Source organism: Microbulbifer maximicatervae (SeqCode), from assembly GCF_052468155.1.
In genome coordinates this window covers 3752992-3868334 of sequence record NZ_CP174335.1, presented here as the reverse complement: position 1 = coordinate 3868334, position 115343 = coordinate 3752992, and the positions used below count along the sequence as shown (strand labels likewise).

Genomic DNA, 115343 nt, shown 5'->3' with positions numbered 1-115343 from the left:
CTCAGCAAGGAATTGCGCGGGACCCTAAAGGCAATACCTCAGCCATGGTTGTTAATGAGGAAAATGTGGTTGCCCAGCGATCTGTGCGGGTTAGTCGTACGATTGGCAATCGCTGGCTAGTGGAAGATGGGCTCGAGGCCGGGGACCGGGTCGTAGTCGCCGGGCTTCAGAAAATTCGCCCGGGAGCCCCGGTACAGGCCAGCGAGCGCGAAAATGAGCAGCTGCCGGCGGCTGAAGGTGATCAACAGGCTGGCGAAGCGCCTGCACAGCAGGGGTCTTAAGGGTAGGGGTTATGGCAAGTTTTTTTATCAATCGGCCCATCTTTGCCTGGGTGCTGGCAATTATCACGATGCTGGCAGGTGTACTATCCATCGGCAAGTTAGCAGTAGAGCGCTACCCGGATATTGCCCCTCCATCGGTGAATATTGAAGCAAATTATCCAGGGGCTTCAGCCAAGGTGGTTGAGGACTCGGTGACCCAAATTCTTGAGCGTAATATGAAGGGGCTGGATGGCCTCCTTTATATGTCTGCCACCAGTCAGTCTAATGGCGGTGTTTCCATTTCACTGACCTTCGAGAATGGAACTGATCCAGACACGGCCCAGGTCCAGGTGCAAAACAAAGTGCAACTGGCAATGCCGCTGTTACCCCAAGAAGTTCAGCTGCAAGGTGTGAATGTTAGTAAGTCTCGGGGCGGCTTCATGATGGTTGCCGGTTTTGTTTCTGAAGACGGCAGCATGAATCGCAATGACATTGCAGACTATATCAACTCGGCCATCGTTGACCCGATAAGTCGAGTACCGGGAGTCGGTAATGTTCGAGTGTTTGGCTCCAAGTACGCCATGCGGATTTGGCTTGATCCCAATAAGCTCAACACTTATGGCCTCGCGCCTAGTGATGTCGCTGACGCAGTACGAGCGCAAAATGCTCAGGTTACAGTGGGGAGCCTTGGCGCTGCGCCAGCAATCCCGGGACAGCAGTTGAATGCAGCGATTACTTCCCAGGGACGCTTGCAATCCCCTGAGCAGTTCAGAGATATTATCGTCCGAGCCAATGGGGACGGTTCTCTGCTTCGGCTTGGAGATATTGCCCGTGTTGAGCTGGGAGCTGAGAGCTATGAGTTCATTTCCCGCTATAACCGTCAGCCCGCTTCAGGTATCGCTATTAGCTTGGCGACTGGGGCTAATGCTTTAGAAACTGCGGATGCAGTAAAGTCCAAGCTGAAGGAGCTGGAAGTTTACTTCCCGCGTGGCCTCACTTCGGTAGTTCCATTTGATACGACGCCATTTGTCGAGGTCTCGATTAAGGGGGTTATCAGTACCTTGATTGAGGCGATCGTGTTGGTATTCCTGGTGATGTACTTATTCCTCCAGAATTTCCGCGCCACTTTAATCCCAACGATTGCAGTGCCAGTAGTGTTGATGGGCACTTTTGCCGTACTGGCTGCGCTGGGCTTTTCGGTGAATATGCTCACCATGTTTGCCATGGTGCTTGCGATCGGCCTCCTCGTAGATGACGCCATCGTAGTAGTGGAGAATGTCGAGCGCGTGATGCAGGAGGAAGGGCTATCACCGAAAGAGGCTACCAAGAAGTCGATGCGGCAGATTACTGCGGCTCTGATCGGAATTGGCGTGGTGCTATCGGCAGTGTTTGTACCTATGGCATTTATGGATGGTGCTACCGGTGTGATCTATCGTCAGTTCTCCGCCACCATTGTTGCAGCTATGACGCTGTCAGTGTTGGTGGCGATTATCTTGACACCAGCGCTGTGTGCAACCTTGCTCAAACCGATTTCTAAGGGTGAGAGTCACGGAGAAAAAGGATTTTTTGGTTGGTTCAACCGAAACTTTGAAAAGGGTAGTCAGCGTTACCAGACCGGGGTGCAAGGTATTCTTAAACGCAGCGGCCGATTTATGTTGTTGTTTGCAGTGCTCTCCGCCGCAATGGCCTTTCTGTTTCTGCGTCTACCGAGCTCTTTCCTGCCGGATGAGGACCAAGGCGTGCTCTTTTCTATGGTGCAGGCGCCGGTGGGCGCAACCCAGGAGCGTACTATGGGCTCCATAAAGAAAGTGGAAGACCAATTTCTGGATAACGAACAGGGCACCGTTAAGTCTGTATATTCCGTGCAAGGCTTTAGTTTTGCCGGTAGCGGACAGAATACCGGTATTGTTTTCGTCAATATGGAAGATTGGTCCCAGCGGGAAGAGGAAACGCAAAGCACCGTTTCGGTCGCTATGCGCGCGATGGGCGCCCTGATGCAAATTAAAGATGCGATGGCTTTCGCTTTTGCACCTCCGCCACTCCCTGAGTTGGGTTCTTCTGGTGGTTTCAACTTCTACCTTCAGGATAATGGCAGTTTGGGCCATGAGGCATTAACTGCAGCCAGGAACCAGTTTCTGGGAATGGCCGGACAAAGTGAACTTCTGGCGAATGTTCGCCCCAATGGCCAGGAGGATACTCCTCAATTTCGTGTGAAAATTGATAATGCGAAAGCAGCAGCGCTCGGTCTTTCTATTGATGATATCAATAGCGCTTTGAGTACGGCTTGGGGTGGCTCTTATATTGATGACTTTATCGATCGCGGACGAGTAAAGCGCGTGTATATGCAGGCTGATGCTCCTTTTAGAATGGTCCCGGAAGACTTCCAATTGTGGTCAGTGCGTAACGATCTAGGCGATATGGTACCGCTATCTTCCTTTGCAAGCTTTGGTTGGGAGTACGGCTCCCCCCGCTTGGAGCGCTATAACGGCGTTCCATCAATGCAGGTTAATGGGCAGGCTGCCCCCGGAGTCAGTTCTGGTGAGGCAATGGAAGAGGTTGAGCGCCTAGTAGCACAGCTGCCCGCTGGTATTGGCATAGAGTGGAGCGGTCTCTCATATCAAGAGCGCTCTGCTGGAGCACAAACCCCATTGCTGTATACCTTGTCCCTTTTGATCGTGTTCTTGTGTTTGGCTGCTCTCTATGAAAGTTGGACAGTACCGACAGCAGTACTATTGATGGCTCCTTTGGGAATCCTGGGTGCAGTACTGGCCAATAGCCTAAGGGGCATGGAGCGCGACATTTACTTCCAAGTGGCGATGCTGACTACAGTGGGGCTAACCAGTAAAAACGCCATCCTGATTGTGGAGTTTGCCAAACAGAATTTGGAAGACGGTATGGAGTTGGTGGATGCTACGATGCGAGCTGTACGGGACAGGTTGCGTCCGATCTTAATGACATCTCTCGCTTTTGGTTTGGGGGTGTTGCCCTTAGCCATAGCAACCGGAGCTGGCTCAGGTGCCCAAAGGGCAATCGGTACCGGTGTGTTCGGCGGCATGATTGTTGGAACTCTACTGGGAATCTTCTTTATCCCACTGTTCTTTGTTGTGGTGCAGCGGTTGTTTGGCAAGAGAGTGCATAAGCAGGAAGTGGAGCTGGCTAAACAAGACATTTCGTCAGAAAAAAATGAGAGAGCAGAAGCGGCCGAAGCGTTTTAACAGAGCTTTAACTATAAAGTAAATAAAGCCAGGTCAGGTTAATGGGCCTGGCTTTTTACTTTCTGGCCCCCCATAAGTCACAAGATCCCTGAATAGGGTGCTACTGCCAGTCTCAAGATACAAAGTGAACCTCTTTAGTTCCAGCTCAGCCAACATGTGATCGTTTTAAATTATTCGCTGAAGTAATGAAGCACTAGCAATGATTTAAATCAAGAAGCCGAATAGTGTTTGGAGTCAAAATGCTAATCCCAGGCAAGGTGAGTAGCTATCCATACATGATTGAGCCTCACTTCCAAGCTAGATAGAGTGCAGTATAGAAGCCTGATATGGACGTTCATAGATTATTACTTCTATGGGGCCACCGATATTGCATAAATGTTATTAGCAGATAATTCAAAGTGAAGAGTCGGGATGGATTTAAAAGTTAAAGAAGGTCAAGTGTGGAAATATGATAATCGAGAGGGCGAGGAGGATTCGCGGGTTATCATATTAAAAATTGAAGAGTCTAAGGACGATTCAATGGTGGTACATGCTCAGATTTCAGGCATTAAAATTTATAACCCTAATAGTGGAGAGGTCATTGAGGAAATTACTCATATGCCGTTTTCAATTGAGGCACTAGGGGCAAGCATATCTGAACTAATGGGGGAATGTGAGATACCTGATTATGAGGACGGCTACAATTCATGGAAACGAGAGTATATTAATGGCAATGCTGGCGTGTTCACTATTTCTATAGGAGAGGCAGTGAAGTATATGGATGATGCGGTGAATAGCTAACAATAGCCTTTTTACTACATTTCAAAAACAAATATCCTTTTATGTGATAACCGTCTCAAACTTATAGCCCCTAAATAGAGTTGCAGGGGCTCAACGCATTGAATTATATCGAGAAGGCAACTCTATTCGTTTAGTAAAAGCTCACTATTTCTGATAGTTCAGTTGGCAAAATGCAGTGCCTTGGTGGATTGCTTATACTTATCTATCAACCATATATTGTGGAATCAAGTTGCAGCTAAACAGGATTGGGGTCTCTGTAAGAAATACTTAACCTGAATAGAGCTGACTTGCCAAGGCCGTCAATATGCTTTGAGTTCCCCGAGGATGAAGTGGTACACCGGTACCCTATAAATATTCGTTTTGGAAAGACATTTCTTGATACAATCGTCTCGTATTCGTGGTGAAATGGAATTGCTTATTTCAAATGGCCTTAGATTTGGAGTGAGTGAGGTAGTAGCGGGAGAGTGTCGATGTTTATTGCTGACTCTGACAAAGAGTGGGAAAAGTTTGGCAAAGAAGATGCTTATTACGGTGTTCTAACCGAAGAAAAATTTAGGAAGGAAAACTTAACAGATAGAGCAAAGCAAGATTTCTTTAAAACGGGACAAAGCCATGTTCACAATATACTGACAAAAGTGAAACAACATGTAGATGATGGCTTTGTCGTCAAGAGGGCGCTTGATTTTGGCTGTGGAGTTGGAAGAGTAGCGATCCCTTTAGCGTATATTACTGAAGATGTTACAGGTGTTGACATATCTGATTCGATGCTTATGGAGGCTAAAAAAAATAGTCATGAGCAAGGCTTAAAGAATATTGAATTTGTGAAAGCTGATGAGAAGCTCTCTCTAGTTCAAGGGAAATTCAACTTCATCCACTCCTTTATAGTGTTTCAACATATCCCTGTTAAAAAAGGGCAAAGACTATTTAGTCTTCTGCTTGATAAGTTAGAATCGGGCGGGGTTTGCGTTGCCCATTTTTCATATGCCAAAACTTCAAAACTAAAAAGGTTGACTTCATTTTTGAGTAGTACTGTGCCTTTTTCAGGGAATATCCTTAACCTTCTTAAAGGCGAGCCTTTTATGGCTCCAAGAATGCAGATGAATAACTATGATTTAAATAAGTTGCTTTCCCAAATTCAAAGGGAGGCTATGTCACATTGCTATTTAGATTTTACAGATCATGGCGGTGCGTTTGGGGTAACACTCTATTTCAAAAAAGTGTAAAGAGGCGGTAGGCATTTTCACAGTTCGTATCTTCCTCCCAATAGACTTAGTTTAAAATTCTACGAATTAATACTTGTCGTGCTTGTAAGTTTATAATTGGTGGCAAAGCCATATAGATCCCTGGGCGCGACATGTATTTTCAATCCCCCTCATACTTTTAATCTAGCATAACCTGCGGCCTTGGAGGTCAAATTGTAATCCAGTGGTTGGCTTTGAGAAAAAGATATAGTATTTCTCGGGTGTTTTTTTGTTTGCTATTACAAATAGATCCTATTTGACAAATGGGTAGTGAAAATGGCGTTTTTGAAAAGATATTACTGGGCTTAGCGCTGAATTGATGAGGCCAGGTTTTAGTTGATGTTTCATTGGTGGTTGGAATGATAGTTTCTGTTTCGCAGAGAATATAGAAGAGTCAGCAATTGGCGTAATTAAAACACAAGTCTCAAATAAAAAGTGGCGGCTTGAAGATGATTTAAAAGGCTCGTTTTTGCGAGATAGGTCACAGAGGAATGCATTTAAGAGGGGGGCTGAGGTCATCGATGTCTAGTTTTTCTATGGTAATATCCTTGTAAGATTATGTTGGATAGTTTCAGGGATGAGTATTCATGAGTGGCTACAAGAACTTTATTTTTTTTCATCCAAAAACAACAGGGATGCAAGATGGTAGGGCTGTTTTTATCGACCCGAACTTACTCCCCAGGTTTATTGATTTAGTAGATATAGACTCTGCTGAAGGCAAAAGAACTGCAAGTAAGCTGATCGAGCTTAGAGGGGCCGCAGGGGGAATTACTGCTGACAGCAACCTAAAAACAGCAGGTGTACACCGCGAAGTAATGGGTGTTGTAGAGGTTCTTTACGAGGTGGTTCAGCAAGGGGGGCTGAGAACAGGGGGGCAGGGGTTTATATCAAAAAAATAAGGCGGGCCAATGGAAACTCGGGCTCAGCAGCTCTACCTGCGGGCTTTTACCAATCAGATTATAAGAGAACGGAATGGGCTTTGACACCGATTATGGACGAAGCTATTCCTACAGCAGTGGGGGCAATTGGAGCCGTCTTTGATGAAACCGCTTATGATGCTCTGTCTACTGCAAAGGAGTATGGTGAATATTTTCAGACTTCAGGAAAGGTAAGCCATAAACTGCTGAATAATAGTTTCTCACTTTACTATGCACCTAGCTTTGTAGTTGATGAGCTTGGAGGGTGGGAAACAAAATCCCAGAAGCTCTTAGGGCCTAATGCTGGGCCTGAAGAGCTGGCTCGTATTTTAAATAAAGCGGAGAGGTCCTGGGATGAGAGGGATCAAACCATAAAATACCACTGGTACGTGTTTAAAGAGGGGGCAAAAATACTCCATCGAGCCTTAAAAATATTTAAGCAGAAAGCGGGTGGAAAAAAGCTGCAGCAACACTGTTTCTACTTTGTTAACCCACGAGAAAATCTAGGCTTGTTGATGCAGGAAGTTGAAGCTATTGGCGCGCAGACGAAAAAGACTAGTTACGAACATGAGATGGTGGATGATATCGCTAGTAAGGTGCACCAAATAAAGGATAGTAGTTGTGCCGTGAGAGGCCTACAAAAAGTAGCAGATGCTCCTTGGACAAGGTTTGATACAGATTTGCAGAAGTGCAGTCGCTATTACCAGGATAAATTGATCGCTGGCGGTGATAGCAATCGCACCTTTGCGGACGCAGTTAACTATGTTAGAAGTGAATTTAAAAGTGGCTGGGGTGATTGATTGTGGCTTACGTGGATTCGCTGGACTTAAACTCCCCAATTATCGAGCAACTTGATGAGATTTACTGGTCGCCTTTTGATACGATGCCATTACACCAGTTTGACCTTGGTTTATGGCATCTTTCGTTTAACGGAAAGCTATTACAGCAAACCTATGGGGGCAGGAAGTATGCCCCATATGTCACGCCTATTGACAAAGAAGAAAGTTACCCTAGGTTCTATGGTGGACAGCCAATCTGGGATGATGAGAGCCCCTATATTTGGTTTACGTTTCACCCTATCAGGACGACATGTAGTGTCCATGTGGGGCCGGATGATACATGGATTGTGGGTGGTGGCTATTTCTCAATTCAGGTGATTCAGGTACAAGAAGCATCTAAATCTGGTGTCTTTGAACTCTCTGATTGCAGCCAATTAAAGCAGTTTATATTTAAAAAGCATAAAGATGACCTAGAATACTTACAAGAATTGGGACACGAAGATCGTTTTAGCGCTTGGACCCCAGATGAGATCCAAGAGTACAAAATTAAGGGCCGGGATTGGTATGAAATTGTTGACGGAACTCGAGCTTTAAACTGGTGCTTTAACTTATATACTCACTTATCCGATAAGCACCTGCTGTGTATCACTTATGAGCCCAGACAGTTCTGGCCGCCTTATCATGTGCCCAGTGAAAAAGCTTTGCTGGTCAGTAAATCCCCCATGTGGGATTTTATGGATAATTTAGAGCTTTCCAAAATGGAGGAGGGTAGCCAGGTGATTACTGGCACCTTGGAGCGAGAAGCCGATATTTCTGGAGAAGATGAATTTGATAGTAGCTGGTAAGCTAGCTTAGTAAGTCGGCGAGAGTAGCTATGGCTTGTGAGGACTTGCTACATAGCGGCCAGGTGTCCCCGGAAAATAAGACGAAATTTCCTCTAGCGTTGGATTTCTATTGAGGTTGCAAACACATTGCTATCAACTTTCAGAAGATCTAAATGAGAATTTACATAGCTAGAATAGGTCAAGTAATAATCATCTGAGTTTTATATTTAGAGGGGGGAGGCTTCCTCCCCCCTTCAAGTATTCACATATAGACTTTTTAGCTCTCTATTTTACATAAGCTCTGCAATACGCTTCTTTGCAGCTGCCAACGACTTCTCTTTTGCTTCTTCTCCCATTGCCAAGCCTTCAGCATAGACAAACTCCACATCAGTAATACCAATAAACCCCAAGAACTGTCGAAGGTAATTACTTTGGGGATGATCATCACCATAAACACCACCCCGTGAAATAAAAACGACGGCTTTTTTGTTCCTTAATAAGCCCTCAGGGCCGCTTTCGGTATATCGGAATGTTACCCCGGCACGTGCAATAAAGTCGAAGTAGGTGTGTAAATTAGACGGGACGTTGAAGTTATACATCGGGATACCTAGCACCAGCAGATCTGCCGATGATATCTCCTCTATCAGTTTGTCTGAAAGTTCTGCAATTTCACTTTGCTTGTTTGAACGGCTATCAGCTGGCGTATTGTGGGCTTGAAAGTGCTCCAGGCTCAGATGAGGTACAGGCTCGGATACCAAGTCACGATGGATGATTTCATCTTCCGGGTTCTTAGCCTTCCAGCTCGCTATAAAATTGTCCGTAAGTTGAGATGACTGGCCGTTCTCTTGAAAGAGGCTGGACTTGATGTTGAGTACCTTTGCCATGACTGCTTCCTCGTAACTAACTTTGTATGAAGCTATTGAAACATTCATTAAGTTGATTAAAAATTAGAATTTTCTGCTTAATTACATCGAAAAAATCGATCATGAAACAACGGTTGGCGCAATTATCAAACCCAAAGATCACTCTTGAGCAGTGGCGTTGCTTGATAGCGGTAGTTGAAGGGGGAGGGTATGCAAAGGCCGCCGAGCTACTGCACAAGAGTCAGTCGTCGGTAAGCTATTCGGTGCAGAAGTTGGAATCACTACTGGCTGTAGCGGTTTTCACCATTAGTGGACGCAAGGCGATTCTGACTCCCGCAGGTGAGATGCTCTACCGTCACGCAAAGCAATTACTGGAGGATGCTTCTGCATTGGAGCAGGCCGCCAGCCGGGCCTCGGCTGGATGGGAGTCCCAGATTGCGATTTCCGTGGAGGTGCTATTCCCAATTTGGTTGTTGTTGGACTGCCTAGCGCTTTTTGGCGAAGAGAGCCCTCAAACTCGTATTGAAGTGCATGAGATGGTGATTAGTGGAACTTTAGAAGCCTTGAATGAGGGGAGAGTTGATTTTGCAATCAGCCCCAGAATACCGCTGGGCTACAACGGTGAATTACTGCCATCTCCTGCACGTCTAATCCCGGTGGCCCATCCCAAGCACCCCCTGCATGAACTGGACCGCCCGCTAACTATGAATGATCTCCGCAATCATCGTCATCTGGTGGTTCGGGATACGAACCCCCAGAGTGGTAGTAAAACGCTCACGGTTGAAGTGGCTAAGCGGTGGACTCTAAGTAGCATGTCTTCTTTGATTGGCGCTGCTTGTAAAGGCTATGGTTTTTCATGGCTGCCAGAAGACAAAATTCTGAATGAGCTCACTGAGGGAAGCTTAAAACCCTTGCCCCTCCAAGGAGGAAGTAAAAGGGAGGTCCCTATGTACCTGATCTTCCCTAACCGGGACGATATTGGTCCCGGCGCACGGAGATTGGCGGATATTATCAGGGATCGTTTGCAGGATCTGACACCCCCGGAGGCTTCTTAGCTAGGCCATGAACTAGTTAGCAGGGGCAATTTGAATCTAATTCGCTTACTCATTGTTCAACAAGCCAATTTCATGAGCGGTCTCGACGATTGGCTGGTACATTGAGTTGTCTGCTTTGATAAACCCTTTGCGGGGAAATGCGGCAAGTAGTTTAGGGTCCCGCATATTCAAAATCGCCTGCTGGACTTTGTCTAAGAAGCCGTTGCCCCAGGTTTCATCGACATCCCCACGAATTGTCCAGTTGTAATCTGGATATCCTGGGGTTTTCCAGATCACTTGCACTTTGCTTTCATCCACTTTGCCGGCTTTCTTTTCATTTTCCCACACCTTGTGATTTAGGGCGCCAACCTGATACTTCCCAGATTGCACAAGATCCAGGGTATTGGAGTGGTCACCTCCAAAGCCCACACGGCTGAACACCTCGGCTGGGGGCTTGCCCAGTGCTTTTCGAATAAAATACTCGGGCATTAGCCGTCCAGAAGTGGAGTGCTCTGAACCAAAAGCAAAGGTCATACCCTCAATACCGCGGGGGAACTCTTTTGAAGGAGTGAGCCCAGTACTTTTATTTGCAATAAAATAGGAAGTGAAATTTTGATCTCCTTCTCCCTGGGCAATGGCCTTGGCGCCAGGCTCCGCAATACGGGCCTGTACCCCAGTAAATCCGCCGAACCACGCCAATTGAACTTTGTTATTTTTAAAGGCCTCAACCGTATCGCTATAGGATTTGACCGGTAGGTATTTAACTTCAACCCCAAGCGCGTCGGACAAATACTTTGCAACTTTGCCAAAGCGTTTTTGTAAGCGCTCCGGGTCCTGGTCTGGAATGGCAGTGAAAACAAAAGGTTTTGGGTTTTCTTGAGATAATACAAAGGGTACGCCGCACAGTATTACGAGGCTTAGAATAGACACGGTTAAACGCTTTAACATTCTTTTGGTCCTCTGCGGATCTGTAGTTCAAAATTTGTAGGATAAAACTAAAAATGTAACTATTGGCGTTATATATAGATCAGAAAGCCTGACTAAATTATATTTTCTTTCTTTGGGTTAACAAAAGCGAGATGGCCTTCTAAAATTTGTACGCTATATCTGATTTGTTAATATAGTTGGCAGGTATTTACTTGTTAAATACTCTTCAGATCTTGATTGTTACAGGGATTCCTTCTTTGTTGAATAGTTTTTGTACGAAATATACTTATTCTTCGAACTGCAAATAGTAGATTTACGCATTCATTAAGCTCGCCTAGCTCATGTAAAGGTATAAGTCAGAAAGGGCTTTCAATGCCCATTCTTAGTGTATTGAGGAGTGCTCCATAAACCTGCGATTTCCTGAAAGATAAGTCCCGCCTCAGCATGAATTGCTCCATAAGCCAGGGGAGCCACGAATTTGTTTAGCGGTTCCTCAGATGCTAGAGAGCCCCTTTGGTGTAATATAGGCAGTTTAAGCCGGTAATTGCGGAGCCGACACAGGAAATGAGTGAATATGACGATCAGTTTAATCTACGTAAGCGGCACCCATTTGGTAGACTCCATCTGTTAATTAATGAGCTACAAAGCTATCTTGCCACGCAATCCCTAAGAACCTCGCTGGATATCAGCTATGGAGATAGTTCCGGTGAGAAATTAGATATATTTCCTGCTAAATCTCCTAATGCACCGGTTTTTGTGTTCATCCACGGTGGGTATTTCCGGGCGCTAGATAAAAAGCAATACCGGTACATTGCCAAGCCCTTTGTAGAGGCCGGGTGTACAGTTGCTTTGGTCAACTATGATTTGGCGCCCGCCGTCAGTGTTAAAGAAATTATTGAGCAAAATATAAAGGCATTCTTATGGATATATAAGAATATTGATCGCTGGAATGGCAACCCCAATAATATAGTAATCTGTGGTCACTCTGTTGGGGCCTTCCTTGTTGCTAAAATTTTAGAATTTGAGTGGACACCTGAAATCCGTAGCTCAATTAGCGGCGCCATTATGTTAAGCGGGCTCTATGACTTAACAAAGATGAGGCAATCTTACCTCAATGAATCTCTGCGTTTATCAGAAGATGACGTTACTAATTTGAGTCCCATTTTTGGCGATATTAGATGTTTCACCAAAGCAATTGTTGCAGTAGGTGATGATGAGACTGCGGAATTTATTGATCAGTCAAAAAGATACTGTGGGAAGCTTCAGCAAACGAAAAGCCCGTGCGAATATATACTTTTGAAAAATAAAAACCACTTTACCGTATCGCGTATGTTAAGTAGTAGAAATAATGATCTAATGAATAGGATACTAGATATTTGCGGTGTGAATTGAGAGAGGGGGGATACGACTTAGCGATCAATATATATAATTTTGAACATAAGTTGGGATTACCAGCTTAAGATCAGGGAGCCTCTTAAGTCCTCTAGGGTATTATTGAATTATGCCGAGACTCCCTGACTATCAATTGGCTTTACTTTCTCCAGTAAGAGATTGTAGGTAGGAGCAGCAATAGCCAGCGAGGATGCCTAGAGCGGTCACTATTGTCAGCCCAATCACTCCAGAAAGAGCATTTCCTGAATGGGCTGCAAAGAAAGTGATTAACCCTAAAAACCAGGCAATGATATTACCTACAAGTGGCAGTCCTCTTAGCGATACCACCACAAATGCAACGGAGAAAACTGTAACTGCAAAGGCAATGCTGCCTACCACTGGCTGCAAAAGGGTATTGACTATAGCTGCTGTCATTCCCATCAATATTCCCAGAGCAATACAAATCCCGCTGGAGATTGCACTGAAGGCAGAATTTGGCTGGGTAAAGAAAGCAACCCATCCAACAAACATGGCCCAGGGAGGAAGTTCTAGCATATAGCAAGTAAATGCTGCTGCACTGGCAACGGTTGCAGCGATAAGGGTGTCCCTGATGTATTTACCCTATAGTACCGGTGATTGAGCGGTCATTGGCTTTTAGTCCTAAATCATCCCAGCTCGGATAACGCTTAGCTGGGGATAGTTAAATAGAAGGGCGATTGTTTGTGAGGCTAGACAAGTCCACCATTGGCTCGTATGACCTGTCCATTGATCCAGCCACCTTGCTCACTGACTAAAAAGGCAATGGTATTTGCAATATCTTCAGGCCTGCCCAAGCGCTCAAGTGGCGACATTTTGGCAAGAGTATTCACCATTTCACCGGTCTTCCCCGACAGGAATAGCTCGGTAGCGGTGGGCCCTGGGGCGACGGCATTCACAGTGATATCTCTCCCCCGCATTTCCTTGGCGACTACCTGGGTCAGAGCTTCAACAGCTGCTTTGGTCGCCGCATATACGCTGTAATTTGGCATACACAAGTCGACGACACTCGAGGATAAGTTGATAATGCGGCCGCCTTCTTGAAGCCTTGCGGTGGCTTCACGCATGACATTGAAGGTGCCCTTAAGGTTTACAGCTACCTGACGATCGAAATCATCTTCTTCACATTCTGCCAGAGGGGCTAGCTTCATAATGCCCGCATTATTGATGACACTATTGATTCCGCCAAAAGTGACTTCTGCCGAGTTGAATAGGCGCGAAACCGCCTGTTGATCACTGATATCGGCTTGGGCAGTAACCGCCTTGCCACCCTCGGTTTCAATGCGGTTTACCAACTTTTCGGCAGCTGAAATATTACTTTCAAAGTTCACCAGAATGGTAAAGCCATCCTTTGCCAGGCGAGAGGCGATCGCCGCGCCTACGCCACGGGAAGCTCCTGTTACCAGTGCCACTTTCTCCATAATGATCTCCGTAGTGATTACTGGAGCTGCCCTTGCAGCTCCCTGATTTGGCTGTATTCCCATACTATTCGTGTTATTCATGTAAATAATCCGGCTAAAATGGAATCCATTGTTCCAAATAAACAAACAATAGGGCGGTATGGATAAGCTTGATGCGATGCGCTTGTACGTGCGGATTGTGGAGCGGGGCAGTTTTACAGCCGCTTCTACTGATCTTGGGGTTCCGAGGTCGACATCGACTCAGGTCATCAACCGGCTGGAGAAGCGGCTGGGAGTCAGATTGTTGCAGCGATCGACTCGCAAGGTCAGGGCAACACTGGATGGGGAACTGTATTATCAGCGCTGTATTTCAATACTTGCGGACGTAGAGGAAGCAGAAGGGGCATTTACAGGTTTATTGCCAGGCGGTGAGGTGCGGGTAGATGTACAAGGGACTATTGCCCGTCATTTTGTTATGCCGCAACTCCCCCAATTTTTTGCCCAGTATCCTGACATTTCTTTGGTAATGAGTGAGGGGGATCGATGGGTGGACTTAGTCCAAGAAGGGGTCGACTGTGCTATTCGCTATGGACACTTGGCGGATAGTGAGCTGATTGCCAGGCGTTTAACCATGCTGGAACGGCTTACATGCGCATCGCCGCAATACCTGGAACACTACGGCCACCCAAGCTCTTTGGAACAACTGAATGGTCACCGTGTTGTAGCGCTTCGCTCTATAACGACTGGCAAGTCTGCGCCGCTCTCTTTTTGTCTTGCCGATAGGATAGAGACGTTGCAAGTTCCGGCGCAATTGACGGTAACTGGAACAGAGAGTTACTTGGATGGCGTTAAGCGGGGGCTCGGATTAGCTCAGTTTCCAAGGTTTCATGTAGAAAAAGAGTTGGATGCTGGATATTTAGTTGAAATATTGCCCAATTTTCGCCCGCCCAGCGAGCCGGTATCGGTTGTGTTCACCCAGAATCGCTTTTTATCCCCCAGGGTTAGGGCATTTATTGAGTGGTTAAGTAAAATATTTTCAGCTTCCATTTAAAAGATTGTGATTAAGCTTTCATTTGAATTTAATTTTCCAAAAAGTTATCTGCTCTTCAGATAGTAACTTGCCAAAAATTTGCGAAGTTAAATTATTGGTAGGCGTAAGAATATTTTTTTAGTTAAGAATCATATAGAGTAGCCGCGCACTGTGGATTTCAGTAAATATTTCTATTCAGTCTTTTGAAGGCTGCGTTAATAGATCTATTTTTATCTTTAGTGCGGATCTTTCTAAATTGATTTTCCGAGAAGCAGATACAGGGAGTATGTCTGTGAATAGCTTTAAAATTCTTGCGCCTTTCGTGTTGCTATTTTCTACATTTGGCGCTCATTCAGAAGAAAATGTGCATGTTGTTTTTGAATCTTCCATGAGTGAAAGTAGATCAAATATAATCTCACATAAAACTAAAAAAAGTTTAAATAATAAGATTTTTAGCTTGAAGCCCGGTAGTAGCCTTGAGGTTCCCAGTGAGCTCGGCAAGCAACGGTTTACCTTGCAAAATATTCGCTCAACAAAAAATAGGGCTTCACTATCTGCATTTTCTGAGGATGGAAAAGGGTTTATCACCTTAGCCGAGAACAACGGTAGAATTGTTGGCTCAATACAATCTGAAGGTAGGCTCTACAAAGTGAGACCTGCCGGAAACGGTGCGGTTACAATCGCTGAGGTTCCAGACAATTCACTTGTCGACCATGATAGTAACTACTTTGAAGAAATGGATTTTACTTCCAAGGTTGGTGCGCTAAACACAACCTCAGGAATTGCGACTACTGACTCTGGTGGAAAAATAACCGTTATAGTTGCTTATACCGATGCCTTTGAGGCAGACGCCGGTGATGTACCCGCCTACATGGACTTATTGGAAGAGGAAACCAATGTTTCATTTGCCAATAGTGAAGTCAATACCTCGGTAGAAATTGTTCACGCTTATAGAACCAGCTATGCAGAAAGCGGTAGCTTCTATGTGGACCGCGAGTACTTTTCGAATGACGCATATCCAGAAACTAAAGAACTATACGAACTTAGAGACTTGTATAGTGCAGATGTAATGATTGTTTTAACCGGCAATGATTTGTACAGCGGATCATGTGGACTGGCTAAGACGATCTATGCATCGGAATCAACAGCCTTTGCTTTCGCAAGGGAGGGGTGCGCAACGGGGTACTTCAGCGTTGCCCATGAAATTGGCCACCTGCTGGGAGCCCGACATATTATCTACAGTGATTCGAATATGGAGCCGTTTGAATATGGCCACGGCTACTGCAATACCACCCCTTCAACTTGGAGGAGTGTGATGGCCTACAATTGCCCATCGGATCGAGGCGGCCCCAGAATTCAGCAGTGGTCCAACCCGGATATCACAATAGATGGAGACCCTACAGGCACCTCCAACCTAGAGGATAATGCGCGGGTTATCCGTGAGCGCGCCTGGGAGGTTGCCAACTTCCGGGTCGATGGGGAAAGTTAACGGCAAATTCATACAATAGCCGCCAGCAATGCAGAACTGCTAGCGGCTTCAATCGCCGATACCCTTCAATACAACTGCGTTAAGCTTTGGACTCCACGTCCTTAGTTTTCTCGAACCAAAAGTTATAGAAGTCTTCAGTCACCAGCTGTTCGATATTGGTGGCTTCCTCTCGGGGGCAAAATACGGTTACCGTGGTTACATCGTGGCCGAGTTCATTCGTTGTGATACAGACTTTTGCATCAGGCCCTGACAGCTCAACGCCCATGCGATTCTCGATCAGGTTGCAGTAGCGTTCGGCAACTTCACGGAAGGACTCGCAGTGTTCTTTAAGTCGCTCAGAGATAAACTTCTTGGCTTCAAATGGATTCATTCCTTTGCTTTCCCGGGTAATCGAAAAGGTATGCTCGATATACCGGCGCATAAAGTTCAGGTTCTTTACCGGTTGGGTAAAGAAGGCATTGTTAGGGATATACAGAGTTGTTCCTGTATAGCCATTACCCAAACCGTGCGGATCGATTTCCAAAAGGGTGGTGCTTAGCCAGTCACTATCGGTGACTTCACCAAATTGATTGCCGACTTTAATCCAGTCTCCCACAGTAAACGAGCGCATGTTTGCCTGATACAGACCACCAACGAGGCACTGCACCCCCTCTCTCAGTGCCAATACAATTGCCACAGAGAAAGCGGCAATGGATAGGGCAAAGTCCCGGAGTTCGCTTACCCAAATTGCTATCAGGCCAACTACCAATAACAAGTTGCCAAGGTTATGTACGGTATTGATACGGCGGCGCTTATCCGCTTTTTGCCAACTACTTCGTGCTATTACTAGCGTGAGCAGGCCACGTAATAACATCACTACTGAGATCAGGCATATGGTGATGAATAATTTGCTATCCAGGATATGCGCTAAGAACTCTGGTTTCATTCGGGACAGGGACCTCACAGGAATTACTGGACCACCAATTCATATGGCAACGCCTAGCCCCTTTATGGAGAAAGGAGTGCTATGCCGGGCAGGTGGGTGTTAATGGGAGCAAAGAAGGCGGGAATTTATCCCTGGTGCTACATCTTGTAAATAGGATTTTGTAAATACGGATAGACTTGGCCAAACAGCAACAACTTTAGGCTGCTTAGCTCAGTAAAGTTAAAAATGCAGGATGTTTCTATCGATAATCAGGGTTAGGAAAGTCGGGCTTACAGCCGGCATCCCAGGCAGAGCGTTGGTTGCCGTGGGCGGGAATGCCCCCAGCATCTTTTATCATTCGCGCCATATGCATCAGGTTCCAGGTCATAAAGGTGGTGTTGCGATTGGTAAAGTCGTTTTGTGGACCACCGGAACCGGGGTCAAGATACGAGGGGCCGGGGCCAGCTTCTCCCACCCATGCCGCATCTGCCTGGGGAGGGATAACATAGCCAAGGTGTTGCAGAGAGTAGAGAATATTCATGGCGCAGTGCTTTGCGCCATCTTCGTTGCCGGTGATAAGGCAACCTCCAACCCGGCCATAGTATGCGTACTGGCCTTTGGAGTTCAGGTCAGCTGAGTTCGCATAGAGCCTTTCTATAGTTTGGGTGCAGATAGAGGATTTCTCTCCCAACCAGATCGGCGTGGTAATAACCAGGATATCTGCGTCTTCAACCCGGCGATAGAGCAGTGGCCACTCATCAGTGTTCCAGCCATGCTCAGTCATATCCGGGTAAACACCAAAAGCGATATCGTGATCAACAGGGCGTAAAACCTCAACTGAGACTTTGTTGCGCTCCATGATTTCCCTGGATATGCGAATTAGACCGTCTGTATGGGAGAGTTCAGGCGTAGGCTTTAGAGTGCAGTTGAGGAATAGCGCCTTGAGGTCGGAGAAGTCCGACGCACTAGACTTGCAGTCTTCAATTTGCTTTTGATTTAACGTCGTCATTTTGGGCCTCCTTGCCACCACTTAGATAATAGCCTGAGTTCTAATCCCGTGATTTCAAAGAGGATCCGTTGAACTTTACCCAAATAGATCTGCGACACGGTGTTAGTCCATATAACTTACGGGTATCAGGCTTCGACTTATCCATCCAGGGTCCGCTGGGGGTCATTACTATTGGCGTGATTCGGCTTGCCCCGGGATTATCTAACCGTAAAGCTGCGCCTATATTTGACTGACTACCACCTTGGAGGTCACCATGAAAATAATCAATCAGCTATTACTCCTGTTGTCCTCAGTACTTCTGACTCTTGTTGCCACTCACGCCAATGCCCAATCGGAAGCTAAAGATTCCTTGGAAGGAGTCTGGTGTGCAATTGAAGGTGAGTCGTTTATTTTTTATGAGCACAGTCCAGACGCCTTTACCTTAGAAAAGGAGCAGATTTGCCGAACTTTTAAAGTTCTCAAGCAAACAGGGGTGGGTGGTGGTGGTCGCTATCTTGAGGTAACGAAGAAGCCGGATGTTAAACACCAACTAACTGCAGTTGAAGAGAAGGTGAATGAGACCACTATAGCTAAGGATATCGGTATCTTTGCCTATATGAAGAGTGGCAATAGAATTCAAGTGGTAGCTGTTGATGTGTCCGATGAGAGCGTTACAAATTTGACCCTCGATGGCAGTGGCACTATGCGAGGTTTTATCGAGGAGGTTACTGCTGACAGCACCGCTAAGAAGGGTCATGAAGCTCATGTTGGGGTGTTGTTCTTTCGGAGGACTTCCTCGTCAATACCCGAGACCTTTGATCAGGACTGGGAATCAATCTTCAATGAGACCCATATCAAGCAATAAGTGCTTGGGCCTAATGATACTGCCGGGGATGCGATGTCATTACCACAACTAAACAATTCAGCAAATTAGCTAAAGATCGTAATTCTATTAAGGCGGTATCGTCGATACCTTTGCGAAAGGCGACCTAGTGCGATTTTTCATGCCTACTCTAGCCAACCATTAAAGACATTTATTAGGAGTGTTAAAAATATAGCTAAAACCCAAGGGCATAATTGATTCTATATTAATCTAAGGAACCTCTGAATAATTCCAAGCCAATATTGGTAATATTCACCTACCCATCAAGACTACGATGAATTATGCACCAAGTCACCTTTGCCGAAGCAGAATATAAGCTAAAGCGCCGTATAACTCGCCGAGAGAAGTTTCTTTCTCAAATGGAAGCCCTCATCCCATGGCAGCGACTAGAAGCTCAGATCACTCCTTGCTATCCACAAGGCAAACGTGGCCGACAGCCATATCCATTGAGTGTCATGCTCCGTATTCATTGCATGCAGCTATTTTATAATCTCAGTGATCCCGCTATGGAGGATGCACTGTATGAAATTGAATCCATGCGTAGTTTTGCTGGATTGACTTTGAGCGGCCCAATTCCCGATGAAACAACGATTCTTAACTTTCGCCACTTACTGGAGCTCAATCAGCTAGGTGCAGCTCTTTTTGATGAAATCAACAAGCATCTTGCTGAGAATGGCATGGTACTGCGTGAAGGTACGATTGTAGATGCCACTATTATCTCTGCGCCAACTTCAACCAAGAATAAAAAGAAAAAACGTGATCCAGAAATGCATCAAACAAAGAAAGGCAATCAGTGGCATTTTGGAATGAAAATGCATATCGGGGTTGATGATGTGCTCGGAGTAATACATAGCATAGATACAACAGCAGCGAATTCGCATGATGTCACAACTACAGAGCGAGTTCTCCACGGGGAGGAGAAAAGAATCTGGGGAGACTCTGGGTACATTGGTGCGGAGAAACGTGAAGAGTTGAAAGAGCGGGAGGCGGATTGGTATATAGCAATGAAGCCGAGCAAGCTAAAAACTCTTCCAGGGCGTGATGCACTTCGTAAAGCGGAAAAGATCAAGGCGCAGATAAGAGCGAAGGTCGAGCACCCCTTCCGCTACATCAAACGGGTATTTGGTTATGACAAGGTCCGCTATCGGGGACTGGTAAAAAATACTGAGAGGCTGTGCTTACTGGCAGGCTTTACCAACTTAATAATAGGGAGAAAATACTTGGCTGCCTAGGGGTGGTTCGCCTGAAATCCACCTATTGAGGGTTTCAGATGAAAAATTAGTGGACTATTACGCGCAAATTACGCGTTTGTGCGTAATAAAGTGAATTTTTCAAGCAGCTCAGCTTAATTCTGGAAAAATGCTTCGTTGATCAGAGGGTCCCTAACCTAGTATTATCAACGGCCCATCACTCTCAGCAAGAAATGAAGATATAGATTATGCAGGTTAATTCAATGGAGTTACCAAAATATTCCGAACTTAAGGCGGTGCTAAAAGATGTCGTAAAAGAACAGAATGGCGGTTTTAGCTTAAATATGTGGGCAACGGTAGTTGATAGAGATGGAATAGTTAGAGCTGTTGTATTTTCCGGCGAAGATAGAGGCGACCAATGGCCCGGTAGCCGCGTCATTTCAGCGCAAAAAGCAAATACAGCAAATGCTTTCAGTCTGCCAGGCCTACCCTTATCGACAGCAAACCTTTTTACAGCTGTTCAGCCTGGTGGAAGTTTGTATGGTTTACAGCATAGCAATCCAGTTGATACCAATGTTGCTTATAGCGGGCTACCCAATGATATTGGTACAGAACACGACCCAATGATTGGTAAGAAAATTGGAGGCGTTAATGTTTTTGGTGGTGGTTTAGCGCTGTACAAAGACGACGGCAAGCTTCTTGGAGCAGTTGGGGTAAGTGGTGATAGTTCATGTGCGGACCATAATATTGCGTGGAAAGTTCGTCATATGCTCAAGATGGACTACATACCTGGAGGGGTGAGTCCTAGCAAGGACGATAACATCGTCAATGACATTGTGGGTGGTGTTAGCGCTGGTGGTTGGGGGCACCCTGCCTGCTCGCCTGAAGCAAGTGACATTGCCAAAAAACTACCTAAGACACATCCGACTAGATCTAAAAACTAAATTACTTTAGAGCAATTCAGGTAATGAACTGACTTGGCTCTCCATATGTACTTAAGTTGATCGGCTAGTCGCCGATATCTACTAGTGTAAACTGATGAAAAAATCTAGCTGTAAGGGTGATAAATAGGCTACCGATCCAATCAATACTAATAAACAAGAGCCTCTTTTATTGCGGCTGTGAACGGGAGATAAGATGGTGGCGACGCCTATAGGCGTCGCAAACGGGTAGGGGGGTCTATTTATTAGTCGTACTATTAGTGAACTCCCGAAGCTGAATATGATTGCCTTCAGGGTCAGCTATATTGCAGGCTTTGAATATTGGATTTGACCACTCTCCGTCAAGGGATTTGCCACCTAACTCTATTGCTTGGTGCCGTGCCTTTGTAAGGCTTTGTACTGCTATAAATACTTTGACTGTATTAAAATTTTCCTCGGGAAGTTCAATAGGGGGAGTATGCACAACAATATTGAAACCCTCTCCGCCCAAACTAACCAGTTCGTTTGTTTTATGAAGTACAGACAAGCTGAACATATTTATATAGAATTTTGACAATTCATTGATATCATTTGCGTATACAACGACACCAAATTTTGCTGGTCCGCTCATATTTCCTCTTTACTCATACTTAAATTCTTCGTAGCGATAACTTCTATGTTAAGTTATCAATAGTTATTTTTAGCAACAACAAATTGGGTAAGGCTTTTCAGTGTGCCTTAGCGCAGAGCAGCTTGGTGCATATTATATTGATCTAGTGTCAATTAGTTGAGAGTTGTTAATCAAACAAGAAAGTTGAAACTGCGCTAGAGCGTTTGCCTTTCGTTCCACTGTATACGCGTTGAAGACTGCCAAGGCGTTTTGGATTTCTGGAGTTCGAGAATGAATGTAGTAGAAGGTGATTTGATCAAAATGGCACTTGAGGGCCATTTTGATGTAATTGTTCATGGGTGTAATTGCCAGTGCCAAATGGGAAAGGGGATAGCCTTAACTATCAAGAAGCTTTTCCCTGAAGCCTACGCAGCAGACTTGGGTACAGAAAAAGGCTCACGACTTAAACTGGGCACCTATTCAAGTGCTTACATATCACAGTTAGAGGCCAGCTTTACGGTCGTCAATGCTTACACTCAGTTTCACTGGAGAGGTAAGGGGGTAATGGCGGACTATGAGGCTATACGCAGTGTATTCACCAAAGTTAAGAAAGATTTTCCGGGGAAGAGGATTGGGTATCCTCTAATAGGTGCGGGGCTTGCCGGTGGAGATTGGGAGGTAATTTCCAGCATCATAGAAAATGAACTTGAAGGCGAAAATCACACACTTGTTAAGTTTGTGCAGTAACAAGCCCCCAGTAGCCAAGCTGATTACTTCCGCACATATACTGCCCGCCTGAAAGGCGGGGCTTGCCAGTAGGCCAATGGCAGCTTCTTAAGAGAGTAGTTCCGACATCTTCTTCATCAAGATAGCTGAGGCGTTGTCGGTAAACTGTTGCCCCTCCTCAATATACTCCCAGACAGTGGCGTCACTCTTCCAGCCACCTTGCTTCTTGATCAGCTCAAAGCCAACTTTTTCTCGCGCTGCGGAAGTAGACAGGCCTCGGCGAAAGCTGTGGCTGCTTAGTTCGGCAACAAAGTCAAAACCGCAGGCTTCCCCGAGATTTTTCAGTAGATCGTTGATAGCTGTGGGGTTTAGCTGTCGACTTTGCACCGTATCCCAGCGATTCACTGACCGAAATACTGGCCCAGTTCTAATGCCACTAACGTCTAGCCAGGACTTAAGTGCTCGTGCGGGGCAGATTTCAGGGGTGCCGTAGGGAAGGGCGCGCATCACTCCCTGACCACTTTGATCCGTTTTTGATTTGGGCAGGCGAATGATCAAACCTTCCTCCTCCCATATCAGGTCTTCAACCTGGATCGCCACTAACTCACTGCGCCGGAAGGCACCGAAGAATCCTACCAGCACCAATGCCAAGTCACGGGTCCTCTTCTTGGAGTCTGGTTGAGAGCGCAACTGTCGGGTGAGGGCCGCAATGTGTTCGAGGCTCAGCGCCTTGGCTTTTTGCTTGGGCTTTCCGTGGGTGCGGCGAATACCGCGCATGGTTTTCTGCACCAGCGGTTCAGCGACTGGGTTGGCAATGCCTTGATAAAGGTGCCACTGGCCTATGGCGGTTAAGTGCAAATCCAGGGTGCGCGGGTTCAATTGCTCGGCCCGACTCAATAGATAGCTAACCAGTGAATGGCTATCGGTGGGGAGTCGGCCTCCCCATTTCTCGAACTGGCGAATGGCAGACCGATAGGCTTTGCGAGTGCTGTCTGCAGTCGCTGCTCGCAGGTACTTCTGAATGTCATCCTCAGTCAGAAGTACTCCAGCCCCGCTAGATGTACTGCTGAGCGGGGATTGAGGTTGGATTTTAGTTGAGGTTAGAGGCTGTTTTCTCATGAATTCTGTGTCACCTGAAAACCACCATTTGTACTGAGGGTACGTTAAAAGGGGGCTTCCTTACTTTTATAACCTTCGATAAGAATCATTATCGAAGGTTAGTTAGGTTAATTCAAGAATTGGTTTATTTTTATATATTATGTATTATTACGTAATACGTAATTTGGTACAAAATAATCTGAGGGAAGGTTAATGGCGCGCACAGGGGTCACCTATCTGGACATTTTTGAAGCAGCAAAGGCGATTAAGGCCCGGGGCGAGGAGCCGACAGTTGATAGAGTGCGCGCTCATCTGGGGACTGGGAGTAAAAGTACAATTGCGCCGCTTCTAAAGCGGTGGAAAAGTGAGAGTTCCAGCAGCACTGATATCAGCGGCCTACCCAAAGATTTGGTGGAGGCGCTGAAAGGGCTTCATCAGCGTATCCAGGGGGATGCGGACCAGAGAGTGGAGCAGGTTCAGCAGGAATTTGAAGCGAAAGAGCTGGAGATAACAGATAGACTAAACGAAGCTCAAGAGACCAGTAGCAAGCAAGCCGCTTTGATTCGCGAGCTGGAGCAGAAGCTATCAGCTTCTGAAAGTGAGAAGCGCCGCCTCAAAGTTACCTTGGGTGAAGCTCAGTCAGAACTGGAAAAAAGTGAGTTTCAATTGGGGCAGGCCTCGGTTCGAATTGAGGAGCAGAAGGCCTCAATTGAAGAGATGAAGCAGGAGAGTCGCGATGTGCGCGAGCACTTTGAGCACTTCCAGCAACGAACGGCTACAGACCGGCAGCACGAGCGAGATCAGTTTCGATCTTCCAGTGAGCAACTTAAGGGGCAGGTGGCTTCATTGGCGGAGCAGCTCGGGCTGGCGGAACAGAAGCTTTCTGAGCAGGGCCTTCTGTATAAGCAGGGGCAGGCATTAATCACTGAACTCAACCGGGAGAAGCAAGAGTTACGCGAAAATATAGGTTCTGCCCAGACCGAAGCGGAGAACTATAGGCAGCAAGTTGAGGAGCAGGCAGCAAGCGCTGAACTCCAGTCCTCTGAGATTGGTCGACTTCAGGGTGAAGTCACTCGTCTCAAGAGCAATAGTGCCGCGCAGTCAAAGGAGATTCAGCTTCAACAGGTATCTCTGGAAAGGCTGGGGTCGGAACTGAGTTCCGCGAGAGATCGGGTAGACAGTTTGTCAGATGAAAATCGCACCCTTCTACAGGAGAAGGCAATACTACAAGGGCAGTTTGCCCAGCTGGAAAAGTCATTGAGTGAGCAGTAGCTCAAAGCCTGCAGGTTGGGGCCGTCTTCAGTTGATAGCCCCGTAACAATTTGCGTGAAACGCAATCGATGTGACGGCAGTAAAATTGAAATACGTTGACTAGCTGGTACTATTGGAGATAAGTAAAAGCAAATTTAGCTGTAGTTGACCTACCTATCCTTATATAAGCTCTATTCACTAACACCGCATAATAAAGTTCCTTATATAAAGTCCCCCTTGCTTTTATTTGCCGCGGTTCATAAGGCATTTGGGAGGCAAGTGTTGTCCAATCATTTCAGAGAAATCATCGATAAACCCACGTTTTTTGGTTCGCTGGCGCTGTTGTTGGCAGTGACAATTCCACTGGTGCTGTTCCCCGAAGTTGGTGCTGCCTGGGTTTTAGCCGCTAAAGGTTTCGTCACTGACAAGCTGGGGGTTTTCTATCTGGCACTGGGTGTCGGGGCAATTCTCTTTATGGTCTATATCGTGTTTAGTGATATCGGCCAGATCAAGCTGGGAACACCTGAAGAAAACCCTGAGTTCTCCACCATATCCTGGGCGTCAATGCTGTTTTGTGCCGGCATCGGCGCATCGATTCTCTATTGGTCTATGGTCGAGTGGATTTACTATTATCAAACCCCACCTTTCCAGGTTGAAGGAGGCACCCCCGAAGCTGCGCGCTGGGCAGTTGCCTACGGTATTTTTCACTGGGGCCCGCTGGCGTGGTCCATCTACCTGATTCCCGCTCTGCCAATTGCCTACTTCTACTACGTTAGAAATCACAGCGTGCTGAAAATTAGCGAGGCACTGATGCCCGTTTTGGGGGAGCAGCGCGCCCAGGGCGGACTCGGCAAGCTGATCGACGTGCTGTTTATCTTTGGTATGTTGGGCGGCGGTGCTACGACCTTGGGAATTGCTGCGCCGCTGATCACTCAGGGGGCTCATGAACTCTTGGGCGTGCCCACCGGGCTGGGAACCCAGGTTGTAGTGCTGATGATATGCACGGCAATCTTCGGCTATAGCGCTTTTGTTGGGCTTAAGAAGGGTATCCGCGCACTTTCCAACCTGAATATGTGGCTGTCTATTGTACTGCTTCTGTTTGTTTTCCTGGTTGGCCCCACCTTATTTATGTTGAACACCGGCTTGGATGCCCTGGGCCGTGTCTTGGATAACATCTTCCATATGGCCGCCTGGACTGAGCCATTTGCAGAGTTTGAGCAGTTCCCGGATACCCATTTTCCCCAAGACTGGACCATCTTCTATTGGGCGTGGTGGTTGGTTTTCGCTCCCAGTGTCGGCTTGTTTATTGCGCGTATCTCACGGGGGAGGACCATTAAGACCATGGTGGTTGGCTCCATTTTTTATGGCACCTTAGGCTGTTTCCTGTTTTTTATGGTGCTGGGGAATTACGGCGTCTACTTACAGTTTTCCGGTGAGCTGGATGTGGTGGGGATGCTAAATGAGCAGGGCGCAACCGCTGCAATTTTTGCCACACTCAAGACACTTCCCGGCAGTAAACTGGTGATTCTGGTATATACGGTGCTCGCCCTCATCTTTACTGCAACTACATTCGATTCCATCTCATACATTCTTGCCGCTGTTGTGCAGAAAGAGGTCGATGAAGAGCCAGCTAGATGGAACCGCCTGTTCTGGGCATTTGCGCTTTCACTGATGCCGATAACGCTGCTGTTTTTGGGCGGCCTGGATACGCTGCAAACTGCCAGCGTGATCGGTGGCGTGCCGCTTTTAGTTGTTGCTTTGCTGCTGTGCATATCGATTGTGAAAGCCGCTCACTATGACCTGCGCTACCAGCCGAGCTATGAAGAGAAGGAAATCTATATTGAAGAGTTTCCAGAGGATGATCCGTGGACAGAAGAGGGGAATTGGGAGGTTCCGGCCCAGACGGAGCACGGCGTATCCCACGATGACAAACCCCATATAGAGGGCGATCCGGGAAGCCATCCGTCTCGACTTTAATAGTTGGGCAGCAGGAGGAGGCCGTTTTCACTCCTGCTCTCCATCAAATTCTGATACCACTTTATCGACACAATGTTTTCTGAGGTGAGTAGCGCTTTTTATCGAGTTGCTCTCCTCAAAACAGAGATTCAATTGCTGTGTATATCGGTTAAATAGTTGTTTTGCACTCTCCTTTGGCAAAGTTACAAGGCGGTTAATGAATTGACGGGAACCAACCTGGAAGTGCATATAGTCAATCGGGACATTCCAGTCTCCACCCCAGACAACGAAGCCATGCCTGGCAAAGATTGTGGTTACATCTTCAGACATCCCCATGCGGGTTGGCTTTCCCGGGCGAAACTTTGCCCGGTTTAAATATCCCTCTGTTGCATGCTTAGGGATTACTTTGGCCCGGGTGTGTTTATCAATATACAGGTAAGGGTTTTGTAGGGGGTTAATATCAATAGCAACACCATAAGCGTGCTCAGACCATCTGCTCCCACCTGTAATGGGACGCGAATCAAAGGCCAGCGTGTTGTTTCGATCATCTGCCATTCGCTCTTGCAGAGTAAAATATTCGACAGGAATGGCTGACTGTATTGGAAAACGAGATCGGGAGATCTCACCAAATAAAGACAGGACGTTCTCGGCAACGATATCAAGCACAACAACGGCGCCTCTGCGGTCTAGATCAGCTCCGATGCCAACATTATCCTGAGCAGGCGGATCTAAGAGAGGCGTATAGTTGAAGACGACTCTCTTCAGCCTTTCACAGCCAATAGGGGAGTTGTTCCGAAGAACCTGCCGGAGCTTCATCAGCTCACAGTCTTCTTGGGAAATGTCGTAAATCCCTGTCTTTGCTTCAGGTTCAAAATCATTAACATCGATATTCCTATCCTGGTCCTTGGTGCATGCAAATAGCGCCAGGCCCGCAATGGCGGCGAAAGCCTTCCTATATATATCGCTTCTCTGTATTCCTTTGGGAAAGCCCCGTTTCAAATAGTATTTGAGTATGCACATCCTGTTCACACTTGAATTGCATTTGGCCTGTTAAATCAGTACTCAAAAGGATGCTAATCACGTCATGCCAGCGGTTGGTAAATGGCAGTGCAGTGCTCGCCTTAAAGATTGGCGTCTTTAGTTTCAGCAACTTTGTTCCGGCTGGTCAAAAAATAGCCAGACTGTAGTTAATTTAGCTCCCAACTCCTTCCCGTTTTGTAAGAACATCTTTTCAGAAGGAACCCTTGTTGAATAAGGGAACAAAGGATCTCATAGACAAGCCCACCTTTTGGGGCTCTTTTGCATTGCTACTAGTGGCGACAGTGCCCTTAATCCTCTTTCCCGAGGCGGGTTCTTTATGGTTATTGGCAGCTAAAGATCTGGTGACAGAGAAGTTGGGGGTCTTTTATCTCCTGCTAGGCCTAGGTGCGATGTTATTTGTGCTGTATATCGCCTTTAGTGATATTGGCAGGATAAAGTTGGGAGGGGGGAAAGAGGGCCCCGAATTCTCAACTCTATCCTGGGCTGCCATGTTGTTTTCTTCCGGTATTGGCGCCTCTATTTTGTATTGGTCGATGGTTGAATGGATCTACTATTACCAACAGCCGCCGTTCCAGGTTCAAGCAAGCTCAGCTGAAGCTGCGCGATGGGCAGTTTCCTACGGTATCTTTCACTGGGGGCCACTGGCTTGGTCTATCTATCTAATCCCCGCACTGCCAATTGCCTATTACTACTATGTGCGTAAACGCAAGGTTCTAAAGTTAAGCCAAGCGCTCGCGCCAGTATTGGGTGATCGTAGAGTGAGTGGGCACATTGGTAAGCTTATCGATACTTCTCTGGTATTTGGCATGCTAGGAGGTGCGGCTACACGGCTTGGTATCGCAGCGCCGCTGATTACTTTGGGATTGCACAAGCTATTTGGAATTCCTACTGGGGTGGGATTTCAGGTCGGGGTGCTGATATTTTGTGCGCTATTGTTTGGTTATTGTGCTCTTGTCAGGGTAAAGCAGGGCCTTAGCGTTCTATCAAACTTTACAATTTTTCTCTCGCTTGCCTTGCTGCTCTTCGTGTTTATCGCAGGGCCGACACTATTTATGCTCAATAGTGGGTTGGATTCCCTGGGTAGAGCGCTGCAGAACTTCTTGCAAATGGCCACTTGGACTGAGTCCTTCTCTCATTTTCAACAATTCCCCAACACTCGTTTTCCTCAAGATTGGACCATCTTCTATTGGGCTTGGTGGTTGGTGTTTGCACCGAGTATTGGTTTGTTTATAGCGCGTATCTCTGGAGGTCGGACTATCAAGGAGATGATTCTTGGATCACTATTTTTTGGAACTTTTGGCTGCTTCTTGTTTTTTATGGTGCTAGGCAACTACGGCGTTTACTTGCATTTTTCGGGCGAGCTGGACTTGGTGCAAATACTAAATCAGCAGGGGGCCAATACCGTGATCTTTGCCGTTTTGGATAAGTTGCCGGCGAGCCAGTTAGTTGTGTTGCTGTATACGCTGATCGCACTGGTTTTTACGATCATTACTTTTGACTCCATATCTCATATTCTTGCCGCCGTTGTGCAGAAAGAAGTCCATGGCGAGCCGCTTCGGTGGAATCGAATTTTCTGGGCCTTCGCGCTGGCAGTAATGCCTATTGCCTTGTTGCTCATTGGGGGGCTGGAAGCGTTGCAGGCGGCAAGCATTATCGCCGGTGTCCCTTTGCTGCTGATTGCCCTCTTGCTGTGTATCTCAATGGTTAAAGTTGCACGGCATGACTTGAATTTGCACCCTGTTATCCTTGAAAGGGAAATCGTTTTGGAAGGGGTGACTGAGGAAGGTGCCTGGAGTGGGAATACTGAATCAGGGCAAGTTGTGATGAAATCTGCAGAGAAGTCTGGCCAGGACGGAAAAGAAGAAACACCCTAAGAGCAGACTAGTAAGATATGCCGGGGCTATCTAAAGCCCCGGCTGCACTTATAGTTTAAAGGCTAAAAGTGCGGGCAACAGAGAAGACGATACGCTCGTCAGCAGTGCCTGAGTCGAGAGTGGTATTCTCGGCGGCAATATTGAAATCAAAACCCTCCAGGGAAGTCATATACTCCACTCGGTAGTGGTTGTAAGATTTTTTACCTTCCCAGGTCCAGTTGTCTTTATTGACGGTTGTAGAGCGGTCAGCACTGAAGCGAACGTTGTGTCCTTCTGCAAACTCAAAGGTATGGGCCAGCATCATAATGTAGTGGCCGCCACCCTGGCCAAAGTAATCCCAGCTGTACCAGCCATTGACTTCTGATTCGCCTAGAGCAGAGCTGTAGCCAAGCTTGGCATAAGCTTCCGGGTAAGCGTACTCTTCAGAAAGGTCACTATCACCGTGATAGGTGTAATAAGCGAGTCCAGTGTCCAGGCTTACTTTATCGGTAAGCTGCATGAACTTACCTGCATAGAAATCCCACTCCAGGTTGGTATCGTCATCTTCACCGAAGTCTACGTTGGAAGCCCAGGTGCCGATATACCAGCCGTTATCGAACCCGTAGTCCAGACTGGCTTGCAGTGCTGGGTCGTTTTGAGTCTGACTGACGCCGTTAAAGGTGTAGTCAGTAGTCAGATTAACAGTAGAAGACAGCTCCGCTTGGGATTGTTGGGCAAGCACCAGCAGGGAAGCACAGGTCAGTGCAGAAAGTTTCAAAGTTGATTTCATTGTTCAAATACCACTTATTTATATTTTGTAGCCCCCGCCAAACCAGGCGGGGGATTTCAACAGTTAGCTCGCCAGTTCGATCTTGCTAAAGTCGATCTTGTTTTCTTTAGGCGAGGAGTCGATAGCTGCTACCGCCCTGAAGCGCTTCACCAGGATGTAACCCAGGCAGCAGAAGAAGATGCCAATTACCAGAGCGCCGATCCACTGGATTTGCAGGAAGTCGAGCTTGAACAACAGGGTGAGCAGGCTCATCGCTGCCAGGTTCAGTACGAAGTATTTCCACTTACCCAGACGCGCAACGGTCATACCCAGGTTGTCGGTGTACAGGCGAATCAGGGAGTCCAGTGAGTTGATCACGAAAGTAACACCCACAATGATCATGGCCAGGTTATAGAAGCCAGTAGTATCCAGGCCCTGGCTGGAATAGTAGTAAAGCACGGTGAACCACAGTGCGATGGGGATGGATGGGAAAATCAACATCGCCGCCAGCACTTGGTAAGTACGCAGACCGCCCACAAAGCGGGAGGTAAACTGGCCAATCATAATGCTCCACGCAAACCACCAGAACAGGTAGAACTCGTGGTAGTCATTCAGCGGCAGCACGAACTGGTGGATATTACCGAAGTAACCGCCGAGCAGCGCAAAGGTGGAAGCAAAGTCTCCAACGCTGCCGTTTTCACCGGTAAAGGCACCGACCCACATTACCGCGATCAAGCCAATAAACATCCAGGTAGTCGCCAGACTGAGGAAGCGCACATAGCGCAGGCTGGTGGATGAGTAGACCGCAGCGGCGATCACGGCAAATACGATCAGGTAGAAGGTACCAACAATGGTTTCACCATCGCCAACCTGTGGCAGATACCAGGGCAAGTTGCTGAGCAGCAGGTAGGCGGTAAACGCGCAGGTACCGATAATCACCACGTTGTTGATCAGCTTTACCAGGCCGATCTCAAAGAATTTAACTTTGGGCTCGATAATGCAGAAGTAAAAACAGGTGAGGAAGTAGAAACCCCAGATCAGGAAGGCCCAAAAACCAAACTCAATCGCGAGTGCGTTGGTGAAGCCATATTCTGGGTTTGCGGCTAGGTCTGCATAGCCACCGAACTCGGTGAGGGGGAACATGATCAGGCCTACATCGAGGCCGGAGGTGAAAAGGATCGCTATAAAAGTGAAGGTTTTGACCGGGGTCACCCCGACCATCTTCACATTTCCCCATTTAATCAGCGAGAAAATTATTGCCGTGAAGGTAAATAATAATCCCGCAGAAAGCCAAGCTGTCATGCTGAGTCTCCAGCTAGTTATTGGTATGCCGGCGCCCCTCAAGGGCGTTGCTGTGCGAGATTTGAGTATCCCCGTCGTGTTTGAAGGGGGCAGTCAAATCTCTGCCAGAGCGCCGACGAAAAATCAGCTAACTGAGCGCGCAGGGCGGCCAGGTCGCTGAGTGCTGGTAGCTTTGGTCGCTACCGGTGCCTCGGAGGGCGCCAATACTGGGCGCCCTAAAATCAGGTCAGCAGCCCGCTCCGCCACCATAATGGTGGGCGCATTCAGGTTGCCGTTGGGAATGGTCGGAAAGATGGAGGAATCTACAACTCTCAAGCCCTGCAATCCGTGTACACGGGTTTCCGGGTCTACCACTGCCATTGCATCAGTTCCCATCTTGCAGGAGCAGGATGGGTGGTATGCACTCTCGACGGATTCCCGTACGAAAGCGTCAATTTGTTCATCAGTCTGGATATCGGTGCCGGGCTGGATTTCATCGCCCCGGTACTCGTCGAAAGCCGGCTGATTGATAATCTCGCGAGTTAGTCGCACACAAGCACGGAAACCCTCAATATCCTCTTTCTCCTGTAAATAATTAAACAGGATGGAAGGGGATTGCTTGGGATCACTGCTCACCACTTTGACTCTGCCGCGACTCTTGGGCTTGTTGTGCCCGATATGCACCTGGAAGCCGTGGCCGTCGAAAGCTTCGCGGCCGTCATAGCGCATGGCTGCTGGCAGGAAGTGATATTGCAGGTCCGGCCACTCCACATTTTCTTTGGAGCGAATAAAACCGCATGACTCGAAATGGTTGGTGGCTCCGAGACCATCCTTCTTCAGTATCCAACGAGCGCCGATCAGGAATTTATTCCACGGATCGAGCTTGCCATTCAGGGAAATCGGTTGGTTGCAGCGGAACTGGAAATAGAACTCCAGGTGGTCCTGCAAGTTTTGGCCGACGCCGGGGAGTTCGTGTTGGAGTTCGATACCGGCTTCTGCCAGTGTGTCGGGATCTCCGATTCCGGAGAGCTGAAGAAGGTGAGGGGAGCCGATGGGACCTGCGCTGAGGATGACTTCCTGCCGCGCCTTGAATTCCAGGATCTTTCCCTTGCGTTCAAGTTTGATTCCGACTGCCCGTTTACCTTCCAGAATCACCTTATGCACAGTGGCGTGGGTCAATACCGTCAAATTGGGGCGCTGCATTGCCGGCTTCAGGTAAGCGTTGGCGGTAGACCAGCGCTTACCATCTTTTACCGTCATATGCATGGGGCCAAAGCCCTCTTGCTGCTCACCATTGTAATCTGCGGTGTAGTCGTAGCCAGCTTCTTTGCCAGCTTCGATAAAGGCTCCATAAAGGGGGTTGGCCATTTCATTGCCGTTATTGACCCCCAGTGGACCTTCGTCACCACGATAATCGTCACCGCCGAAAGCCCAGGTCTCAGAGCGTTTAAAGTAGGGCAGGCAGTGGGCGTAATCCCAGCCTTCGGCGCCGTGCTGTGCCCACTCATCAAAGTCTTTAGCGTGCCCGCGCACGTAAACCATCCCGTTAATCGAGGAGGAACCACCGAGTACCTTGCCCCTGGGGCAGTGCATACTGCGGTTATCCAAGTGGGGCTCCGGTTCAGTCGTAAACTGCCAGGCGTACTTCTCAGTATTCATGGGGATGGACAGCGCGGTGGGCATCTGGATAAAGATGCTGCGATCGCTACCTCCTGTCTCTACCAGGAGGACTTTTTTATCTTCCTGGGCAGACAGGCGGTTGGCCAGAACGCAACCGGCAGAGCCGGCGCCGACAATGATGTAGTCAAACTCACTCATACAGGGTACCGCTTAAAATGGACTTTCCAGTGGTGCCAGGCCCACATACACCGCTTTTAGCTGGGTATAGTGGTTCAGGGTCGCAAGTCCATTTTCGCGTCCGATTCCGGATAACTTGTATCCGCCCACCGGCATTTCTGCCGGGGAAGCACCGTAGGCATTGATCCAGCAGATACCCGCTTGCATCTGGTGGATCACACGGTGGGCGCGAGTGATATCACGGGTAAATACGCCGGCGGCCAAGCCCAATCGGGTATCGTTAGCGCGGCGGATCACTTCGTCTTCATCATCAAAGACCAGTACCGACATTACCGGGCCGAAGATCTCTTCGCGGCAGATGGTCATATCGTCATGACAGTCGGTGAATACGGTGGGAGCAACGAAGTAACCGTTAGGTGAATTTTCTGGTGAAAGGGTGTGACCGCCGCAGAACAGGGTCGCGCCTTCCTCTTTACCCTTGCTGATGTAGTCCATTACCAGTTGCTGGTGCTTGGCAGAAATCAGGGCGCCGAAGTTGGTGTCCGGATTCATCGGATCACCGGCAATAATATTTTGCTCAACACGCTCTTTCAGACGAGCGAGGAACTGATCGTGGATGCTGCGGTGTACAAATACCCGGGTACCGTTGGTGCAGATTTCGCCCTGGGTGTAGAAGTTGCCCAGCATGGCAGCAGAAACGGCTTGCTCCAGGTCGGCATCATCAAAGATAACCAGCGGAGATTTGCCACCCAACTCCATGGTGACTTCTTTCAGGTTCGCAGCGGCCGCAGCCATTACTTTCTTACCGGTACCTACTTCGCCGGTAAAAGATACCTTGGCTATATCCGGGTGGTTGGTCAGCCAGGCGCCGACCTTGCCGTCACCTTGGATTACGTTGAACACACCAGGAGGCATGCCCGCTTCAATAAAAATTTCGGCCAGCTTCAAAGCACCTTTGGGGGTTTCTTCGGAAGGCTTGAAGATCATGGCGTTACCGCAGGCCAGGGCCGGGGCGGCTTTCCAGCAAGCGATTTGTAAGGGGTAGTTCCAGGCACCGATTCCGGCGCAGATGCCCAGGGGCTCGCGGCGGGTGTAGTAGAAGTCCTCACCGACTTGCTGCTGATTGCCTTCAATGCCTGCAGCCAGGCCGGCAAAGAATTCGATAGAGTCAGCCCCAGTCACCACGTCGACAACACTGGCTTCCTGCCAGGGCTTGCCGGTATCAGCCACTTCGATGGCTGCCAGTTCGTCGTTGCGCTCGCGCAAAAGTGCTACTGCTTTCAGCAGGATGCGGCTGCGTTCGACCGGCATCATCGCTGACCACTGGGCAAAACCGCGCTTGGCGCTCTCGATGGTTTCTGCGAGTACCTTCTCGTCGGCAACCTCAACCTGATAGCTGACCTCGTTGGTCGCCGGGTTATATACATCAAAGCACTCGCCGCTCTCATTCGACAGGTAGCGGCCGTCTACAAAATTCCGTTGTTTGTCCAGTGACATCTGTCTCTCCATACTGCTTTAACAGAGGGTCAGTCGGTTGTTCGTTGGCGATGGACTCGAAGGGCGCAATGGGCCGATCGTGAAGGTCCAGTCATCATAAAAAAGGGCCGGTCTGACGAAGACATTTGTCCCTAATCGTCAGATTCCAGCCCGGGCTCGATAGTCGTTGATCGAGCGATATGACACAAAATGTAACATATTTTTAATTTGAACTCTAATTGTTAGCACTCAATGCAACAAAGCTGGCGGATTCGTAGGAGGATTTATTTTTCAGCGACTACAGAGTTAATCCGTATTTTCAAGGGTTAAAAGTGGGCTGGGTTGGGCCAAAAATCTCATTTGAACTCTATAAAAAGCACTGTATGAATTTTGCTCAACCCGGCTGTCTCGGGGTCAAGTCAGGTGCCCGAAAGGCGGGGGCTTCGGGCGGCAGGAGATGGGATTTGTCGCTTTTGGGGGAGGAGGCTCTAGCTGGTGAAGGTCTGGCAGGTGGGGAGGCTCTACCTCCCCAGAATTACGTTGAGTGAATTTAACTGTTTGCCTCGCGTAAAGTGGAGGTTTGGCGGTTCAGGCTGGCCAGATATAGCACTGCTAACCCAGCTGCAATACCCGGCAATCCCTCATAGATCACGCCGTGATACCCCAGTAGCCGCCAGGTAATCGCTGCTGTAAAGCCGATAATCACTGCTGCGATAGCGGTTGCCTGGGATGGCTTACCCCCAAAACACAATACCAGGAGTAGAGGGCCAAATGCGCTGGCAAGTCCCGACCAAGCGAAAATAACCAGGCTGAACACACTTTGGCTGTTGGCGAGCGCCAACAGCAATGCGCCGCCGGTTATCGCAACTGTGACAAGCTTTAGAAACCAGGTTTTTTCAATCTTGTGCGGAAGAATATCGTGGGTAATGGCTGCGGAGCAGCTGAGAAGCAGGGAGTCTGCGGTGGACATGGTTGCGGCAAAGATACCAGCCAGGATCAGCCCAACAAAAACAGGGGGCAACAAATCCATAGCCATGGTGGGAAGAGCAAGCTCCGCATCAAAGCTCCCTGTGTCAGCAATAAACACTCTGGATAGCAGGCCGACCCCGGTGGCCATACAATAGAAAAGGATGAACCACAGATAGTACCAGGCCCTTGCCCGGTTCATCTTGCTGGAATCCTTCAGGGTCATAAATCGAACCATAACGTGGGGTTGTCCAATCACAGACAATCCAGCAAACCCCCAACTGATCACAAAGAGTATCACCCCGCCCCAGCCCGCAAAGGCGAGCCCCTCGGGAAACCAATGGGTAAAACCTTCAATAGCCTGCATTTGTATCGCCGCACTGGTGATGCCACCCAAGTTGGCAAGGGCGACGGCTAGAAGTGCTGCCATAGCCCCCATCATAACGATGGATTGGGCCGCATCAGTCCAAATGGACGCGCGGATGCCGCCAGCTAAACAGTAGAGGCATACAAGCACAGCTCCAACTACAGCACCGGACCAGAGAGGCCAATCCAGCAGTACGTGCAGGGCTTTGCTGCCGGCAACCATTTGGGCAGAGGCATAAGTTAGTAAAAACAGCAGGGAAATGATGCCGATCAGGCGCTGCAGGGCTGAGTACTTCTGTCCGTACCAGTTACTGAGAACACCTGCGTAGCTGACTTCACCACTTGAACTGGTAGCGGTCCTCAATCGCTTGTGTACATAGAGGGAAGCCAGAAAATCACCGGCAATCCACCCCACCATCAACCAGATGGAGGCCAACCCAGTGGTGTAGGTATAGCCGATAACCCCGATAAACATATAGCCGCTATTGTTCGTTGCCACGGCAGACAACCCCACCAGCCAGGGGGAGACACCACTGCTGGCAAGGTAATAGTCGGCTTTGGTTTGACGGCTGAACATCGCAGAAGAGAGGCCGACCAGAGTGAACAAAAGTAAAAAACCAAGAAATGAATAGATCATCGGCAATCCTATTATTTTTATCCCGTATTATTTTATGGGTTGGTCTTCAGAGGTTATCCGAATATTTCTAGCTCCCCTTGCCACCGCTTTGCGGTGAGGGAGTATTGGCAATAACCTGGTCGAGTTCCTCAAATACTTCACTTTCCGCTAGAGGCTGTAAGGCACTATCAACCAGGATTTCATCGCGGTAGCTTTCCCGCCTTTTAATGGCTTCCGCCAGATAACGCAGCGCTTCATCAAATTGACCCATGGCAGTATGGGCGCAAGCCAGTTGGTAGAAGGCATGGCTGTTATCTGGGTCAATACCCAGGGCCTGGTGACAAAGATTGGCGGCCCACTGGGGTTCATTGAGCTCCAGCACTGCATCAGCTTTATAGGTAAGGGCTTCTACATCCTCGTGGCGGAGGCGCAAAATCTCGTCGTAAATGGCAATTTTATTGGCCACTGAGGATTCCTGTTGAGCGCGCAGCCACAGGGACTGTACTTCCTGGGTTAGCTCGATTTCCTCGCGGTTTTCTTCAATATGTTGTGTTTTCTGTTGAAGCTGCTTCTCTATAACTTCCAAGCGCTTTTCGTATTCCTGGACCAGCTTTGAGATCTCCTCATCGGCCAGAGAGTGTACCCGCTCTTTAATGTCCTGGAATGACCGCCAGCCAACTAAAACCAAAATTGAAGTGGCGGCGGCTATCAAGTAGAAAAAGTAGGTAACCGTATCGGTTGCGTAGGCTACGGCTCGATCGACAGAGTTGTGTTCACGATCGACAATTTGCTGAATCAATTCCTGCTTGGCATTAGCCTGATCGATTCGCAGCTGCTTAATTTCGTCGAGCATATAGCGCTCGACGAAGGGTGTGTATAAGGGCTTCTCAAGGGTGTCGACCTCGCTTTGCGCACTGTCTTTTTTCTTTTCTTCCGCTTCCTGGGAAATAGAGGTGGCGGAAGTAAATAAAAAGAGCAGGGCACAAAGGCTCAGGATGCGAGGCATATCGCCGTCCCGTGATTGTAAATTTCTACCAGTGCCTCGTGTAGTGTCCGAACGGCTGCGTCATAGTCTGGCTCGTTAACGATGAACTGCATATCCACATGACGCAGGGACTGGTGCATGGCGAGCACGCGGATATTGCTTTTGGACATCGACTGCACCGCTTTGGCCAACACGCCGGGGATTTGCATATCGCTACCGATGGCTGAAACTATGGCGACTTTGCGCTGGTTCAGTTCAGCTTCGGGAAAATGCTCTTCCAATGCAGCCTGAATCCGCTTGATTGTTTTCAAGTTGGTGGAGAGGAAATGGGTAAGGGTATTGGCATTAGTGTTTTTGGAAATAATATGGGCTTTGAAGCGCTTGATCACCAGTAGCACTTCGCGATCATAATCGTGGATGCTGCCCGCCATATCCTGGTCAAACAACTCCAGGGCGTAAACCCCTTTACAGCCTGCAATAATTTCCACTCGTGGAGAGTCGCTGATGTAGTCACCAGTAATCAGGGTGCCGGCGTGTTCGGGCTCGAAGGTATTTTTCACCCTGAGAGGGATATTTTGTTGGCGCAGCCCCTTGGCGGCTTTGGGGTGAATCGCTTCCATCCCCAGGTTTGCCAGTTGGTCGGCCACATCGTAGTTGGTGCGGCCGATGGGCACTGCATTTCCCTCTCCCACCAGACGGGGATCTGCACTGCTCAGGTGAAACTCTTTGTGAATCACCGCCTCCTTTGCCCCGGTGAGGACGGCGAGACGACTGAAAGTCATCTCGCTATAGCCCCGATCAAACGAGATCAGCAGGCCCTTATCGCTATGGGCATAGCCGGTAACAATAGGCAGCTGTTTGCTTAAGTCGATAGTGGCAAAGGCATCCCGGATACGCTCATCCAGGGGTATGTGCTTGTTGGTGCGCCAGCCAGTCAGATCGACAAAGCAGGCATTTACACCATCCCGCTGCAACAGCTTTGAAGTGTTCCATGCGCTGTGGGCCTCACCGAGGCTGGCTAACATCTCCCTTACCGTGCCCAAGTGGGCGTCGAGGGAGAAGTGGCCGTGCTGACAGAGGCTTTGCAGGTCTCTCAGGCATTTTTTGGCGCTCTCCAGCCTTTCATCCAAAAACAGGTTCGCTTCCGCGAGAAGATCGCCATGCCCGAAAAGACGCTCGTTGATTTGCCGCAGTGCTGCCCGAAGCTCATCAAACTTAACCAGCCAGCTATCGTCCTCAATGCTGCTGGAGAAGAGGGCATAGATACCTGGTTGACCACTTTTCTTGTGCTCTAGAAGCAAGTCAGTAATACCGCCGTAGGCAGAGACTACAAAAACACGATTGTAGATCCCCTTGGAGTCACCTTTGATAATATTATCCCGGACCGCTTCGTAGTCCGTCATAGAGGTGCCGCCAATCTTTTCTATCGTATGCATCGTCTCTTACTGGTCCTTCTTTCTCTTAAAAACTGGGTGAGTGCTTTGAATTGAGATTTGCTTCAGATAGTAGAAATTGATTTCCTCGCACAGATGTATTCCGGCCTGGGAGGCAAGCCGCAAAACGGAGCCTCCACCTTGTTGCTCAGGGCATTAAAAACAAAAAACAAATTAGACCTCGGGTCGGGGCTGATATTGCTGCTGGAGCCATGCATTAAGTTACAGTCAAACACAACAATGCTGCCGGGCTTGCCTGTAATAGCTGATATTCCGCCATTGGATACCAGGGACCTCAAATGGCTATCTGAGGGAATACCAAGTTCTTGCTTTTTCAGTGAGCTGAGGTAGTTCCGTTTTGGTGTTTCCCCATCGCAAGCAATGTAATGGTGGTGGGACTTGGGAATCAGCATCAATGGGCCATTAAAATGATGATTCTCTGTTAAGCTAATGGAGATGCTGAGTGCCCGCATACGGGGCATGCCGTCCTCCACATGCCAGGTTTCAAAATCGGAGTGCCAATAAAAATCTTTCCCGCGAAAACCAGGCTTGTAGTTCGCGCGAGACTGATGGATATAAACCTCATCACCCAAAATACATTTCGCAATACTTGATAGCCGCTGATCCCTGGAAAGCTGGTTAAAAATTTGGCTGCTTTTGTGGATACGAAAGACTGAGCGCACTTCGTTACTTTCAGGCTCGGTGATAATTTCTTCCGACTTGTCAGTGTGACCGCGTTGTTTAATCTCCGCCAACTCTTGCGTAAAAAGGTTAATCTCCGCCTGGGAAAACATATTCTCCAGTACAACAAAGCCCTGTTCTGCATAGCGCTTGAGTTGCGATGGTGCCAGTGGGGGGAGGGACTGGCAGTCCCCATACACAATTGGATCTTTGCGCACCCTGGTACCACCCAGAAGGCCCGGTTTTCGGGAGGGGTAGCAATCTTCCCTGGTAACACTTGAGCTATCTGGAAGGTACTTCATGGATACTGCCCTATGACTGACTAATTATTCATCAATCTTGTCAGCCTCAAGTTCGTAGGCTCCCTCAGCATTGTGTACTTCCTTGCCATTCAAAGGGGGGTTAAATACACAGGCCATAGTCATTTCTTCAAAGGCTCTTAAAATGTGCCGGTCATGCTTATCGAGAATATAGATAGTCCCAGGTTCGATAGGGTGCTTCTTGCCATCCTCAAGAGTTTCTACCTCACCTCTGCCGGAAATGCAGTAAACCGCTTCCAAATGGTTTTGATAGTGCATTTGGAAATCAGCATCTGCATAAATAGTGGTGATATGGAAAGAAAAGCCCATTTCATCATCTTTAAGCAGGAGTCGGGTGCTCTCCCAGTTGCTATCCGGTGAAACAACCCGGCGGCCGGATTTTTTAGCTTCCTGTAAACTTCTGACAATCATTGGTATTTCGCTGTTTCGTGTGTGTTCGAGTCTGGCTGGTCAGCAATATTCTTAGTTTGCAGCCCGCGCAGTTGGATCTTTTGCGTGAGTCTTTCAGAGGCCCTTAAAGTCTAGCAGGCTTCAAAAAAGACTCTTTCCTCAGGCATATCCCGCTCTCCGGCACAGACTTCCCGGATAGCGGATTCAATAATGTCGATCCCTTTTTTAAGGTTTTGATCGGTGATAATCAGTGGGCAAAGGAGCTTAACGATCTGGTCATCGGCTCCGCTGGTTTCAATAATCAGCCCCTGCTTGAATGCCAGTTTGGTGATTTTTCCTGCAAGTTCGCCGCTGATGCAGTCGATACCCTGAAACATCCCCCGGCCTTTGGTGGTGAAGTTACCCTCACCATATCGGCTGACAATTTCATTCAAACGCTCGGAAATGTATTTGCCCTTGCGTTTAATCTCCCGTGAGAAGTTTTCGTCAGACCAGTAATGATCGATAGCGGCTTTCGCAGTTACAAAAGCCAGATTGTTGCCACGGAAAGTGCCGTTGTGCTCACCGGGCTTCCACTGGTCCAGTTCTGGTTTCATTAGCACCAGCGCAAATGGCAGCCCATAGCCGCTGAGGGATTTGGATAGCGTAATGATATCGGGTTCGATGCCGGCCTCTTCAAAGCTGAAAAAGTTGCCCGTTCGGCCGCAGCCAGCCTGGATATCATCGACAATAAAAAGTAAGCCGTGTTTTTTGCAGACGGACTGAAGGTTTCTTAGCCACTCGATACTGGCCGCATTGATACCGCCTTCCCCTTGAACTGTCTCAACAATCACCGCTGCAGGAGAATTAATACCGCTGCTGGAATCTGAGAGGACTTTATCGAGGTATTCGGTAGTATCGATATTTTTGCCCAGGTAGTCGTCAAAGGGCATGCGGTGCGTACCATTGAGGCTGACACCGGCAGCATCCCTGTGATGCGAGTTGCCGGTGGCGGCCAGCGAGCCAAGGCTTACGCCATGGAAACCGTTGGTAAAGGTGACGATGTTCTGCTGCCCGGTTACATTGCGAGCAATTTTCATCGCAGCTTCTACCGCATTCGTCCCTGTCGGACCGGTAAACTGCACCACGTACTCCATATTCCGTGGTTTGAGAATTTTCTCATTCAGTGCCTGTAGGAATTCACCCTTGGCCCTGGTGTGCATGTCGAGGCCGTGAGTAATTCCATCGGCCTCGATGTAATCTTGCAGTGCCTGCTTGAACAGAGGGTTGTTGTGCCCGTAGTTGAGCGTGCCGGCACCCGCCAGGAAATCCAGATACTGATTTCCCTCCTCATCCCACATCAGCTCGCCTTTTGCGCGATTGAAGACTCGCGGAAAGGAGCGGGCATAGCTTTGCACTTCTGATTCAATCTCATCAAAGATCTTCATGATTTTCTCTTTTATGGTGTTTCTTCGAGGGCGAAAGGCCCGATGCGGACAAGGGTTTCGGAGTCGTGCAGCCCATCAAAGTGGGCTTGAGAGTCCATCCAGGGTGAGGAGTGAAGATCGACCGATAATTTATCGGCGACACTGTGGAAGAGCGCCCAAGAGGGCAGGTTGTGTTCTGTAATGGTGGTCTCGATAAATCTGACCGAACCACAGTGAGGGCGCTCAAGGATGTGACTTATCATCCGGGAGGCCAGTCCAAGCCCCCGGGCTTTCTCGTCGACGGCCACCTGCCAGACAAAGAGGGTGTCTGTACGGTCGGGGATGATATACCCGGAAATAAAGCCCAGCAGCTCTCCATCAACCTCTGCGGCGACTGAGGTGTTGGCGAAATGGCTGCAGTGGAGGAGGTTGCAGTAGCTGGAGTTTGTATCCAGGGGAGGGCAACGTTTGATCAATCGGTAAGTGGCCATCCCATCTTCAATCAATGGACTGCGCAACAAAATATTTTCTGAGCTAGACAAAAAACCTTCCCAACCGACTAAATATTTTTTCACCTCTAAATATTTACCTGCACAAGTGTTGAGCAAATGGCGTAAATATAGCTTTCTAGAGGCATTTTTATGCCGGGTTACTAGTAAAAATGCTTTGAACGCTAAATATCGTACACAAATTAAATTCAAAGTCCAGGATGCTTGAGGCGAATCAAGTCACAATATTTGACCTAGAAATGCCTAGATATGTGGGATATACAGCCTATAGGCAGGTAAAAATAATATTTTGAGGTCGATAAAATTTTCTATTGGACATACCGGCTGAGAGATCGCCTGACCATAAAATGGACAGTTTTGTGATGGAGCCTGAGGCTCTTGTGGGGGTGATGTTTCGCAGTCGGGTTATAAGCGTTTAGTGATTGAGGGGTACGGCGATATAATTCCGGCAATCACCCTGACTCCATGATTGAGAGGTAACTTTGAACAGTATCGAACAAGTGCTAGTGGCCCTGCGGCGGGTAATAAGAGCCACGGACCTGCACTCCAAGCACCTGGCTAAAACCACCGGCTTAACCGCCCCGCAGGTGTTGTTGCTACAGGCTATTCGCAATAAGGGTGAAGTGACTATTGGCGAACTTGCAAATGAGGTTAGCCTGAGCCAGGCAACAGTAACCAACATCTTGGATCGCTTGGAGAAGAGGGGGTTTGTCTACCGCCAGCGCTCCCAAACCGATAAGCGCAAGGTACACGCCTACCTCACGGAAGAGGCTTCTGAAACGCTGCGCGACGCCCCCATCCCGCTTCAGGACCAGTTTGCTCGTCAGTTTGGCGATCTAAAAGACTGGGAGCAAAGCATGATAATTGCTTCACTACAGCGCGTTGCCCAAATGATGGATGCTCAACATATCGATGCTTCCCCAGTACTGGATATCGGTGTTCTGGATCGCCAGGGTGCCTCAATGGATAAGCCCGCAACGGCACTGGGCTACAGTGACATCCCCGACTCCTCCGACAGAGATAAAAGTACTTAAGTAACGACACCGGAGAAGAGGGGCTGTGCACGCATTTAGTGGCCATTACGCCCCTCTACAGCAGTAGAAATTTGTCTAAGCTTGCAGCAGCAAGCTCCCTGTAGGGATCGAGGCATTCTGTGTCGACCGGTTGAGCTTTCAGGCTACAAGTTGTATCGATGGACATCCTGGTAATTGGTGCCGGTCCGACCGGGTTGACTGCTGCAGTCGCCCTCACTTCCGTGGGGCTGAAGTGCCGTATTGTTGAGCGCAAAAACAGCCCCTCAGAACTCTCTCGTGCTGTTGGCATTATGCCAGCCACCATTGATGCCCTTCGGGAGCTGGGCGCCGCAGCCCCCTTTCTTGCAGAGGCAATGCCCCTGAGGAAAATGCACATATTGCGCGATGAGAGAACCCTGGTTTATATCGACAATAGCGGAAATGAGTTTCGCGACAGGGTGCCTCTGGGGTTGCCGCAAAACCGGACCGAGGGAATCCTTAGGGACATTCTTGCCGAGAGGGGCGTCGAAGTTGAGTACGGGATCTCAGTCACAAACATCACAACCACCCCAGACAAGGCGGCCGTTAATTTCTCAGACAATACCAGCGCCTCTTTTGACTGGGTGATTGCCGCAGACGGCATACAGTCCGCCGTGCGACAACAGCTGAAAATACAGTACCCTGGTATTGATCTGCCCAATAAGTGGTCAATAGCGGATGTGGATTTGAGAGGAAACTTCGATCCGGAAGAGATTGCCCTGGACCTGTATGGCGGGGAAGGTGAGTTCACCTTGGTGCTCCCTATCGAACAGCGCCGCGCTCGCATCGCATCATCAACCGAAGATGCCCTGGCAGCCCTCAGGCTGCCGATAGAAATCGCCAACATCCGAAGGACCGCAGCCTTCAAAATCTCCATCCGACAGGCAGAAACTTACCGAAAGCACCGGGTGTTATTGGCTGGAGACGCAGCCCATTGCCACTCTCCAGTGGGAGGGAAGGGGATGAATCTGGGCATGGCTGATGCCATAGCCGCAGCATCTGCTATCGCTAACGGTGCGGTCGATAGCTACTCCACCTCCCGGCATGAGGCAGGGGAGTCCGTGGTTAAGAAAACAGAGCTGGCGAGAAAGCTGATCTCCTCGAGCAATCCTTTGGCAAAATCGGCATTGTGGCTATCGGCACACTGCATCGCCTCAGTTCCTCCGGTTCATCGCGCCTTTATGCGGCAGTGGACGGCGGTCTGAGTGCCAATGTCGAGGGTGAATTTAGGCAAAAGTGGACATAGGTGACAGGCTAGTGATACTATTCGTCCGCCGGTTTAAAAGCCATTTTTTATTGCAGTTTACCTCGTAGTTTTAGTCATAATCCTTCGTTCGGTCTCGTTTAAAATAATACTTTTTGCCCGCACAACTCCATTCAATTGGAGCGCAATTGTTCAATCAAGGATATCTATTATGTCTAATACAGTTACTGGTACCGTTAAGTGGTTTGACGAAGGGAAAGGTTTTGGCTTCATCGCCCAGGAATCCGGTCCCGACGTTTTTGCTCACTTCAGCGCAATTTCCGGTGGCGGTTTTAAAACCTTGGCCGAAGGCCAGAAGGTAGAGTTTACCGTGACTCAGGGCGCTAAAGGCCCACAAGCAGAAAACATTGTCTGCCTGTAAACTTTAGGCTTCGCCCCCAAAAAGGGGCGAGACCGTCCGCTTCCCCAGCCACACAAGTGCTGGGGAGGTACCTCTCCTGTTATATACCCCTCTCTTTTCTGTAGTGACGGCCAACTCTTAGGTCTATCACGCATTGTCGATTTTCCCCTCCACCTCTCTTAACTCGACGACAGATCTACCTGGATCAACTCAACCCAAATGAAGGGTGCAGTACCAACAAGGATCGCCAGAGGGCAAATTTTTGAAAGAACTTCTGAAGATTTGATAGGGTCATTTTTGGTCAAGCGTGATGGCTCCGACATTTTTAGACATGGCAGTAGCTGTCACAGGCAGGCTTCCCATAGGTGATCAGTAAGTGGACAATCTTACACTTATTTACTTTCCGTTTACCCAATGGCTTTTATTATTCCAGGTCTATCGAGAACTTTTGAGTGACTAGATCAATGGGGCCTGACTGCAAAACGCCATTATTGGTACTCTTAGCTGAAGACAATCACGCACTGGCGTCCAATATTATTGAGAGCCTCGAAGAGTACAATATTCGATGTGACTACGCTGACAATGGAATAATGGCCACTGAGCTGGCCTCAAAGCATGACTTCGATGTAATCGTACTTGATGTCATGATGCCGGGTAGAAGTGGTTTCGAAGTGAGCTCTAAGTTGCGCAATGCAGGAAGCTCGACACCAATATTGATGTTGACCGCGCTGGACCAATTGGACGATAAACTTGCCGGTTTCCAATCTGGAGGGGATGACTACCTGGTTAAACCCTTCGAAATGCTTGAGCTGGTCGCGCGGATTCGGTCTCTATCGATAAAACGACGCGTTACCCAAACCCGTTATAAAGTTGAGGACCTGGAAGTTAATTTAGAGACCCATGAAGTCACCAGGCAGGGAAAATCTATAAATCTGCCCCCAATCTGTTGGGAATTGCTCGTGTTTTTGATGCAACAGAGTCCAAAGCTGGTTACTAAAGAAAAAATTGAACAGCATTTATGGCAGTTTCTTTCCCCCGAATCCGACGTAATCAAAGTACATCTGTATCGGTTGCGGCAGGGAATTGATAAGGGGTTCAGTTTTCCACTACTGCACACGATCAGAGGGAAGGGCGTTATCCTGGGGAAGCGTGATGAAAGCCTTTGATCGCTCCATTCGTAGAAAATTTTTCTTTCACTATATTTGGATTCTTGCCGCAATTGTGGCGTGCAGTGCAGTTGTCGTCGAGAGATCCAAAATCAAAATGGTTAAGCACGCTTTAGGTGCGACACTGATATCTGTAGCTGAAAAACGTATCATTGAGGCTGGAGGGGTTATTGATGACCCTTTTTTTGCCCAGTTACAAACATATGATGAGTACAGTTTACTACCAGATACGGCAAAGCGCGTGTTAGAGGAAGCTGACGGCGAAGAAAAAAGGGTGCACTTTAGCAAAGACTTAATTGATGATCGCTACTATTTAGCAATTATGCCTTATGCTGAAAGCGCCCTTAAGACAACTTACTACGTGCTGGAAATAGAAGAAGCTGCAATACCCAGCAAGTACAAAAAGGTAGAAATTGAGGTTTTTATCGGTGTCTTACTAACCCTTACTTTAGCATTAAGTGTGCCTCTTATTCTTGCAAGACAAGTGATATCGCCATTAAAAGACCTGGAGAAATTTGCGCAAAAGAGTAGGCATAAGTTGACTCCGATCCCGGAATCTTTAGAGCAAAGGAAGGATGAATTTGGTCGTGTAGGACGAGTACTGCAAGAGTCGCTACAGCAGGTATGGAATCATCAAGAGCAGGAAAAGCAATTTCTACAGAATGCGAGCCATGAATTGAGAACCCCCTTGGCAACCATTGGCAGCGCCTTGCATGTGGTGAAGGTAAGGCAAAAAAAAGGTAAGCCAATCGATACTCAACTGGAGCAGATTGAGCGCTCCTATGAGCAGATGACCCAGCTGACACAGGCACTTCTGCTGCTATCTCAAAGCAAGGTAAATTTGGAATCAACAGAATTTGATTTCAGCAATATGATTCAAACTCGAGTTGAGCAGCTCAAATACCTCTTGGGTCAGCGAGATGTACAGGTTCATCTCAATTCGGATAGTTTGGTTAACTTGAAGCAAGTACAAGTGCTATTGGATATCGCTATAACCAATCTGCTCAGAAATGCCTTTGAGCATACCCTTGAGGGAAGTATCGATATTGATTTTGATGCAAATGGAATCCGGGTTCAGAACCCCATGCTGCCGGAGCAGCAGGTGCATTTTGACAGGGGGGAGGGGCAGGGTTTTGGTTTAGGCCTTCATATCCTGAAGCAAGTGGCCGATCAGCAGCAATGGATCTTTTCTTACAACAAAAATGAACAATACTTAACCGTTAACCTGGCCTGGGCATGAGTTTATTTACCTGGCGTTTACCTTTACCGGCATAGAATCCACTCCAGAAATAACGGAACTTCAACCAGTTCAAATTGGGATTCAATATGTCTAGTTTGCGAGATCAAAACCATAAGAGTTCTCTGCCATTAACTTTGAGTATGTGCACCGCGCTGGTGGGTTCGGCATTATCCAGCCTGGCTTTTGCAGATGAAGTTACCCAGAAGCCGCCAAAGCAGGATGAGACAGTACTTTCTGTAGGTATTGGAACCTTTAGCGTTGAGTCAATCTACGTTGATGGTGAGGACCAAAACAACATATTTCCATTGATCTCAGCCCGCTACAAGCGCTTTTACTTTCAGGGTTTTGAATTGGGTGCTGACCTGTACCACGACGATAAACTTCGAGTGAAGTTTGGCATAGGCGGTGACTTGGCGGGCGATAGAGATAGAGGGGACAGTGATAAGCTCAGCGATATGGAAGAGCTTGACCTGGCGATTCTTGCCAACTTATCTATGAACTATAAAAGCCCTGTAGGCCTTTGGAAGGTTGGCATCTCACAAGATATCAGTGATACCCACGACGGATACAGTCTATCGGCTGGATATAGTCTGCCTTACAAGCACCAAAAGTGGATCATCAAACCCGACTTCACTATTAGCTGGCAAAGTGATAGTGCGTTGGATTACTACTATGGCGTGGACCTAAATGAAGTAACTCAAGATAGGGCAGCGTATGAAGCAGATGCAGATATCATTACCCGGTTAGGTGTACAAGTGGGATACAACATTAGCCCAAACCTTATTCTTATGGGGGGCGTATATCAAACCTGGTATGGCGATGAGATTAGTAATAGCCCAATCGTAGACACTGATAGCTCTAGACGTACGTCATTAATGGTTAGTTATAAATTTTAACTTTTCTTACGATATTTGATGAGTGTAGATTATTTAGACTAGCCGGCTTATCAATACCAAGCAGAAGTTACAGGCCGAGGCAAGAGCCCCAGCCTGTAACCAAAACCTGTCTGCAGTACAATGTACACGATACCCACCGAGTCATAGCAAGAAGGCTTCTCTATTTAGCATCCCAATAGCAGGGACTACCGTATTTCTCCTTAAGGAAATCAATAACACGTACTTTGGGAGCCAGATTATCCGTAGATAAGTAGAGTGCATTGATAGTCTGGTTTTCTGCCGATGAAGATGCGCGGTAGTCAGTCAAAATAGGAACCAGCTTGCCCCAAGGAGCCATGAAATATACCCAGATCTCTCCTTCAGTTGGCCCTTCAGTCATCACCATAGGAGCGCCGAGTACCTCTATATTCTGTTTCTTGAAGTATTCAACCGCAGCATCAATATCTTCAACATAGAATGCTAAATGATGCCCCCTTATTTCGATCTATGGACCCTCTGATCAACGAAGCATTTTTCCAGAATTAAGCTGAGCTGCTTGAAAAATTCACTTTATTACGCACAAACGCGTAATTTGCGCGTAATAGTCCACTAATTTTTCATCTGAAACCCTCAATAGGTGGATTTCAGGCGAACCACCCCTAGGCAGCCAAGTATTTTCTCCCTATTATTAAGTTGGTAAAGCCTGCCAGTAAGCACAGCCTCTCAGTATTTTTTACCAGTCCCCGATAGCGGACCTTGTCATAACCAAATACCCGTTTGATGTAGCGGAAGGGGTGCTCGACCTTCGCTCTTATCTGCGCCTTGATCTTTTCCGCTTTACGAAGTGCATCACGCCCTGGAAGAGTTTTTAGCTTGCTCGGCTTCATTGCTATATACCAATCCGCCTCCCGCTCTTTCAACTCTTCACGTTTCTCCGCACCAATGTACCCAGAGTCTCCCCAGATTCTTTTCTCCTCCCCGTGGAGAACTCGCTCTGTAGTTGTGACATCATGCGAATTCGCTGCTGTTGTATCTATGCTATGTATTACTCCGAGCACATCATCAACCCCGATATGCATTTTCATTCCAAAATGCCACTGATTGCCTTTCTTTGTTTGATGCATTTCTGGATCACGTTTTTTCTTTTTATTCTTGGTTGAAGTTGGCGCAGAGATAATAGTGGCATCTACAATCGTACCTTCACGCAGTACCATGCCATTCTCAGCAAGATGCTTGTTGATTTCATCAAAAAGAGCTGCACCTAGCTGATTGAGCTCCAGTAAGTGGCGAAAGTTAAGAATCGTTGTTTCATCGGGAATTGGGCCGCTCAAAGTCAATCCAGCAAAACTACGCATGGATTCAATTTCATACAGTGCATCCTCCATAGCGGGATCACTGAGATTATAAAATAGCTGCATGCAATGAATACGGAGCATGACACTCAATGGATATGGCTGTCGGCCACGTTTGCCTTGTGGATAGCAAGGAGTGATCTGAGCTTCTAGTCGCTGCCATGGGATGAGGGCTTCCATTTGAGAAAGAAACTTCTCTCGGCGAGTTATACGGCGCTTTAGCTTATATTCTGCTTCGGCAAAGGTGACTTGGTGCATAATTCATCGTAGTCTTGATGGGTAGGTGAATATTACCAATATTGGCTTGGAATTATTCAGAGGTTCCCTATATAGTCCTGGTTATCTAGATGATATTTCGCTGTAGAAACTGGAAGTTATTATAGAGAGTCGTATCCTTCTTAAAACTTATAAGCAGGAACATCACTTTTGCAAATTATGCACAGATGATCGCTGTTTATGAGGTGGCACAGTCTGTTGTTGGGACCTATTTTAGTGCCCTAGCAGGGGCGAAAGAGGTATATGGTAGCGTTGCTAAAATGGTATTAGCCTGAAGGGAAGAGCGTTTTGATATGGCGATTACAGCATGTTATCTAATATCTTTAAATATATTCCAGGTATCCCCACTAGATAAAATCTACTAGCAACACAAGTACTGCTTATAATCTACCCTAAACTATGAATATCCATTGAAGGCTCGATATTCATATGTCCATGACTCCTATAGATATCGAACGCTGGAATAGAAAGGCCCACTTTGAATTTTTTATGAGCAGTGCAGGGTCAACTCGGATAGGCTTAACCCAGCCGGTCGATGTGACAAATCTGGTATCTTTCTGTAAAAAGAATACACTTCCTTTTTATTACAGCCTTATTTTTCTTGTCACTCAGGTGGGAAATGAAATAGCGGGTTTCAGGCATCGTATCGTCAATGGCCAGCCCATTGAGCATGACATGCTGCACCCTTTATTTTCTGATTTAGGGGATAATGAGTTATTCAAGCTCGTTATGGCAAGAATGGAAACAAATCTGACAAAGTTCGTCCACAAGGCAAGGAAACTTTCACAGGCACAATCTGAGTACCTCCCCGTAGAAAATTTCATCAGCCGCCATGATATCTTGAATATCAGCTGCTACCCCTGGGGTGACTTCTCTGGTCTACAGGTAAAGCCTGTACAGAAAGAAGATTGTGATCCAGGAATACCGTTTATTTTCTGGGGTAAATACCATCGCCAGGAGGGCCGCCTTGTCACCTCGATGTATATTGAAGTTAATCATTGCTTTCTGGATGGCATCCATCTTTATCAATTTAAACAGCAGTTGGAGGATAAGATTCGTCAACTAGCTTAAAATTTTTAAACTGGATCTAGGAGGCTCTGAGTAATTCCGTGAACCCGCTCTTAAAGTTGCTTGTCGCGGACCTTTAAAAGCTATAGAAATACTACATAGTTACTCAGAGGCTACCTAGCTAAAATTCCTTCAAACGGTGAAGTTTCAGCCCCCAATAAAAAAGGCAACTACCAGTGCAATAAGCCCGAGAGAAGTAAATTGTATAGAAGTCTTCCTGAATTTTGGCACCGCAAAAGCAACCACTAATCCACTAATCAAGCTAAATAGCAGGCTCGCACCAAGCATAATGGATGAGAACCAGAAGAGGGGACCGGCATGACCTTTATGAATCAGCAGAAATTGATGCCATAGATCATGTTCTTTTACATGAAGTATCGCTGATTGCTTATCCTGGCTTGGCTCCAAATAGACTTGGCGTTTGTAGCCATACCAGCCAATCCACTCATCCTCCAAATAGAAATCTGCCGGCAATGATACTTCTGTGGGCTGAACAATCGGAGAGATGGTATCCAGAGTCTCTTGCTCATTGCTGGGCAGGCCCTTGGGTAGAGAAACTGTGTACTCAAATTGTTCATCGACGCCCCCCTCTATATCAAATAAATAGAGCACGCCCGTGGCGATATACAAAATGGCAATGGGTAGAAAAAAGCAGGAAAAGTAGGTGTGGAGCTTGATCCACAGTAAACGGTATCTGGATTTCATAGGCAACAAAGGGCGCAATGCAACTGCATTGCGCCCTGATAGTAAATAAACAAATTAAGGAAATTAGAAGCGGTAGTCTACTGACAGACGGATGTCCCGGCCCGCCTCATAAATTCCGGCTACGCTACCAAACCCGGTAATATCTGTATAATCTGCTACGCTGGAGTGATCCCGATAGTGTTCATTAAACAGGTTTTGAGCCGCTAAATTCACATTCAGACTGTCATCTGCCAGTGGTTCCCAGTGCAAGTAAAGATCGTGTACTTGGTAGCCGGGCTTGTCAACCTCTTGGATACTGTCGACATCGTCGTCGACCTCTACTGAGCGGTGTAAAACTTCAATATCATTTAGGTCTTGTACCAGAGTAAAATTCCAGCCCAACTCTAATTTCGGTGTAATAGCATAGCTGGTGGTCAGGTTCCATGTATCGCCGCGAGCATTTGCTAAACCGTTATGCTCATACCCCTCTACAGTCTCTCCATTCAATTCCGAATCATTGTGGCTGAATGCGGCGCTGATGGTTAACTGATCCCAAACATATGAGGCGCTGAGTTCAAACCCTTCAGTTTCCAACTCACCAATATTTTCATAATAAACGGGACGCCCGACCTGATCAAAAATAACGTCATCGATAGTGCTGCGGTAGACAGCGGCTCTTAGTTGAAGGCCGTCCAGGCTGTATTCTAGTCCCAGCTCGGTATTGTCGACCGTCTCAGCATCCAGGTCAGGATCAAGAGTTGCCGACCACAGAGTAAACCCATCTCCAACTTCCTTGCCGCGCATCGCTGTTGCATGACCCGCAGTAAAGGTGAGTGCATCGGTAAGCGAATAACTCATTCCAATAATGGGGCTGAACCCCTTACTATCTGTCTCATCATCATGAGTCACTTGCTCCAGCTTGTATTCATCGTAACGCAGTCCAAAACTCAGCAATAGCGCGTCTGTAGCCTGCCAATGATCCTGGATATAGGCTCCGCGAACATGTCCCTCTTCAAGCCAGGAGTTGAGGCCTCCCTCCACTCCCTCCACTTCATCCTCACGGGCCTCAATGCCATAGGTGATGGTATGTTGACCAACACTGCTGGTATTACGTAAATCAAAACCGATGGATTCCACGGAAGCAACGTAGTCCCATAGCTCCCGCCAAACTTCTGATGTGGTGTGATAAACCGTTGTTTCTAAATTGACCAGTGCACTGGGGGCAAATTGGTGGTTTATGACAAAGGTCTGGCGTTCGGCTTCCATCGGGTAAAGAGTTTCGCCTTGCAGGGCGGGCCAGTTGGGATGTCTACTGAACTCGCCTGATTCTTCCCGCTGTTCAAAGCTGATACTCAGTTTTTGATTTTCAGACAAATCGCCACTCAACTTTATAAAGGCGAGATCTTGATCGGAAGCTGAGCCGTGGATAATGTCACCGTCGCCATCTTCCATATTATCGCGATCAACGGTCACAAATGCCCCGAGCAGCCCCCAATTGTCAGTAATCTTTCCATATACCGAAGCACTGGCTTTCTCACCATCATTACTAAAGAAAGCGCCTTTCACTATTGCGCCAAACTGCTCACCGTCATCTAGTAGATCATCCGCATCTTTGGTCTTAAAGCGGATAGCACCGCCAATGGCACCGGCCCCACTGGTAGCTTCACCAGCACCAGCTTGCACTTCAACTTTCTGCAATAGCTCCGGTTCTATTGATACCCGACCAATATGATGGAAGAGGGTGCTTGTTTGTGGAGCACCATCAACAGTCACATTAAGAAGTGTGTCTTCCATACCGCGGACATAGACTTTTTGCGCAATACCCAGTGACCCACCAACAGATACGGAGGGTATCTGGCGAAATATATCGCTGAGATCATTTGCCTGCTGGATGTCGAGTTCTTCAGGTGTAATCTCGGTATCTGTAGCGACGCCGACAACGACCACGGTTTCCAAAGGGGGTTCAGTGGTAGTCTCTCGCTCTTTTACTTCCTGTGCCTGACTAATGCCAGAAGCCAGGACGCTGGATACCATCAAGGGGAGTAACGCGTGTTTGCTATGAGAAATGTTGCGGGCCATTTGGCTGTCCTTCACAGAGTTACTTATTTGCAAATGCGAATTATTCCTATTGCGACTCGCAAAGTACAGCGGTGTTGCATTTGTTACATTTGATGTCCGCTTTAGCCTAAGCTGGCTCTAAGCATCCAGAAAATTGAGAGGGAAGAGTCACTCTCATGCACAAGCCCCCTGCGGGACGATTGGAGGCTTCCACAGTTGCACCAACACTCTTCAGTTGGCGTCGTGCTAAAGCTAAACCAAGCCCAAAATTTTTTGATTTTGAGGTGCGTGATTGATCCGCCCTGAAAAAGGGCTTAAAGATACTACCCAACAGATCCTCTGGAACTCCGGGTCCCGAGTCTTCGATATCAATAATGACTTTATTTTCTGCGGTCTGCTCCAGAAGAACATGAACAGCTTGCCCCTTCGGGGTATAACGCATCGCATTGCGTAGAATATTCTCCAGGGCCTGACCAACAGCTTGATGGTTGGATTGTCTTATTTCCGCCGAGTCCGGCAAGTGGGTGCAGATAGTGCGGTTGGGGAATTCAAAACGAGCATCCTCAACAATAACGTCGATAAGGTCTACCAAGTCCAGGTCTTCGTTGCCCATAGTGGGTTGCTCATTATCTAGCCAGGCGAGAGTGAGGGTGTCCTCAACCAAATGTCGGATATGAGAGGATTCCCGCTGAATCCTTTGGATATTTCGATCACTTGAATAACGGTTACCTGCACCTTCGATGGCAATGTCCAAGCGGGTTAGGGGCGTTCGTAGTTCGTGGGAAAGGTCAGCAATCAACTGGCGCTGGTTGACGATTTGCTCGCCAATTCGGGTGGCCATCTGATCGAAAGTTTTGGCAAGTTCAGAGATCTCATCGTTGCGATTGCCTAACTGGCGATGGACACGAACATCAAAATTTCCTCGACTGAATTCCCTTGTTGCCTGCTCCAACTTCCGTAGGGGGTTCATAATGTGGCGGTATAGCATCAGGGAAATGAAAGCTAGAATGCCCATGGGTAACAGTATTTGCAGTGCCAGTCGGGTAGTTTGCCAGTAGCTACCAGGGCGCATCCTATCCGGAAGCAGTATCAGCAAGCTGGTTCTCTCTGTTTCAAATGGGATCTCCATTACCGGATTGTCTGCAAAATAGAGGTGGACTTTCCAATCTACATCGCGGCCTAAGTTATATCCGATGTAGCGATGCTCATTCCCTCTCTCTCCTGCAATGTGGGTTACCTCATACTGAGTAACAGTGGCCCAGGTATTCTCTCGTTTCTGGAGCATATACAACCATTGCTCCAATTCAGCTTTGTTGCCAGTGAGAAAGTACATCTCCGCATCTTTGCCCCACTGCTTTAACTCCTCCCGGTGAGAAGTTTCTAGCAGGCTCATCTGTTCCTCGGTGCGGATAGTTAGGGAGTTGATCAGATAGAAGAGGGCAACGATACCGGCAGTAGTCAGTAAGCAGAGTTTCCAAAGAAGTTTCCGGTTCATTTCAAACAGTATCCCTTGCCATGCACCGTTTGTAAGCGGTCCCCACGCCAGCCTACACTCGTTAGTTTGCGTCTGACCCGGCTCAAGTGCATATCCAAACTGCGATCGTAGGCACCCAAAGTGCGGTTGAGGACCTGCTGGGAAAGATATGCCTTGCTCAATACTTCACCGCGGTGTATCGCTAGCTCCCACAGCAATTTGAATTGAATCGCTGTGAATTCAATTGGAGAGTCGCCTGCAAAAACTTGCTGGGTATTCAAATCGAGCAGTAGATTGTCGATCTCGGCATGGTCGACGTTCTCCGTCTGCGCCGGCTGACTGCGGCGCAATAACGCCTCAATGCGCAACAAGAGTTCAGTCTGATTAAACGGTTTAGCCACATAATCATCTGCCCCGTGGCGCAGGCCAGTGATTCTTTCTTCTTCTGCCCCCTTCGCGGTGAGGATAATCACTGGAACCTGACTGGTTTTGCGTAAAATCTTGAGTAGGGAAATCCCGTCCATTTCTGGCAGCATTAAGTCGAGCAGAATTAACTGTGGTTGGTGCTTTGTAGCTTTCAAAAGCGCGGTATGCCCACCAAAGCAGGTATTCACCTGATACCCTGCATCTTGGATCATCTCACTAAGTTGGTCGTTTAGGCCTCGATCATCTTCGACGATTAGGATATTAAATTGTGAGGGCAATTTTTGGCTCATGAAGACACTGGCTGTTTGCAAAATGATGCAGAGCAAATTACCACAATGGGCAATGGCTAAATATGGTTAGTTGAATTGATCAGGAGCCGGTCAATGATCACTCTGAAGCTGAATGGGTAATCAGCTGTAGTAACTTGGCATTGTATGCTTGAGCGTAAAATTTATTGTGTTTGTGCTGCTCGCTATCCAGAGCGTAATCTTCAATATGGAAGCCGGTTCCACATAAGAAAAATGTTTCCTGAGGTCTGAACTCAGCATACTTACCTTGCAAGTCTTCTTCTAGTATCCCGGGCGTTACATGGCCAACCCCTGGAGAATAAACATCCACGAACTTAGCCCGTTTATGAGTGAAATCATCTTCCGCATCAAAGAATCCACGCTCCGCTGACAACACGGGATCGCTGGCTATTGCAATCAATTCATAGCTTTTTGAAAGCTCAGCCCATACCCAAGCGACTACACCAGCGAGAAGGGCCGTGCCCAGAAGAAAGGTATTTCTAAGAGTTGACGTCATTGTCTCTACCTGTGGAAGCCCTAAGGCTTCGTCCTAAATAGGAAAAATAGGCTGTGAAAGCCTGGTTAATTCTTTTGCGTTGCTGCCCCTGTGGATATAGTCCCAACTTTGCCTCTTGACTAGCCTTTGAGCCAGCAACCAAAAAATTATTGTTGATGCTGGCATCCTGAATAAATGCTTCGAAAGCCCGAGCACTCAGCTCTACGGGCTCACTGTAATAGACAGAACCATTAGCTTTATCGGCACTGACGGAAGCAGTCACCAAGTCACTGGGGTTATTACCACTCTCATCCAGCATCACAGTTTTAAAGCACGCAAAAAGTAAGTCATTGAGCGGGTGGGGTACTGGAGTTGCATTCCGTAACCAGGCCTCTGAGGCATACATGGTACTGGACGTATCACTGAACGCTTTTTGGGCTAAGTAATGATCAAATGCATGAAACCATTCATGGGCAATAGAGCCAGGCCCCGCGTTCTTGGCAAGAGAAAAGCTCCGGGCAGTAGGGTCATAAAAGGCAGCCATCCCCGGGCGCCCGCCGATTCCATATTGAAAAGACAATGTACCTCGGAGGGATATCAATGCTTCCGGTCCTTGAAGAATGGCCATTAGATCAACAAGTGCATCATAAAAAAGCCCAGCGGCCCGATCTCGCTCCTCGCGAGTGACCCATCGGCCAACAGCAATCGAGCGAAAGCCGAATCGCTTCCTGACATCCACAAACGAAACGGGTTGTCGTTGCTGGGTTGCAGTGTGACCACTGCGATAAAATGCCCTGGTCAGGACCATAATCAATGCCAGTCGATTGGAGGAGGGTGGATATTAATCTTCCGGATTGAAGGCTTGCAAGAAATGGGAAGTGCTTCTATTCCTTTCAACGAATCCAATCGCTTTCTATTCCACCCAGTCAGAAAAGTAATCAACCAAATAGTCAATCGCCATTCGCGCTCGCATGGGTAAAAAGCGACGATTCTGATACACGATCCAGCTACTGGCTCCGCGCCCACAAAAAGATTCCAAGATAGGCTCCAGTAAGCCCTGTTGAACTGAACCACTGAAACTGCTTTTGGGCATATAAGCTATACCCAGGCCTTGCTCACAAGCTTTCACGATCGCATGGGCATTATTTGTTCTCCAGCGCCCACTAACCTTTACGCTTACAGGCTCTCCATTCAGGTCAAAAACCCATTCATCATTGTTAGCCACCAAGCAACTCTGCGTTTTTAGTTGATCGGGGTGATCGGGAATACCATTTTCTTTCAGGTAACTCGGACTTGCGACGGCCATCATTTGACGGTCGGCCAGTTTACAAGCAACTAAGCCGGAATCCTCAAGGCGACCATAGCGTATGGCAAAATCAATCCCATCCTCGACGAAATTGACCATCCTGCTATTGAAGTCCATGTCGATTTTCAACCCCGGGTGTTTCAAGCCAAACTCCATCAGGGCAGGGGCAACATATTGCTCAGCAAAGATACCAGCACCGCTAACTCTTAGTGTTCCATTGAGCTGAAACTGTTGCTGGCTAACCTGCTCATTCGCCTGTTGCAGGCCAATCACTAATTCTTTACACCGCTGGTAATAGGCGGTCCCGGCCTGGGTCAGACTTACCTGACGTGTTGAGCGCGCCAAAAGGGATGAGCCCAAGCGCTCCTCCAGGCGGGAGACCTGCCTACTCACATGGCTAGTACTGCAGCCAAGTTGCTTGGCAGCTGCTGAGAAACCTTGGCTTTCTGCCACCGCTACAAACTCGACTATACCGTCAAAATTTTCCATGTTTCTCAATCTCGACTATTGCCATTCTGCAAAGGTATTTAACAGATTTTACGCATTATCAGCAGAAGAGGGACAATCTACAATCCCTCCCCACTGAATGCTGACCAACAGAGGAAAGAAACATGAAGAAAGTACTTATTCCAGTGACCAACCACGCCACTCTTGGTGAAACTGACCAGGCAAATGGCACCTACTCACCTGAGTTGACTCACGCGATTCACGTATTTATGGAGAGTGGACTCGACTATGACATCGCCTCTATTAAAGGGGGGAAAGCACCACTCTATGGCACTGATATCGAAGGTGACGACATCAACCAGAAAGTGCTCAATGATTCAGATTTCCAAAACCGTATCAATAACACCATCCCTATGACCCAGCTGAATACTGCAGACTATGATGCAGTATTCTACCCCGGCGGATTTGGTCTGCTTTCTGACCTGGCAACTAACGAAGACTTCGCAAAGCTAAGTGCCGAGATCTACGAAGAAGGTGGCACATTGGCCGCAGTGTGCCACGGCCCCGCTGGTTTCCTGCCTATCACCCTGAGCAATGGCGAAAAGCTTTTGGCCAGCAAGTCAGTCACCGGCTTCACTCGTGAGGAGGAGATTGACTTCGGCACCATTAATGACATCCCATTTTTGCTGGAAGAATCTTTGGCGAGGGGCGCTGCCCGCTACAACAAAGTACAACCTTGGCAGGAGTTTGTTATTGAAGATGGGCGAGTGATTAGTGGCCAAAACCCGGCAAGTGCGCACGGTGTTGGTGTTGCTATCGCCAAACAGCTTGCCAGCTAATATATGGCCTGGCCGGCCCCTTTGGGGTCGGCTCGTGATTCTAAGTAGAGGTGTCCCGTAGTGCAAAATGCAGTTATCTACCCGTCTCTAATGCTTATTGCAGGCATTGGTATACCGATAATGGCAGCGCTGAATAGTGGTCTCGGTATTAAGCTTGGTAGTTCAGCCCTGGCAACTACACTGCTATTTCTCGTTGGACTTGTAATCTCCGCGGCCTATCTCTTGAAAACGGAGGGGTTACCCAGTGCTGTTTTTAGCAAAGAAATTGCCTGGTACTTTTACTTGGGTGGGATTCTAGTAGCTTTCTATATATTGAGTGTGACTTGGGTGTCGCCAAGGTATGGTGTGGGTAATGCGGTATCTTTCGTTCTTCTAGGGCAACTGCTCGCTATTAGCGTTATCGACCATTTTGGATTACTGGGTGCGCAGCAAACCAGCTTGGATACCAAGCGCCTTATCGGTCTCGCCATGATGGTTGTTGGCGTACTGTTGGTAGTAAAGCGCACGTATTAAGGAGTCTCTGAATAACTTCGTGATACCTCTGGCATGCAGAGCGGTTCACAATCAAGGCGCGGCTTCGCAGGTTGGAATAGAGACCACTTAAAAACCTTCATTGCAAAGTTAACTCCACTTCTTGCTACGGAGGCAAGAATCGAAAAATATACGGAGGTAAAAACTATCTAGCACAACCGTTATTTTTATAACGCAACTTTTTTGTATTCTCACTTTTATAATATCAATATCTTCTTTTTCAATGAAGTCAGTCTAATTGGACATGGGGTTAAAGAAACGCGTATGCACTTATGGGATAACCTTCCCTCTAGGCAATTTATTGATCTCATAATTAGGAGGGTGCCCCTTCTTATAAACCAGAACTGTTCGCTGAAAGCTCAAAAAAGTATCTCCTCGCTGATTAATACCTCGGGTTTCTACACTAATAATACCCTGTGTTGGTCTGGACTTGGATTCACGCTTAGAAATGGCCTAACTTTCTGCATAAACCGTGTCACCTTTAGTTAATTACCACCCTTGCCAAATTATAAAACATTGCATGTAAATACCAGTCTATTTTTGAGCTTTAACGGACATAGTATCGTTTGCAGTAAGATACAGTTCAAAAGAATGTTAGGTTGACCTACCCTTTTAAAGTTTATGGCTGCGAAGATCCGTGCTTTGATGCGATGTGCTGATGGAGTTGTTTCAATGCTATATCGGCTCTTGCTAAGGAACCTCTGAATAATTCCAAGCCAATATTGGTAATATTCACCTACCCATCAAGACTACGATGAATTATGCACCAAGTCACCTTTGCCGAAGCAGAATATAAGCTAAAGCGCCGTATAACTCGCCGAGAGAAGTTTCTTTCTCAAATGGAAGCCCTCATCCCATGGCAGCGACTAGAAGCTCAGATCACTCCTTGCTATCCACAAGGCAAACGTGGCCGACAGCCATATCCATTGAGTGTCATGCTCCGTATTCATTGCATGCAGCTATTTTATAATCTCAGTGATCCCGCTATGGAGGATGCACTGTATGAAATTGAATCCATGCGTAGTTTTGCTGGATTGACTTTGAGCGGCCCAATTCCCGATGAAACAACGATTCTTAACTTTCGCCACTTACTGGAGCTCAATCAGCTAGGTGCAGCTCTTTTTGATGAAATCAACAAGCATCTTGCTGAGAATGGCATGGTACTGCGTGAAGGTACGATTGTAGATGCCACTATTATCTCTGCGCCAACTTCAACCAAGAATAAAAAGAAAAAACGTGATCCAGAAATGCATCAAACAAAGAAAGGCAATCAGTGGCATTTTGGAATGAAAATGCATATCGGGGTTGATGATGTGCTCGGAGTAATACATAGCATAGATACAACAGCAGCGAATTCGCATGATGTCACAACTACAGAGCGAGTTCTCCACGGGGAGGAGAAAAGAATCTGGGGAGACTCTGGGTACATTGGTGCGGAGAAACGTGAAGAGTTGAAAGAGCGGGAGGCGGATTGGTATATAGCAATGAAGCCGAGCAAGCTAAAAACTCTTCCAGGGCGTGATGCACTTCGTAAAGCGGAAAAGATCAAGGCGCAGATAAGAGCGAAGGTCGAGCACCCCTTCCGCTACATCAAACGGGTATTTGGTTATGACAAGGTCCGCTATCGGGGACTGGTAAAAAATACTGAGAGGCTGTGCTTACTGGCAGGCTTTACCAACTTAATAATAGGGAGAAAATACTTGGCTGCCTAGGGGTGGTTCGCCTGAAATCCACCTATTGAGGGTTTCAGATGAAAAATTAGTGGACTATTACGCGCAAATTACGCGTTTGTGCGTAATAAAGTGAATTTTTCAAGCAGCTCAGCTTAATTCTGGAAAAATGCTTCGTTGATCAGAGGGTCCCTAAGTATTTTAAGGGAATTGGGATCTCTCTTATAGGAGGGTTAAACGATACAGTCGGTGGCGACACTAGGCATTGATTATATCCTGTGTAATTGGCGCTACGCAGCGATGAGAATAAAGCTCACCTTGTGGTTGTTATTTAAGTAATTAACGGTGGAGCTTTTGCTCTCCACTGCTAAATACTTCAAATCAGTGAGATTTCTATTTGGGGGAAATGTACTTTTGCATGGGGTGTGGTTGTTAATTGACTTCGCTCTACTACGAGGTGGGCGGTGTCGAATTTAAGTTAAGAGGTGCAAAACGGTACATGTATATTAATTAAAGGTGACGCCGTGGAGGTGCAGAAAATAATATATTTCCCTTCAGGTCGTGTCTTGATTCAATCTGGAGAGGCAGGATACTCTTTAATGGTCAGCTTGCAAATTAGTCCTTTCTTTTGTGAACCATGTCATAAAATGTAAAGAAAAATAATTCGCCAGAAGGTGATGATTGAAAATTTAATTTTTGCTGTGTTAATTTTGTCTGTTATTGATGTAATGGAAAGTTGTAATTAATGGATTATGTACGGTCCGAAGGGAGTGTGGACACCGGTTTGTCTGCATTCCTTATGGTGGTTCGATTTCACCATATCCCTGCCGATGCAGGTCAGTTGCGACATGAGTTTTGTTCTCATGGTGAAAAATTCGCCGAAGCAGAAATTATTCGTGCCGCTAAATATTTAAAGCTCAAAGCCCGTGCTTTTAATACCTCTTGGGGAAAGCTTTCCAGGCTTGCCCTGCCTGCTATTTTATCAATGAAAGATGGTACTTTTGCTGTGCTCGCAGGAGTTCAAGATGAAAAGGTACTTATCCATTTTGCCCGTGGTGGGCAGCCTAAAGAGTTAGATAAGGAGGTTTTCCTTTCCTTGTGGGGTGGGCGTACCATTTTGGTCGCCAAGCGATCACTATTACCTGGGGGGCAAGGGAAATTTGATATCAGCTGGTTTATACCGGCAATTCTAAAATACAAGCACTTGTTGAGAGATGTAATAGTTGCATCTTTTTTTATCCAGATTTTTGCATTAATCACTCCGTTGTTCTTTCAAGTAATGATTGATAAGGTGCTGGTACATAAAGGGGTGACCACCCTGGATGTATTGGCATTTGGTTTGATAGTCATATCAGTATTTGATGTATTGCTGAATGGCTTGCGCAACTACGTTTTTACACATACGACCAACCGGGTGGATGTCACCCTTGGCGCAAAGCTATACCATCATCTTACGCGGCTGCCTGTAGCCTATTTCCTTGCTCGGCAGGTGGGTAATACCGTCGCCCGGGTACGTGAGCTGGATACTATACGCAACTTTATCACTAGTTCGGCTTTAACCCTCGTCATTGATTTATTTTTCACAATCGTTTTTTTTGCGGTAATGTACTTTTATAGTCCAACACTCACCTGGATAGTGTTAGGCTCTATACCATTTTATGTGGCACTTTCGGTCTATATCACTCCGATTTTACGAAACCGCCTGGATGAGAAGTTTAAGCGTGGTGCGGAGAATCAGGCATTCTTAACGGAGTCTATAGCTGGTATTGAAACCGTTAAGGCCATGGCGGTAGAACCGCAAATGCAAAAGCGTTGGGAAGAGAATCTTGCAGCTTATGTTGCTGCATCTTTCAAGGCGAGTAACTTAGGGAATATATCCGGTCAGGTTGCTCAGCTAATCAATAAGATTGTAACTGTATTGATTCTATGGGTGGGAGCCACCCTGGTGATGAGCAATGAGCTCAGTATTGGGCAGTTGATCGCCTTTAATATGATTGCCGGGCGAGTAAGTGGCCCTATTCTTAAGCTGGTCCAGCTTTGGCAGGATTTCCAGCAGGCGGGAATATCTATCGAGCGCTTAGGGGATATCCTCAATACGCCTGCAGAGCCTGGTCATAATCCAAACCGAACCACCTTGCCAAGAGTCACTGGTAAAGTAGCTTTTGATAATGTCTCTTTTCGCTATGCTCCGGGACAGCCTCAAATCCTGCATCAGCTTAATCTTGAAGTAAAGGCTGGTGAGGTTATTGGTGTCGTTGGACGCTCAGGGTCAGGTAAAAGTACGCTTACCAAGCTAGTGCAGCGTCTGTATGTTCCAGAGAGTGGTCGCGTATTGGTTGATGGAATCGACCTGGCTCAGATGGAGCCATCCTGGCTGCGTCGACAGGTGGGTGTGGTTCTGCAGGAAAACAGGCTGTTTAACCGATCAGTGAAAGAGAATATCGCCCTGGTAGATCCAAGCTTGCCAATGGAAAGGGTCGTGCAGGCAGCAAAGTTAGCAGGTGCACACGATTTTATTGTAGAACTGCCAGAAGGCTATGACACTCAGGTGGGTGAACAGGGAGCCTCCCTGTCTGGGGGGCAAAGACAGCGTATTGCGATTGCCCGCGCTCTTATTACAAATCCTCGAATTTTAATTTTTGATGAGGCCACCAGTGCCCTGGACTATGAGTCTGAGCGTATTATTCAAGAGAATATGCGTCATATTTGTAAGAACCGCACAGTCTTTATTATTGCTCATCGCCTTTCTACTGTTCGCCATGCCGATCGGATCATCGTTGTTGAAAAAGGAGATATTGTAGAGAGTGGCCCTCATGAGGAACTAATAGAGAGGGAGGGCTATTACGCTCGCCTACATAGTTATCAAAGTCATACTCCCAAACTCAAGGCGGTGCCACAAGCGGCAAAACTGGACGAGGGTCAGCTATGAAATGGTTGCCGGCATCCTCAGATAAAAAAGAGATTTTAAGTGATAAGGAAATCCATAGCTTTCGCCCGGCTGCGATTGAAGTGGAGCAGACACCTCCTTCACCTTTAGGGCGTGCAATTATGTGGGCCATTGTTTCACTCTTTATTATCGCGATTCTTTGGGCTTGTTTTGGTCGCATCGATATTGTTGCTACCGCTCAGGGTAAGGTGATTCCCAGTGAAAGGGTAAAAACCATCCAACCACTGGAAACCGCTGCGGTAGCAGCCATTCACGTAAAAGAAGGGCAGAAGGTAAAAGCCGGTGATCCGTTAATAACTCTGGATACCTCCATTACTGCTGCAGATGTTCGCAGGCTTAACCAAGAGTGGCGGGATGCGGCTTTGCACCGCAACCGATTAGAAGCTTTAACTAACTGGTTTTCCTCTGAGCGACAGTCATTGCCCAGACTTTCTGTGCAGCTCCGAGAGCTCACTCCCTATATGGGAAAATATGAAGCTCTCCTCCAGCAGGAGGCGGCAGAATTTACTGCAAACCTGACGTCTCTTCAGAGGGAGGCGGCACGCATGGCTGCTGAGTACAAAATGACTGAGGCAGAAGTTACGAAAAATAAGCGACTGCTAGAAGTTTTGAATGAGAGAGTCAGCGCTTACGAAATTATGCAGAAGAAAAAGCTTGGGGCTCGCATGGAGTATTTAGAGGTAAAGCAGAGCCAGATTGAAGTAGAACAGGATATCAGTATCCAGCAGGCGAGCCTGCTTCAGTTGCAAGCAAGCATGGCTGCAAATAAATCTCAGCAAGATGCACTTTTGCATCAGCAATATAAGTTAGCTCTACAACAATTGCACGATATTCGTACTCGAGAGGCTTCTCTCTATGAGGAAAAGCTTAAAGCGGAGCAGCGAAGCAAGCAATACCACCTAACTGCCCCGATTGATGGCGCAATACAGCAGCTAGCCATACACACTATTGGTGGTGTGGTAACTCCCGCGCAAGAATTAATGTTGGTCGTTCCTGAGCAAAGTGATATGGAAGTCGAGGCTTATATTCTTAATAAGGATATAGGGTTTGTACATGAAGGACAGTCGGCGGAAATTAAGATTGATACGTTTAACTTTACCAAGTATGGGGTAATTGATGCAGAGCTTGTGGATCTCTCTGGTGACGCTATTCAAGATGAGCAGCTGGGATTGGTTTATAAGGCGCGCTTAAGGCTGCAGCAAAAGGGGCTTGCTGTAGATGGTAGGTTTGTAAGGCTTTCACCTGGGATGTCGGTAATGGCTGAAATTAAAACTGGAAAAAGAAGAATTATTGAGTTTTTTCTATCCCCTTTATTGCGATATAAGAATGATGGTCTTGGGGAACGCTGACTTTGATTTGACTGACTTTTCAAGGGATTTAACATAAAGGTAGAGATAAGTACGGATTATGATATGAATAATAAACAATATCTCTCTATTGCTGGAACTTTAACTTTGTTGATTTTGTTTGGAGGATTGGTTATGGATGATAGGCAGGGTGCGTTAACAGAAGGCAGCTCTGTAGTCTTGGTGATTAATGAGCATAAGTTTAAAGTTAACAAAGAGTACCTGCTTTCTACAAAGGCTAAATCTAGAGGAAGGCACTTTAAAGAAATTTCTCATGTAGACTACTTTTCCTTTGATTTTCAGTTTCCTAGTATGAAGCCTTTTGACATTGATAATACTAATTCTGATGGGTGGGGGGATCGAGTCTCGGTATATGTTTCGAAAAATCATCCATTTGATTTTAAAAGTAGAGTTAAGAAAAACTATATAATTCCTGTGACTCCTGAGGGTTTTTTTGGGGGGGAGCCAATTCGTAAGTTTGAACAGAATGCTGTTAGGGGGAAGGAGTCAAGTGGGGATAAGGATATCTATATTTATGGAGACTACCAATTTTATATGTCATGTGACAAGGAGAACAGGTCTACTTCTCCAAAATATCCATCTTGTAAGTTGGTTTCTAACTTTTTAGGAATGGAGGTTTCATCTCATTTTTCAGTGAGTCTTAAGTTCAAAGTTATTCAGGTAAATCAAGCAATTAATAACTTGTTAGAAAGTTTTATAGTAAAGGGAAGTTAAATTAATGTCTCTAGATCATGGTTTAAGTCAAGAGCAAGTCGAAGCGATTCAAAATTTGGTTGATCAAGGTAGTTACTCAGAGGCTTGGCAGCAACTTGCTGAGTATGGTGATACCTACGCTGATAATGCAGCAGATGTAACTGGGGATCCTGACACTGCTTTTGGTGAAGCAATGCGAGAGCTTGTTGAGCAGCATTGGGGTAATACTGCAGGTGAGGGTGCCTATGAAAATGTGTTTGATGATGTTGCCAAAGATCACCTGAATAATTATTTAGATACAATGAGGGATACAGGTCAGTATCCTGATACTCGCCAGATTGAGCAGAGCTATCGGGATGCAGTAACTAGTAACGGTTTACCACCAGAAACCGCTTTTGATGGTGTTTTTACTAACAGTGTTGGAGATGTTATCCCGGGTGTGGATTGGCCTGATTTTCTTCAGGTGGATCCCGAGCGCCAGGTGGAATCGGATGTATTTGATGATTTGGATAAAGGGGAAGCTTGGGATATTTTGGAGCAGGATGTTCTAGATACTATAGATAAGGAAGTTAGAGACTATACCGATGAATTTGTGGACACTTTGGATGATGTCATTGAAGATGTCAAGGATCTAGTTGAAGATGCTATGGAGGCTGGAGAAGATGTACTTGACTCGCTTCTGGATGGCATTGATGAAGCAGTTGATACTGCAAGAGACCTTTATGAAGATGGGAAATCTTTTGTAGAGGATTTATTTGGGGGGCTTTTCCCCGGAGATGAATCTTCATCGACACCAATCCCAACCCCTCCTGCCCCTCCTACACCTCCGGTCCCACGACGCGATCCATTAACCTTAGATCTAGACGGTAATGGTGTTATCGAAACTATATCAAAAGATAACGGCGTTTTCTTTGATTTGGATAACAGTGGTTTCGCTGAAAAAACAAGCTGGGTGGCTCCGTCAGATGGACTCTTAGTACTTGATCGTAATCAAAATGGCCAAATTGATGGAGGGGCAGAGTTATTTGGTACGGAAACTTTACTGTCAAATGGGGAGTATGCAGAAAATGGTTATCAAGCTTTAGCGGAGTTTGATGAAAATAAAGACGGTATTATTGATAAGCAGGATGTAATTTTTGAAAGTTTACAGATATGGCAGGACCTTGATAGTAATGGAGTCGTTACTGATGGTGAATTGAAAACATTGGTAGATTTAAGTATTACTTCGATTAATATCAGTTATGAATCTGATCCATTTGTTGATGAGAATAATGTTGAACATCGAGAACGGAGTGATTTCACGTTAGAAAATGGAACTGTGGGTTTAACAAATACCTTATGGTTTGACGCTGATCAGCGTCATGCGATTCCTGTTGAAGTTCATAATGGAGAAGGGATTGATATTCCTGAAGATATTTCACAACTCCCAGATGCTGTGGGCTTTGGTAACTCCTACAGTCTCCATCAAGCGATGTCACTAGATGAGAGTGGAGAACTTAAGTCTCTCGTGGAGGCATTTGGTTTAGAGTTGGACTCTGATAAACGAAAGTCACTAGTAACTGAAATTTTGGTTTTATGGGCTAATGAAGAAAATACGGATCCCAATAGTCGTGGCAATTACATTGATGGGAGGAGCGTCGGTGTTTTAGAAACTTTTTGGGGGCAGCCTGCGTTACAAGAAACGCCTAATGGACAGTATGCCCAACTATTAAATGATGTATACCGAGGGTTAGAGCGGTCTGTTTATACACAATTAATGGCTGATACTCATGCTGATAAGCTGTTTGACTTGTTATCTTTTGAAGGTGAAGGTGATTCAATAATAGGTGACTTTGCGAAAGTTAGCGAATACTTTTCCGAGTATTTCGCGATTGATGAAGCTTCAGCTAGCTTAGAGCTAGTTATGTTTATCGATGTTGTCCAAGGTATTAGCCCATATTCGGATGAAGTATTTCAACAATTTGCGTCCTCAATGGAGAAGCAAACTGTAGCTCTAGACCCCTCAATACGAGATTCGATGCTAAGTATAGTTAGGGCAGGTGAGGATCATATTGTAGGAGATAGCACAGGTGATTATTTGCGAGGATACGGTAGTGATGACTTCATTGAGGGGCTATCTGGTAACGATACATTATATGGCGGTGAAGGTAATGATCGCCTCTTTGGGGGGGAAGGCTCCGACTTAATACTTGGAGGTGAGGGTAATGATGAGCTTCAAGGGCACGATGGTGACGACGCTCTAGTGGGCGGGGATGGAAATGATCGCATATATGGCGGTAATAATGATGATAATTTGTCTGGAGGGGCCGGACAAGATTATCTATATGGGGGAGAGGGTGATGACGTCCTAAGTGGAGGTGGCGGCTATGGGGACTATCTATCAGGTGGTGGCGGTAACGATAAATACTTATATCGAATAGGTGATGGAAATACTACGATAGATAATTACGATACAAGCGAAGGGCGTTTAGATACCCTCAAATTGTTAAATGGTATTAACCCGTCTGAAGTAAAGTTAACCAGGTCTAGTTATAACTTGGTTTTAACAGTCAATTCGTCAGGAGAAGTAATTACTGTCTCGAATTATTTTCGTGATGATGCGATGGCCGGGTACGCATTAGATACCATTGAGTTTTCTGATGGGACTATTTGGGATATAGATACCGTTAAAGACAAGGTATTAATTCCGACAACTGGAGAGGATGAAATTTGGGGGTATGATGCCAGCGATGACGATCTAAAAGGCCTCGCCGGACACGATATCATACGCGGCCAGGATGGTAACGATGCCATTGATGCTGGCGAGGGAGATGATTATGTTTCAGCCGGTAATGGCGATGATTCAATAACCGGTGGCATAGGTAATGATACTCTTTATGGTGGTTATGGCAGTGATACCTATTACTTTAACCTAGGTGATGGCAGGGACTATATATCAGATCGTAAAGCCAATAGTTCTGACATCAATATCCTACAGTTTGGCCCAGACATTTTTTCTGATGACCTGTGGATACGCCGCTCAGGTGATGATCTGGTGCTTTACCATCAGAATATGCAGGACCAAATAACGGTTGATAATTATTTTGAAGAGGATGGCTTGGGCGATTATGCGCTGACCGAAATCCGATTTAACGATGGTTCTATTCTGGACTTATCTGAACTTAAGCAACGTGCTACCCAAGCAACAAATGGCGATGACACCATTTATGGGTTTTCCAGTAATGATGTATTGAGTGGTCTTGCCGGAAATGATGAGCTTCATGGTCAGGAGGGCGATGATGTTTTACTTGGCGGTGAAGGTAATGACCACCTGTATGGTGATAGCGGTGAGGACGAACTGCAAGGTGGTCTTGGTCAAGACACGCTTTATGGTGGTGATGAGGTAGATCGTTTATTTGGTGAAGAGGGTGATGACCGCCTTTATGGAAATGACGGGGATGATGAAATAATCGGCGGCAAAGGTAACGATTATCTGGAAGGTGGCGCTGGTGAGGATAAATATTATTTTGCTGCCGGTGATGGTCAGGACACGATTATTGATAGCGGCACCATTTATATTTATGTCAGTGATATTGAGCTCGAGGACGTGGTCTTCCGCCGTGACGGCCTTAACCTTAATGTGTTCTTCAAACAGAGCGAGACTGACAAAATCACGATCCGTGATTACTTCCCCGATTATAGTGGTATTGCTGGGAGGAAAATTGGGTTTCACCAAGCACTATATGGAACATCTTGGAATGTTTCTGCAGAAGAAATAAATAGCAAAATGCTGGAAGGCACTGAGAATGCGGATTACATTTTCGGTAACGTCAACTCGAATATTGTAGATGGTCTGGCCGGTGATGACATCATTGATGGCTATGACGGTGATGATGAACTCAGCGGAAACATTGGTAATGATCGCCTAATCGGTGGTGAAGGTGATGATCTTCTGATAGGTGGTGTCGGTGAGGATATATTAATTGGTGGTGAGGGAAATGATCGCTATCAATTTAGTGCCGGCGATGGCCAAGACCAGATTGATAATAATGATACGAGTGGAGCAGACATTGTCGTGTTTACGGCAGATGTATCACCAGAATCTGTTGCTGTTACTCGCGATGGAAATAATCTGTTATTGGGTTACGGCTCTGGTGATCAGGTTCTGGTACATAATTTCTTCCTGGAAGAAGGTAGTAGTAGTTACGCAATAGATGAAATTCACTTTAGCGACGGTACCGTTTGGAATCGCGAGTCCCTACTGGATATGGCTCTCATTGGTGCCGAGGGTAATGACTATCTAATAGGATATAGCACTGATGACGTTCTGGAAGGTAACGGCGGTGCTGATGTCCTGGATGCGAATGGTGGTAACGACACGTTATTAGGCGGAGCTGGTGATGACCAACTAAATGGTGGCGAGGGCAACGATATTCTCTCGGGTGATTCCGGCAACGATCGTATTTCCGGTGGTGCAGGGGATGATATTTATCGCTTTAAGCGCGGCGATGGAGTCGATACTTTTAGTGAGACTTCTGGTGCAGATCGTGTGGAGTTCACCGATATTGCCTCTAGTGAGGTTTTGGTGCGTCGTCAGGAGGCCAATCTGGTCATAAGTATTCCTGGTTCCTCCGATGCCATTACCATAAGTAACCAGTTCCTTGGGGAGCAATTAACTGCTGCAAGTTCCAGCTTTGAAACCGTAACTTTTAGTGATGGTATAACTTGGGACTTTGAGGCATTGATGGCCCAGGCAATAGCAGGGTCTGAGAGCGCTGATACTATTCTAGGGTTTAGTTCTGGAGAAGTGATTCAAACCTTAGGCGGTGATGATTTGGTTAATGCTGGAGACGGAGATGACCAAGTTGAAGGTGGTCTGGGTAATGATGAGCTTTATGGTGAGCTTGGCAATGACACTCTGAGGGGAGGTGACGATAACGATACTCTTTATGGTGGCAGTGGAAATGATGAACTTCACGGCGATGCTGGAGAGGACGTCCTTGTCGGTGATAGCGGCTCAGATACGCTTTACGGTGGAATAGAGAGTGACGATCTTTCCGGTGGCAGTGGTGAAGATACACTGAATGGCGGAGAGGGCGACGATATTCTTCGCGGTGGCCAGGATAATGACACCCTGTATGGCGATGCAGGTAATGACACCCTGTATGGCGATAGTGGCACTGATGAGCTTCATGGAGGAGAGGGAAATGATGAGCTGTTCGGCTCTGGAGAACTCTATGGCGATGCTGGTTCAGATAAGCTTGAAGGTACGGGGCTACTGGATGGCGGTGCCGATAATGACGAGTTGTACGGGGTGGGAGACGCAACATTAATCGGGGGCTCTGGAGACGATACCCTGGTTGCGGATACTGATACCTGGTCCGGCACGGCAAGTACCTTAGCCGGTGGAACCGGTAACGATACTCTGTACGGTTCCTTTGGTGATAATATCTACCAATTTAACCTTGGCGATGGTAGAGACACCTTGATTGAACGTCGCGAAGGTGAAAACTATAGCAATGTTGACCCTTCAATGGATACCTTGCAGTTTGGTGCAGATATTAAATCTGCTGACCTGGAGTTTATTCGCCAAGGAGATGACTTGCACATACGCCATATCAATGGCACTGATGAAATCACTATCAATAATTGGTTCCGCGAACCAAATGATCACTTTAAGGTAAATCGATTTGAGTTTTCTGACGGTACGGTACTTACCGATGCTGATCTTGAAGCCCAGATGGTGACCTTGGGCACTGATAGTGCTGAATCTTGGGCTGGTTACCGCGATCTTAATGAAAGAGTTTTTGCCGGTGGCGGTGATGACAAGGTTTGGGGGCGCACTGGTAACGACGAGCTCCATGGTGAAGCCGGAAATGATTACCTCGATGGTGAAGAGGGCGATGATCGCCTCTTCGGTGGGGAAGGTGTAGATAATCTGGTTGGCCGTGCCGGAAATGACTATCTGGAAGGCGGTCTTGAGGGAGATACCCTGCAAGGTGATGAAGGAGCCGACCAGTTATTTGGTCAAGATGGTGATGATAGTTTATTTGGAGGTGAAGGCGACGATCTATTGGATGGCGGTGCTGATAATGACTACTTTGAGGCCGGAGAGGGTTCGGATACCTTGCTTGGCGGTAGTGGTGATGATCAGCTAAGCGGTGGTGAGGGTAATGATGAGCTTACCGGCGGCACTGGTGATGATGTGTATGTATTTGGCGCAGGTGATGGTCATGATGTCATCCACAATAGTGATGGTGGTTCCGATGGTGTGTACTTTACCAGTGGCCTTAGTGAAGACCGCCTGACATTTACCCGTGACGGTGACGATCTGTTAATACTGATTGATGACGGTAGTAGCGATAGTGTTCGTGTTAAGGATCATTTCCTTGGTGGCGAAGCAGCAATAGACTGGGTGCAACCAGTCGGTAGCTCAGTATTTAATACTACTAAAATTAATCAGCTGGTAGCCGGGGAGCAAAATGGCGATTTCGATAATGTAATCACTGGTACTGATGCTGGCGAGCAACTAGGCGGCACTAATGACCAGGATCTTATTCAAGGCCTTGATGGTGGAGATTCTATCTTCGGTGCGGGAGGTAACGACCAGATTGAAGGTGGTGATGGTGCTGACCAATTATACGGAGGTAATGGCAGTTTCTCTGGTAGTGGTGATGATGTAATTATTGGTGGAGCTGGTAATGACGTTCTCATAGGCGAGGATGGAAATAATCAGCTGGCTGGTGGAGCAGGTGATGATCACTATTACTTTAAGGCTGTTCCTGGGGTAAATACTATCGACAATAGTGGTGGTGGTGCAGATGGTATCTTCTTCCTCGATGGACTTGATAGATCGCGTCTTAGCTACCACCGCGACGGCGATGACTTGGTGATATTGATTGACGAAGACTTGCAGCAGCAAGTTCGAGTGAGCAATCACTTCCTGGGTGGGGATTATGCTATCAGTTATGTTCAGCCAACAGATGGTGGGTATTTGATAAATGCTGCGGATATCGATTCAATGTTAACCGATATCCCAACAGATACCGACACCGGTAGTGATGAGGGTAATACTGATCCAGGTGATACAGATAGTGGCTCCGGTAATGAAAATACCGATCCTGTACCTGAACCTGGATTAGGCGGTAATGATGTACTCTCAGGTACAGCAGGAAACGAAGTACTTATAGGTGGTTCCGGTGATGACATTCTTGCTGGGGGAGAGGGGAATGATGCCCTCTACGGTGGAGAAGGAAATGATGTCTATATCTTTACTGGGGGGCAGGATGTTCTGGAGGAGCAAAATGGTATCGACACCTTGCGCTTCTCAGGAGGCATCACATGGAATGAAGTTGCCTCTGGCTTAGTTGGTTCCGGTGATGACCTGATATTGAAAGTCAACGGTGGGCCAGACCAGATTACACTAAAGAATTTCTTCTTAGGTGGAGCTGCGCTGGTTGAAACCATCGAGTTTGAAACTGGGGGGCAAATGACAGCGGCCGACATCTTCAGCATATTTGAAATGTCGATTCCAGATTCACAAGAGACTTTTGACCAGACTATAGATGGAAGCGCTGGTAGCGATAGCTCTTTGAATGGGGCTGATAACGCGGATTTGATCCGTGGTTTTAATGGTGATGACCAGCTTATTGGCGAGGCTGGGAATGATCAGCTGGAAGGTGGTAACGGTTCAGATGAGCTGATTGGTGGCACAGGTAATGATCTGCTAATAGGTGGCCGTGGAGATGATGTCTTTATCTTTAGCGCAGGGGATGGTCAAGACATAATTGATAATGCTGGAGGAGGAGTAGATATTCTTCGCTTTGAAGGTATAGGCTTTAGTGATATTTCCAGTGGTTTCTTTAAGTCTGTAGATGATTTGATCTTACAAGTGAGCGGTTCAAGTGATCAGGTCACCGTGAAGGACTTCTTTAAGGGTGGCGATCATGCTATTGACCAGATCGAGTTTACTTCTGGGCAAACAATATCTTCTGATCAAATCTTCGGATTGTATGGTATGAGCAATCCTGATACCCAGGGGTCAACTGACTATAGCGGGCTTCCGGATGAGCGTTCCTTTGGAACGACAACTTCTGGCAGCTCGATAGATGAAGTGTTCATTGCCTCCTCCGATGCAGACTTCATTGATGCTGGTGCTGGAAATGATCATCTATTCGGTAGCACAGGTGATGATTACCTAATTGGCGGAGAAGGTGATGATATCTATCATTTTGCTACTGGTGATGGCGCTGACACTATAAATAACTTCTCCAATTCTGCCGGTAGTGATGAACTGCAATTTGCTGATGGTATCGAAGAGGCTAATTTGTGGTTTGGTCAGGAAGGTGATGACTTGGTTGTAAATCTGCTTGGCAGTGAAGATCAAGTGATAGTTCAGGATTGGTTTACGGATGCGGCAAACCAGCTAGACACTATTCGCACTGATGACGCAGTGATTACCAGCAGCGAAATTGAGCAATTGGTAAATGCAATGGCGGCATTTGGTGCACCTTCAGGTGGTGAGATCACTTTAACCTCAGAAGAGCAGGAGCAAGTGAATACTGCTATAGCCTCTGCCTGGCAAGTGAGCGCTTAAGCTTGTGAGAGATTGGTACTTGTTTACTTAAGTATCGATCTCTTTTTTCCTTCAAAAGGCCCATTCAGTTTGAGTGGGCTTTTTTCATGTTAGGTGTTAATTTTTATTTTAGACTAGCAAGCATCTTATGAATGCAAACTGGCGGGAGTGGAAGTTACGAAAAAATATGTCTTGCGGAGGGTGTGAGTGCTTATGTGTAGTAGTTCAGACTTGATCTTACAGTTATCGGTTTTTCAGGAGGTGCTCTGTCAGGTCGAATTCAGTTTACGAGCTTTTCCTTCCTGATTTTTTTCCATCTTCAAGAGTCGCTAACGGTGTTCGACCGCCACACTTCTTGCCCTGATGGGTTCTCTCATTAGCTACTCAGCTAGCTGCAGCTTAAGTAGAGAATTCTCTTCTGCTAAGCTACTTTCTGATCTCGTAATTAGGAGAGTGATCTTTCTTATAAACCAGAACTGTTCGCTGAAAGCTCATAAAAGTATCTCCTCGCTGATTAATACCACGGGTTTCTACGCTAACAATACCCTGTGTTGGCCTAGACTTGGATTCACGCTTAGAAATGACCTCACTTTCTGCATAAATCGTGTCACCTTCAAAAACAGGTTTAAGCAGTTTAACTTTGTCCCACTCAAGATTGGCAACAACTTTCTTGCTAATAGTATTTACAGTCATACCCGTGACAATAGCCAATGTCAGAGTACTATCTACTAATGGAAGGTTCCATTCAGTGCTCTCTGCGTAATGGGCATCAAAGTGGAGTTGCGCCGTATTCATAGTTAACAGGGTCATCCAGGTATTGTCTGTTCGCGTCAATGTCCTACCTGGGCGGTGCTCGATAATGATACCTTCTACAAAGTCCTCGAAGTAGAAGCCAAAATCTTCGCGATATCGATTGTTGTCAATCTGTTTATAGGGGTTAAATTCCATTTAAGATTGCCTCCTTGATTGAGTGATTGTAAGTTCGCTTGGATATACCCGGAGCACTGGCAGATTTGCGCTGGAGTAGCCTTTAGCTAAGACTATTAAAGTTTGAGATTATTTGCTGAGCCTTAGAATAGATCGGGATATCTATCATTCGGCCTTCATATTGGCAGGCTTTACCTGAGGATTCATTGTAGATACGAACGATTTCCTTTGCTTCCTTATACTGGTCTAGTGTGGGCCTAAAAGATAACTTGATAGTTTTTACTTGTTTAGGGTGAATAGCTGCCTTGCCACTAAAGCCAAGCGATTGAGCCTCATTGAGTTCATTAATTAGTCCACCTTCATCCTTAAAGTTAAAACAGGGGGAGTCATAGCAAGCTATCTGTTTGAGTGCGGCAGCTTCGACCATTTTCATACGCGCCCATATGAGTGCTTGTGGGGTACATTCACAGTTCAGATCGGCTGCATAATCAGCGGCCCCAAACATCAAACCTTGCAACTTTTCAGAACTACAGTTAACGATATCATATAAATTGGATGTTCCTTGAGCGGTTTCAATTAAAGCTATAATCGAAATATCCTTATAGGCTTCGCTCAAGTGCTCACTGATAAGGTTGATATCATGTTGAGATTTTGTTTTCGGATAAAGCACCACATCTATAAATGGCTTTTTATCAATAATTTCGGACAAATCTTTTATTCCATTGATCGTTGACAAACTATTTATCCGAATTGCACTTATAACACCATTCGAGCTTGGCCTTGAATAAAAATCGATCGCGATATCCCTGGCACTATCTTTGTCCTCCACTGGTACGCTATCCTCAAGATCAACGATTATTCCATTTGCCCCAACTTCAGACGCCTTAGCAAAGCGTTTCGGTTGGTTTCCAGGGGTGAATAACAATGCGGGGAAAAGCTTTAAATTAATCATTGTATCGCTCAAATAAAGTTTTGCTCTTTGGCCTGTTCCAATAAGCTTTTACGGAATTTAGGGTGTGCAATTTCAATCAAGGCAAGGGTCCGTTCTGTGGTTGATTTCCCCATAAGTCTGCAAGATCCGTACTCGGTTACCACGTAATCGATATCTAACCGAGAATCTGTGGTGATAGACTTCAAACGTGGAACTATTCTGGAGGTTTTACCACGCTGTGCCGTTGAACTACTGGCCAGAATAGTCTTCCCATTTTTTGAGTAGTAAACTCCCCTCACGAAATCCAGTTGCCCGCCAACACCGGAGAATTGATGTCCAATGAATTCCGCATTGACCTGTCCACTGAAATCAATCTCAATAAATGAGTTAACTGAAATCATATTATCGATCTGGGCTATTATTTGGGGTTCATTCACATATGACACGGGCAGGCAGAACATAGATGGATTGCCATCTATAAAGTCAAATAGTTCTTTGTCTCCAGCTGCAAAAGTGAATACGCTCACATGAGGGTTAATTGTCTTTCGGGCATTAGTTACTGCTCCAGACTTAATAAGCTTAATCATACCTGGTGTTATTACCTCAGTATGAATGCCCAAATCTTTCTTTTTAGTTAGTTGTTCACAAACTGCATTCGGAATAGCACCAATACCCATTTGGATAGTTGCGCCATCAGGTATTAATGGAACAATGTAGTCACCAATTTTTCTATCTAAATCGGTAATCTCTTTTGGAGATTCCTCCGCTAATTCCATATTATTTTCAACAATGGCATCCACTTCACTAATGTGCAACAAGGTGGCCCCCGCTGTACGTGGCATATTTTCATTTACTTCCACAATTAATCGACTTGCGTGGCGCGACAACTCAATAGCATAATCACCATTAGTACCAAAATTGAAATAACCATGCTTATCCATCGGCGCAACGGTTACCAGAAAAGCATCTATTTCAACTTGCTCTCTGATTATTTGAGGGTATCGACTAAAAGATATAGGGACATAGTTAATATATTTTTCCCCTTTTGAAAATCCAGCATTTGCTAATTTAACTTCGTCTTTAGTTAGCATTGAAGAGTAAGGCCTTACCCGGTCCATTAGATCTTCTTGAAAAATAGTTTCCGTCGCGACCTTCCCACAACGCATATAATAGACTTTTAAATGTGTAATAAATCCATTTCGAATATGCTTCTCTAGTGCTGAAAGTAGGGCTGGTGGGCTAGCGGTGCGCATGCCGATAGAAATAACGCTATCGTCTGGGATTAAATTAACTGCTTCTTCAGGTGTTAGCTGTTTCTTTTTATACAGGGCGTTGTTATCCATAGTAGATTTGGCCACACTGTGATCCTTGAAGCGGCTGCTGTCGCTCTTACGGTCCTGTTACAAAGGCGCTAATAAGTAGAAAACGTTCATAGACCTGCAATCAAGCACTAATAAGGAAGTAAGAGCTACTAAGCCCTGCGATTATAGTTTGTGAATTAAAGCTTGTTTCAAAAGGGCTAGTGACTTAACGATGAATATCATGCAGCTTGTTTGAGCAGATTCGATTCTATGCAGTCGGTATGTTCTAAAAGCTCCGCAGTTGATCTTTATGCCACGGTGGTATTCGTAAAGTACCTAAATCTCTTAATGGTGTTCCATTAGCTTTAAGTGCTATTCACCAAAGATTACAGCCTGTCAGCTGTCTATAAGAAAGAATGATGTGACTTTAGCTGATCCATCAAGCAGTGGTATGCCAAACCTCAGCAACTACACTTTTGCAAACACTCGTAGATGCCGCACTGGTACTATTTCAAATAGTTCTTTAGCGGCTCCTAAAGCAACCGTTGGAAGTCTATTCATGACAAAGTCAAAACGTCCACTGATTTCCGTCAACCCCTTGAACGGTAAAACTCTGAAGACTTATCACGAAATGTCACAAGAGGATCTCGACAAGGCGATCGGTCGCGCAGACAAAGCCTTTGTAAGTTGGAGAAACCGAAGTTTTAGTGATCGAGCAGTGATACTAAAGCGTGCAAGCAACCTATTTGAGGAGCGATCCGAAGAACTTGCCCGCCTGATGGCGTTAGAGATGGGTAAGAAGCTCAGTGATGGTCAAGGTGAATTGGCACTTTGTGCTGAAATTTTTGACTACTACGCCGAAGAGGGCGAAAAAATCCTAGCTCCACAGCAGCTTTCCACTCGCGAAGGGGAGGGCACTTTAGTATTCCAGCCCTTAGGGGTGGTCTACGGTATCCAACCATGGAACTTTCCCTTCTACCAACCGGCTCGCTTTACCGCCACAAACTTGATCGCCGGCAATGTTGTACTTACTAAACATGCCTCTAATGTTCCCCAGTGTGCCGAAGCCTTCGCACAGCTGTTGTTTGACGCAGGGGTACCGGAAGGGGCCTATACCAATCTACCGATTACATCCGGTGGAGCAGCCTCCATTATTGATGACGATAGGGTCAAAGGAATCTCATTTACTGGCAGCAATGCCGCCGGTGCAATGGTTGCAGAGCAAGCTGGCCGCAATGTAAAGAAAACTGTTATGGAGCTGGGTGGTGTTGATCCATTTATCGTGCTCGAAGATGCGGATATGGATTTAACGATACAGCGATTTGCGGAGGGAAAGCTGGGCAATTGCGGGCAGATATGTTTGGCTGCGAAGAGAATCATTCTAACTGAGCCCATTGCTGAAGAATTCCTAGACCGAGCTACCAAGCTGTTCCAAGCACTGAAACCCGGTGACCCTCTTGTAGAAAGTACAGATTACGGTCCGTTATGTACTGAAAAGGCCGCTGAGCAACTGGAGGATCAAGTCAGCAAGTCCGTTAAGGCTGGCGCTCAATTGCTAGTGGGAGGTAAGCGCAATGGCGCATTTATTGAGCCGGGTATATTAACTGAAATACCTGCTGGTTCCCCGGCAGCCGTAGAGGAGTTGTTCGGCCCCATCGCTTGTGTTTGGGTAGTTCCCGATGAGGAGGCAGCGGTTAAGCTGGCCAATGATAGCCCCTTTGGCCTGGGTGGTTCTGTCTATACCCAGGACCATGAAAGAGGCCGCCGTGTCGCGGAACAGTTGGAATGTGGTACTGCCTTCGTGAACCATGCCGCTTCAAGCTACGCCAGTATGCCTATGGGAGGAGTGAAGAAATCCGGCTATGGCCGGGAGCTGGGAGAACTAGGTATTAAAGAGTTTGTCAATCAAAAGCTGATACGGTACTTCTAAGTAGCGCAATACAGACGTGGGCAGAGCAATGAAAGTACTAGTGGCGGGTGCTAACGGTGCAATCGGTCGAATCCTTGTGGGTAAACTTGTCGGCAAGGGGCATGAGGTAACCGCTATGGTCCGAAAAGAATCCCAACAAGATAATTTGCTTAGTACAGGTGCGCGCCCCATTCTTGGAGATCTGACAAAAAAGGAGTCCCTAAACAATGTGGTAAAGGGGCAAGATGCAGTCATTTTTGTTGCAGGCTCCAAGGGTAAAGCATTGGAGTCTGTGGATCGGGATGGTGCTATCCATCTTTGTGATGCAACGAAAAGCGCGGGTATATCGCGCTTTATTCTATTGAGTTCCATTTTTGCCGGGCGACCAGAGCAGGGGCCTGAAAAGCTCCAACCCTATCTAAAAGCCAAACATATAGCGGATGAATATGTAAAAAAAAGTGGCCTCGATTACACGATATTGAGACCTGGTGCCCTAACTGACACCTTAGGAACGGGGTTAATCAGCATAAGCGATTTATTTGCTGGGCCAGACATAGAGATCAGCCGAGCCGATGTTGCAGAGGTAATTACCACTGCGCTGGATGAACCCAAAACGGTCGGTGCGGTTTTTGAATTCATTGGGGGCGAAACCCCGATTCCTGACGCATTAGCACAGCTAAACTAGGTTTTATCATTCAAGTTAAGAACCTCAACGTCTGATCAATCGCTTGCTCACTATTGCAGCGCTGGACCTCCAACTTTTCAATACCAATATCGTTAAGTTTCCCCCGTATTTGGTTCAGTTCAGTATCAGTTGTGAGGCTCGGATGCCTGGTAAGGCGCACTTGCAGAGGTATCTTCGACTGAGCGAGAAGCTCCGCACACTGCCAGGGGGCCACGCCACTGCCATCGACACCCGTAATGGAAGGGTAGTTTTCCGGCATTGCTTTGATATCCAACCCCACCCAATCAAGACTTTGGATCAGGCGTTCCAGCCTGCGGGGGTAGATTCCCGCAGTATGAAGCCCGACCTTGAATCCCAGATCCCTGACTTGGGCAATCGCCCGTTCCAGGGCACTCTGGGCGGTGGGTTCTCCACCGGAAAATACAACGGCATCCAGCAAGCCCCGGCGACTGTCTAAAAATGTGAGGATCTGATCCCAGTCATAGGCACTGGGTACTCGTGCAGGTAGTAGATCACCGTTATGGCAGTAGCGGCAGCGCCAGGGACATCCCTGGCAAAAAACCACCGCTGCCAACTCGCCGGGGAAGTCGATTGCCGTAAACGACGTGAATCCACCGACACGTAACTTATTACTCATAAGTTTTTAGTGCATTCCTGCTGTTGTCCGCCACAAAGAATTGGCGCTCACGGTGCTCTGATTGTTTTCCCGGATTCCAAAATGAAACTGGGCGGTGGTATCCCATAACCCGGCTCCATACCTCGCAGCGGATGCGATCTTCTTCTCTCAATAAAGTGTCTTGTTGGCTCATGGTCTTTCTCCTTGAAAGTATGGTTTAGTCGCTACAACAGGATTGCTCTCGGGCCAGGAGAGCTTCGTCACAGCGAGGGCAGAATTCGTGTTCGCCACTCAGATATCCATGGACCGGGCAAATAGAAAAGCTCGGGGTCACGGTGATATAGGGCAGGCGGTAGTTTTCCAGAGCACGCCGCAATAAGCGGCGGCAACTATCGGCATCAGGCAACTGTTCGCCCAAATAAAGATGAAGCACAGTGCCACCGGTGTAACGGGATTGGAGGGATTCCTGTCGGGCCAGGGCCTCGAAGGGATCATCGGTAAAGCCCACTGGTAGCTGGGATGAATTGGTGTAGTAGGGCGCTTCACTACTACCTGCCTGCATAATATCCGGGTAACGTTTGCGATCTTCGCGGGCAAACCGATAAGTAGTGCCCTCTGCCGGAGTTGCCTCCAGATTGTAGAGATGCCCGGTTTGTTCCTGGAATTCAGTCATGCGCATACGGATATGGTCGAGTAATTGCTCGGCCAGTTCTTTCCCATCTTCCGTAACCACACTTTCGTTGTCGCCACTAAAGTTTCTCAGCATTTCATTGATGCCGTTCACCCCGATCGTGGAGAAGTGGTTGCGCAGAGTCCCCAGGTAGCGGCGAGTGTAGGGAAATAGACCTGCATCCATATGCCGTTGGATGACTTTCCGTTTCACTTCAAGTGAATCACGGGCAAGTATCAGCAGTTTGTCCAGCTGGGAGAGCAAAAGCTGCCAGTTTCCTTTATAGAGATATCCAAGGCGGGCACAGTTGATAGTTACTACGCCGAGCGAACCTGTCTGTTCAGCGGAGCCAAAGAGGCCGTTGCCACGCTTTAACAATTCGCGTAGATCAAGCTGTAAGCGGCAACACATGGAACGAACCATGTTTGGGCTCAGGTCTGAATTTATAAAGTTTTGGAAATAGGGCAGACCGTAGCGAGCGGTCATGGCAAACAGCCGCTCAGCATTTTCGCTCTCCCAAGGAAAATCCTCGCTGATGTTGTATGTGGGAATAGGGAAGGTAAAAACCCTTCCGCGCGCATCCCCCTCGCTCATGACTTCGATATAGGCGCGGTTGATTAGATCCATTTCCTCTTGCAGGTCGCCATAGGTGAAGGGCATTTCCTGACCGGCAATCACTGGCACCTGCTCGCGCAAATCCTGGGGGCAAACCCAGTCGAAAGTGAGATTAGTAAAAGGGGTCTGGGTACCCCAGCGGGATGGCACATTCAGGTTAAAGATCAGCTCCTGAATGCACTGGCGTACGGTCGCGTAGTCCAGCTGGTCCTTGCGCACAAAAGGCGCGAGATAGGTATCGAAAGAGCTAAATGCCTGCGCGCCCGCCCATTCGTTTTGAAGTGTTCCAAGAAAGTTAACAATCTGTCCGACCGCGCTGGTCAAGTGGGCCGGCGGCGCCGATTCGACTTTTCCCGGAACACCATTCAACCCTTCATGTAATAGGGTGCGCAGCGACCAACCTGCACAATATCCAGCCAACATATCCAGGTCGTGGATGTGTAAATCGCCATCCCGATGTACTGCGCCGATCTCAGGGGAATAAACATGATTTAACCAATAGTTGGCAATCATTTTACCTGCGCTGTTCAGGATCAATCCCCCAAGGGAATATCCCTGGTTCGCATTGGCTGCAACTCGCCAATCCGCTTGCTCTAAATACTCTTCAATAGAAGCACCGACATCCACCAGTGTTTGCCGATCAGTGCGCATTTGCGCATGCCGCCCCCGATAAGCGATATAGGCGCGGGCAGTATCAATGTAATCGCTATTGATCAATACCTGTTCAGCAATATTCTGAATCTCTTCAATATCAATGGGCTCACCACTATCAAAGCGGTGCTTGATCACCTTAAGGACAGATTCGGTAAGTTGTTCCGCTTCCTGTTGATCAAAAGATTCCGTTGCCTGGCCAGCACTGAGAAGAGCCAAAGTGATCCTGCGAGCATCAAAAGCCAGTGTCCTGCCATCTCGCTTACGCACCAACAGTTGATCTGAACTTACCTGCGAAATCTGTTCTGAAGCTGGTGCGGCTTCGCTGTCGGGTATAGCGGTACTGGTCATTGGACTTCCTCACAATTTGTGGGGAGAGCATATCGAAGAGACAGGAACACCAATTGATCCAGATCACTATATATGGCGCGCTGATTAATAGATGAACACAATATATTGTGCTCTTGGTGTGGGCTTAGATTAGATACATACCTCCTCTCGGCAAGTCCGAAGGTGAGTTCAGTGCCAGTCGGATGTACCTAACTATAGGGAGCATTGCGAAGTGCTTCCTTCAGCCAGGTTACGAAAGCCAACACATTTCCATTTCTTGAATGGCGGCTAGGTATTAATGCGGAATAGGTAAATCCCTCAATCCCTGAAAGCTTGGAGTCTCCTCTGTAGGGGACCAGCCATTGATTGCGCAAAGGGTTTTGAACAAGAAGCGAACTTACTAGCGCAATACCCTGGCCAGCCAAGGCGGCCTGGATTACATGATGCTCCTGGTCAAACTGCCGCACGCGAATGCCATCAAGTTTTCTTTTGAGGAGAGTTTGCCAGTTCAGCGGTGGAAGTGATGAGTTGACCCATTTCGTTTCCAGAAGTTGAGCTTCAGAAATATCCCTAATCTGAGTCAGGTAGCTTGGTGCAGCGTAGACACCAATTGTTTCGGTGGCCAAGTGGAGGGCATTTTTTGTACTTTCATCATAATTCCCGTACCGAATAGCGATGTCGATACGTCTATCTCGCTCGATATCACTCACTTCTTCCCCGGTCACCACTGAAACAATGATATCTGGAAATTTCTGATAAAAATTCTCCAGATGGGGCACAAGCCACATAGCAGCAAAGCTTGAAGTCGTACTAACGGTCAGCGTTTTCTTTGAACACGTTATTTCACTCACCGTTTCAGTGAGCTGCTGAAAAATTTGAGAGGTAGTTTGAGCGAGCATCCGCCCCTCACTGGTCAACTGTACGGCACGGGTTTTGCGCTCGAATAATGTTGTGCTCAGGGATTCCTCCAAACCCTTTATCTGATGTGATACGGCTGTCGGCGTTATAAAGAGTTCTTCCGCAGCTCTCTTGAAACTGCCCAGTCTGGCGGCGGCATCGAATACTTTAAGGGCGTTGAGGGAGAGTAGGTTTGGGTACACCGATCAGAATCTCTTATAGATGAGCTTTCCTCATCTATAAGAAGAAATAACTCGTTTGTCAAGGATACTCCCCAGCATCACCATAGATGAACCTTCAGATGGTTTAGTAAAGGTTCCAGACTATGAAAACACTATTACATATTGACGCTAGTGCCCAGAAGTGGAGCGGCTTAGCAGCACCACAAGACAGTGCGAATATCCCCAGGCATACCTCAATCTCCAAAGCAGTTGCCGCGAGTTTTATAAGCAGCTGGCTAGAAAAGAGGCCTAAAGATAAAGTTATCCATAGAGATGTCGGTTTAAACCCACCAGGCTTTATCAATCAAGATTGGATTGCCTCGGTTTTTACGCCTGAAGCGGATCGCACCAAGGAGCAGCAGTCCTTGGTCGCGCTTTCTGACATCTTGATTGATGAGCTATCCCAGGCGGATATCATTGTTATGTCCACTTCGATGTATAACTACGGCATGCCTGCCGCACTCAAGGCATGGTTCGATCAAGTTATTCGTATCAACAAGACGTTCACCTTTGATTTAGACCGTGGTGACTTCCCCTTAGAACCTATTATGTCTGGCAAAAAGCTGGTGCTAATCACCTCTGCCGGGGAGTTTGGCTTTGGACAAGGAGGAATCCGTGAGCAAATGAATCACCTGGGGCCACATATCCGAACCTTAAGCCACTATTTGGGGGTTGAGGATTTCCATGAAATCAATGCGGAGTACCAGGAATTTGCTGATGAAAGGCACCGGGATTCGATTAAACGAGCTTTCCTCAAAACTCAGGAGTTAACCGCAACGTTGGCTAACTGCCTTTAAAGTTTGCCTACCAAAGCTAGCTTGTCTCCCAAATGAAGTGGCCAGCGGCTTGTCAGAGTGGTCTCCCGATACTTACTATGCGGAATAGGCGCAAATAGCATCTTTACCAGCTTCTCATTTTGTACTCTGGTACAAAAGAGTAAATAAGTATCTGAGGATTTATGAAGCAGCGGGTATTTGGCAATTCATCGGACGACAACGCGAATATTACTTTAGCCTCTGGGAACAATTGCCGGTTGATCAGGGTTCGCAGAGACTTAATACCGAATTACCACCTCTTGGTTTTTCCAAAATCCCAGGGAGAACCAAGTAAGGAGGAGGTTAGTGAGATGGTTTCACTTGGCATTGAGCATGCAAGAAGCATTGCCGAATCAATAGTCGGTGACCCAGAAGCCTATACTCTCCTTTACAGTGGTTATAGTGCCCGACGGGAAAAAGGCTGGCATATTCATATCGTATTATTGGGAAATCGATGGAGAAAGGCATGGCTTTATTTGGTATTGGCAGGGAAAAACATTTTACAAGCTACGGGTTTACGGAAAGATGACGCTCCGAGGGTTAGCCAATGAACCAAAATAGATGGCTCAACCTAATGGGGGCACTCAATCTTCCTGAATCCCTTCAGTGCTTCGAAAAGCTAGTTTCTTCGTATGCAGAGAATCACAGGTATTATCATACGGGGCATCACATTGATGCGATGCTGAGGCACTTTGATAAAGTTGCAGAGCTTGCCGAGCACCCCCATGAGGTCGAGCTCGCTATCTGGTTTCACGATGCGATTTACAAGCCATTTTCCTCTAAGAATGAAGAAAACAGTGCTCTATGGGCAAAAAAGTTCCTGATCGATTCCGGGTATTGTCCCGCAGGGGTGGATAGGGTGTACCAATTGATTATGGCAACCTGCCACAATTACATGCCAGTTAGTATTGATGAAAAGCTAATAATCGACATTGACCTAACGATCCTGGGTGCCAGCACAAGCGTTTTCGAAGCTTATGAAAAACAAGTCCGTAAAGAGTATCGGCTGGTACCGATTATGATTTACAAAAAGAAACGCAGGGAAATATTAAGGGAATTTTTGTCTCAGAAAAGGCTTTATCACACCGATTACTTTCACAGTCACTTTGATGCTCAAGCTCGAAGTAATATTAAAAGAAGTTTACAGGCCTTTTGACGTATTCTTGCGTGGTTTAAATGATAATTCAACTTCCCTTAAGGCTCGTCTACAACTATTGGATTCTGCTAACAGTGGTATTTTTGTGCACTATTACAAGCCTATCCCTGTTTCCGCTTCCCGAAGTACCCAATATACCCGGCACCGACAAAACCAATCACTTAATTGCCTATAGTGCACTGATGTTCCCCGTCGCCCTGCGCAGGCCTAGTTACTGGTGGCTAATAGGACTATTTTTTGTACTGTGGAGCGGTGGCATCGAGTTACTTCAACCTTATGTGAATCGAACGGGTGAGTGGTTAGATTTCGTGGCCAATACGGCGGGGATATTGAGCGGCACGCTTATCGCTTGGGTGTTGGGAAAGTTCGGGTTGAGGGAGAGAAATTCCTAAACCTGATTTAGCTTAAACTCCAGAACTGCTCTAAGTTACCGGTTAATTGATCGGTGTTGCGACAAATCACCGGCTGCCAGTGCTCGGGGAAAAGCTGCCAATAAAAAGGTTCTGAAAAGCGGCTATCTACCAGAATGATCACACCTTTATCAGATTCGGAACGTATAACCCGACCGGCAGTTTGCAGTACGCGAGTCATCCCTGGATAGCGGTAGGCGATGTCAAATCCATGGATGCCAGTGGTTTCCGCAGCATCGCGCTGTAGCTCCCGCTCAACATTAACTTGCGGGAGCCCAGTACCGACGATAATAGTGCCAACCAGCTTCTCCCCAACATAGTCAATGCCTTCACCAAAGATGCCCCCCATAATGGCAAACCCAAGGCTCTTGTTACCTTCGTTGAATCCAGACAAAAACTCAGCGCGCTCTGTCTCTCCCTGTCCCGGCAGCTGTTGTAACAAGAACACTTCCGGGAATCTCGCCTTAAAACTCTCAGCAACTTGCTCCAGGTAACGATAAGAGGGAAAAAATACCAGGTAATTTCCTGCGCGGCTGTAAAAGGTACGGGAAATAATGTCGACGAGGTTCTCTATTGAGCGGTCGCGAGCTTGGTAGCGCGTATCTATATATGGACACAGGAAAACGCCCTGTTGCTGCGGCTGAAAAGGCGAGGGCAGTCTTAAGTAGGGCGACTCATGCTCTACACCCAGCTGACTATATATATAGCTGGCTGGGCGCACAGTCGCAGAGAAGAGTATAGCGGCTTGGTTTTGCTGATAGGATCGCTGTAAAAACTGTGCAGGATTTAAACAAAGTAGCTTAATTTCCTGCTCCTGCCAGGGAGCATCCCGGTCAATCACCCGAGTGACGACTTTATGCTGATCGGAAAGCTCCTGCCCAATAACAGCGTAACGATAGACAGACCTTAACCACTCCGCTATTTCTTCCGGGGGCGACTGAGAGCTTTCTATAAGTTGGCTGACCGTGGAGAGCACTTTTTGCACGGCTCGAGAAACTGATTCTGGATTCTCTGCTTCACCTGTTGCTGCAGTGACCCAAACTTCACCCCCTTCAAAAGTACTGCGGCTTTGAGCTACACCAACTTCTCGCAATCGCTTGATCCAATTTTCAATTGCCCGAACCAGAGACTGGATACTTCTCCGCAATGTCGGAGAGTGCCCTTTGCAAGCATTAGCTGCGCGGCGACTATCACGGCGGGATAACTTTGCACTGTACATTTCCTGGGCGCGGTCGATCAAATTATGAGCTTCATCGACTAACAATGCGCGGCGATTGCGCTGGTCCTGAAAACTGGTCAGGCGTACCAAAGGGTCAAATACATAGTTGAAATCACATACCACCAAGTCTACCCAAGGCAATATTTGAAGGGAGAGTTCAAAGGGGCAGATTTGCTGCTGATCCGCCACATCAGCAATTTCTTTGGGAGTTAACTGGGGCCGGCCGAGCAGGGCATCCATTGCAACTGGAAGTCGATCATAAAATCCTCTTGTACGCGGACAGATGCCGTCATCATCACGGGTACAAAGCCCCAGGTTACAGGCACAGGTTTTTTCCCTTGCTTGAATTTCAAGTAAAGATAACTGCAAACCACTCTCCTGAAGTGCCTCAATGGTTTCCCGCACCATTTGCCGACCGGAATTCTTTGCTGTCAGGTAAACCAAGTGATCCAGCTTTTCCTCGCCAATTGCCTTTATGGCTGGGAATAGGGTGCTGATTGTCTTGCCGGTTCCCGTGGGTGCTTCAGCCACCAGCTCACCACCGTCCCGGAAACACCGGTAGGCTTCCACTGCCAGTTGGCGCTGGCCGGGGCGGTATTGTGGGAAAGGAAAAGCGAGCTGTTTCGCAGTATCAATAAGCTGTTGCCGATGTTCCTGCCAAGCCCTGTGCCAACACAAATATTTTGTGAGAGCCTCAAGAGTGAAGGCCTCTAACTCACTAAAGCGGTACTCTATGCACTCTGGATAGGCCTTGCGCTCCTTGAGGTTATACCAGACAACTTGCAGGGCAACTGTATCTGTACCATCTGTAGCGCCTTCATTTACCAAGTGGCAATAGCCGTAAATTTTTAGCTGGGCCCAATGCAATTGCTTGGCGGCTTCGGGCAACTTCGATGGGGGTAAATAAGTGGTCTTAATTTCATCCAGCTGAGCCGGTTTATGCAAATCACTTTTCGGGTGAAAAATGTCAACCCGGCCGCTCAAAGTAACCTGCTGTTCCATCCAATCTATTTGGGTCTTGAGCTTGTATTCTGCCTCAGCGCCTTTGGGCCGCTGATTTTGTAGCTTCTGATGAGCCCGAATCCCTTCCTGGGCAGAGGGCCCTGAAGTTGGTTCCCGAATCAAATCTCCGCTGCGGCAGGAAAAAGCGACTAGCTCTCCCACAGAAAGATTCAAAGTCTCAGCCGACTCTAAGCTATCCAAAGCTAGTGCCATTCCACATGAATTACGCGATGAGGGATCGCCTCTTCAGCAAAAAACGCCAGCCAGCGTTCTTGGTTTTTTTGTAAGCGATCCCCAGGACCTTTAACCTCCACGAGTTCATAGTGACCGGAGGGAGTAAAGCAAATAAGGTCTGGCAGCCCATTTCTATTCTGTGTGATATCACTGAGCATGCGAGTAAAAATTGAACGCCAATGACTTGGGGGGATTCTATCCAGCGCCTTCTCAAGTAGTTCTGTAGACAAAGCCTCCCAAGCAACTAAAGGGTTGGCAATACCTTGTTTCTCTGCAAAGGTAGAGATGACGCGGGACTTCAAGGACTCATGCTCTATTTCGGCCAATCGCTGGGTGAATAGCGCTTGACGGGAATAGTAAAAATCCGCGGTGCGAAAATCAGCTGGGGCTACCTGGAAGGGATTGAAAAAAGCACCAGGCACAGGTGCAAATAGTATGTCCCAAATATAGAGGCCCAACACACCGGTGAATAGGGTGTTCTCTACATAAAAACACTCACCACCGCTAGAACCTTCAAGGTGCTCTGCCACCAGCAGCTCAACACAGATTTCCCCCTGCGCCAAACTTATCACTTCAGTGGGGGCTTGGATTTTATGGGGTGCCTGCCAATTGTTGAGGCCTCCACTTCGTTTGGCTGTGCGGTAACCAAAGACAAGAGCAAACTCTCTTTCTGCCTGGTCCATAGGGGAAGCTATTATTTCCTCGCATATTTCCAATGCCAGAGTGTCGTACCCTTGCTTTACGGCAATGCGTGCGCGGCGCTCACGGGCGGGAGGGGTTTTACAAAGTTGATATAGTGCATCTGCCTGCTCAAGAGCATTGAGCCGCTCAAGCTGCCGTGCCAACTTAAGGCGTATTCTGTCCAGCCGACGAGCCAGGGTTGAGTCACCATCAATACCTTCTGGCAGTTGAGCAGATAAGGCTATTATGGCTTCTGCATCTTCCAGTAATGGCTCTTCTAACAGCTCCAGGCATTGGTAGTAAAGCAGATACTGATCAATTTGTGCCCGACTTTGAAAGGGGAGATTTTTCTTATCCAGTGGATAGGATTCATAGCGATAAAGCCCAAGATCCCGTAATACATAATCAGTAAGGTCCTGGTTCAAGTTGCCAAAGTAACACAGTTTAAAAGTCTGGAAATGCTCAGCACCCTGGACGGCTAGTACCCTGTGCTGAGAAAGCAACTTCACAAACCAGTCACTCGAACTGGAGTCTTCAAGCAATAGTTGCTCGAGGGAAGGCCGGCTGAGAGACTTGCGTATACCCAAGGGTCCTGCCGCAAGCAATTCAGCTTTGGTAAATAATGGTAGATATTCTTGTGCCGTTAACACCGGATTAAAACAAAGTAGTCCAGCACGATCCAAAACAGCTGCAGCACTTTCAATGCACTCTATCTCACCGTAGTTAAGCTTCTCCAGGCGGAAAAGCGATCCTCTAGAGGAAGGCACTCCTTTACGGGACAGCAAACGCACATAGAGCCGCTGGCTATAAATATCCAACTCTTGGAAGGTTTTAAAAAATTTTTGCTCAGATGTGGTGATAAGCCAGGAATAATGTTGGCTAACAAATTCAATCAACGCTTTGAAGTTGTCCAGGTAGTAGCCAGTTGGCAATTCTATCGGTTGGGTCATGGCACAAGCGCTAGTTTTTGCGATCTATCTATCGTTGATACCGCACACCAAATCCTTATGACGTGATATGCAAACAATGAGGCAGAGGTTACTCTGGAGCTGTATGGTTATACAGCAAGTTAGCCCGGTGAACAAACAACAATCCCAAGCTTTCTTCTTAGTTATTCAGTCATTTTTTCCTATGGCAACTCCCTTGATGCTCATCCAGGCTTGCAGTCGAGGCTTATAAGCGGTCGCCCCATAAGATTTAACCAATAAGGGATTACCTCTATGAAAGTGACAAATTCTGTGACTGCAGTCGCGCTATTTGCCGCCAGCGTATCTGCTCTAGCTGATAATAATGTCACCCTGGTATTCCAGGAAGGTACTGGCAATAGTGCAACTTCTGATCAGTCCGATGGTATTGTGCATAACAACTTGATTGTTCAGACCCAAATCGGAGATTTCAATGACTCGGATGCATCCCAAACTACAGGCACTTCTGAAAGCACTATTGAGCTGGTGCAGACGGGAAATTTGAATCAGGCCTCAGCAGTGCAACAGAATGCAACGCAGCTTACTACGTCCTCCCTGACCCAGAATGGCAGTGATAATACAGCGACCTTGCTGCAGGACGATGCTCAATTCAGCGCCTTCACCGGCACTCAGGCTGGAGACTTGAACGACATCCAAGTCCGGCAACAGGAAGATGTTACTTCCACCACACTTGTTGCATCTCAACAGGGAATGTCTAACACGATGATTCTGGATCAGCGTATAAGGGTGGATAGTACTAGCGCCATGTTCAACCAAGTTGGCGACTCCAACCTCGCCATTATGGATCAGGATAGGGATGTAACCTTTACCTTTGCTATGGCTAGCCAAACGGGCTCTTCCAACTTTTTAGATATCGAGCAGGATGAAGTCACGACGACGAGCACTGCAATAATAACGCAGATAGGTGATTCGAATACTGGAAGAATAGAACAAGAAACTGATGTTTCAGCTGCTACTGGGATAGTCACCCAGATTGGTGACAACAACATTGCAAATGTGGATCAGGAGAATATTACCTCAAGCAGCGGTGAGGTAATGCAAACCGGCTCTTCTAATACGGTAAATCTTGATCAAGGGAACGAAAATATTGCCGCTATTGAACTTATTTCCTGTACCACTCTAGTAATCCAAGATGGGTCAGCCAATACAGCACAAATAGATCAGGGGCAGGACGGGTCTTTGCTCACCAGTTCATTGATACTAAATCAGTTCGGTGATTCGAATTCTTCCCAGATTAATCAACATAGCGGTATTAGTAGCAGCATTCTGGTGACGCAAAATGGCGTTTCCAATATTCAAACAACCTCTCAGGTTGGCAGTGGTGAAATCGCATTAACCACGCAAACTGGCACAGGTAATGTTGGCAATACCTTCCAATAAAACACCTACTGAAAGTGGTTAAGGCTAGCGTAGATATTATTTAAAATATCGCATCACCTTTTGATATCGGTACACCGCGTACCAAGTAAAAAATATCACTGAAATCCAAATCATAGTAATGATTTGGATTTCCAGTACTGACATATTGAATTCACCTATGACGGAGAAAAATTCAAATACGTCAGTGCAGATTAAAATGGGCAAATAGATACGCCAAGCATTTGAGAAGGCAATCCTTTTCGAGAAAGCCAATCCAAACAAAGCAACAAAAAATACAATATAAACTAGCAGGCTAAAAATCATCCACCAAATAGGGAGGTCCCACTCATCGGCGGTGAAACCAAGATATTGGGAATAGACTTCCAGCGGGGCAAGAATAAAAAGGAGTACCTTCCAACCAGCACTGGGTTTGTAGTGTGGAATAGAGTCTGTAAGGGGGCTATCTGGTGTCTGATACATATCCTGCATCTCGAAACGTCCTTATTATTTACCACTATTCCGGATAGGCACTAATTGCCAACCCGAAAGTTACCTCTCGCCATTCCCTGAGCTAAATTGAGATGATCATTACTTACTAGCTAGGCTCTGTGACTATCAAAATTTGAACAGCGAGGATATTGTCTGCAGCTTCAAAGTCAATACTTGACTCAAGTGTTTGTCGATAATGTGAGGCAGCTCATCGCATACGTGTGACAATATAACCTGCTTTCTTGCAGTTCAAACAAGGTGAAGTCATGATGTCAATCGAATGCCAATGGCCAAGCGATAAACGGCAAACTACTTCTACATTCTGGCTGCAGTAATAGCCGACAAGAATTGCTTATAAGTGCACTAATCCATAGGATTGAAGTGGCCGACAGTTTTAAATTTCAAAGGCCAATTAAAGGGCAGAGCGTGCAAAATCCTTATCAAGCACCTGAGAGCGAACTCGACAATCGCCCCCCCGTCTATAGCCCTAGCGTAGGCTGGAAAATTGTCTTTTTTATCCTTCTACCACTGGAGCTGTATTCCCAATATACGGTTTTGACCGATGGCACCACAGGCATCCCCTTTTGGTGGCTGGTAATCAGCTTGATTGTTTCCTCCCTTTTCTACGTCGTACTGTTTGGATTAGCGTTTGCCAAGAGAATAGGATTCGAACAACTTTGGATCTTTTTTATTCCAGTTATAGTGCTTATCGATATTTTTGAATTTTCTTTACTCGCCATCAACTTAAACAAGCTCGGGGCAGGTGTAGCCCTTGTGATGGCAAGCACAGCGCCAATCATCTTGCTTAGATGGTATGTCGTATATAAGTATCAGAAGGTTATGAAATATTTTGCCTAAAGGATGCACCCCACCTCAATAAGGACTCAGAGCTATAGCTTTTCTCTAAACTTTATTCTTAGCATTTTGGCACTTTTGTCTTAGTGCAATTCACCGGTACAGACCTAAAAATCAGTAGATCACCAACTACTGCTCTTTCGGAGCCGGCTCTCGGCTATTCGTGGAAATACTTAAACTGGCAGCGAATGACCTGGATTCTTTGATTCAGGTCATTCGCAGTGAAGGTTACCAGCTCTTTGGCCCGATACTGCATAACGGGGCTATTACCTATGGTGAGATTGAAACTCCCACAGATCTGCCCCAAGGATGGACGGATCAGCAAGAGGCGGGGCAATACCGGGTAGAGCGCCGCAATGACAAGGCTTACTTTGGCTACGCCGTTGGCCCCCACTCCTGGAAGCAGTTTCTTCAGCTGCCCCAGCGCCAGCTCTGGAGCGCTAGCCGCTCTGGAGAAGATGTTCAGATTCTGGAAATTGAGGAGCCACCGGTCAAGTTAGCTTTTCTCGGTGTTCGCAGTTGCGAGCTACACGCCATTGCTATCCAGGACCGTGTCCTCGCACAAGGGGATTACGTCAACAGCAGCTATAAGGCACGTCGAGCGCAGCTGTTTACTATCGCTGTGGAGTGCACAACAGCAGCAAATACCTGTTTCTGTACCTCAATGAACACAGGCCCGCAGGTGCGACTTCCCAGTGATCTGGTAATCACCGAAGTTCTGAACCCCGATTCACACTTCTTCCTGATACGCAGCGGCAGCCCTCAAGGCAACAGTGTGTTAAAGCAACTACCCACTGTTGACGCCTCAGATGCGGAGAAACAAGAGGGGCAGGCTGCCGTTCAGCAAGCCGAAAATCAAGTGAGTAACGGTAGCCGCAGCTTCGACAGCTCTGACCTGAAGACGCTGCTTTATCGCAATTATGACAACCCCAACTGGGATAAAGTCGCGGAGCGTTGCCTCTCCTGCGCCAATTGCACTATGGCTTGCCCAACGTGCTTCTGCTCAACCGTTGAGGACACAACAGATTTAACCGGAAATGAAGCTCAGCGCTGGGAGCGTTGGGATTCCTGCTTTACGGCTGAGTTGAGCTATTTGTCTGGCGGCCCGGTAAGGGCGGATACCCGCAGCCGCTATCGACAGTGGATGACTCACAAACTGGCCACTTGGTATGACCAATTTGACAGCTCTGGCTGTGTCGGCTGTGGACGTTGTATTACCTGGTGTCCCGTAGGCATCGATATCACGGAAGAGATACAGAATATTCGCGTCCAGGAACAAAAATGAAAGTTGTCACCACCTTACTCAAGGAGCACCCTTTCTTTGCCGGGTTGGCAGACAAGGACCTGGCATTCCTCTCCGGGTGTACAAGCAATAGTCACTATAAAGAAGGCGAATACCTTGCCAGGGAAAACACTCCGGCTAGCCATTTCTTCTTAATTCGATCTGGACGTGTCGCCGTAGAAACCTTTGTCCCCAACTATGGGCCCCTTTGCCTGATGACACTGCATGGTGGAGATATATTCGGCTGGTCCTGGCTGTATCCTCCCTACTTGAGTGCTTTCGATGCCCGGGCCCTGACCTCAGTTCGCAGCCTTAAACTTGGCGGGCAGTGCCTCCGAGATAAGTGCGAAAAAGAACCGAGACTCGGTTTCGAATTGATGAAACGGTTTACCAAAGTTGCTACAGAACGACTGCAGGCAGCACGAATACAATTGTTGGACCTTTACGGGCCACATCCGTCACAGGGAATCCCTCGCTGTGATCCCTGAATTATGGCGTGTTACCCATCGACGCGAAGAATTTCCTGGCACTGTCACTATATCACTGACACGAGAGGCTAGGGGCCCATCACCCATTCAGCCCGGGCAATTCAACATGCTTTATGCCTTTGGTGCCGGGGAGGCTGCTATCTCCTTAAGTGGCCCGAGTACGTCATCGGCTAAGCCACTTACCCATACGATTAAAGGTCAGGGACTTGCTACCCAAGCGCTTTGCAAACTGGAAGTTGGAGCGCAACTGGGCATCCGGGGACCATTCGGGCAGGGGTGGCCAACTCACTTGGCGGAAAATCGCCCCTTAGTGATCATCGCCGGCGGATTCGGGCTAGCGCCTTTACGACCCCTGATCTACAGCTTTCTTGAGGGGCACTTGCCAGCCAGGAGCCTACAAGTTTTCTATGGGGCTCGTCGCCCCGAAGAAATGCTTTACCAGACAGAGCTTGGTCACTGGCGCAGCTCATTTGAACTGGTGACATCTGTGGACCACGCCAGCACAGACTGGAACGGGCATATTGGTGTGATTACCGACCCTCTGCGTGTCACTCATTTGGAGTGCAATGATGCTTTAGTGTTTGTGTGTGGACCGGAGATCATGATGCGCTTTTGCATACAGGTTCTTCTCCATAAAGGTGTGGATGAATCCAATATCTATCTATCCATGGAGCGCAACATGAAGTGTGCCATTGGAATCTGCGGCCACTGCCAGTGGGGACCTAACTTTGTTTGTAAAGATGGCCCTGTCTTTTGCTACCGGGATATTCGCTCATGGTTTCAAATCAACAGCCTATAGCGAGTAGTAATCCTCCCCCCAAACTTGCCGTCTGGAAGTTCACCTCTTGTGATGGCTGCCAACTGAGCCTATTGGATTGTGAGGATGAACTCCTTGCTTTGGCGGCCCAGGTAGATATCGCCTATTTCCTGGAAGCTTCCAGTGAGGTGAAAGAGGGCCCTTTTGATATCTCTCTCGTCGAGGGCTCCATTACCACGCCAGCAGATGAAGAGAGAATCCTAGAGGTCAGACGTCAGTCCCGCTTTCTAATCAGTATTGGCGCCTGTGCAACAGCTGGAGGGATTCAGGCACTTCGCAACTTTGCCGATGTGCAGGAGTTCACCGATGTGGTCTATGCCCACCCGGAATATATCGCCACTCTCAAGGAATCCACACCAATATCAGGGAGGGTACCAGTGGACTTTGAATTACAGGGGTGTCCGATCAACAAGCATCAATTACTTGAAGTCATCAGTGCATTCCTGCACCGGCGAGCCCCCCAGGTTGCCAATCACTCGGTGTGTATTGAGTGTAAATTGCGCGGCAATGTTTGCATCTGGGTTGCCCATGGCACCCCCTGTATGGGGCCTGTTACACACGCGGGATGTGGCGCTATTTGCCCCAGTTACAACCGTGGTTGCTACGCTTGCTACGGTCCCAAGGAAAATCCCAACACCGAATCACTGTGCCATTGGTGGGATGAAAAACTAAATGTAGAAAATACATTAATTGTTGAAAACCTTAGAAATTTCAATCCACTAGCGTATTCTTTTAAAGTGCAAAGTGAAGATAGTCAAGAAGATGGGGAGCGTTAATCCCCCCAAACATTGGTGATAAATCTGCCCCCAGGTGAGCTTTATGGCGGATCGCAGCAAAACGATTAAGGTAGATTATCTCGCTCGGGTCGAAGGGGAGGGAGCCCTCCATATCGACTACGACGATAGCGGCGTACAAAATGTACAGCTCAAGATTTTTGAGCCCCCCAGGTTCTTCGAAGCCCTTCTCAGAGGGCGCGATTACTTGGAAGCCCCAGATATCACCGCACGCATATGTGGGATCTGCCCGGTGGCCTACCAGATGAGTGCTGTGCATGCCATGGAGAATGCCCTGAACCTAAAGCCCGACGGCGCTTTGCGTATGCTTCGTCGATTGCTTTACTGCGGTGAATGGATCGAGAGCCATATGCTGCATATCAGCATGCTCCATGCACCAGATTTCCTCGGCTACCCCAATGCAGTCGCAATGGCTAAGGATCATCCAGAGATTGTTAAGAACGCGCTGGAGATTAAAAAGGCGGGCAATGCCCTCGTTCGCCTTATTGGTGGCAGGGAAGTACACCCGATTAATGTGAGGGTAGGGGGTTTCTACAAGGTTCCGGAAGCCCGAGAACTCACAGCCATGGTAGCGCAGCTGGAAATGGCCCGGGGTCTCACCGAGCAACTGGTGCGCTGGTCCGCAGCTTTGCCTTTCCCCAGCTACGAATGGCGAAGGGATAATCACTACGAATTTGTCGCTCTAACGCACCCGTCAGAATACCCAATGAACGAGGGCAGAATCACCTCCAGTGCGGGACTCAATATTAGCGCCCAAGACTATGAGAACCACTTTGCAGAAGAGCACGTCGCTCACAGCACCGCGCTGCACTGTACTTTACGGGAGCGGGGTGCCTATCTGGTGGGCCCCATCGCACGATACAACCTTAATCGCGACAAGCTGTCGCCTCGAGCATTGCAATTGGCTGAGGAGATCAACTTTACCGCCCCCTGTTTAAATCCCTTCCAAAGCATCCTCGTTAGGAGCCTGGAGGTACTACATGCCTTTGAGGAAGCTCTGCATATTATTGATAGATACCAACCCCCAGCCGAGCCTCACTTAAAGACAGAGCCGAGAACCGCAAGCGGCTGTGCAGCCACCGAAGCACCCCGTGGGCTTCTGTATCATCGCTACGATATTGATGAGAAAGGCAAGATTACGACGGCAAAAATTGTCGCTCCCACCTCACAAAACCAGAAGACCATCGAAGATGACCTCCGCTTGATGTTGCCGAGCTTTATGCACTTTCCTGAGGATAAATTACAGGGGCTATGTGAACGGGCGATAAGGAATTACGACCCTTGCATTTCCTGCTCCACTCACTTCCTACAGCTACATTTGAATTATGGGCAAGTGCAAAGTAAGCAATCCATGGTTACTGGTAAGCCTGGGCAACCCCCTGCGCGGTGATGATGGAGTAGGGCCACATATCATCGCTCGGCTTCGCCAAAAACTTGGAGGGGCGGTGGAATACCTCGAAAGCGGCGGCGATATTTTACATTTACTCACTCAATGGAAAGGTCGATGGGTTTGCCTTGTAGACGCCATGGTAAGCGATCAGCACCCTATCGGGGAGGTTGTCACCATTGATGGGCTTGAGAGTGCTCTTGCTCCATCAATGTGCAATACATCAAGCCATGGATTTGGGCTGACCGAAGCGCTGACCATGGGAAAGCATATTGATTCGCTGCCGGCACATCTGGATGTTTTTGCGATCAACTCAGAAAGTCTGGCAAAAGGGCAAGGGTTATCGCCCAAAGTGGCCAGTGCAGCCCATCGAGCAGAGCAAATGATTATCGCGCACCTAACGCTATACAGCGGAGACCACTATGCACGAACAGAATCTCATCAAAAACCTGATCGATAAAATCCAGGAACTGGCCTCTGATGAACCCGGCAGGCCGATCGGCGTTCGCTTACGCTTGGGTGCCCTGGCGCATATGTCTGCAGCGCATCTGAGGGAGCATTTTGACAGGGAGATACTCGGGACTTCTCTCGAGGGGATTAAGCTGGAAATTGATGAGCTTAAGGATATTAATCACAAGGAAGCCCAGGATGTAATCCTGGAGAGCTTAAAGTTTGAGGAGACTGATGGCCACTGAACGCCGCCGGATTGAAATCGCCGGATTGGTGCAGGGAGTAGGATTCCGGCCCTTTATCTATCGCCTGGCCGATAGCTTTCAATTGAAAGGCTGGGTGGCCAACTATAGCGGCGGCCTGAGAATTGAAGTCCAGGGCAAAAGCCGGGAAATCGAAAAGTTTATCGATAAGTTATCTTCAGAGAAGCCACCCTACAGTCGCATCACTCACATTGAATCCTACCCGGTGGCTCTTCAAGCAGAATACGGTTTTCGAATCTTACCCAGTGTCCGTGATGCCAGCAGTTCAACCATCGTCTTACCAGACCTGGCTCCCTGTGATGATTGCCTCAGGGAATTGTCAGACCCCAACAATCGCCGCTACGACTATCCGTTTATCAGCTGCACTCTTTGTGGCCCCCGCTACAGCATCATTTACAAACTGCCCTACGATCGTGTCAACACCTCCATGCACCACTTCCCCCTGTGCGGAAAGTGCTCTGGGGAGTACCGGGACCCCCTCAATCGGCGCTTTCATGCGGAGCCCAATGCCTGCCCCCAGTGCGGCCCTCAGTTACTTTTCTGTAATACTGCCGGCGTTACAATTGCGAAGATGAGTCGGGCACTATCCAAAGCCCTTGATGCCCTTGCCCAGGGGAAAATTATTGCCCTTAAAGGGGTAGGCGGCTTTCAACTGTTAGCCGACGCCTCCAATGGTAAGGCGCTCGCCAACTTGCGCCAGCGCAAACAACGTCCGCATAAACCGTTCGCGCTTCTATATGACGAGCTGAAAAGTGTCTGTCAGGATTGCTGCGTCTCGGAGGAAGAGGCGCAGCTACTATCAACCCGAGAAAGACCGATTGTTCTATTGGAAGCGAAGGATGACAATCACTCCAGGATACATCCGCTGGTCGCTCCAAATCTTGCCGACTTGGGGGTGATGCTACCTGCATCACCTTTACATTACTTGCTCGCGCAAAAGTATCGAGCCCCTCTTGTCGCTACTAGCGGTAATCTCGCAGAAGAGCCTATTTGTACAGAAAATGATGAGGCGTTTGAGCGCTTGGGTAAAATCGCTGACTACTTTCTGGTTCACAATCGCCGAATTTTGCGCCCGCTGGATGACTCTGTACTCAGGGTGGTCAATAACCGTCCGCTGATGTTGCGTCGAGCCCGGGGCTACGCGCCACTTCCCATCACCTTGCCTGTACCAGGCACAAAGGGCGAAGGTGAACGAGAGAGCTTCCTGGCCCTGGGGGCGGACCTGAAAAACACAGTTGCACTGTCTCACGCCGGGTGGGCTTATCCGAGCCAGCATATTGGCGACTTAGGTAGTGCCAATACCCTGAAGCACTTTAACCAAACTATTGGCGATCTCACGAAACTACAGCAGTGCCGCCCGAAAAAATTAATCCACGACCTCCATCCAGGCTATACCTCTCACCGCTGGGCCATGAAGCAAAGAGCTGTGCGTATTGGCGTTCAGCACCATATTGCCCATCTATTCTCCTGCATGGCAGAACACGCTCACTCGGGACCTGCACTGGGAATCTGCTGGGATGGAACTGGTTACGACCGCAGTGGCATTGTTCGCGGTGGGGAATTCTTTCACTGGAATGGACAGTCTCCAGTCAAACACATCGCCAGCTTTCGCACATTCCCGTTGCCAGGCGGTGAGAAGGCCGTACGGGAGCCCAGACGCTCTGCGGCTGGACTTTTGTATGAAATCTCCGGGTTTGTCGCCCTGGAGAATCGACAGTTAAAGCGCTGCTTCACCCTTGGTGAGCGTCAAAACCTGGTCACCATGCTAAAAGGTGAGATTAACAGTCCACCGTGTAGCTCTGTCGGCCGCCTATTCGATGCGGTATCCGCACTCCTCGGACTGACCACGCATACCAGTTTTGAAGGGCAGGCAGCCATGGCTCTTGAACAGTGCGCCCGTGGCGTCAGCTCTAAAGACAGCTACCCCTTTAGCTTTATTCAAAAAGGGGACCTGCTTGAGCTGGATTGGACACCCTGTATTAGTGCTTTGATCTACGATGAAAACCGATCACTGCCACAAAGGGCCGCTGCATTTCACAACACACTCGCGCAGATGGCGCTGGCAGTAGCAACGCAACAAGGTGAAAAGAATATCTTTCTGTCCGGCGGTGTATTCCAGAACAAGCGGCTTACCGAAACCGTCACTGCGCTCCTGGAAAGCCAGGGCTTTTCCGTTCACAGCCACAGCGAGGTCCCCCCAAATGATGGCGGAATATCGCTGGGCCAGATCCACTACGCACAATGTATGGATGCTGCTGGGCAATCATTGGGAGAGGAGAGTTCCTAGTGTGCCTGGGAGTTCCCGGAAGAATCGAATTAATAGAGCAAGAATCAGCCATGGAGCGCACTGGAAAAGTTTCCTTCGGCGGTATCAGTAAAGCTGTAAATTTATCACTGGTACCCGAGGCTGAAGTAGGAGACTACGTGATCGTTCATGCTGGAGTCGCGATCAGCAAGTTGAGAGCAAAAGAAGCAAATAAGGTTTTCGAGTACCTCAAAACATTGGGTTGAGTCAGCCTGTAATGAAATACCTCAAGGAATACCGCAACGGCGAGAACATCAAGCTAATTGCGGCAGAGATTCAGAAAGTCACTACTCGCCCATGGACTCTAATGGAGATCTGTGGAGGGCAAACCCATGCTATCGCAAAATACAACTTGCAGCAATTACTGCCCGAGGAAATTCAATTAGTACACGGACCCGGTTGCCCGGTTTGTGTCACACCTCAGGAAATCATCGATAGAGCTATTGCGATTGCTGCAATACCGAATGTTATCTTCTGCTCCTTTGGCGACATGTTGCGAGTCCCCGGTTCAGATCGAGATTTACTAGAGGTCAAAGCTGCCGGAGGCGATGTCCGTATTGTCTACTCGCCGCTGCAAGCGCTCAATGTGGCAGAGCAGAACCCCACCAAGCAGGTCGTATTCTTTGCAGTGGGTTTTGAAACGACTGCTACCGCCAATGCCCTGGCGCTGTCCCTCGCCAAGCAAAAGCAAATCGACAACTTTTACGCATTGATATCCCAGTTTTTGGTTACACCGGCGATTCAATCGATATGTGCCCGTGAAGACTGCCGGATTCAAGGTTTCCTAGCTGCCGGTCACGTCTGTGCAATAACCGGATATCGTCAGTACCGCAGCTTGGTGAAAAAACACCAGATTCCAATAGTGATCACAGGCTTTGAACCTCTGGATATTCTTGAAGGCGTACTCCGGTGTGTCCGTCAATTAGAAAGTGGTCGCAGTGAAGTAGAAAACCAATATCAGCGCGCGGTTACTAAAACAGGTAATACCGTTGCCCAGGACTTGATTAAACAGGTTTTTAAAGTAGCAACACAACAGTGGCGCGGCATAGGTGAAATTCCCGCTAGCGGTCTGGTATTGAGCGATGATTACTCAGGATTTAATGCAGAACAAACATTCAATCTGCCAGCATTGAGCATTTCTGAAAACAGGGGCTGTATCAGTGGGGATATTATGCTGGGGCTAAAGAAGCCTGGGGATTGCCCTCACTTCGCTAAGACCTGCCAACCCCAGCAACCGCTGGGGGCGCCAATGGTTTCCACTGAAGGCGCTTGCGCGGCCTACTATCGCTACCAGAATCAGGTGGAATCGAATGAATCTGCAGTGTCCAATTCCACCAACCGCTGACGAGGTCGTACGCCTTGGCCATGGCAGCGGTGGGGAGATGACCCAACGCTTGATCGATCAATATATTCAACCTGTATTCTCTAACCCCTGGCTATCCCAGGCCCATGACAGTGCAACACTTCCATGGAAACCGGATCAGCTCGTATTTACCACCGACTCCTTTGTCATCTCACCACTTTTCTTTCCCGGAGGAAATATCGGTGAGCTCGCCGTTTATGGCACCGTCAACGATTTGGCCATGGCAGGCGCGGAACCCAAGTTTCTAAGCTGCGGCTTGATTCTCGAAGAGGGGTTACCCCTGAAAACTCTCCAACGGGTTCTGATCTCGATGGCTGAGGCTGCCCGGAACTCAGGAATTACCTTAGTCACCGGCGATACCAAAGTGGTAGAGAAAGGGAAGGGGGATGGGCTCTATATCAATACCAGTGGCATCGGTACCCTGATAAGAGAACAACCCATTGATCCCAACCGCATTTGCCAGGGTGATTCTATTATTCTATCCGGCGATATTGGCCGCCACGGAATGGCGGTAATGGCCTGCCGCGAAGGACTCGAGTTTGAAAGTGATCTCCTCAGCGACTGTGCACCACTGAATGGTGTAGTTGCACAAATGATCAATGCCGGAATTGAAGTTCATTGTCTGCGAGATCTCACACGTGGTGGGCTTGCCACTGCACTGGTGGAGCTAGCAGAGAGCTGCGGAAAAACCTTCATTTTGGAAGAAAGCAAAATTCAAGTATCCGATGCCGTACAGGGCGCTTGTGAAATTTTGGGCCTCGACCCACTATATGTCGCAAACGAGGGACGTTTTGTCGCTATTGTCCCTGAAGGCGCCTCCAAGCAGGCAATTTCCATCCTTCAAGAAGCAGCAGCGGAAAGCGCCTGTGGTTTTATCGGTACAATTGAACAAAGAAATTGCGCCCAAGTCATTCTGAAGAACAGCTTGGGATGCGATCGGTTATTACAACGGTTACCAGGGGAACAACTACCGAGAATTTGCTAAGGATTTTATTGGCAGAATATTCATAGAATTAATCAGTTCCTCTCACCTTCAAGATCCTAACCTTTATTTAGTCTTGGATATTGCTGACCCATTTGGCCTGCGATTAATAAGACCCACAAGCCTTTTAACCGTTGATTTTTCCGCTGTAGCGGTAAGTAGTAGGGCAGGGAATATACATGAGAGCCACCGCATATTTTGCAATTTCGTTACTTTTAACCTCCACAATCCCAATTTTCGCTAACGCTCAATGGGCAATACCAGAAGTTGGGCCTCAAGGTCATCCAGACAAAAGGTGCAAACGGGTTAAGCCGCGTTTTGACAAACTATTTAAAGCACCGATCGACGAGTGCTTTAACGGTATTGGCCAACCCTACCCGGAGTTGGTCGATGGGGTATGTTCTGCGGGGGAGCCTAAACGCAATAGTGCACAGATCTGGGGAATGGCTGAATCTCCCAAGTTTTTGTATTGGGGAACAGGTGCCAACGTTCCTTGTACCGCACAAGCGGCCCCGGATGCAGTTTTGACTCCAATATTTGCGCCAAACCAGGGATGGGTATGCGAATTCAATCAAGGGATACTGGCCCAGGAAAACCCCAACCTTAAAAACCTTGGCGATTGGCGGGCACCGACAGCTTACCGCATGGACACTTGTACCCTGGAAGTAACAGAAATAACCCCCACTTATGACCCACTTCTTCAAGACACATTGGGGTTCCGCTCTGGAGGCTACGCTGACGATGTTATTTTTCTTGCGGGACCCGGCGGTGTCCAAGAAGGTATAGCCGGCGAGGGCGGCGGTAACAGCATCATTATGATGGCTTGGCAGGCAAGTACCGGGCAGTACTTGGGATCGAAAAGATTCCCTGAGTATTCAAACATCCGTAAGTTTTTAAATTACAAAGGTGTGTTGTACACAGGCGTTCGATTACAAGAAGACCTGGGTGGATCAGGCCAAGTCCTTCGCTGGATGGGCGATCTGCATGATCCATTCAAGTTTGAAGCAGTGGGAACCATGGAAAGCACCCCTGCAAACCTGACTGTACATAGAGGGCGTATATTTTCCTCCACCTGGCCCAATGTTAATACTCAAACAGGAGAAGTTCTGGCCTATTCGGGAATTGTAATGAGCCCCAGGATACCTCCCGGAGGCTTTAAGCCCAGTGATGTTGAAGAGTGGGAAGAGGTCTGGAACATCACTGAGTACGAACCAGACCTCATCAGTGCTCGGGCCTATGCGGGCGGAGACATTACATCATGGCAAGGAAAGCTCTACTGGGGCACGATTAACTTTCCATTAGGTGGTTTCAGAAGCCATGTTCAAGCCTATGGCGAAACCTGGGATACGCCTATTGGTGAATTGGGAACCATAATCGCAACTCATCGTGCAACCACTGTGTTCAGTGGTGACCGATTCACCAGAAAAAGTAAGAGAGATAAAGGGAAGAAGAAACCGAGGGTTAATGTCCTATATGGGTATCAAAGTGTCCAGGTTTGGGACCCAGATAGTAATGAGTTTGTGGATACTCAGACACTGGCTGGAGCCCCAAAGCTAGGCAGAGCCGGATTGGGTTGGCCATTTAATGTATACACTTGGCGCCTGGGAGTAACTGGAGACAATATGTACCTGGGTACCCTAGATGTCAGTAAGCAATTTGCAGCTCTAATAGAGAGTGGAACTGACCCCGCAGGTGAACTTCCAGCAGAACTACTTATGCTACTGGAAAACGCACTATCCAACCCGGTAACATCTGGCGCAAAGCTCTATCGATTCCTCTCGCCAAATCAGCGCGCTATTCCTGCAACTATAAATGGTGTGGGCAATTCAGCTAACTTCGGTTTTAGAACGATGATTAATCACCCAACCTTCATGTGGCTTGGAACAGCGAACCCCTTTAATCTCAACCCCGATGGCGGTTGGGAGCTATATCGATTCGCTCCTATCGCCCCCAAGAAACCGAAATGGGTTAATGGTATGCAACAGGATTAATTCATCGCCATATCTATCTGACTAGCTGGGTCTGCTCCCCATTTTGGGGAACAGACCCAATTAGGTTGCGTTCAATATTTGAACATATAGAATCAATACTCAAAATAGTTAAAAATCACTGAGTACCTCATGACAATCTCTACATCCTTAGCTCTGTTCATTTCAATGCTAGTTCTAGCACTGATACCTGGGCCGGGAGTATTAGCTGTTGTTTCCCGGTCAGTGACACTCGGCTTGCGCCAGGGGTTAATTACAGTAGTGGGAATTGTTGTAGGCGATTATTTCTTTATTTTGTTAGCTCTGCTTGGCTTAGCGACGCTTGCCGAAACCTTGGGGAGCTTATTCATAGTTATTAAATATGCTGGAGCAGCCTATCTTATCTGGCTGGGAGTGAATCTCTTTCTCTCAGCAAAGAAAAGACAAGTCGACCAAAACCAAATAGCAACAAGCCACTCCCATAGCAGCTTTTCAAGTTTTCTACTGGGCTTAGTCACCACGCTGGGTAACCCGAAAGCTATTCTTTTCTACGTAAGCTTCTTTCCAGCATTCCTCGATCTAACTCGTGTTGCTTCTTTGGACATTGCAATTATATTTGCAATTGCAACGCTAGCCGTAGGCAGTGTGATGGCCGGTTATGCGTACCTTGCCTGCAAGGCACGGTCAACAATCAGTCAATCAGGAAAGACCCCGGCTCTAAAATACGGCTCTGGGGCTTTACTTATAGGAAGTGGTGTTTTTATTGCGGCAAAAAGTTAGTGCCTACACAAGGTGCAAAAGTAATAGACCCAATTACAGCTCTCTGTTAGTTAGTCAAAGGAGGACGACCGTTTTACTTAACTCCAAAGCTACTCACTCATATCAGCCTGCTAATGCTACTTCTAGTGCCTTCCTGATTATTTTTGCATCATCCAGTGCTCGATGAACAGTGAATTTGTCAGAGTCCTCCAGCTTTTCGCGCTCATTAATGAATGCTCTTAGGTGATTTTCAGAGCCACCAATTAGCTCCTGAATATCCCTGAGTTCAAACTCCTGATGAATGCCAGTATCAGAAAAAAGGGCATTGCACCAAAAACTGTCCCAGTGCAGGGCATCGCAATAGACAACCTGACCTGAAAGAATCCTGTTTAGGCTATAAGCCACTGTAGCTGGATCTATACCCTCGGATTCCAGCTTTGACCGGGAAATGTTATGTATTGATTCAGCACCATCGGACCAATAAGACCAGTGTGGTATTGGTTTTATTAGCGCCTGGTATTCCACTGTTTCAGAGCAGAGGCCAACTTCTATAGGGTAACTCTGCTTGGATAAGCCACTGGCTTCGAAGTCAATAATCCACACGGTAAGAACGATAAGATATGGAAGAAAGGTAAAAGAACTTAGCACCTCTTCCTTGCTACCTTCCAGTCTGTCTGCATTTTCAAGCCAATTGAACAAACATGTATCTTAAGATAGACTACAACTGATAATGATTATTATTTGTGACTTAAATTTAAACCCGGTAGATCGCTAAATACAAAGCTTCCCAGTATTGAAGGCAATATTTGCAACTACGAAACTCCATTTCTGTAAAGAATAAGCGCAATGTTCAAAAAATCCGCGACCTCTAAGCAAAGAAGGCTGGAAAACTTCAATGTCTAACCTGGTGGCTTTCCTACTTACTTATTTGGCTGTACTACTTATTTTTGTAACCAGACATAAAGATCTACAGCTCAGTAGTTTTAAGCGCTTACAAAGAATTGCCTGGTGGGTGCTTCCGGTGAGTTCAATTCCTTATGGATTCCTATATGGTTGGGAGGTAGGGATACCCATTTGGCTTTGTGTCGCGATGTTCTGCGCTTTATTACAAGCACTGCTCGCCCCAATCAAACCTAATTGGCTGCTTCGCCATTTTCCGCTGTCAGTAGTGGGCTTGTTGGTATTAGAGCAGGCTCTTCTGACTATCGGATAACTCTATGGCTGCTTCAATAAAAATCAGTTGGCAACAGGTCGCCCTGACCATTGTGCTGAGCATTATCTTGATGTTTTCCAGCACGGTGATGTTGTCGATTTACTGGCCGTCCGCCGAGCCAACAGAACGGATGGCAGCGGGATCTATGTTATCGACACTTTTATGGGTCGGGTATATGAGTATGGGGTTACTCGCCGCCTCCACTTGGCGCGCAGCGGCATACCTACTGTCCCTGTTGCTGGTCATGCTCGGACTAAGCGCTCTTTCTTTTTTATAATTTTCGGTCTAGCCAACTTAAATGCAACAGCGTAGCAATATCCTTTTTTACGAAATTCACTCCTGGATTGGGGTGTTATTTTCTATTCTGCTATTCGTAATTTCCTTTTCCGGCGTGGTCGCACTATTTGGCCACGAGCTGACCCAATGGGAACGCCCCGAGCATCGTATTGCCTTCGATGCTGAAGCGCCTGTGGATGTAGATCAACTGGTCGCTCCGGTGCTCGCCGAGGCAAATATCGGTGAGGACAGCTTTTTTATGATCTCAATGCCAGACTACTACCATCCTATGCTGGAAGTGCTCTGGACTGATGCTGAAAGTGAGGAAACCGAGGTACGCCATATAAACCCCAATACCGGTGAAGTGCTGCCGCCCAGCGGCTCTGATTTCGCTGAGCTATTGACGTATATGCACACTGACCTACTGTTTCCCAGGCCTTTCGGACGCTACCTGGTTGGACTGATGGGCTTGGTGATGCTGCTCTCCATATTAAGTGGCATCATCATTCACAAGAAAATTTTTAAAGAGATGTTTAAATTCCGTGTGGATCGCAGCAGGCGGCTCAAATGGACAGACCTGCACAAAGTATTAGGGGTCTGGCCGCTACCGTTCCATATAGTGATTGCTTTTACCGGCGCAATACTTGGCCTGAATGGCATTATGATCCAGGTTGCTGCATTTTCTGCTTTTGAAGGTAATGTGGAAGCTGCAGTCGCCTCGGTAGTGGGGGAACATCCTGAGATAACTGGCGAACCTTTGGAATCCAGTAGCTATAACCAAATACTGCTACGCTACCAGGACCAAGTGCCTAATGCGAAACCCAAAGCCATTTATGTGGAGGCCTACGGGGATCGCAATCAGGTTGTCCAAGTCTCGGGCCAAACAAACGAGGCGCTGGTGCGCTTTGTAGATGTCAAATACCGCAGTGAAGATGGCGAAGTAGTTAATATCAATAACCCAGTGAAGGATTCAGGTCCGTTTATGCGGGTATATTTTTCACTGACTCCACTTCACTACGCACTCTACGGTGGCTTCCTGATAAAAGCCCTGTACTTTGTGTTGGGATTGGCATTGTGTTTGATGATGGTAACGGGCACCGTTATCTGGCAGGTTCGCAAGGCACAGAGGCAAAAGCTCCCCTCTGGTGATATTAATACCCGAGGTTCCGGCTGGTTCCTCAGTTTGCTCACGGTAGGGGTTTGTGCCGGTTTGGTTGTCGCCACCGCGGCCACTTTCTATGCCAATAAGCTGTTACCTCCCGGTAGTGGTGGCGATCAGCGCTTTCACTGGATTGAAATGGTGTATCTATCTGTATGGGGAGTGGCCATAGCCTGGGCGATGTTGCGCCGCCAGATAAAACCTGCATTAGCAGATCTCTCACTTTGTGCAGGCTTGCTGCTGTGCGGCATCCCGCTGCTGAATGCGCTGGTAACTGGAAATGGTCTGCTGGTCCCCTGGAAGTCCGTCACTTTGCCAGTAGTCTTCACTGACCTGGGCGCCCTGGTAATGGGTGTCATTTGCCTCTATTCGAGCAGATATATCTATAGACAGGTATCCCAGTTAAAGCAGCCTGCAGATATACCCCAAGCTGTTGCCGCACAATAACGGGCTATTTCCTGCGAGATGGCGAATGCCATCTCGTAAACTTTATAGAATCAGTACAGCACTGGAATAGGGCGCTGCAACCTATCCCAACTACACACTTTACCTTCCACTCAATTACTCTCGAAGAGAGTGGTATTTACTTTCAAGCATTCAGAGGACGCTACTTTTTTCACAACTTACATATAGGATGAGTGTGTCGTTGGGCTGGATAAATCCAGAACATTCTTGCCCCCTCCCGAACCGAGACGCTCCCTAACTCCCGTCGCCAGGTATGGAAATATCAAAACCATTTAAAATGGCAGAGACCTGATGATAGCCAGCCACGAGAAAGACCAGTTCGGCGGCACCCTCGTTACCGAAAGCACTCACGGCCATCTCCCAAGTAGCCTTTGGCAGGCGGCCTCCAGCTGCAAGTGATGCGGCGACATCATAAGCAGCGGTTTCCTCAAAAGTTAGGTCTATCGGACGCTGGCCCGCTGCGATAGTGGCAATTTTGCTCCTTGCCAACTCACTTTTCTCACCAATAACCGTATGGGAGTACAGCTCATAACCCGCTTTAAAATGAGCTGCGGTGATTAGAATCGCAACCTCCCGAGCAGCCTTAGGAAGCGTGGGTTTATCTGCAATAGCCTTGATATTGTCCCACCAGGGCTTTCCAAACCTGGGATATTGCAGTGCTGGTGCCCAGGGCCCCAGTAAAGCGCCATCCTTGCGCTTCTTGATGAAACCTGTGAAATACCCCTTCATCTCATTACTCATATCTTCGTAAAGAGGTTTCTGTTCTTCGCTGAGCTCTTCTGGTGGGATGGCAGGGATACGCAACTGACACCTCTCTTGTCCAATTGGCGATTCAGATTTATCACACAAAGATTCTAGCCCGACAGAACGCAAGAATAGGGATGCCTATTTGAAGAGTTGCAATTAAGAGCTAGTTAACTGCCGAACTTTGGCTCAGGAAGCCCCTGAACTCCAAGCCCGTGAACGGCTAAGATACAGCCCGGTTGAGGATGTCGAGCCAGTTCCTCTTTAGTGAGGAATGACTGCTGAGATGTGACAAACAGTGTCTCATAATTATTACCGCCAAAAGCGATACAGGTAGGGCTGCGAATCGGCAGGTCGATCTCTCTATCAAGCCTTCCTTTGGGATCCACTCGCAATATTTTGCCCCCAAGATTCAACGCAAACCAGTAAAACCCCTCCGTATCTACCGTTGCACCGTCGACAATTCCTGGTTGTCGGTCTTCTATGGAAAAGAAAGGGCGCCGGTTGCTAATCCGGCCGTCATTGATATCCAGATCGAATACGTAAACCATATGTCCAAAGGTATCCCCGAAGTACATTCGCGTATCTTCAGGGTCAAAAGCAATGCCGTTGGCTACAACAAAGCGAAAATCCTTATCGGCCTTTCGGTAGGTTCGATCGGGCTCCAAACAATAGAGATAGGAGGATTTGTCTTTAAAACGAACATCCATACTGCCGCACCAGAAACGCCCATAACGATCCACTTTGCCATCATTCAAACGACTGTGAGGCCTACCGGGTTCAGGATTAACGATTGTATCGACACGTCTGTTTTCCAAGTCGATCGCAAAGAAACCGGAGCATCCACCTCCGATCATTCCGCCTCCACGGCGGAAGCCAAAGGAGCCTATTTGTTCAGGCATCTCCCAGGTCTTGCGTTCGCCTGTTTCGATATTGAAACTTCTTATGGATGGAGGCCGGGCATCAGTGGGATCAGGTTCGGGGTTAACGTGATCAGCCCAATAGATAGACTTGTCTTCCGCTAACCAAATCGGTGTCTCGCCCAACCCATCATTGCACTCCCATAGGCACTCGATTTCTACCACCGTAAATCCTCCAATATGAAAAGTGCGCATTCACGCCGATGAAGGGAGCGAGTACCTATTGAGTCGTAAGGCTAATTTTGTGATTCCAAGTTAAGAAGGCCGAATAAGAATACCCGGCCCATAAAAACCAATATGGCTTGGCTTGCCACTAAAAGACCATCAAAAACTGAAAGTCCACTCGGGAATCCAATTCAAAGCCCAGGCTTCCATTACCTTATCAAGCCCACTCAATACCAGTACCCCGAGCAGTAATAGTATAAGACCTAGTACTGTTTTGCCTCCAATGGCGAAAGCCCCAACTGATGGTGATAGTCGAGTGTAAATCTGCCTCGATAGCCCCCCAGCCACTAAAAGCGCTGCACCAGTACCTAGTCCGAAAGCAAACATCACCATAAATGACTGTCCCAATTGTTGGCCCATGGAAGCCAGTGCTATAGCGGCACCCAGGGTAGGGCCGACACATGGCAGCCAGATGATTCCGGTAAGGAAGCCAATACCAAACTGCCCAGCCCAAGCCCCATCACCGGTAATGCTCGCCCCTACAGTGATTTTTGATAAGCGCAAGGTAAGCCAATCGGAAAGTGGTTTGATCAACAAGACGAGTGCAACCGCCATTAACATTATCGCGGCAATATAGCGGAAGAGTTCTGGGTCTAATCCTAAGGAGACCAATAGAAAGCTCAGCACAGTACCTGCCAATGCAAAGGACAAGCTTAGCCCAACCGCCAACGCGTACGGCCCCCAGCGCCCGGCGCTATTAGATGCGCCGACAACCATTGGCACCAACGGCCAAACGCAGGGGGAGAGAATACTGAGAGTACCCGCGATCAAAGCCAGGGGGATGGCGCTAAGCTCAAGCATTGTCAGTGCAAGCCTTAACTGAATCGAAGATATTCTCCTGAATTACATCGGCACGAGTTTCGGCAACACTGAACCACACCTGTTGCTCTCCATTAAACAGTAGTAGCGTTGATTGCCGAGGAGCGCGGAAGTGCTTAACCCACTTTTTCTGGGAGTCGAAATCCACATTCAGGATCGTAAGGCCACACTGGGCATTGTCCCTCTGAAACTGCGCCAGAATCTCGCCCTGCTTTTTACAGGTTGGGCACCAATCTGCTCTCACATCGATCAAAATGGATCGTTTGGCAGCTTGTAACTCCTTGAATCGTTCTTCGGAAAATGGCTCTGATGCTAGAGCGAATGGCATAGAAAAAACTAATGTAGCGGCGATCAAGGTGCGAAGAGCTAAGCGGATAAATTTCATACAATCCATATCCTTAGTGGCAGGGTATAAGCCCTAATTTGAAGACAATCTGTTTAGATACCCATCTTGGTCGTACTGGAGTGCAAATTCTTACAGTAAGGCTACGAGGATTTGTTCGACTAGGAGATCCTAGGCTAACTCTCTGTGTATTCAGGAGCTAAGAAGGCTAGGCATCGAGATGGAGAAGGGCGATGGCCTCACTGTCATAAAGTAACAACCAGGTGAAGTTGGAGGCTCCAAAGAACTTATAAGATCTGTGGGAGTCTTACCTGTTATCGCACTAATCACAGAGTTTTTCGGAAAAGGATTTTGGCCAGGTCTATTGAGATATGGTCTACGAAGTAGATGGATTTTAATACGACGACCCTACCACTCTCCAACACCAAAACCACCCAAAATTGGCGCTTTGCAGTATCAGTACTTATTGCTATTGGAACCCATATAGCACTGATAGTTGTTCCAGTATCAGTAGATCCAGGTCCAACTCCTAGGACCAACACGTCACTAGAAGTCAAATTACTGGCCCCATTTACTCCTATGCCTTCTACGTCTCCGCCAACTGCTGAAGAACCGAGCGTAGTATCAGAGCAGGATACCGCTCCGACAGATGCAGTAACCGTTACTAGCCCGCCAATACCTGATAGTTTGAATAAGGTGAAGCCAGCCAAAATAGAAGAGCCACCACCCAAATTGGAAGGAGCATTAGAGGCAAGGCCCGATTCCGAGGATTTCCCAACTGCGCCAAGGTCAGGGCGACAACCGACTGTATTCAATCCCGCTCTTGAGAGAAAAATAGCCAGGGAACGCAACAAAGTCCGTCGATATCAGCCTACAGAAAACAGATACCAGACCTCGACAGGAACCTTTGTTCAAGTTGGAGACCGCTGTTTTGATGTTAAAGAGCTACCTGCTACAAATACAGATAGTGATCTAAATCCATGGTTTGGTGCGAAGTGTCCAGATAATTCCAGATCACAAGCAGAAATCGATCGATTGGCTGAGAAATATGGGATTCCATAAAACTGCTGGAGTAACTTTTTATAAATGAAAGGGTACCCAACCTTCACCAGTTGTCTTGAAACATGTAGTTATGATCCTACCCACCAAAGACGGACACTCTCTTAAGCGATAAACTACGCAGCAGAGGTGCCCTATGACACGATCAAGTAAATCAACCAAAACCACTCGTAAAAAATACTCAGAGGAATATAGAAAAGATGCCCTAGCACTGGCGGTCAAGGTAGGGGTAAGCGTTGCCGCTAAACAGCTTGGGTTACATCCTTCCCAGATTTACGGATGGCGAAGCAAGGCTAAGTTACATCAGAGCCGAGGGGATGCCGAGAGAGAGCTGGCCACAGAGAATGCTCGCCTTAAGCGGCAGCTGGCTGAGCAGGCAGAGGAGCTGGCGATCTTAAAAAAGGCCGCAGCGTACTTTGCAAAGAGCCTGAAATGAGGTACGCCTTCATGCTAAAGCACAGGCATAAGTTCAGCATCAAAGCGATGGCTAAGGTATTGAGCGTATCTCGCAGTGGGTTTTACGATTGGGTGTCAAGATCGGCCGATCAATCCAAGCGCCAGCAGTACCAAATGGAGCTTGATGGTTTGGTACAGCAGCGCTTTATAGCCAGTAAAGAACGTAGTGGCGCCCCTCGCCTGACGAGGGAATTGGCCAGTGAGGGGAGTAAATATAATCAAAAAACAGTTGCTGCCAGCATGCGTCGACAGGGCCTACGGGCTAAAGCCGCCAAGAGATATAAAGCCACAACCTACTCAAAACATGGTCTGCCAGTGGCCCCAAATCTGCTCGAGCAGAACTTCAATACTGAAGCGCCGAATCAGAAATGGGTCGGGGATATTACCTACCTACGAACAGAAGAGGGTTGGTTATATCTGGCTGTAGTGATAGACCTATATAGTCGGCTGGTTATTGGTTGGGCGATGTCAGAAACGATGACAGCTACATTGGTCTGTGACGCCCTTCAAATGGCTTTATGGCGACGTAAGAAACCTACAAATGTTATCGTGCATACTGACAGGGGAAGCCAATATTGCTCTAAAGATTATCAATCTTTAATTACAGCTTATGATCTGCGGTGCAGCATGAGCGCCAAAGGTAACTGCTATGATAACGCCTGCGCAGAAACGTTCTTCCACTCACTTAAGGTAGAAGTAATCCATGGTAACCGCTTTCCTACAAGGTGCCTCATGCGGGAAACCGTATTTGAGTATATAGAAATAGACTACAATCGAAATCGCTTACACAGCGCCAATGGCTATCTCAGCCCTGAGGCGTTTGAGGAACAACTAGTCGCTTAGTGGTGTGTCCGT

Annotated in this window: 99 protein-coding genes and 1 pseudogene (1 of these 100 running past the window's edge); 57 read left to right on the top strand and 43 right to left on the bottom strand. The window is 47.5% G+C overall.

Features of this window, described 5'->3' with window-relative positions; genetic code table 11:
• From ACJJIY_RS16465 to ACJJIY_RS16435, 7 genes are all read left to right on the top strand, one after another.
• A protein-coding gene (locus tag ACJJIY_RS16465) for an efflux RND transporter periplasmic adaptor subunit (RefSeq protein ID WP_444917099.1) crosses the window boundary here: on the top strand, positions 1-281 show its final stretch. It extends 904 nt beyond the left edge of the window; only the last 281 of its 1185 coding nucleotides appear in the window; its start codon lies off the left edge, out of view; its stop codon occupies positions 279-281.
• An 11-nt stretch (positions 282-292) separates the two neighbouring features.
• A complete protein-coding gene (locus ACJJIY_RS16460) occupies positions 293-3475 on the top strand; it encodes an efflux RND transporter permease subunit (protein ID WP_445358386.1) in 3183 nt (1060 codons plus the stop codon).
• Positions 3476-3886: 411 nt separating this feature from the next.
• Positions 3887-4255, top strand: coding sequence for a hypothetical protein (locus ACJJIY_RS16455; protein ID WP_444897250.1), 369 nt, complete (start codon positions 3887-3889; stop codon positions 4253-4255).
• A gap of 470 nt (positions 4256-4725) precedes the next feature.
• Entirely contained in the window at positions 4726-5478 is a 753-nt protein-coding gene (locus ACJJIY_RS16450; RefSeq protein WP_444897251.1) for a class I SAM-dependent methyltransferase, read from the top strand.
• 605 nt (positions 5479-6083) lie between these two features.
• Positions 6084-6395, top strand: a complete 312-nt coding sequence (locus ACJJIY_RS16445) for a hypothetical protein (RefSeq protein WP_445358385.1) — start codon at positions 6084-6086, stop codon at positions 6393-6395.
• Positions 6396-6475: 80 nt separating this feature from the next.
• Positions 6476-7213 carry a hypothetical protein gene (locus ACJJIY_RS16440; protein ID WP_445358384.1) on the top strand — a complete coding sequence of 246 codons (738 nt, stop codon included), beginning with the start codon at positions 6476-6478 and terminating at the stop codon, positions 7211-7213.
• Between the two features lie 2 nt (positions 7214-7215).
• A complete protein-coding gene (locus tag ACJJIY_RS16435; RefSeq protein WP_444897253.1) occupies positions 7216-8037 on the top strand; it encodes a hypothetical protein in 822 nt (273 codons plus the stop codon).
• 269 nt (positions 8038-8306) lie between these two features.
• Here ACJJIY_RS16435 and ACJJIY_RS16430 read toward each other — a convergent pair whose 3' ends face one another.
• Positions 8307-8900: an FMN-dependent NADH-azoreductase gene (locus ACJJIY_RS16430; RefSeq protein WP_445358383.1), complete on the bottom strand. Its 594-nt coding sequence runs from the start codon at positions 8898-8900 to the stop codon at positions 8307-8309.
• A gap of 101 nt (positions 8901-9001) precedes the next feature.
• Here ACJJIY_RS16430 and ACJJIY_RS16425 point away from each other — a divergent pair, with 101 nt between their 5' ends.
• Positions 9002-9934: a LysR family transcriptional regulator gene (locus ACJJIY_RS16425; RefSeq protein WP_445358382.1), complete on the top strand. Its 933-nt coding sequence runs from the start codon at positions 9002-9004 to the stop codon at positions 9932-9934.
• A gap of 45 nt (positions 9935-9979) precedes the next feature.
• Here ACJJIY_RS16425 and ACJJIY_RS16420 read toward each other — a convergent pair whose 3' ends face one another.
• Positions 9980-10861 (bottom strand): putative selenate ABC transporter substrate-binding protein, encoded by an 882-nt coding sequence (locus ACJJIY_RS16420; protein ID WP_445358381.1) that lies wholly within the window; start codon positions 10859-10861, stop codon positions 9980-9982.
• Between the two features lie 543 nt (positions 10862-11404).
• Here ACJJIY_RS16420 and ACJJIY_RS16415 point away from each other — a divergent pair.
• Positions 11405-12232 carry an alpha/beta hydrolase gene (locus tag ACJJIY_RS16415; RefSeq protein WP_445358380.1) on the top strand — a complete coding sequence of 276 codons (828 nt, stop codon included), beginning with the start codon at positions 11405-11407 and terminating at the stop codon, positions 12230-12232.
• Positions 12233-12361: 129 nt separating this feature from the next.
• Here ACJJIY_RS16415 and ACJJIY_RS16410 read toward each other — a convergent pair whose 3' ends face one another.
• Positions 12362-12766, bottom strand: coding sequence for a DUF1097 domain-containing protein (locus tag ACJJIY_RS16410; RefSeq protein WP_445358379.1), 405 nt, complete (start codon positions 12764-12766; stop codon positions 12362-12364).
• A gap of 173 nt (positions 12767-12939) precedes the next feature.
• Positions 12940-13749 carry an SDR family oxidoreductase gene (locus tag ACJJIY_RS16405; protein ID WP_445358378.1) on the bottom strand — a complete coding sequence of 270 codons (810 nt, stop codon included), beginning with the start codon at positions 13747-13749 and terminating at the stop codon, positions 12940-12942.
• A 58-nt stretch (positions 13750-13807) separates the two neighbouring features.
• Between ACJJIY_RS16405 and ACJJIY_RS16400 the strand changes: the two genes are divergently transcribed.
• Together ACJJIY_RS16400 and ACJJIY_RS16395 are read left to right on the top strand one after the other, a co-directional pair.
• Positions 13808-14698 (top strand): LysR family transcriptional regulator, encoded by an 891-nt coding sequence (locus tag ACJJIY_RS16400; RefSeq protein WP_445358377.1) that lies wholly within the window; start codon positions 13808-13810, stop codon positions 14696-14698.
• Positions 14699-15134: 436 nt separating this feature from the next.
• Entirely contained in the window at positions 15135-16166 is a 1032-nt protein-coding gene (locus ACJJIY_RS16395; RefSeq protein WP_445358376.1) for a M12 family metallo-peptidase, read from the top strand.
• A gap of 79 nt (positions 16167-16245) precedes the next feature.
• Here the strand turns inward: ACJJIY_RS16395 and ACJJIY_RS16390 are convergent, their stop codons facing one another.
• Complete coding sequence (locus tag ACJJIY_RS16390; RefSeq protein WP_444897262.1) at positions 16246-17091, bottom strand: mechanosensitive ion channel family protein; 846 nt, start codon at positions 17089-17091, stop codon at positions 16246-16248.
• Between the two features lie 238 nt (positions 17092-17329).
• Complete coding sequence (locus tag ACJJIY_RS16385) at positions 17330-18079, bottom strand: flavodoxin family protein (protein ID WP_444897263.1); 750 nt, start codon at positions 18077-18079, stop codon at positions 17330-17332.
• Positions 18080-18332: 253 nt separating this feature from the next.
• On the opposite strand from ACJJIY_RS16385, the gene ACJJIY_RS16380 reads away from it, so the two are divergent.
• The 3 genes from ACJJIY_RS16380 (at position 18333) to ACJJIY_RS16370 (ending at position 21075) form a co-directional block, all read left to right on the top strand.
• Positions 18333-18923 (top strand): hypothetical protein, encoded by a 591-nt coding sequence (locus tag ACJJIY_RS16380; RefSeq protein ID WP_444897264.1) that lies wholly within the window; start codon positions 18333-18335, stop codon positions 18921-18923.
• Positions 18924-19222: 299 nt separating this feature from the next.
• Positions 19223-20173, top strand: a complete 951-nt coding sequence (locus ACJJIY_RS16375; RefSeq protein ID WP_444895065.1) for an IS5 family transposase — start codon at positions 19223-19225, stop codon at positions 20171-20173.
• Positions 20174-20379: 206 nt separating this feature from the next.
• Positions 20380-21075, top strand: coding sequence for a GlcG/HbpS family heme-binding protein (locus ACJJIY_RS16370; protein ID WP_444897265.1), 696 nt, complete (start codon positions 20380-20382; stop codon positions 21073-21075).
• Between the two features lie 235 nt (positions 21076-21310).
• Here ACJJIY_RS16370 and ACJJIY_RS16365 read toward each other — a convergent pair whose 3' ends face one another.
• Complete coding sequence (locus tag ACJJIY_RS16365; RefSeq protein WP_444897266.1) at positions 21311-21682, bottom strand: VOC family protein; 372 nt, start codon at positions 21680-21682, stop codon at positions 21311-21313.
• 270 nt (positions 21683-21952) lie between these two features.
• Here ACJJIY_RS16365 and ACJJIY_RS16360 point away from each other — a divergent pair, with 270 nt between their 5' ends.
• Complete coding sequence (locus ACJJIY_RS16360; protein WP_444897267.1) at positions 21953-22408, top strand: macro domain-containing protein; 456 nt, start codon at positions 21953-21955, stop codon at positions 22406-22408.
• An 87-nt stretch (positions 22409-22495) separates the two neighbouring features.
• Here the strand turns inward: ACJJIY_RS16360 and ACJJIY_RS16355 are convergent, their stop codons facing one another.
• Complete coding sequence (locus ACJJIY_RS16355) at positions 22496-23506, bottom strand: tyrosine-type recombinase/integrase (RefSeq protein WP_445358375.1); 1011 nt, start codon at positions 23504-23506, stop codon at positions 22496-22498.
• 192 nt (positions 23507-23698) lie between these two features.
• Between ACJJIY_RS16355 and ACJJIY_RS16350 the strand changes: the two genes are divergently transcribed.
• Together ACJJIY_RS16350 and ACJJIY_RS16345 are read left to right on the top strand one after the other, a co-directional pair.
• Positions 23699-24757: a DNA-binding protein gene (locus tag ACJJIY_RS16350; protein ID WP_445358374.1), complete on the top strand. Its 1059-nt coding sequence runs from the start codon at positions 23699-23701 to the stop codon at positions 24755-24757.
• A gap of 261 nt (positions 24758-25018) precedes the next feature.
• Complete coding sequence (locus ACJJIY_RS16345; RefSeq protein ID WP_445358373.1) at positions 25019-26713, top strand: BCCT family transporter; 1695 nt, start codon at positions 25019-25021, stop codon at positions 26711-26713.
• 27 nt (positions 26714-26740) lie between these two features.
• Here ACJJIY_RS16345 and ACJJIY_RS16340 read toward each other — a convergent pair whose 3' ends face one another.
• Entirely contained in the window at positions 26741-27712 is a 972-nt protein-coding gene (locus ACJJIY_RS16340; RefSeq protein ID WP_445358372.1) for a M15 family metallopeptidase, read from the bottom strand.
• Positions 27713-27939: 227 nt separating this feature from the next.
• On the opposite strand from ACJJIY_RS16340, the gene ACJJIY_RS16335 reads away from it, so the two are divergent.
• A complete protein-coding gene (locus tag ACJJIY_RS16335; protein WP_444927782.1) occupies positions 27940-29607 on the top strand; it encodes a BCCT family transporter in 1668 nt (555 codons plus the stop codon).
• Between the two features lie 55 nt (positions 29608-29662).
• Here the strand turns inward: ACJJIY_RS16335 and ACJJIY_RS16330 are convergent, their stop codons facing one another.
• From ACJJIY_RS16330 to ectA, 11 genes are all read right to left on the bottom strand, one after another.
• A complete protein-coding gene (locus tag ACJJIY_RS16330; RefSeq protein ID WP_444908330.1) occupies positions 29663-30376 on the bottom strand; it encodes a TorF family putative porin in 714 nt (237 codons plus the stop codon).
• Between the two features lie 63 nt (positions 30377-30439).
• A complete protein-coding gene (locus ACJJIY_RS16325; RefSeq protein WP_444908329.1) occupies positions 30440-31657 on the bottom strand; it encodes a BCCT family transporter in 1218 nt (405 codons plus the stop codon).
• Between the two features lie 123 nt (positions 31658-31780).
• Positions 31781-33454 (bottom strand): choline dehydrogenase, encoded by a 1674-nt coding sequence (betA, locus tag ACJJIY_RS16320; RefSeq protein ID WP_444913750.1) that lies wholly within the window; start codon positions 33452-33454, stop codon positions 31781-31783.
• A 12-nt stretch (positions 33455-33466) separates the two neighbouring features.
• Complete coding sequence (betB, locus tag ACJJIY_RS16315; protein WP_445354254.1) at positions 33467-34930, bottom strand: betaine-aldehyde dehydrogenase; 1464 nt, start codon at positions 34928-34930, stop codon at positions 33467-33469.
• Between the two features lie 529 nt (positions 34931-35459).
• Entirely contained in the window at positions 35460-36878 is a 1419-nt protein-coding gene (locus ACJJIY_RS16310; RefSeq protein ID WP_444897277.1) for a sodium/proline symporter, read from the bottom strand.
• Between the two features lie 67 nt (positions 36879-36945).
• Positions 36946-37863: a TPR end-of-group domain-containing protein gene (locus tag ACJJIY_RS16305; RefSeq protein WP_444908325.1), complete on the bottom strand. Its 918-nt coding sequence runs from the start codon at positions 37861-37863 to the stop codon at positions 36946-36948.
• Complete coding sequence (locus ACJJIY_RS16300; protein ID WP_444897279.1) at positions 37848-39278, bottom strand: aspartate kinase; 1431 nt, start codon at positions 39276-39278, stop codon at positions 37848-37850. Before ACJJIY_RS16300 ends, ACJJIY_RS16305 begins: the two co-directional genes overlap by 16 nt.
• A 62-nt stretch (positions 39279-39340) precedes the next feature.
• A complete protein-coding gene (gene thpD / locus ACJJIY_RS16295) occupies positions 39341-40258 on the bottom strand; it encodes an ectoine hydroxylase (RefSeq protein WP_444917125.1) in 918 nt (305 codons plus the stop codon).
• Positions 40259-40282: 24 nt separating this feature from the next.
• Positions 40283-40687, bottom strand: a complete 405-nt coding sequence (locus tag ACJJIY_RS16290; protein ID WP_282932786.1) for an ectoine synthase — start codon at positions 40685-40687, stop codon at positions 40283-40285.
• Positions 40688-40797: 110 nt separating this feature from the next.
• Complete coding sequence (ectB, locus tag ACJJIY_RS16285; RefSeq protein ID WP_413665775.1) at positions 40798-42093, bottom strand: diaminobutyrate--2-oxoglutarate transaminase; 1296 nt, start codon at positions 42091-42093, stop codon at positions 40798-40800.
• Positions 42094-42104: 11 nt separating this feature from the next.
• Positions 42105-42614 carry a diaminobutyrate acetyltransferase gene (ectA, locus tag ACJJIY_RS16280; protein WP_444893869.1) on the bottom strand — a complete coding sequence of 170 codons (510 nt, stop codon included), beginning with the start codon at positions 42612-42614 and terminating at the stop codon, positions 42105-42107.
• A gap of 449 nt (positions 42615-43063) precedes the next feature.
• On the opposite strand from ectA, the gene ACJJIY_RS16275 reads away from it, so the two are divergent.
• The 6 genes from ACJJIY_RS16275 (at position 43064) to ACJJIY_RS16250 (ending at position 48539) form a co-directional block, all read left to right on the top strand.
• Positions 43064-43615 (top strand): MarR family winged helix-turn-helix transcriptional regulator, encoded by a 552-nt coding sequence (locus tag ACJJIY_RS16275; protein ID WP_445358371.1) that lies wholly within the window; start codon positions 43064-43066, stop codon positions 43613-43615.
• A 158-nt stretch (positions 43616-43773) separates the two neighbouring features.
• Positions 43774-44838: an FAD-dependent oxidoreductase gene (locus ACJJIY_RS16270; protein WP_445358370.1), complete on the top strand. Its 1065-nt coding sequence runs from the start codon at positions 43774-43776 to the stop codon at positions 44836-44838.
• Between the two features lie 210 nt (positions 44839-45048).
• On the top strand, positions 45049-45258 hold the full coding sequence (locus tag ACJJIY_RS16265; protein WP_108733254.1) for a cold-shock protein: 210 nt from the start codon (positions 45049-45051) through the stop codon (positions 45256-45258).
• Between the two features lie 431 nt (positions 45259-45689).
• Positions 45690-46403 carry a response regulator transcription factor gene (locus ACJJIY_RS16260; RefSeq protein WP_445358369.1) on the top strand — a complete coding sequence of 238 codons (714 nt, stop codon included), beginning with the start codon at positions 45690-45692 and terminating at the stop codon, positions 46401-46403.
• A complete protein-coding gene (locus tag ACJJIY_RS16255; protein WP_445358368.1) occupies positions 46390-47643 on the top strand; it encodes a sensor histidine kinase in 1254 nt (417 codons plus the stop codon). Before ACJJIY_RS16260 ends, ACJJIY_RS16255 begins: the two co-directional genes overlap by 14 nt.
• A gap of 86 nt (positions 47644-47729) precedes the next feature.
• Positions 47730-48539, top strand: a complete 810-nt coding sequence (locus ACJJIY_RS16250; protein WP_445358367.1) for a MipA/OmpV family protein — start codon at positions 47730-47732, stop codon at positions 48537-48539.
• Between the two features lie 160 nt (positions 48540-48699).
• Here the strand turns inward: ACJJIY_RS16250 and ACJJIY_RS16245 are convergent, their stop codons facing one another.
• The gene (locus ACJJIY_RS16245; protein ID WP_445358366.1) at positions 48700-48918 is read right to left on the bottom strand and encodes a hypothetical protein; all 219 of its coding nucleotides are present in this window, start codon (positions 48916-48918) and stop codon (positions 48700-48702) included.
• 259 nt (positions 48919-49177) lie between these two features.
• On the bottom strand, positions 49178-50128 hold the full coding sequence (locus ACJJIY_RS16240; RefSeq protein ID WP_444895065.1) for an IS5 family transposase: 951 nt from the start codon (positions 50126-50128) through the stop codon (positions 49178-49180).
• Between the two features lie 447 nt (positions 50129-50575).
• Between ACJJIY_RS16240 and ACJJIY_RS16235 the strand changes: the two genes are divergently transcribed.
• Positions 50576-51217 (top strand): CatA-like O-acetyltransferase, encoded by a 642-nt coding sequence (locus tag ACJJIY_RS16235; protein WP_445358365.1) that lies wholly within the window; start codon positions 50576-50578, stop codon positions 51215-51217.
• 144 nt (positions 51218-51361) lie between these two features.
• Here ACJJIY_RS16235 and ACJJIY_RS16230 read toward each other — a convergent pair whose 3' ends face one another.
• The 7 genes from ACJJIY_RS16230 to ACJJIY_RS16200 form a co-directional block, all read right to left on the bottom strand.
• Complete coding sequence (locus ACJJIY_RS16230) at positions 51362-51919, bottom strand: PepSY-associated transmembrane domain-containing protein (protein WP_444933180.1); 558 nt, start codon at positions 51917-51919, stop codon at positions 51362-51364.
• 63 nt (positions 51920-51982) lie between these two features.
• Positions 51983-53977: a TonB-dependent receptor gene (locus ACJJIY_RS16225; protein WP_445358364.1), complete on the bottom strand. Its 1995-nt coding sequence runs from the start codon at positions 53975-53977 to the stop codon at positions 51983-51985.
• A gap of 106 nt (positions 53978-54083) precedes the next feature.
• Entirely contained in the window at positions 54084-55451 is a 1368-nt protein-coding gene (locus tag ACJJIY_RS16220) for a sensor histidine kinase (RefSeq protein WP_445358363.1), read from the bottom strand.
• The gene (locus tag ACJJIY_RS16215; protein WP_444897296.1) at positions 55448-56146 is read right to left on the bottom strand and encodes a response regulator transcription factor; all 699 of its coding nucleotides are present in this window, start codon (positions 56144-56146) and stop codon (positions 55448-55450) included. The genes ACJJIY_RS16220 and ACJJIY_RS16215 overlap by 4 nt, the downstream gene beginning before the upstream one ends.
• Positions 56147-56243: 97 nt before the next feature.
• Positions 56244-56660, bottom strand: coding sequence for a hypothetical protein (locus ACJJIY_RS16210; protein ID WP_445354236.1), 417 nt, complete (start codon positions 56658-56660; stop codon positions 56244-56246).
• The gene (locus tag ACJJIY_RS16205; protein WP_445358362.1) at positions 56644-57447 is read right to left on the bottom strand and encodes a CLCA_X family protein; all 804 of its coding nucleotides are present in this window, start codon (positions 57445-57447) and stop codon (positions 56644-56646) included. The genes ACJJIY_RS16210 and ACJJIY_RS16205 overlap by 17 nt, the downstream gene beginning before the upstream one ends.
• Positions 57448-57552: 105 nt before the next feature.
• Positions 57553-58434 (bottom strand): LysR family transcriptional regulator, encoded by an 882-nt coding sequence (locus tag ACJJIY_RS16200; protein WP_445358361.1) that lies wholly within the window; start codon positions 58432-58434, stop codon positions 57553-57555.
• Positions 58435-58556: 122 nt separating this feature from the next.
• On the opposite strand from ACJJIY_RS16200, the gene ACJJIY_RS16195 reads away from it, so the two are divergent.
• The 7 genes from ACJJIY_RS16195 to ACJJIY_RS16165 all read left to right on the top strand — a co-directional run bounded on the left by ACJJIY_RS16195 (position 58557) and on the right by ACJJIY_RS16165 (position 75014).
• Positions 58557-59231, top strand: a complete 675-nt coding sequence (locus tag ACJJIY_RS16195) for a type 1 glutamine amidotransferase domain-containing protein (protein ID WP_445358360.1) — start codon at positions 58557-58559, stop codon at positions 59229-59231.
• Positions 59232-59291: 60 nt separating this feature from the next.
• Positions 59292-59744 carry a DMT family transporter gene (locus ACJJIY_RS16190; RefSeq protein WP_445358359.1) on the top strand — a complete coding sequence of 151 codons (453 nt, stop codon included), beginning with the start codon at positions 59292-59294 and terminating at the stop codon, positions 59742-59744.
• 779 nt (positions 59745-60523) lie between these two features.
• Positions 60524-61474 (top strand): IS5 family transposase, encoded by a 951-nt coding sequence (locus tag ACJJIY_RS16185; protein WP_444895065.1) that lies wholly within the window; start codon positions 60524-60526, stop codon positions 61472-61474.
• A 703-nt stretch (positions 61475-62177) separates the two neighbouring features.
• On the top strand, positions 62178-64361 hold the full coding sequence (locus ACJJIY_RS16180; protein WP_445354232.1) for a type I secretion system permease/ATPase: 2184 nt from the start codon (positions 62178-62180) through the stop codon (positions 64359-64361).
• Positions 64358-65728 carry an HlyD family type I secretion periplasmic adaptor subunit gene (locus ACJJIY_RS16175; RefSeq protein WP_445354231.1) on the top strand — a complete coding sequence of 457 codons (1371 nt, stop codon included), beginning with the start codon at positions 64358-64360 and terminating at the stop codon, positions 65726-65728. The genes ACJJIY_RS16180 and ACJJIY_RS16175 overlap by 4 nt, the downstream gene beginning before the upstream one ends.
• Before the next feature lie 63 nt (positions 65729-65791).
• Entirely contained in the window at positions 65792-66460 is a 669-nt protein-coding gene (locus ACJJIY_RS16170) for a hypothetical protein (protein WP_445358358.1), read from the top strand.
• Positions 66461-66464: 4 nt separating this feature from the next.
• A complete protein-coding gene (locus tag ACJJIY_RS16165) occupies positions 66465-75014 on the top strand; it encodes a calcium-binding protein (RefSeq protein ID WP_445358357.1) in 8550 nt (2849 codons plus the stop codon).
• 405 nt (positions 75015-75419) lie between these two features.
• Here the strand turns inward: ACJJIY_RS16165 and ACJJIY_RS16160 are convergent, their stop codons facing one another.
• From ACJJIY_RS16160 to ACJJIY_RS16150, 3 genes are all read right to left on the bottom strand, one after another.
• Complete coding sequence (locus ACJJIY_RS16160; RefSeq protein WP_445354228.1) at positions 75420-75941, bottom strand: MaoC/PaaZ C-terminal domain-containing protein; 522 nt, start codon at positions 75939-75941, stop codon at positions 75420-75422.
• Positions 75942-76023: 82 nt separating this feature from the next.
• Complete coding sequence (locus ACJJIY_RS16155; RefSeq protein ID WP_445358356.1) at positions 76024-76872, bottom strand: HpcH/HpaI aldolase/citrate lyase family protein; 849 nt, start codon at positions 76870-76872, stop codon at positions 76024-76026.
• An 8-nt stretch (positions 76873-76880) separates the two neighbouring features.
• Positions 76881-78209: an acetyl-CoA hydrolase/transferase family protein gene (locus ACJJIY_RS16150; RefSeq protein WP_445358355.1), complete on the bottom strand. Its 1329-nt coding sequence runs from the start codon at positions 78207-78209 to the stop codon at positions 76881-76883.
• 502 nt (positions 78210-78711) lie between these two features.
• Between ACJJIY_RS16150 and ACJJIY_RS16145 the strand changes: the two genes are divergently transcribed.
• Positions 78712-80082, top strand: coding sequence for an NAD-dependent succinate-semialdehyde dehydrogenase (locus tag ACJJIY_RS16145; RefSeq protein ID WP_445358354.1), 1371 nt, complete (start codon positions 78712-78714; stop codon positions 80080-80082).
• Positions 80083-80110: 28 nt separating this feature from the next.
• Positions 80111-80746, top strand: coding sequence for an SDR family oxidoreductase (locus ACJJIY_RS16140; protein WP_445358353.1), 636 nt, complete (start codon positions 80111-80113; stop codon positions 80744-80746).
• A 10-nt stretch (positions 80747-80756) separates the two neighbouring features.
• On the opposite strand, the gene ACJJIY_RS16135 is transcribed toward ACJJIY_RS16140, so the two are convergent.
• The 3 genes and pseudogenes from ACJJIY_RS16135 to ACJJIY_RS16125 all read right to left on the bottom strand — a co-directional run bounded on the left by ACJJIY_RS16135 (position 80757) and on the right by ACJJIY_RS16125 (position 84728).
• Positions 80757-81383 carry an anaerobic ribonucleoside-triphosphate reductase activating protein gene (locus tag ACJJIY_RS16135; protein ID WP_445358352.1) on the bottom strand — a complete coding sequence of 209 codons (627 nt, stop codon included), beginning with the start codon at positions 81381-81383 and terminating at the stop codon, positions 80757-80759.
• Positions 81376-83649, bottom strand: a pseudogene (locus ACJJIY_RS16130) (ribonucleoside triphosphate reductase). The gene ACJJIY_RS16135 and the pseudogene ACJJIY_RS16130 overlap by 8 nt, the downstream one beginning before the upstream one ends.
• A 188-nt stretch (positions 83650-83837) precedes the next feature.
• Entirely contained in the window at positions 83838-84728 is an 891-nt protein-coding gene (locus ACJJIY_RS16125) for a LysR substrate-binding domain-containing protein (protein WP_445358351.1), read from the bottom strand.
• 122 nt (positions 84729-84850) lie between these two features.
• On the opposite strand from ACJJIY_RS16125, the gene ACJJIY_RS16120 reads away from it, so the two are divergent.
• The 3 genes from ACJJIY_RS16120 (at position 84851) to ACJJIY_RS16110 (ending at position 87109) form a co-directional block, all read left to right on the top strand.
• Positions 84851-85543, top strand: a complete 693-nt coding sequence (locus ACJJIY_RS16120) for an FMN-dependent NADH-azoreductase (RefSeq protein WP_445358350.1) — start codon at positions 84851-84853, stop codon at positions 85541-85543.
• A gap of 565 nt (positions 85544-86108) precedes the next feature.
• Complete coding sequence (locus ACJJIY_RS16115; protein ID WP_445358349.1) at positions 86109-86717, top strand: HD domain-containing protein; 609 nt, start codon at positions 86109-86111, stop codon at positions 86715-86717.
• Positions 86718-86737: 20 nt separating this feature from the next.
• Positions 86738-87109, top strand: a complete 372-nt coding sequence (locus ACJJIY_RS16110) for a VanZ family protein (RefSeq protein ID WP_445358348.1) — start codon at positions 86738-86740, stop codon at positions 87107-87109.
• Positions 87110-87116: 7 nt separating this feature from the next.
• Here the strand turns inward: ACJJIY_RS16110 and ACJJIY_RS16105 are convergent, their stop codons facing one another.
• Complete coding sequence (locus ACJJIY_RS16105) at positions 87117-89549, bottom strand: ATP-dependent DNA helicase (protein WP_445358347.1); 2433 nt, start codon at positions 89547-89549, stop codon at positions 87117-87119.
• A gap of 2 nt (positions 89550-89551) precedes the next feature.
• Positions 89552-91213, bottom strand: coding sequence for a VRR-NUC domain-containing protein (locus ACJJIY_RS16100; RefSeq protein WP_445358346.1), 1662 nt, complete (start codon positions 91211-91213; stop codon positions 89552-89554).
• A gap of 270 nt (positions 91214-91483) precedes the next feature.
• On the opposite strand from ACJJIY_RS16100, the gene ACJJIY_RS16095 reads away from it, so the two are divergent.
• The gene (locus ACJJIY_RS16095; protein WP_445358345.1) at positions 91484-92629 is read left to right on the top strand and encodes a hypothetical protein; all 1146 of its coding nucleotides are present in this window, start codon (positions 91484-91486) and stop codon (positions 92627-92629) included.
• A 36-nt stretch (positions 92630-92665) separates the two neighbouring features.
• On the opposite strand, the gene ACJJIY_RS16090 is transcribed toward ACJJIY_RS16095, so the two are convergent.
• Positions 92666-93097, bottom strand: coding sequence for a hypothetical protein (locus ACJJIY_RS16090; protein WP_445358344.1), 432 nt, complete (start codon positions 93095-93097; stop codon positions 92666-92668).
• Between the two features lie 381 nt (positions 93098-93478).
• Between ACJJIY_RS16090 and ACJJIY_RS16085 the strand changes: the two genes are divergently transcribed.
• From ACJJIY_RS16085 to ACJJIY_RS16020, 14 genes are all read left to right on the top strand, one after another.
• A complete protein-coding gene (locus tag ACJJIY_RS16085; RefSeq protein WP_444897316.1) occupies positions 93479-93955 on the top strand; it encodes a hypothetical protein in 477 nt (158 codons plus the stop codon).
• A gap of 160 nt (positions 93956-94115) precedes the next feature.
• Entirely contained in the window at positions 94116-95237 is a 1122-nt protein-coding gene (locus ACJJIY_RS16080; protein ID WP_445358343.1) for a 4Fe-4S dicluster domain-containing protein, read from the top strand.
• Positions 95234-95722 (top strand): cyclic nucleotide-binding domain-containing protein, encoded by a 489-nt coding sequence (locus tag ACJJIY_RS16075; protein WP_445358342.1) that lies wholly within the window; start codon positions 95234-95236, stop codon positions 95720-95722. The genes ACJJIY_RS16080 and ACJJIY_RS16075 overlap by 4 nt, the downstream gene beginning before the upstream one ends.
• Positions 95712-96521, top strand: coding sequence for an FAD/NAD(P)-binding protein (locus ACJJIY_RS16070; protein ID WP_445358341.1), 810 nt, complete (start codon positions 95712-95714; stop codon positions 96519-96521). The genes ACJJIY_RS16075 and ACJJIY_RS16070 overlap by 11 nt, the downstream gene beginning before the upstream one ends.
• Complete coding sequence (locus ACJJIY_RS16065; RefSeq protein WP_445358340.1) at positions 96497-97315, top strand: NADH-quinone oxidoreductase subunit B family protein; 819 nt, start codon at positions 96497-96499, stop codon at positions 97313-97315. The genes ACJJIY_RS16070 and ACJJIY_RS16065 overlap by 25 nt, the downstream gene beginning before the upstream one ends.
• A 43-nt stretch (positions 97316-97358) precedes the next feature.
• The gene (locus ACJJIY_RS16060; RefSeq protein ID WP_445358339.1) at positions 97359-98723 is read left to right on the top strand and encodes a Ni/Fe hydrogenase subunit alpha; all 1365 of its coding nucleotides are present in this window, start codon (positions 97359-97361) and stop codon (positions 98721-98723) included.
• Positions 98659-99180, top strand: coding sequence for a hydrogenase maturation protease (locus ACJJIY_RS16055; protein WP_445358338.1), 522 nt, complete (start codon positions 98659-98661; stop codon positions 99178-99180). The genes ACJJIY_RS16060 and ACJJIY_RS16055 overlap by 65 nt, the downstream gene beginning before the upstream one ends.
• Positions 99143-99415 (top strand): hydrogenase/urease maturation nickel metallochaperone HypA, encoded by a 273-nt coding sequence (locus ACJJIY_RS16050; protein WP_282932830.1) that lies wholly within the window; start codon positions 99143-99145, stop codon positions 99413-99415. The genes ACJJIY_RS16055 and ACJJIY_RS16050 overlap by 38 nt, the downstream gene beginning before the upstream one ends.
• The gene (gene hypF / locus ACJJIY_RS16045; RefSeq protein ID WP_445358337.1) at positions 99405-101720 is read left to right on the top strand and encodes a carbamoyltransferase HypF; all 2316 of its coding nucleotides are present in this window, start codon (positions 99405-99407) and stop codon (positions 101718-101720) included. Before ACJJIY_RS16050 ends, hypF begins: the two co-directional genes overlap by 11 nt.
• The gene (locus tag ACJJIY_RS16040) at positions 101720-101944 is read left to right on the top strand and encodes a HypC/HybG/HupF family hydrogenase formation chaperone (RefSeq protein ID WP_444893906.1); all 225 of its coding nucleotides are present in this window, start codon (positions 101720-101722) and stop codon (positions 101942-101944) included. Before hypF ends, ACJJIY_RS16040 begins: the two co-directional genes overlap by 1 nt.
• Before the next feature lie 11 nt (positions 101945-101955).
• A complete protein-coding gene (gene hypD / locus ACJJIY_RS16035) occupies positions 101956-103083 on the top strand; it encodes a hydrogenase formation protein HypD (RefSeq protein ID WP_445358336.1) in 1128 nt (375 codons plus the stop codon).
• Positions 103049-104086 (top strand): hydrogenase expression/formation protein HypE, encoded by a 1038-nt coding sequence (gene hypE / locus ACJJIY_RS16030; protein WP_444933210.1) that lies wholly within the window; start codon positions 103049-103051, stop codon positions 104084-104086. The genes hypD and hypE overlap by 35 nt, the downstream gene beginning before the upstream one ends.
• A gap of 176 nt (positions 104087-104262) precedes the next feature.
• Complete coding sequence (locus tag ACJJIY_RS16025) at positions 104263-106074, top strand: hypothetical protein (protein WP_445358335.1); 1812 nt, start codon at positions 104263-104265, stop codon at positions 106072-106074.
• Positions 106075-106203: 129 nt separating this feature from the next.
• Positions 106204-106830: a LysE family translocator gene (locus ACJJIY_RS16020; RefSeq protein ID WP_445358334.1), complete on the top strand. Its 627-nt coding sequence runs from the start codon at positions 106204-106206 to the stop codon at positions 106828-106830.
• A 102-nt stretch (positions 106831-106932) separates the two neighbouring features.
• On the opposite strand, the gene ACJJIY_RS16015 is transcribed toward ACJJIY_RS16020, so the two are convergent.
• On the bottom strand, positions 106933-107508 hold the full coding sequence (locus ACJJIY_RS16015; RefSeq protein WP_445358333.1) for a hypothetical protein: 576 nt from the start codon (positions 107506-107508) through the stop codon (positions 106933-106935).
• 196 nt (positions 107509-107704) lie between these two features.
• Between ACJJIY_RS16015 and ACJJIY_RS16010 the strand changes: the two genes are divergently transcribed.
• From ACJJIY_RS16010 to ACJJIY_RS16000, 3 genes are read left to right on the top strand one after another with little or no spacing between them, the layout of a single operon-like run.
• Positions 107705-108022: a hypothetical protein gene (locus ACJJIY_RS16010; RefSeq protein ID WP_413661967.1), complete on the top strand. Its 318-nt coding sequence runs from the start codon at positions 107705-107707 to the stop codon at positions 108020-108022.
• A gap of 4 nt (positions 108023-108026) precedes the next feature.
• A complete protein-coding gene (locus tag ACJJIY_RS16005; protein WP_108733205.1) occupies positions 108027-108299 on the top strand; it encodes a hypothetical protein in 273 nt (90 codons plus the stop codon).
• A gap of 21 nt (positions 108300-108320) precedes the next feature.
• The gene (locus tag ACJJIY_RS16000) at positions 108321-109904 is read left to right on the top strand and encodes a PepSY-associated TM helix domain-containing protein (RefSeq protein ID WP_444913081.1); all 1584 of its coding nucleotides are present in this window, start codon (positions 108321-108323) and stop codon (positions 109902-109904) included.
• Positions 109905-110156: 252 nt separating this feature from the next.
• Here the strand turns inward: ACJJIY_RS16000 and ACJJIY_RS15995 are convergent, their stop codons facing one another.
• The 4 genes from ACJJIY_RS15995 to ACJJIY_RS15980 form a co-directional block, all read right to left on the bottom strand.
• On the bottom strand, positions 110157-110726 hold the full coding sequence (locus tag ACJJIY_RS15995) for a carboxymuconolactone decarboxylase family protein (RefSeq protein ID WP_444927832.1): 570 nt from the start codon (positions 110724-110726) through the stop codon (positions 110157-110159).
• A 110-nt stretch (positions 110727-110836) separates the two neighbouring features.
• The gene (locus ACJJIY_RS15990) at positions 110837-111781 is read right to left on the bottom strand and encodes an SMP-30/gluconolactonase/LRE family protein (RefSeq protein WP_445358332.1); all 945 of its coding nucleotides are present in this window, start codon (positions 111779-111781) and stop codon (positions 110837-110839) included.
• Between the two features lie 129 nt (positions 111782-111910).
• Positions 111911-112612, bottom strand: a complete 702-nt coding sequence (locus ACJJIY_RS15985; protein ID WP_445358331.1) for a cytochrome c biogenesis CcdA family protein — start codon at positions 112610-112612, stop codon at positions 111911-111913.
• Positions 112605-113015 (bottom strand): thioredoxin family protein, encoded by a 411-nt coding sequence (locus ACJJIY_RS15980; RefSeq protein WP_445358330.1) that lies wholly within the window; start codon positions 113013-113015, stop codon positions 112605-112607. The genes ACJJIY_RS15985 and ACJJIY_RS15980 overlap by 8 nt, the downstream gene beginning before the upstream one ends.
• Before the next feature lie 345 nt (positions 113016-113360).
• Between ACJJIY_RS15980 and ACJJIY_RS15975 the strand changes: the two genes are divergently transcribed.
• Positions 113361-114035 (top strand): hypothetical protein, encoded by a 675-nt coding sequence (locus ACJJIY_RS15975; RefSeq protein WP_445358329.1) that lies wholly within the window; start codon positions 113361-113363, stop codon positions 114033-114035.
• A gap of 133 nt (positions 114036-114168) precedes the next feature.
• A protein-coding gene (locus tag ACJJIY_RS15970) for an IS3 family transposase (RefSeq protein WP_444897071.1) occupies positions 114169-115331 on the top strand; the annotation gives its coding sequence in 2 pieces (ribosomal slippage) (positions 114169-114427 and positions 114427-115331; 1164 coding nt in all).
• Positions 115332-115343: the final 12 nt, after the last annotated feature.

Coding starts and splice junctions, on each gene's coding strand:
- ACJJIY_RS16460 (WP_445358386.1), top strand. CDS start 293: ATGGCAAGTTTTTTTATCAATCGGCCCATCTTTGCCTGGGTGCTGGCA.
- ACJJIY_RS16455 (WP_444897250.1), top strand. CDS start 3,887: ATGGATTTAAAAGTTAAAGAAGGTCAAGTGTGGAAATATGATAATCGA.
- ACJJIY_RS16450 (WP_444897251.1), top strand. CDS start 4,726: ATGTTTATTGCTGACTCTGACAAAGAGTGGGAAAAGTTTGGCAAAGAA.
- ACJJIY_RS16445 (WP_445358385.1), top strand. CDS start 6,084: ATGAGTGGCTACAAGAACTTTATTTTTTTTCATCCAAAAACAACAGGG.
- ACJJIY_RS16430 (WP_445358383.1), bottom strand. CDS start 8,900: ATGGCAAAGGTACTCAACATCAAGTCCAGCCTCTTTCAAGAGAACGGC.
- ACJJIY_RS16425 (WP_445358382.1), top strand. CDS start 9,002: ATGAAACAACGGTTGGCGCAATTATCAAACCCAAAGATCACTCTTGAG.
- ACJJIY_RS16420 (WP_445358381.1), bottom strand. CDS start 10,861: ATGTTAAAGCGTTTAACCGTGTCTATTCTAAGCCTCGTAATACTGTGC.
- ACJJIY_RS16415 (WP_445358380.1), top strand. CDS start 11,405: ATGAGTGAATATGACGATCAGTTTAATCTACGTAAGCGGCACCCATTT.
- ACJJIY_RS16410 (WP_445358379.1), bottom strand. CDS start 12,766: ATGCTAGAACTTCCTCCCTGGGCCATGTTTGTTGGATGGGTTGCTTTC.
- ACJJIY_RS16405 (WP_445358378.1), bottom strand. CDS start 13,749: ATGAATAACACGAATAGTATGGGAATACAGCCAAATCAGGGAGCTGCA.
- ACJJIY_RS16400 (WP_445358377.1), top strand. CDS start 13,808: ATGGATAAGCTTGATGCGATGCGCTTGTACGTGCGGATTGTGGAGCGG.
- ACJJIY_RS16390 (WP_444897262.1), bottom strand. CDS start 17,091: ATGAAACCAGAGTTCTTAGCGCATATCCTGGATAGCAAATTATTCATC.
- ACJJIY_RS16385 (WP_444897263.1), bottom strand. CDS start 18,079: ATGACGACGTTAAATCAAAAGCAAATTGAAGACTGCAAGTCTAGTGCG.
- ACJJIY_RS16380 (WP_444897264.1), top strand. CDS start 18,333: ATGAAAATAATCAATCAGCTATTACTCCTGTTGTCCTCAGTACTTCTG.
- ACJJIY_RS16375 (WP_444895065.1), top strand. CDS start 19,223: ATGCACCAAGTCACCTTTGCCGAAGCAGAATATAAGCTAAAGCGCCGT.
- ACJJIY_RS16370 (WP_444897265.1), top strand. CDS start 20,380: ATGCAGGTTAATTCAATGGAGTTACCAAAATATTCCGAACTTAAGGCG.
- ACJJIY_RS16365 (WP_444897266.1), bottom strand. CDS start 21,682: ATGAGCGGACCAGCAAAATTTGGTGTCGTTGTATACGCAAATGATATC.
- ACJJIY_RS16360 (WP_444897267.1), top strand. CDS start 21,953: ATGAATGTAGTAGAAGGTGATTTGATCAAAATGGCACTTGAGGGCCAT.
- ACJJIY_RS16355 (WP_445358375.1), bottom strand. CDS start 23,506: ATGAGAAAACAGCCTCTAACCTCAACTAAAATCCAACCTCAATCCCCG.
- ACJJIY_RS16350 (WP_445358374.1), top strand. CDS start 23,699: ATGGCGCGCACAGGGGTCACCTATCTGGACATTTTTGAAGCAGCAAAG.
- ACJJIY_RS16340 (WP_445358372.1), bottom strand. CDS start 27,712: ATGTGCATACTCAAATACTATTTGAAACGGGGCTTTCCCAAAGGAATA.
- ACJJIY_RS16330 (WP_444908330.1), bottom strand. CDS start 30,376: ATGAAATCAACTTTGAAACTTTCTGCACTGACCTGTGCTTCCCTGCTG.
- ACJJIY_RS16325 (WP_444908329.1), bottom strand. CDS start 31,657: ATGACAGCTTGGCTTTCTGCGGGATTATTATTTACCTTCACGGCAATA.
- betA (WP_444913750.1), bottom strand. CDS start 33,454: ATGAGTGAGTTTGACTACATCATTGTCGGCGCCGGCTCTGCCGGTTGC.
- betB (WP_445354254.1), bottom strand. CDS start 34,930: ATGTCACTGGACAAACAACGGAATTTTGTAGACGGCCGCTACCTGTCG.
- ACJJIY_RS16310 (WP_444897277.1), bottom strand. CDS start 36,878: ATGATCTATTCATTTCTTGGTTTTTTACTTTTGTTCACTCTGGTCGGC.
- ACJJIY_RS16305 (WP_444908325.1), bottom strand. CDS start 37,863: ATGCCTCGCATCCTGAGCCTTTGTGCCCTGCTCTTTTTATTTACTTCC.
- ACJJIY_RS16300 (WP_444897279.1), bottom strand. CDS start 39,278: ATGCATACGATAGAAAAGATTGGCGGCACCTCTATGACGGACTACGAA.
- thpD (WP_444917125.1), bottom strand. CDS start 40,258: ATGAAGTACCTTCCAGATAGCTCAAGTGTTACCAGGGAAGATTGCTAC.
- ACJJIY_RS16290 (WP_282932786.1), bottom strand. CDS start 40,687: ATGATTGTCAGAAGTTTACAGGAAGCTAAAAAATCCGGCCGCCGGGTT.
- ectB (WP_413665775.1), bottom strand. CDS start 42,093: ATGAAGATCTTTGATGAGATTGAATCAGAAGTGCAAAGCTATGCCCGC.
- ACJJIY_RS16270 (WP_445358370.1), top strand. CDS start 43,774: ATGGACATCCTGGTAATTGGTGCCGGTCCGACCGGGTTGACTGCTGCA.
- ACJJIY_RS16265 (WP_108733254.1), top strand. CDS start 45,049: ATGTCTAATACAGTTACTGGTACCGTTAAGTGGTTTGACGAAGGGAAA.
- ACJJIY_RS16255 (WP_445358368.1), top strand. CDS start 46,390: ATGAAAGCCTTTGATCGCTCCATTCGTAGAAAATTTTTCTTTCACTAT.
- ACJJIY_RS16250 (WP_445358367.1), top strand. CDS start 47,730: ATGTCTAGTTTGCGAGATCAAAACCATAAGAGTTCTCTGCCATTAACT.
- ACJJIY_RS16245 (WP_445358366.1), bottom strand. CDS start 48,918: ATGACTGAAGGGCCAACTGAAGGAGAGATCTGGGTATATTTCATGGCT.
- ACJJIY_RS16240 (WP_444895065.1), bottom strand. CDS start 50,128: ATGCACCAAGTCACCTTTGCCGAAGCAGAATATAAGCTAAAGCGCCGT.
- ACJJIY_RS16235 (WP_445358365.1), top strand. CDS start 50,576: ATGTCCATGACTCCTATAGATATCGAACGCTGGAATAGAAAGGCCCAC.
- ACJJIY_RS16230 (WP_444933180.1), bottom strand. CDS start 51,919: ATGAAATCCAGATACCGTTTACTGTGGATCAAGCTCCACACCTACTTT.
- ACJJIY_RS16225 (WP_445358364.1), bottom strand. CDS start 53,977: ATGGCCCGCAACATTTCTCATAGCAAACACGCGTTACTCCCCTTGATG.
- ACJJIY_RS16220 (WP_445358363.1), bottom strand. CDS start 55,451: ATGAACCGGAAACTTCTTTGGAAACTCTGCTTACTGACTACTGCCGGT.
- ACJJIY_RS16215 (WP_444897296.1), bottom strand. CDS start 56,146: ATGAGCCAAAAATTGCCCTCACAATTTAATATCCTAATCGTCGAAGAT.
- ACJJIY_RS16210 (WP_445354236.1), bottom strand. CDS start 56,660: ATGACGTCAACTCTTAGAAATACCTTTCTTCTGGGCACGGCCCTTCTC.
- ACJJIY_RS16205 (WP_445358362.1), bottom strand. CDS start 57,447: ATGGTCCTGACCAGGGCATTTTATCGCAGTGGTCACACTGCAACCCAG.
- ACJJIY_RS16200 (WP_445358361.1), bottom strand. CDS start 58,434: ATGGAAAATTTTGACGGTATAGTCGAGTTTGTAGCGGTGGCAGAAAGC.
- ACJJIY_RS16195 (WP_445358360.1), top strand. CDS start 58,557: ATGAAGAAAGTACTTATTCCAGTGACCAACCACGCCACTCTTGGTGAA.
- ACJJIY_RS16185 (WP_444895065.1), top strand. CDS start 60,524: ATGCACCAAGTCACCTTTGCCGAAGCAGAATATAAGCTAAAGCGCCGT.
- ACJJIY_RS16180 (WP_445354232.1), top strand. CDS start 62,178: ATGGATTATGTACGGTCCGAAGGGAGTGTGGACACCGGTTTGTCTGCA.
- ACJJIY_RS16175 (WP_445354231.1), top strand. CDS start 64,358: ATGAAATGGTTGCCGGCATCCTCAGATAAAAAAGAGATTTTAAGTGAT.
- ACJJIY_RS16170 (WP_445358358.1), top strand. CDS start 65,792: ATGAATAATAAACAATATCTCTCTATTGCTGGAACTTTAACTTTGTTG.
- ACJJIY_RS16165 (WP_445358357.1), top strand. CDS start 66,465: ATGTCTCTAGATCATGGTTTAAGTCAAGAGCAAGTCGAAGCGATTCAA.
- ACJJIY_RS16160 (WP_445354228.1), bottom strand. CDS start 75,941: ATGGAATTTAACCCCTATAAACAGATTGACAACAATCGATATCGCGAA.
- ACJJIY_RS16155 (WP_445358356.1), bottom strand. CDS start 76,872: ATGATTAATTTAAAGCTTTTCCCCGCATTGTTATTCACCCCTGGAAAC.
- ACJJIY_RS16145 (WP_445358354.1), top strand. CDS start 78,712: ATGACAAAGTCAAAACGTCCACTGATTTCCGTCAACCCCTTGAACGGT.
- ACJJIY_RS16140 (WP_445358353.1), top strand. CDS start 80,111: ATGAAAGTACTAGTGGCGGGTGCTAACGGTGCAATCGGTCGAATCCTT.
- ACJJIY_RS16135 (WP_445358352.1), bottom strand. CDS start 81,383: ATGAGTAATAAGTTACGTGTCGGTGGATTCACGTCGTTTACGGCAATC.
- ACJJIY_RS16120 (WP_445358350.1), top strand. CDS start 84,851: ATGAAAACACTATTACATATTGACGCTAGTGCCCAGAAGTGGAGCGGC.
- ACJJIY_RS16115 (WP_445358349.1), top strand. CDS start 86,109: ATGAACCAAAATAGATGGCTCAACCTAATGGGGGCACTCAATCTTCCT.
- ACJJIY_RS16110 (WP_445358348.1), top strand. CDS start 86,738: ATGATAATTCAACTTCCCTTAAGGCTCGTCTACAACTATTGGATTCTG.
- ACJJIY_RS16100 (WP_445358346.1), bottom strand. CDS start 91,213: ATGACCCAACCGATAGAATTGCCAACTGGCTACTACCTGGACAACTTC.
- ACJJIY_RS16095 (WP_445358345.1), top strand. CDS start 91,484: ATGAAAGTGACAAATTCTGTGACTGCAGTCGCGCTATTTGCCGCCAGC.
- ACJJIY_RS16090 (WP_445358344.1), bottom strand. CDS start 93,097: ATGCAGGATATGTATCAGACACCAGATAGCCCCCTTACAGACTCTATT.
- ACJJIY_RS16075 (WP_445358342.1), top strand. CDS start 95,234: ATGAAAGTTGTCACCACCTTACTCAAGGAGCACCCTTTCTTTGCCGGG.
- ACJJIY_RS16065 (WP_445358340.1), top strand. CDS start 96,497: ATGGTTTCAAATCAACAGCCTATAGCGAGTAGTAATCCTCCCCCCAAA.
- ACJJIY_RS16060 (WP_445358339.1), top strand. CDS start 97,359: ATGGCGGATCGCAGCAAAACGATTAAGGTAGATTATCTCGCTCGGGTC.
- ACJJIY_RS16055 (WP_445358338.1), top strand. CDS start 98,659: ATGGGCAAGTGCAAAGTAAGCAATCCATGGTTACTGGTAAGCCTGGGC.
- ACJJIY_RS16050 (WP_282932830.1), top strand. CDS start 99,143: ATGCACGAACAGAATCTCATCAAAAACCTGATCGATAAAATCCAGGAA.
- hypF (WP_445358337.1), top strand. CDS start 99,405: ATGGCCACTGAACGCCGCCGGATTGAAATCGCCGGATTGGTGCAGGGA.
- hypD (WP_445358336.1), top strand. CDS start 101,956: ATGAAATACCTCAAGGAATACCGCAACGGCGAGAACATCAAGCTAATT.
- hypE (WP_444933210.1), top strand. CDS start 103,049: ATGAATCTGCAGTGTCCAATTCCACCAACCGCTGACGAGGTCGTACGC.
- ACJJIY_RS16025 (WP_445358335.1), top strand. CDS start 104,263: ATGAGAGCCACCGCATATTTTGCAATTTCGTTACTTTTAACCTCCACA.
- ACJJIY_RS16020 (WP_445358334.1), top strand. CDS start 106,204: ATGACAATCTCTACATCCTTAGCTCTGTTCATTTCAATGCTAGTTCTA.
- ACJJIY_RS16010 (WP_413661967.1), top strand. CDS start 107,705: ATGTCTAACCTGGTGGCTTTCCTACTTACTTATTTGGCTGTACTACTT.
- ACJJIY_RS16005 (WP_108733205.1), top strand. CDS start 108,027: ATGGCTGCTTCAATAAAAATCAGTTGGCAACAGGTCGCCCTGACCATT.
- ACJJIY_RS16000 (WP_444913081.1), top strand. CDS start 108,321: ATGCAACAGCGTAGCAATATCCTTTTTTACGAAATTCACTCCTGGATT.
- ACJJIY_RS15990 (WP_445358332.1), bottom strand. CDS start 111,781: ATGCGCACTTTTCATATTGGAGGATTTACGGTGGTAGAAATCGAGTGC.
- ACJJIY_RS15985 (WP_445358331.1), bottom strand. CDS start 112,612: ATGCTTGAGCTTAGCGCCATCCCCCTGGCTTTGATCGCGGGTACTCTC.
- ACJJIY_RS15980 (WP_445358330.1), bottom strand. CDS start 113,015: ATGAAATTTATCCGCTTAGCTCTTCGCACCTTGATCGCCGCTACATTA.
- ACJJIY_RS15975 (WP_445358329.1), top strand. CDS start 113,361: ATGGATTTTAATACGACGACCCTACCACTCTCCAACACCAAAACCACC.